Here is a 115343-nt window from a genome sequence, read left to right on the forward strand (position 1 = left end):
GCGAAACAAAGTCGAAGCCGCGTGCCAGTCCCGCGTACGCCACCGGGTGACCGGTGATCAATGCCCCGTTATTCTGGGCATCGGCGAGTTGGGCAAGCGGCGCGATGTTGGGCCATTCCGCAAAGCGGCTATCGACGATCTCGATGGCCGGCAGCACCTCGCCGACCAGCGCGAGCACCTCGTCGCGTGCGTAGGCACGGCCGCGGGGCTCGATCGCCTCGGTGAAGCGGAACGCGATTTCGAGTTCCAGCAGCACGCGAAAGAAGCCCCCGTGCGCAACGCGCGCTGGCGAAGGCAGCACGAGCGAAGCGGGGATCGGCGCGCCAGAGGCGGCTCCGCCGGGCGCCTTCGCGCCGATCTTCCACGCACCGGTGGAGTCGCCGAGACCCGCGATGACCGCCTGCTGGATCGCGTAAGCGGTGGCGGCGTCCGGCGGCATCTGTTCGGGCGCGAGCCCGTTGATCGGGCGATGCTGCCGGCGTGCTTCGACGAGGCGGTGCGCGAGGTCGTGTGGCGTCATGTCGGTCCTTTGTGGCTGGCGCATTTAACGGCTACTGCAGCGCGGTGGTTAGCGGTGGTCAAGGGTGGTAAAACGGCGGCGAGGCGCGCTGGGCGACGCGAAGCCGCGCGGCGGTTTGCGCAGCAGCGCTCTTCGCCGGCTAGCCGCAGGCGTCGCCGACAGCCGACAGCCGCGATCCGGTCACGAATTACCGTAGCCGCGCCCGTCAATGTACCGGATCGTGAGGCCCGCCAGGGCGTCGGCCGCTCGACAAACGCGACTTAATGCACACGCCATAAAAAAACCGCGCTTGCGTACGCAAGCGCGGTCTTCCGCGGTCTTCATGTGCGAGGCGGCTCAGCCGCCACGGCTTTGATTCTGCAGCCGGAGCGCCTGGAACGATCGTTGCAAAGAGCTTTCGCCGCTCGCGCCGCACAGGCGACAATTACCGTAGATGTCCGGTCAGAACGTTTCCCAGTCCTGATCGCCGCCGGCACTGGCAACAGCCGCAGCCTTGGCGGGCGCACGCGGCGCCGGAGCCGCTTTCGGTGCGGCGGGCTTCGGCGCCGGCACGGCAGCAGCCGCAGCCGCCGGGGCGGCGCTTACATGCTGAGCCGGGACCGGGGCACTCGCGCGCGGAGCTGCACGAGAATCGGCACGAGACGCCGACCGCGCCGCGGCCGGGGCAATTCGCGCAGGCGTCGGCAGATGTTTGGGCAACGCGCCGCCCGACGTCCTCACGCCACCGTCTTCCAGTTGAAACACGGCAACCGCGCCACGCAGCTTGTCAGCCTGGTCTTCCAGAGAAGACGCCGCCGCGGCCGCTTCCTCGACGAGAGCGGCATTTTGCTGCGTCACTTCGTCCATCTGGGTGACGGCGCGCGCCACCTGGTCGATACCGCTGCTCTGCTCTTCAGAGGCCGCGGCGATTTCGCCCATGATGTCGGTCACGCGCTGCACCGCGCTGATGATCTCGCTCATCGTGCGGCCCGCTTCGTCGACGAGCGCCGAGCCCGACTGCACGCGGTCCACCGACGTGTCGATCAGCTCCTTGATTTCCTTGGCCGCCGCCGACGAGCGTTGCGCGAGGCTGCGCACTTCGCCCGCAACGACCGCGAAACCGCGCCCCTCTTCGCCGGCACGCGCGGCTTCCACGGCCGCATTCAGCGCGAGGATGTTGGTCTGAAACGCGATTCCTTCGATGATCGAAATGATGTCGGCGATCTTTGCAGAACTCTGGTTGATCTCGCCCATTGTGCCGACCACTTGGCCCACCACCGCGCTGCCCTTGTTGGCGATTTCCGATGCATTGGCCGCGAGCGCGCTCGCCTGACGGGCGTTGTCGGCGTTCTGTTTCACGGTGCCGGTCAATTCTTCCATGCTCGACGCCGTTTCTTGCAACGCGGACGCCTGCTCTTCCGTGCGCGACGACAGATCAATATTGCCGGCCGCGATTTCGCGCGTCGCGGTAGCAATCGACTCGCTTCCGCCGCGCACCGCGCGCACCGTTTCGGTGAGACTGCGCTGCATCTTCCCGATACCTTCGAGCACCTGCCCCATTTCGTCACGCGACGTGATGACGACCTGACGGCGCAGATCGCCTGCGGCGATCGCGTCGAAATGGCCTAGCGCCTCGGCGAGCGGCCGGGCGATTGCCCGGCTGAGCGCCACATACGACAGCACCGCCGCGACGACACCGGCGAACAGCGCGCCGAGACTGACCATGCGGAACATCTGGAAGCTCGACTGAGCGGATTCGAAACCATCCCGGGCCTGATCGAACTGATATTTACTTAGCGCCTCGTCGGAGGTGGCAAGTTCGTTGTAAGCGATCTGCAGGCGTTTGGCGCCGTCGATCAACTTGCTTTGGTCGCCAGCAACAACGATTGCTGAAAACGCGTCGGCTTGTTGATGCAGTGCGTCGCGCTTGCCGACCACTACCTGCGTGAGGCGTTCTTCTTCAGGCTCACGCGGCAGGTCCATGTACTTCTTCCACCACATGTCGGACGTGGCGCGCATGCCGCGCGCGCGTTCCAGCGTCGGCGCGGCTTCCGGCGTACCTATCATGAACGCTGCGCGGTCGAGCGCAAGACGCTCCCGCGCCGCGAACAACTCGGCGTTGCCGATGTTGACCGCGCTCGGCATCGAATTGGTGAACGTATCCTTGTACGCGTCGTTAGAACGGCCCATACCGAATAGACCGAACGCGCCGATGCCGACGAGCAGCGCCGCGAGAAAAGCCATCGTAAGGCCGATCCGCGCCTTGATCGAAATCCCTTTGTTCAACATGCTTGTTCCTGTAGTAGACGGACAAGAGCGCGCGTTAGGAGCGTTGCTCTACTAGCCTCGTTTACGGCAAGCAGGCGCGATACTTGAAGTGCTTATCGTATGAAGAAAGATGATTGGCGGAAGTTAGCAAGAAATGCGAGGAAGATCGGGCGGAGGGTCGCGGTGTGGCATTTGATGCGTTGTGCACGCAGTTCGATGGAGGCGGGGTTTGGGGGTTTTGGGGACCAGCGAACTGGGGATTGGTGAATTGGCTAACTGGCGGACTGGCGAGTTGGCCAATGCGGGTTGGCTGACCGGCTGACTGGCTTGGCTTGGCTTGGCTTGGCTTGGCTTGGCTGGCTGATCCGCTGATCGGCGCGCGCAAGAAACAGGGTGGCGTAAAGCGCGGCAAGCGGCAGGCGCGGGGGTGCACGGGATATCCGATAAGCACGGCACGCGCCGCAAGCATCGCAACACAGCATGCAAGCATCGACGCCAACCGCCCGACACCGCCACGTGCCGCCTCCGCCCAAAAACTCAGCCTTCCACTTCAGCCCGCGTGGGAATCGAAGGCTGCGCGCCCGCGCGCGTGACCGACAGCGCCGCCGCATGCTGCGCGAAGCGGATCGCCGCATCGACGCTCGCACCCTGCGCGAGTTGCGCGGCAAAACCGCCGATGAAGGTGTCGCCGGCCGCCGTCGTATCGACGGCTTTGACCTTCGGCGCGTCGTACAAGGCCGGCGCCGCGCCTTCGAGCGCCGCCTGCACACCGCGCGGGCCGAGCGTCACGAGCACGTTGCGCGCCCCGGCCGCGCGCAGCACGGCAGCGGCGGTGGCCGCTTCCTCGGGCGAGCCGACCGGCAAGCCGGTCAACGTCGCCGCTTCCAGCTCATTCGGTATCAGATAGTCGATGAGAGGCAGCCACTCGGCGGGAAGCGGACCCGTGGCCGGCGCCGGATTCAGAATGACCGTCTTGCCTAAGCGCCGGGCCGTGGCCAGCGCCGCTTGCACCGTGTCCGGCGGTGTTTCGAGCTGGCAGATCACCACGTCGGCGGCAGCGAGAACCGCTTCATGACGCGCAATAGTTTCCGGCGTCACTTCGCCATTGCTGCCCGCGACGATCACAATCGCGTTCTGACTCGCATCGTCGACGATGATCAGCGCGACGCCCGTCGCCTCACGGCCGGTCTCGACCGCCGCGCAGTCGATGCCTTCCGCTTCGAGCCCCGCGCGCAGCTGGGCGCCGTTCGCGTCCGCGCCGACACAGCCGAGCATCGACACCTGCGCGCCGAGTCTGGCCGCGGCCACCGCCTGGTTGCCGCCCTTGCCGCCCGCGACCTGCGCGAACGTGCGGCCGGCCAGCGTTTCGCCGGGATGCGGCAAACGCGGCGCGCGCGCGACCAGATCCATGTTCAGACTGCCGACCACTGCCACGCGTGCGCGCGTTTCGTTACTTGACACCTGTTTCTCCCGAAATCCAGCTTTCTAAACCTGCCGATGTGCGTTGCAGTACAACACACGTCCAGGCCGGCAACCCGCGCTCAAGCCGCGAGATCGCGTTTTCCCGCGCCGGCCCAGGCCGACGTCGATTCGCGCACGATCAACCGCGGCGTCACCACACGTCGGCGGCCGGCCGGCCGCGCATTTGCCGACGACTTGCCCGCGATGCGTTCGATCAGCGTCTGCGCAGCCATGTCGCCGAGCGCGCGCACCGATTGCCCGACTGTCGACAACGCCGGATAGGTGAAGCGTCCGAGTTCGATATCGTCGAAACCGATGATCGAACAGTCGCGCGGCACGCTGATATTGCGCTCCGCCGCAGCGCGCAACGCGCCGATGCCCATCATGTCGTTGCACGCAAAAATCGCCGACGGCTTGACCGTGTCGAACAGTTGAGCGGCCGCGCGATGCCCGCCCGTTCCCGAAAAATCGCTTTCGACGATCGCATTGGGCGGAATCTCGATGCCGCGCTCGGTCATGGCGCGGATAAAGCCGTGCACCCGCATGGCGCTCACCGCCGTCTCGACGGGCCCGCTGATACAGCCGATCTGCACATGTCCGAGTTCGAGCAGATGACGGGTAGCCAGATACGCGCCCTTTTCATGATCGATCTGCACGAGATCCGCGTTCACGCCTTCAATGTTGCGGTCGACGATCACGAGCGGCTCGCGCGCGTCGGCGAGAGTCTGCGCCAGCACCGCGTCGTCGCCGGCAGACGCGACGATCAGTCCGTCGATCCGTTTTTCCTGCAGCACCCGTAGATAGTTGCGCTGCTTCGCTGGGTCGTCGTCGGAATTGCAGAAGAACACGCAGTAGCCGTTGCGGGCGCAACCGTCCTCGATGCCGCGCGCGAGCTCCGCAAAATACGGGTTCGTGCTGTTCGGCACCACGAGTCCGATGGTCGCGGTGGCGCGCGCCTTCAGCGAACGGGCCACCGCCGAGGGCACGTAGTGAAGCTGGCGAATGGCGTGCTCGACCTTCGCGCGCACGTCTGCCGACACGGGACGCGAGTTGTTCACCACGTGGGAAACCGTGGTGAAGGACACGCCCGCCACGGCCGCTACATCCTTGATCGTCGCCATAACCTGTTGCTCTCCCGCCTGTTTTTCCCGCCGGTCATGCTCACTGCCGACCTGCGGGACATCCTCATCGAAGGCACTTCACGCTCGTCAATTCTTACGCTTTACCGCAAACCACCCTGCAACCGCCCGACACGCGCTAATCTTCCGCTGTCAGGCACGCTTGCGGCGGCTGCGGTACGTATCCAGTACCACGGCCACCACGATCACCGCGCCGGTAATCATGCGTTTGGTCGGCTCGTTCGCGCCGATCTGCGCGAGCCCGGCCGCCAGCACCGAAATGATCAACACGCCAAAAAATGTACTGATAACCGAACCGCGCCCGCCCATCAGACTCGTGCCGCCAATCACCACCGCCGCGATCACCTGCAGTTCCAGGCCGACGCCCGCGTTCGGATCGGCCGCCTCCAGACGCGAAATCTGGAAGAGCGACGCGAGGCCCGCGAGCGCGCCCATCAGTGCGAACACGATCACCTTGTACGGCCGCGGATTGACGCCCGCGAGCCGCACGGCCTCTTCGTTGGTGCCGATGCCGACCAGATAGCGGCCGAACACCGTGCGCGTCAGCACGAGTTGCGCGATCACCATCACCGCCACCGCGATCAGGAATGCCGGCGAGATGCCGACTGCGATCGGGTTCGACAGGAAATCGAACGCGTCGCCGATGTAGGCGGTGCGCGAATTCGTCATCTGATAGGCGAGGCCGCGCGCTGCTTCCAGCACGCCGAGCGACACGATGAACGACGGAATCCGCCAGCCGACCGTGACCGCGCCGGTAATCGTGCCGGTCAGGGCCGCGGCGGCGACGCCGAGCAGCGCCGACGGCAACGGGCCCCAGCCCCACTTCAGCGCCGCCACGCTCACCACCGAGGCGCCGAGCGCGAGCACCGAACCGACCGACAGATCGATGCCGGCAATGATCAGCACGAAGGTCATGCCGACCGACATCACGACCAGATCCGGAATCTGGTTGGCGATCGTGCTGAATGTGTCGTACGTCAGAAAGTGCGAACTCAGCAGCGAGAACAGCACGATCATGCCGAGCAGCGCGCCGGCGAGGCCCAGGTAGTTCGAAAACCCGAGCCGCGTCCCGGCCGGCTTGCCGCTCGCGAGCGGCGCGGATGGATCGGCCGGCGCCGCGTTCGTATTTGCGTTTGCGTTCGTGTTGCCGTTTGCTGCCGCTCCGCCCTGCTTTGCGCCCGACGTGTCGCGCAACGATTGATCGGTCATGACAAACTCCCTGCTTCGTTGGTATCGAGGGTGTGCAACAGCGCTTCACGGCTGCGGTAGCCGGCGAAAGCGGCGGCCAGCAACGCGTCCTGCGACCATGTGTTGCGTTCGAACACACCCGTCAGGCTTCCCGCGGACATCACGCCGATCCGGTCGCAGATCAGCATCAGTTCACGCAGGTCGCTCGACACCACGACGAGCGCGCGCCCTTCACGAGCCAGCGCGCCCATCAAGCCATAAATATCGAACTTCGCGCCGACGTCGATGCCGCGCGTGGGTTCGTCGAATAACAGCACGCGGCAATCGCGCGCGAGCCAGCGGCCGATCACGACCTTCTGCTGGTTGCCGCCCGACAGCTCGCCGACAATCTGCCCCGGTCCGGAGCTGCGAATCCGCATTGCGTCGATCTGCTTTTTCGCCAGCGCGTTTTCGCGCTTCGCATCGACGATGCCATGCCGCGCCACGCTGCCGATATTGCCGAGCGACACGTTGGCCGCAATCGGCTGCGGCAGCAGCAAGCCCTCGCCCTTGCGGTCCTCGGTGATGAGCGCGATGCCCGCGCGTACCCCGTCCGACGGCGAATCGATCCGCACCGGCGTGGGCGGCGCGCCCGGCGTGGCGGCCAGCGCCACGGTGCCGCCGTCTTTCGGATCGGCGCCGTAAATCAGCCGCATCAACTCCGTGCGGCCCGCGCCGATCAGACCGCTGACGCCGAAAATCTCGCCCGCGCGTACTTCGAACGACACGTCGCGCACAACCTTGCCGCGCGTGAGCCGGTCCACTTTCAGCAACGGCGCGCCGATATTGCGCACGCCGAGATCGATCTGCTCGCCCAGTTCGCGGCCGACCATCCACGTGACGATTTCGTCGCTCGTCAGATTGGCCATCGCGTCGACGTGCACGAGGCGCCCGTCGCGCAGCACCGCGATCTGCTCGGCCACTCGCGCCAGCTCCTCGAGCCGGTGCGAGATATAGACCAGCGCGACGCCGCGTGTCTTGAGCCTGTCGATCTGCTCGAACAGCAGATCGACTTCGCGGGCGGTCAGCATCGCCGTTGGTTCGTCGAGGATCAGCACACGGCAATCGTCGATCAGATTGCGGGCGATCTCCACCATCTGCTGATGGCCGATGCCGAGCTCGCCGACGAGCGTATCCGGATGGATCGCGTCGAGCCCGACCTGCGCCATCGCGTGACGCGCGTCCTCGCGCAGCTTGCGCCGGTCGATCCAGCCGAAGCTGAACGCACCCGCGCGCGGCAAGCGGTTCAAAAACAGGTTTTCCGCCACCGACAACGTGGGCAGCAGGTTCAACTCCTGCATCACCATGCGCACGCCGAGCGCTTCCGCTTCGGTACGGCTAGCCGGCGCGTAAGGCTGGCCGGCGAGCCGCATCGTGCCGGCGGTCGGCTCGACGAGGCCGCCGATAATCTTGGACAGCGTGCTCTTGCCGGCGCCGTTCTCGCCGGTGAGCGCCAATACCTCGCCGGCGCGCAACGACAATGACACGTCGGCGAGCACGGGTTCGGCGTAAGTCTTGCCAATGCCGCTAACGGACAGAATGGCAGGCAAGGCGTCGTGGTCGGTTGAATCCATCGCGATCCTGTTTCACCGCGTCGGGTGCGCCTCGTACGATTGGCTCGACGAGGCCGCATCCGGCGCCGTGCGGTCAATGCCGGCCCATGCGCGGAATGCGCTGGTGCTAAGGCCGCGCTCCGTCCCGCCGCGCAGCCGCCGTCATGACGCTTACCTCTGAATTAACGGCGGCCTGGCAGGTTTCTTGAGCGGCTATTGAGCGTTCATTGAAAAGTAAGCGCGGAGTCACGGTTTTTGGGCGGCGCTTGTGGCTCGGTTGTGGCTTTGTGGTGGCGCGGCTGCGGGCCTTGGCTTTGATCTTGGCTTTGATCTGGCTTTGATCTTGGCTTTGATCTTGGCTTTGATCTTGGCCTTGATCTTGGCCTTGATCTTGGCTTTGATCTTGGCTTTGGCTTTGGCTTTGGCTTCGGCCTTGGCCTTGCTTCGGCTTCGGCTTCAGCCTTGCTTCGGCTTCGGCTTCGCTTCCGCCTCAGCTTCGACCGGAGATCCGGCCACGCCTGCCGCCCCGTTGACTGTCGTCACTCAGAGCCACCATTTACAGCTACCACCAAGCCCCATTCACGGCGAAATTCCAGCCGCGTTTGCGCCGCCTCGTCGGCGCGACTCCGCGCGCCCTGCTAGTCGGTCGGTGCCGGCGACGCTTACTTCGTCACCAGGTCGCACGGCGTTTCCACCACGCCCGACAACTGCGACTGCTTCTTGTGCTCGCTCAGGGCTTTCAGCGCGGTATCGATGCCGAACACAGCCTGCTTCGCGGCATACTGGTCGGCAGTGGCGAGCACGCGGCCGTCCTTCAACATCGGCTTGATGGCGTTGATGTTGTCGTAACCGACCACCATCACCTTGCCTTGCTTACCCGCAGCGCGCACCGCGGAAACCGCGCCGATCGCCATGTTGTCGTTGCCCGCGAGCAACGCCTTCAGGTTCGGGTACTCGTTGAGCATGGCCGACGCAACGGCATTGCCCTTGTCGATTTCCCATTCGCCCGACTGCACCGATACCACCTTCGCGCCGACGGTCTGCATCGCGTCCTTAAAGCCCGCGGTGCGCTGCTGCGCATTGGTCGTGGTCGAAACGCCCTCGATGATGCCGACCTCGTCGCCCGCCTTCAGCTTCTTCGCGAGGTAGTCGCCGACCTTTTGCGCGCCCTTGCGATTATCAGGTCCGACGAACGGCACGTTCAGGTCCTTCGACTTCAGCACGTCGGGGTCCAGACGGTTGTCGATATTCACGACGATGATGCCCGCGTCGACAGCCTTCTTGACGACCGGCACGAGTGCCTTCGAATCGGCCGGAGCCAGCACGATCGCGTCCACCTTCGAGACGATCATCTGTTCGACGATGCGAATCTGGTTCGCCGTATCGGTCTCGTCCTTGATGCCGTTCGTGATCAGATCGAATTGCGACGGGTTGTGCTTCTGGTAGTCCTTCGCGCCGGTTTCCATCGTCAGAAAGAACTCGTTGGCGAGTGACTTCATCACCAACGCGACTTTCGGCTTATGCGCGGGTGCGTTCTGGGCGTAGGCGGCGGAAAACGGCAAGGCGGTGGTAGCGGTGGCGAGGATTGCGGCCGCCACGATGCGGCGGCGAATGCGGTTGCTCATGCATATCTCCTGGGTTTGTCGGCTCAATGTCGAACCGTATTTTTAGTTACGCGCAAACGTTTGCGGGACTCATTCTCAGCGCACCGCGACCGCATTGTCAACGATTCGTGGTGTTGCAGTGCACCGGCGCGCACAAACTGCAGTGTGCGGCCCGGCTGGCGCAGACGGTTGAGCGCCTCGCGCCGAAGCGCGAGGCGTGAGCCTCGGCTGATGGTGTGTAGCAATGGGTCCTCGCTCGGTCCGCTCGTGACGGTTTTACCGCCGGCTGCAATCTCAGCGGCCGGCGGGCCGCCTATGCTGGACTTTTATTGCGCCGCATGCAAGCGGGCCCACGCGTTGGTGTGCGCCAGATCAGAGCCAACCGGCTTTACGAAACCGCAGATAAAGGATGATGTCGACGGTCAGCATGATCGCAAGGCACAGCGGATAGCCGTAGCGGAAATGCAGTTCGGGAATGTTCTGGAAGTTCATGCCGTAGATTCCGGCGATCATGGTCGGCACGGCAAACAGCGCGGCGAACGAACCGAGCCGTTTGGTCACTTCGTTCTCCGCCAGCGAGATCATGCCGAGGTTCACCTGCACCGCGGTCACCACCAGTTCACGCCGTCCGTCGATGATGCGCACGATCCGCTCGAGGTGATCGTAAACATCGCGAAAGTAAGCTTGCATGCCTTCGCAAACGCTCGGAATGCGACCGCCCGTGAGCTTGCTGATCGCCTCCTGCAACGGCGCGATGTGATGCTGAAGAATCACGAGGCGCCGTTTCAACGAATAAAGATCCTGGATGATCGCGCGCGAGGCCGCCGAGTCGTTACGCTCGAAAATGCGGTCTTCGATTGTCTCGATTTCCGTGTTCATCGCCTCGACGATCGGAAAATAGCGGTCGACAATGTCGTCGGCGAGCGCATACAGCACGAACGCCGAGCCCGCCTTGAGCAACTGCGGCTCGCGCTCGCAGCGCGCCCGCACATTCTGAAAGCCCGCGCGCGTGCCGCGCCGCACCGACAGCACGTAATTCGCTCCGACGAATACGTCTACTTCACCGATCAGCAGTTCGCAATCCTCGTCCATCTCTACCGTATGCATTACCGCGAACAGCGACTCGCCGTACTCCTCGATTTTCGGACGCTGATGACCGTTCTGCGCGTCTTCGATCGCAAGGTCGTGCAGGCCGAATTCGTGCTTCATCACCGCGAGTTCGCCGGGGCCCGGGTCTTTTAGCGCAACCCAGACGAAGCACTCGGGTCGCGCCACATAGTCGCTGATGCTATCGATATCGATATCTGCCAGCTTCCGGCCGTCCTGATAGGCGGCACAATTGATCAGCATGTTGATTACCCTGAAAGCGAACAGAACGGCCTTGCAACGCCTTGCGAATGCGCAGCCCGTTCTGCATGAATGGAGTGCGATAGCCACCATGTTAAGGGCTGTCCGCGCCTCCCATGTATCGAATTGTTAAGCGACGCGAATACCGGGCATGGCGCTCGCAACCGGACCTTGCGCGTCGCCACGTTCTTCCTCATGATCGTTGCAGACGGGGAAACCAAGGAGACCGCAATGTGCTATTTCACCTCGATTGCCAGCATGGGTGCGGCGTTGAGCTTTGGCATCGTCGATGTGATCGGGCTGCAAGCTAACCGCAAGTTTGCGCGTGAACCGCAACGCGCGGCAATCCAGGCGCAAGGCGAATCTTCGTGAGCCGCCTGGTTTTTATTTGCGGTCACGCGGGCACGGGCAAGACAACGCTCGCGAGGAAACTGATCGGCCCCCTGATGAAAGCAACGGGCTCGCCGTTCTGTCTGCTGGACAAGGACACGCTGTACGGCGGCTATAGCGCGGCTGCCATGCAAATGCTGACTGGCGACGCGAACGATCGGGACAGCCCGCTTTTCCTCGAGCATCTGCGCGAGCCGGAGTATCGGGGTCTCGTCGATACCGCGCGCGACAATCTGGAACTCGGCGTGAGCGCGCTGGTAGTCGCGCCGCTCTCGCGTGAAGTCCGCGAGCGGCGGCTTTTCGATCGCGCCTGGCTCGGTATCGGCGACGACGTCAGCGTGCGAGTCGTATGGGTGCAGGTGTCGGAAGAGACCGCGCATCAGCGGATCATGGCACGCGCCAATCCGAACGACGCCTATAAGCTCGCGCATTGGGACGAGTACCGACAGCGGCGCTTCGTGCCGTCCGGCGACATGTGCAACGATCTGCTGATGTTCGACAACACCTCGCCGAGCGCTGCGGATCATGACGCGCTGCTCGCGCGCATTCTCGGCGAACCGCAAGTGACGTCCGCAACGGTGCCTCCGCTGCCTGTCTAGTGAGCGCGCCGCGGCGCAACGTCAAGCAAACGCAGCGTGACGAGGCAAATGAAAAAACGCCCCGCATGCGGGGCGTTTGTCTCCGGCTACACCGCTTGTCAAACGGTCGCCGCGCTTTGCAGCGACTCCAGCGCCTGTCCTTCGTACAACTGGCCGAAGCGGTTACCAAGGAAGTCGCGCAGAGAGACCTGCTCCTGACGCACGAAACCTCGTTGCGGCAGCTTCTTTTCGCGGAACAGATCCAGCACTGCGCACATCGCGCCCGCCGTGGTGATCTGGATCGCGCTCATCGGCACGCCGCAAACCGTCTTCGCGAAGATCTTGCGCGTGAACACTTCCTGCACGAGTTGACCGTCGCGCATGCCGCTCACGGTGATGAAAACGAGTACCACGTCCTGTGCGGTTGACGGCACCGAACGGCGCATGATCGTTTTCAGCGTGTCGCGGTCGCTCGAAAGACGCAGGTCCTCAAGCAGAAATTGCATCAGATTGCGGTGGCCCGGATAGCGTACCGACTTGTAATCGAGCGACTCGACGCGGCCCGACAGCGTTTCGCACAGCGTGCCCAGACCGCCCGACGTGTTGAACGCTTCGTACTCGGTGCCGTCGAGCGAAAAATGTTCGAGACCTTCGAGCGGCTGCACCCACTGCGTGCGGCTGTCGCGGATCGCTTCGCAGGGCTGGCAGTATTCGTTGATGAGGCCGTCCACGCTCCACGTGAGGTTGTACTTCAGCGCATTGGTCGGGAATTGCGGCAGTGCACCGACGCGCATCTTGACGTCGCGGATTTCGGTAAAGCGGTTCGCCAGCTCGTGCGCGGCAATGCCGATGAAACCCGGCGCGAGACCGCACTGCGGCATGAACGCGTGATCGGCGTCGTCGGCGATTGCGCGGATTGCGTGAGTGGCGCGCACGTCTTCGGTCAGGTCGAAGTAATGGACGCCCGCGCCCTTCGCGGCAGCGGCCACGTTCACTGCGAGGTAATACGGCAGCGCGTTGACGAGCGCGTCGAAGCCATGAACCGCGGCACGCAGCGCGGCGGCATCGGCTGAATCCACACGGCGGGTTGAAATTCCCTGCGCTGCAAGTTTATCGAGCGCATGCTGATCGCGGTCGAACGCGACCACGTCATAGTCGCCGGTTTCGCGCAGCATATGGGCGATGGTGTGACCAATCAAACCCGCACCAACGATGGCTACTTTCATGTTCTTCTCCTTTGTCGACCGGAGTTAGTGCTTCAGCACTTACTCCGGTCCCATGCACAGCTGTCGACCGGAGTTGGTGCTTCAGCACTTACTCTGGTCCCATGCACAGCAGTCGACCAGAGTTGGCGCTTTAGCCGTTTATCCGAGCTAATGCTTCAGCGCCCTGTCCGGCCTTTTCTGTGCGCTGTCTCCAGCTTGAGAATGCACCGCCCATGAAGGCGCGGCGCGCGGCGGGCTGAACCCTTGAGCGACAGTGTAGGGAGAAGCAAAAACAGTTCATACGAGCAAAATGCTGCGTAATGACTATCAACTTCGACGTTTCGACGAGCCCCACCGACAAAACGTCGAGAACGCATCAAAACAGCGTAAAAACACGCAGCGCTTCAGACCATCCCGCGGTCGATCTTGCGCGCGAGAATGATCGAGGTAGTGGTCCGCTCCACGCCTTCCATTCCGCCGATCTGATCGAGCAGATCGTTCAGACGATCCGGCGAATCCGCGCGCAGCCAGGCCACGTAATCGAACTCGCCGCTCACCGCGCATAACAGTTGCACCTCGGGCATCTTGCCGAGGCGCTTCTGCACGGCCGGCCCATGCTTCGGCGCAATGATGATGCCCACGTACGCATAGATGCTCGAATCGAGCACGTCCTGGCCGAGCCGCACGCTGTAGCCCGCAATCACGTTGCTGCGTTCGAGCCGCGCAATTCTCGCGATTACAGTGGTGCGCGCCACGTCGAGTTGGCGCGCGAGATTGGCGACGCTCTCGCGGGCGTTCGCCTGAAGCAGCGCTACGAGGTTGCGGTCGAGATCGTCGAGTTGGTCGAGGCGCGGAGGTCTCATCGAGAGAGAAGAAAGTGGTCGCAGTGGTGCGGATTATCGCGCGTCTTCAGTGTCAGGCGGCAAGCATCACGCGCCGAAACGCTCTATCACGAAGTCGATGAAACTGGTGAGCTTGGGCGTGGCCCGCCGGTCGCGCGGATAGACGAGATGCACGGGCGCGCCTTCAGGCAGATGCTCTTCCAGCACCGACACCAGTTCTCCACTCGCAATCTCGCGTGCGAGCAGCGCCTCCGGTTGCAACACGAGGCCAAAGCCGCGCAACGCGGCCACCTTCAGCGCCTGACCGTTGTTCGCGCGAAAGCGCCCCGCTCGCAACGAGTATTCAGCGGCGCTTTCGCCGCCAAGGCGCCACGCGCCCTCACGGCCCCAATGCAGAAAACCGAGACATTCGTGATGCGCGAGATCGGCGGGTGTACGTGGAACGCCCGCTCGCGCGAGATACGCCGGCGACGCACAAGCGCGCATGCGATAGGGCTTCAACGGCCGCGCAACGAAGCTCGAATCTTGCAGATGGCCGATGCGCACCGCAGCGTCGAAGCCCTCTTCCACCAGGTCGGTCATGCGGTTCGACAGGTCGAGTTCGAGCGTGACCTCGGGCCACTCGCTCAGATAGTCGGTCATCGCCGGTGAAAAAATCTCGACGCCATAGGTGAGCGGCACTGTCACCTTGAGCACGCCGCGCGGCGCAGCGGCCATGGACTCCGCGAGCGACTCGGCGTCCTTCACGTCGGCGAGAATGCGCCTGCACTGCTCGTAATATTGCCGGCCGATCTCTGTGAGGCTTTGACGGCGCGTCGTGCGCGTAAGCAGGCGCGTGCCGAGCCGGGCTTCGAGCGAACGGATGTGTTTGCCGACCATCGCCGACGAAATCTCGAAGCGCTCTGCCGCCGCAGTCAGGCTGCCCGCCTCCACCACGGCCACGAAAATCTCCATGCTGACGAATTTATCCACCCGCTATTTCCTGTTCGTTTCGGTTGTAAGCGTTTGTCGCATAAGAGCCGCATTGTAGGGATATCGTGATACTAATAGCGCCCACGGCCATATTGAGCGGTCCGCGCGTGGTGCTATAGCGCGCAATGTGGCGCATTGCAGGGACCGCTCGCCGCACGCCTTGTCCCACCTCAAATTCGAACAGACATCAGGAGTTTCGATGAAAAAAGCACTGGTCATACTGGCCTCCACAGTCGCGATGAGCGGCGCATTTGCACAAGCTTCCGCACCGGTTGCGGCGTCTTCCGGCACGGCGGCTTCCGCAGCCGTCGCGAAAGGCGGTCACGAGCGCAATGTCGAAGACCGCATCGCCTATCTGCATTCGCAACTGAAGATCACGCCGGAGCAGGAAACGCAGTGGAAGGCGTTCGCCGACGTCATGCGCGGCAACGGCGAGACGATGGGCGAGCTGTTCAAGCAGCGCCGCGCCGCCACGACCGTGTCCGCGCTCGACGACATGAAGCAGTACGCCACCATCGCACAGGCGCACGCAGACGGCATGAAGAAGCTGGTGGACGCATTCGATCCGCTTTACAACAGCTTCTCGCCCGAACAGAAGAAGCTCGCCGATGTAACGTTCCGTCAACACGGCGGCGCGGATGGCCGCTCGCGTCATCATGGCAAGGGTAAGAGCGACAAGTCGGCGCCGGCCGCGGCGAGCGACGCCACGGTCAAGCCGTAACCGGCCGGCCGCGCGACTCATATGGCACCGCGGGCACCGCGCCTGGCACCACGCCTGGCGAAACACCCGGCACAAGGGCGCGTTGCGGTTCCTGCCGCACCGTGCCCGATGTGGCAAAAAAGGCGCGCAGTCAGATACGTCTGGCATGATGCAGGTCCGCGATCGTAGACGCGAAGTCGCGAACTCACCGTCAACAACCCTCTGCCTGCTTCATGAACGATCTGAAAAACCTTGACCTGCATGACGACGCCGCCGCCCGGCGTGTCGTCAAAGACGAAACGGTCAACGTCGAATTCGCCGCCACGCAAGGCGAACTGATGAGCCTGGAAGGCCCCAACCGCTATCTGCCTGGCGACGCCTTGATCACCGGATCGACCGGTGATCGCTGGGTCGTTTCGCGCGAACGCTTCGACGCCAAATACGTTCCCGCCGACGCAGCCCATACGCATGGCGAGGCCGGCGCGTATCGCAATCGCCCCGCAGTCGTGCTCGCGAAACAGATGAATGAAGCGTTCTCGCTAGCCCGTTCGGCGAGCGGCGGCGACGTACTGCGTGGCGCGGCCGGCGACTGGATCATGCAGTACGCGCCGGGCGATTACGGCGTCGTGCAGGCCGCGCGCTTCGCGAAGGTTTACCGTCTCGCAGACTGAAGCGCCGTCACGCGAACTCGTCGCCGAGATCCACCGTGACTTCGCGCGGCACCGCTTCGCCGTTCGCATACTGTTCTTCGAGCGAGCCGATGCTCGCCTCCACATACGCGCGCAACACCGCGAAGCTGCGGCCCCGCAGCCTCGCGGGCAACGCGCGATAACGCGCGAGCGCCGCGGGCGCGATTTCCACCGTCATCACGATGCGCCGTGCGGCCGCGCCGAAGCGCATTGCCACCCAGTGAATCGCCAGCGTCGGCGTGCCGTTTTCGGCCGCGCGCTGGACGAACTGCGTCTGCTCGGGAAAGAGATCGCTGATAACGCGCGCCAGTTCCTCGAACTCGGGATTCGCGCAGTCGTATTGGTAAGCTTCCATGGATGTGCCGAAAGAGAGTGATCAGCTGTAGCAGGCGGCCGATTGTAAAACAGCGACCGCGAGTGCCACTGCGAAGTGCGGCTGCAAAGCGCGGCTGCGAAGCGCGACTGCAAAGCGCGGCTGCGCTAGCGAGGCAGTTCTGTCATGCGCTCGGCGCCGGGCCGTTTGAACGCCCTGAACAGCAGCCCTGCTACGACGAGCGCGCCCAATGCATAGACGGCATCGACTGCGGCGAGCGGCACGAGTTGCGCCTGGAACAGTGCGGCGGGCACATCCACGAGCGCATGCAATACGATCGCGAGCGGCAGAATCGCGCGCCATCCGGCCCGCAGGCCGCGCCACATCAACACCGACAAGCCGATCTGGAAAATCAGCGCGGCCACGCGTTCGAGCGCGAAAATACCGGCTGTCTGCGGCGTCAGGCTGGCGAGAATCAGATGGATGCGCATCAACGAATCGGTCGGCAGGTTACTCAGATAACCGTCGAGCTCGCCGCGATTTTCCAGCACCGCAAACAGAATCCATTGAATCTGCACCAGCACGCCGACGAGCCATGCTTCCGCGCCGCCATGACCGAGGCCGTAGGTGAGCGCGGTGCCGTCATCGGTGCGCGTAGCCTGCGGCGTTGAAGCCACCGTCGTCGCGCTAGCCGTAGCACTCGCCGCCGCACTTGCCGCCGCACTAGCCGTCGCACTAGCCGCCGCACGTTTCATCAACAGACGCATGCCGATGAAGCGCCCCACTTCCTCGCAAATGCCCGCCGCGAGCGCGCCGTACACGACGAACGCGAGCGGATTCGACAGGAACGTGGCCGTCGCCTCGTTACGATGCAGCATGTAGTCGTTCAACGCACGCTCGATCACCATTGCGAACAACGCGAACACGGCGATGCCCGCGATCGCGTCGCGCGGCTTCAGCGCGAGCGGCCGACGCAGGCGGCGGTAAATGACAAAGGGCAAAGCAGCGACCAGCAGCGTCGCGAGGACGAGGCTCGACAGGGTAAGCGGTGCAACAACCATGAGTTTCCTTGCGATGACAGGCGCGCAACCGCTGCGCGCCGCAGCCCGAATCATCGCAGATCGGCGGCAAGTCAGCCTGGAAGCTCGCGGGGATGTCGGCTTGGGCGTTGGCCTTCACGTCAGCGCGACGACCCGCCCGAACCTCAGCCCGACGTGGACGCGCGGACGATCAGTTCGCCCGGCAACAGGCAGTCGCGCGCGCCGGTCTGCGCGCCTTCGATGCGCTCATGGAGGAACTCGACCGCCCGGTAGCCGATGTCGTAGGTCGGCTGGCGGATCGTCGTGACGCCCGTCAATTCCGCCCAGTCGGGGTCGTCGATGGACAGCAGCGCAACGCGTGCCTGCCAGCCGGCGCCGTAACGCGCCTTCAGATGCAACGCAAGCCGCAACGCGACAGGCGCATTCGCCGCGAACACCGCGACGCGTGCGGCGTTGCCGACGGTGCCTGCGCGCTCGCTCGACGCGTCGATCGCGCGGTCCAGTGCCGCGAGGCTTTGATCGATCTGCTGTGCGTCCGCGAGATCGAGCACGAGCGTATGGCCGTGCGCAGCGTGCGCGCCGGTTGCTTCGTGAGCCGTCATGGCTTCACGGAACGCCGCCTCGCGCAGCCGCCGCGAGCTGACCTGCTCGAACGGCTGCACGACGAACCAGATGTCGCGAAACCCGCCATCGAGCAGATGACGTGTGCCGAGTTCCGCAGCCGCCCGATTGTCGAGCCCGACGATATCGGCGACGAGACCTTCGACGGAGCGGTCGACCAGCACCGCCGGAATTCCCCCGCCGCCCACCGGTCGCAACGTTTCCTCGCGCACGCCGAGCGCGTTCACGATCACGCCTTCCACGCGGTAGGTGGTGAGCAATTGCAGATAGCGCCGCTCCATTTCCACTTCGTTCGCCGCGTGGCAGATGAGCGGCATCAGGCCGAGCGCGTGGCACGCGGCTTCGACGCCTTGCAGCACCTCGACGGTATAGGGATTGGTGAGGTCGGCGAGCAGCATGCCGATCAGCCGGTTGCGGCCACGCTTCAGCCCGCGCGCCATCTGGTTGGGCTGATAGTCGAGCCGTTCGATAGCGGCTTCGATGCGCGCGCGCAGTTCCGGCGACAACACGCTCATCTCGCCGTTCAGATAACGCGAGATGCTGGTCTTGCCGGTGCCGGCTTCGCGCGCGACGTCGGTGATCGTCGCGCGGCGCGGCGCGGCCTGGCGGGTCGGCGTAGTGCTCATCGGGACCCCGCAATCCAGAGCGTGACACATGCGCCGAAAGGCCAACGCTTGTTCACGGCGCTCGTCACCGCTGCAGCACTTCGCGATTGACGATGTTGGTCGTGAGCGTGCCGTTCAGCGCGGCGACCAGATTTTCCGCTGCGTTGCGCGCCATTGCATGCCGCGTCTCGTGCGTCGCCGAACCAATATGCGGCAGCGCCACCACGTTCGCCAGCCTGAGGAGCGGCGAATCGGCCGGCAGCGGCTCGGTCTCGAACACGTCCAGACCCGCGCCGTGGATCGCGCCGTTTTGCAGCGCCTCGATCAGCGCGGGTTCGTCGACGATCGCACCGCGCGACGCGTTAATAAGAATCGCGCTTTTCTTCATCGACCTGAGTTCCTTCGCGCCGATCATGTGCCGCGTTTCCGACGTGAGCGGCACTTGCAGACAGACGAAGTCGGCGTTGGCGAGCAGTTCCGGCAACTCGACGCGCCGCGCGCCGTAAGCCTCTTCCGCCTCACGGTTCGCGCTGCGGTTCGTGTAGAGCACCTTCATGTTGAAGCCGAGCGCCGCGCGCCGCGCGACCGCGCCGCCAATGCGTCCGAGCCCGACGATGCCGAGCGTCTTGCCCTGCACGTCCACGCCGAATTGCGCGGGCCCGATGCTGTGCTGCCACTGCCCCGCCTTGACCCATGCGGCAAGTTCGACCACGCGGCGCGCTGACGCGAGGATCAGCGAAAACACCGTGTCGGCGGTCGATTCCGTCAGCACGTCAGGCGTATGCGCAAGCACGATGCCGCGCTGCGTGAGATCGGCGACGTCGAACTGATCGAAGCCGACGGAGATCGTCGACAGCGCCTTCAACCGCGTCGCGCCTTCCAGCATCGCCGGCGTGATCTTCACGCTCGCGCCGATGCCGCCGTCCGCGTCGCGCAAAGCGGCGACGAACGCGTCATGCCGGGTGGGATCCACCTGCACGACTTCCACGTGCTGCTGCAGATACGCCAGCACATCTTCAGGCAGCGACTTCCAGGCGACGATCTTCTTCATCGGCTTATTTTCCTTGCAACGGTGTAGCGAGCTTGTGCGGCGTCTCTACCGCCTGCTGTTGCGGCTTGACGATCAGTGTGAGGATGACCGCGGCGAGCAGCGCCACGCTCATGAACGCATACGATGCCGCGGGCGTCCCTGTCGCGCCGTTCAGATAGCCGACCACGTACGAGCCGACGAACGAACCGAGCGCGCCCATGCTGTTGATCAACGCCATCGCGCCGCCTGCGACGTTCTTCGGCAGCAGCTCCGGCACGATCGCGAAGAACGGGCCGTACGGCGCGTACATCGCGGCGCCCGCAATCACGAGCGACGCATACGAAAGCCAGAAATGCGTGGAGCCGAGTGCATACGACGCCGCGAACGCAATCGCGCCGATCAGCAGGAAAGGCCACACGAACACTTTACGGCGGTTGAGTTTATCCGATGCCCACGACGCCGCAAGCATCGCAATGGTCGCGGCGAGATACGGCAGCGCCGACAGCCAGCCGGTTTCGACCATGCCGAGCGTCGAGCCGTTCTTCAGGATCGACGGCAGCCACAGCACGAATCCATAGACGCCGATGCTCCAGCAGAAGTACTGCGCGCACAGCTTGATCACAGCCGACGAGCGGAACGCCTCGCTGTAATTGCGCACCGGCTTGATCGCGGCCTGTTCGGCGCGCAGCGTTTGCGCAAGGTCGTCCTTCTGCTGCTGCGTGAGCCAGGACACCTGCTGCGGCTTGTCCTGCACGATGAACCACCAGCACACCGCCCACAGGATCGCGGGAATGCCTTCGGCGATAAACATATTGCGCCAGCCGAACGAATGCACGAGATAGCCGGATACCACCGACATCCAAAGCACCGTCACCGGATTGCCAAGAATCAGAAACGTGTTGGCGCGCGAGCGCTCGCTCTTCGTGAACCAGTTGCTGATGAAGATCAGCATGGCCGGCATCACCGCGGCTTCGACCACGCCGAGCACGAAGCGGATCACCATCAGCGACGGAATATTGCTGACCATGCCGGTCAGCGCCGCGCAACCGCCCCACAGCACGAGGCTCCAGAACACGAGCTTCTTGACGCTGCGGCGTTCGGCGTAGATCGCGCCCGGAATCTGAAAGAAAAAATAGCCGAGGAAGAACAGCGCCCCGATCAGCGACGACAGTCCCTTGCTGATGCCAAGGTCCTGGTTGATGCCGGCCGCCGCCGCGAAACCGTAGTTTGCGCGATCGAGATAAGCGAGGCTGTAGGTGATGAATACGATCGGCATGATCGTCCACCAGCGGCGAATGGCGAGAGATGAAGTCATGGGTGTCTCCTTTACGGCTACCCGAAACAATGATGAACTGAGCTTGTGGGGCGCTTGCCAAGCGCTCTTGCTGTTATCGATGCAGCCCGGCTTGCGGCTCCGTTCAGAACCGCGATGCTGCCGGGCCACGTAATGCTGTTTGCTGCGGGGCTTGCCGATATCTTCGAGCGCCCGCCAATGCACGTGCCTCAGGCCGCGTGCCTTAAGCTGCGTGGAGGCTCGGGTTCGGCAGATCGGCGCGTTCGAGCGCATCGAGATCGGCGCGAGCCGGCAGTCCTTCGGAATCGCCGATCACCTGAATCGCCAGCGCGCCGATGCGGTTGCCGCGCGCAACTGCCTGCGGCAGCGTCTTGCCTTCGAGCAGCGCGCTGATCACGCCGACCGCAAAGCCATCGCCCGCGCCGACCGTATCGACGACCTTCGCGACCGGCTGGCCGGCAATCACGCCGGCATCCTGGCCGGTGCGGAAGTACGCGCCCTCGGCGCCGAGCTTGACGACCACGCCGCGCGCGCCCCGCTCCAGATAAAACTTCGCGATGTCGTCGGGCTTCGTATAGCCGGTCAGAATCTCGCCCTCGCCGATGCCGGGCAGCACCCAGTCGGCGAGCGCGGCGAGCGCGTTCAGACCTTCCACCATCGCGGCGCGCGACGGCCACAGCGTCGGGCGCAGGTTCGGATCGAACGAGATGGTTTTTCCGGCTGCGCGCATCTCACGTGCCAGGTGGAACGCGAGTTCACGCGAGCTCGCCGAGATCGCGGGCGCGACTCCCGTCAGATGAAGATGACGCGCCGGCAATACATAGTCGGCCACGTAATCGGCAACCGACAGGTGGCTCGCCGCCGAACCTCGGCGAAAGTATTCGACGGCTGGGTCGCTGCCGTCGTCGTTCTTCGACTTCAACTGGAAACCGGTCGGGTAGCGCTCGTCGGTGCTCACGCAGCGCTGGTCGATGCCTTCTTTCGTCAGCGTGTCGCGCACATACTGGCCGAATGAATCGTTGCCCACGCGGCTCATCCAGCCGACCTTGAAGCCAAGCCGTGCGAGACCGATGGCGACGTTCAGGTCAGCGCCCGCAATGCGCTTCGTGAAATGGCCGACGCTCGCGAGCGGGCCGGTTTCGGTCGCCACGAACATGGCCATTGCTTCGCCATAGGTGATGATGTCCAGTGCTGCGCTTGTGTTGCTCATGCTTTGCTCCTGCGTGTACGTCGGGCTTGTCGCTGCTGGCGGTTTCTTTCCGCGCTTGTTGCTGCTTCTCTCAGGTTCCGCCCGCCGCTCACGCGGCGGCCAGCCACGCGACCCGGCGCGCCGCGTCTTCGTCGATACAGGCGGCGTCGAATGGAAACTCGATGCCGCGCGGCACGTGCCGCGGCAGTCGGCGCAGCACGTCGGCAAAGCGCGCGTCGTCGACGGTGGGCGCCGCCGCAAACCGCCGTGCGCCCTCGCCAACCGCGACCTTGCAATGCACGTACTCGACGTAAGGCGCCAGCGTCGCGGCTGCGTCCAACGCCGAGACGCCGCACCATGCCCAGTTGCCGACGTCGAAAGTCATGCCGAGGACATCTGCGTGGCCTTCACGCTTCAATGCGTCGAAGAGGCCGACGAATTGCGACAGCGAGCCGCCCTGCGCCAGTTGCCCGTTTTCGACGACGAGCCGCACATTCACGCCCCGCAACTGCGCGGCGATGTCATCGCAGTGCGCGTCGCTAGTAAAAGCGCCGAGTTGCAGTTTCACGAGGCGCGCGCCGAGCGCCACCGCTTCGTCAAGCGCGAGGCGCAACGCGGCGGCGTCGAGCCGGCCGCCTTCCATGTAGAGCGACGCCGGCGTCGAATACACGGACCACAAGCCCAGCTCCGCAATCTGCTTACCCAATTCCCGAAGGCGCGAAGGCGCGGCGTCGGCTTCGTAACCGAACAACTCGCGGCGCACTTCGAAACCGGCCGCTCCGGCGCGCCGGCTCGCTTCCGCCCACTTGCGGTGGCCCGCTGTGCGCACCGAGTCGGCGCCAAAGGCGCTCGCGACAATCGCTATTTCTGCTGCATCTGTCATTTCTAGCTACCGTTTCTTCAGCATCCGCGTCTTGGAACCGGTTCCAAAAGCAGCTTTCAAAAAAGCGCCGAAGCGCTTGCGATGCCCGAATATTGCGCCGACGCTCGCGCCGCGCACCATAGTGGAAATCCCCAGGCGGCGGCGTCACACCGATGCAGCCACCGTCGCTTCGAGCCTGCGCTCCGGTACAAGGACCAAGCGGACTCAAGCGAACTCAAGCGCCATCCGCGAGACAAAGCGCAAGGAACTGCTGAACCACGCGCGACGGCGCGCTCGCGTGCGGCACGACGATAGAGAGCCGCCGCGTCAGCGGCTCGGGACTGAGCGAAAACACGCGCAACGCGCCGTCTTCGTGCCGCATCGACATTGCCGAGACGAAACCGATGCCCATACCGGCCCGGACTGCTTCCTTCACACCTTCTACACCGGCTATTTCCAGCGCCACGCGCATCGGCACGCCTGCACGTGCGAACGCGCGCTCGACGATCTGACGCACGCCCGACCCCGCCTCGCGCACAATCAGCGGCTCGGCACCGAGTGCCGCGAGAGCCACGCTGGCCCCTCGCGCCGAACCTGCCAGCGGATGCGCGCGCGGCATGATCGCGACGATCTCGTCCTCGCGCCAGGCGTGGACTGCGGTGTCCGGCGGCAGATCCGCGCCGACAGGACCTTCGATCAACGCAATATCGACCGACCCGAGCGCGCCGACGATGTCGGTCGTATTGCCGTCGGCGGTATGCAGCGCCACCTCCGGATATCTCCGGTGGAAGTCAGCGATCAGATACGGCAGCAGGTAGCTCGCAGGCGTGGTGGTCGCGCCGATCCGCAGCGTGCCCTGCTCGAGGCCGCGCAACGCGTCTCTGTATGCATGGGCCTGCCGCCACGTGTCACGTAACCGCGCGGCGTAGCTCGCTAGCTGCTCGCCGGCCGGAGTCAGGCGCACGCCGCGCCCCTCGCGCTGATAGAGCGGCTCGCCGAACTCGTCCTGGAGTTGACGCAACTGCCCAGACACCGCGGGCTGCGACAGATGCAAGGCCACTGCCGCACGGCTGATGTTCAAATGCTCGGCGACTGCGGCAAACGTTATAAGCTGGTCGGGGGTCATGGAACACAAATATTGGCTGAGCTGATACTTGTCATTCTAAATGACGATTTTTCATATCCATATATCTAATTTAGGATTAGACCCATCGAATCCAGTCAGTCCCAGAGGCTGCAATCATGACCACCGCTCGACTTACCGCCGCTACCCCAGAACAGTCGTCAGCCCGCGGGCAACTCAACGGCATCCTGTTCGTCGCGCTGTTCGCCGCTGCCGTCACGCGCATCGCCGAAATCCCGGCCATTGCGGGGCTGGGTCTCAGCCCGCTGATCGTCGGCATCGTCGCGGGAGCACTCTACGGCAACGCGTTGCGCGACGGCATGCCCGCAAGCTGGGCCGCCGGCGTCAATTTCTCGGCGCGCAAGCTGCTCCGGATCGCGGTCGCGTTTTTCGGGCTGCGAGTGAGTCTTCAGGAGATCGCGCAAGTCGGCTTGCCCGGTCTTGCGGAATCGGTACTGATCGTCGTCAGCACGCTGCTGATCGGCACCTGGGCCGGCATGAAAATCATGAAACTCGACCGCGACACGGCGCTCCTCACGGCTGCCGGCAGCGCGATTTGCGGCGCGGCGGCCGTGCTCGCCTTCGAGTCCACGCTGCAATCGAAGCCGCACAAAAGCGCGATGGCCGTAGGCAGCGTGGTGCTGTTCGGAACGCTTTCCATGTTCCTTTATCCGGTTCTGTTCAAGGCAGGCTGGCTGCACCTCGACACGGTCGGCGCGGGCCTCTTCTTCGGCGGCACGATTCACGAAGTCGCGCAGGTGGTCGGCGCGGCGAGCAACGTGAGCCCGGAAGCCACGCATATCGCCACCATCGTCAAGATGACTCGCGTGATGCTGCTCGTGCCGGTGTTGCTCGTGGTGGGCCTGTGGGTGAACCGCGCGGCGCGCCGTGACGTGTCAGCCGCGGGGACGCAGCAAGGCGCTTCCGTTCATCAGGGCAAGCTCGCGATTCCCTGGTTCGCACTCGGCTTCCTTGCCTTCGTCGTGATCAACTCGCTGCATGTGCTGCCGCAAGCCGCCACCACGACGCTGAATACGCTCGATACCTTCGCGCTGACAATGGCCATGACCGCGCTCGGCATCGAAACGCGCATCTCGCAGATTCGTCAAGCGGGCCCTCGTGCGCTGACCACCGGCTTCATCCTTTATGTATGGCTGATTGCGGGCGGACTCGGCATCACATGGACTGTCCAGCATTTCCTCGGCTAAGCCCCTCGCCTCACAAGCCAACCCCGCCGCGCGCGGGGTTTTGCGCGTTATGCGCGAGCGTCCGGCGCGCTTGCGCGGCATACTGGCTGCCCGAGCGGCGCATCAGCCCTGCGCGCCGCGTTGAACGAGCGTTCATGCAACCGGAATGAGGACCAATCGATGAGCCTGGAACTTTACTACTGGGATGGCCTGCAAGGCCGAGGCGAATTTGTGCGGCTGGCGCTGGAAGAAGCCGGCGCCGACTATGTAGAAGTGGCGCGCGGCGATGCCTCTGAGGGTCTCGGCACCGGCGCGATGATGTCGGTGATGAAGAGCAAGGACGAACCGTACCCGCCGTTTGCGCCGCCGTTCCTGAAAGATGGCGATCTGGTGATCTCGCAGACCGCGAACATCCTGTTCTATCTCGGCCCGCGCCTGAACCTGGCGCCCTCCGTGGAGAGCCTGCGCTACGTGGCAAACGGCTTGCAATTGACCATCGCCGACGTGGTCACCGAGGCGCACGACACGCATCATCCGCTCGCAAGCAACCTCTATTACGAAGATCAGAAAGACGCCGCGAAGGTGCGTGCACACGACTTCATCGACAACCGCATTCCGAAGTTCATGAAGTATTTCGAGCGCGTGCTGAAGCAGAATCCCGCTGGCGACACATTCATGGTGGGCGACTCGCTGACCTACGTCGACCTGTCCATGTTCCAGCTGATCGACGGACTGCTGTATGCGTTCCCCCGTGCGCTGAAGCGCTTCGGCGAGCACTACCCGCGGCTCGCCGCATTGCACGCGGCTGTGAAGGAGCGGCCGAACATCGCCGCCTATCTGCAATCGGAGCGCCGCCTCGCGCACAACGAGGCGTGCATCTTCAGGCACTATCCCGAACTCGACAAGGCGGCGGCTTGACCCGCGCCGCGATTCCCCGTTCATGCCCGGCAGCGCGCCCGCTTCTTCCAGCGGGCGCGCTGCTGTTGTCGTGTGCGCTTTTCTAACTTTTCCTCACGCCCCGTACCGCCGACGTGCTCTCATTCCTGCTGAAGCTGCGCACCCGCGCCCATGACCTTTTCCGTCTCTCGGACGCCCATACGATGCTGGTCTGGTCCGTGGTCGTAGGCGTCGCGGGCGCCTTTGCGACGATCGCGTTTCGCCAGGGCATCGAGTTGCTGCAACTGTTGGTGGCCGGCAAGTCCGGCAGCTTCGTGGAAATGGCGCGCAGCCTGCCGTGGACGGTGCGGATCTGGCTGCCGGCGGCGGGCGGGCTCGTAGCCGGTTTCCTGCTGCTGATCGCCCAGCGTCACGCCGACAAATGCAATCACGTGGACTACATGGAGGCGGTGGCGATCGGCGACGGCGTCGTGCCCGTGAAGCTGAGCCTGTGGCGCAGCCTCTCGTCGCTGTTCACGATCTCGAGCGGCGGTTCGATTGGCCGTGAAGGTCCGATGGTGCAGCTTGCCGCGCTCGCCGCCTCGCTGATCGGACGCTGGGTCCACTTCGATCCGCCGAGGCTGCGCCTGCTGGTCGCGTGCGGCGCGGCGGCGGGCATTACATCGGCGTATAACGCGCCGATCGCAGGCGCATTCTTCGTCACCGAAATCGTGCTCGGCTCCATCGCGATGGAGAGCTTCGGGCCGGTGGTGGTCGCGGCCGTCGTCGCCAATATCACCATGCGCGAATTCGCTGGTTACAAGCCGCCGTACGAAATGCCGGTGTTTCCGCCGGTGGCGGGCATCGAAGTGCTACTGTTCGTCGCGCTCGGTCTGCTGTGCGGCGCGGCGGCGCCGCAGTTTTTGCGGCTGCTCGACGGCTCGAAGGCATTGTTTCGCAAGCTGCCGTTGCCGCTGCCCGCCCGGCTCGCGCTTGGCGGACTCGTCGTCGGCATTCTGTCGGTCTGGACACCGGAGGTGTGGGGCAATGGCTACAGCGTCGTCAACTCCGTGCTGCACTCGCCGTGGACGTGGACCGCGCTCGTCGTCGTGCTGGTGTTCAAGCTGGTGGCAACGGCGGCCACCGCGGGCTCCGGCGCCGTAGGCGGGGTGTTCACGCCGACGCTTTTCGTCGGCGCGGTGGTCGGCTCGCTATTCGGCCAGGGCATGCACGCGCTGTGGCCGCACGGCACCTCGGCGCCGTTCGCCTATGCGATGGTCGGCATGGGCGCATTCCTCGCCGGCGCCACGCAGGCGCCGCTGATGGCGATCCTGATGATCTTCGAGATGACGCTCAGCTACCAGGTCGTGCTGCCGCTGATGCTGTCGTGCGTCGTTGCGTATTTCGTGTCGCGCGCGATCGGCAAGACGTCGATGTATGAAATCACGCTGCGCCGCAATCAGGAAGAACTGGAACGCACCCGCCTGCGCGCCACGCAGATGCGCGAGCTGATCCGTCCCGCGCAAACCGTCGTGCCGCCGAATGCGACCGTGCACGACATGACGCGCGTGTTCCTCGAATATCCGGTGAAGTATCTGTATGTGGCCAACGAATCCGGTGCGTTTCTCGGCGTGGTCGCATTGAAGGACATCACCTCCGATCTGCTCGACAAGCGCGATACCTCGACACGAACGGCCGCTGACTATCTTCAGCCGCATTTCGACGTGCTCACGCCGGACATGCCGCTCGGCGTCGCGCTGCAGCACTTCATGGCTTTCCAGGGCGAGCGGCTGCCGGTCGTCGAAAGCGCCGCGCATCCTCGCCTCGCGGGCGTGGTCTATAAAACGTCGCTGCTCGACGCGTATTTCCGAATGAATCCGACGCACTGAAGCCGGTCGGCCCGGGCACGGCGCGCGTGTCGCGCCATGCAAAGCACGGCAGATTCTCTACAATGGGAAGACGCTGCGGCCACGCGCAGCAGTGCGGGTTACGCGAGGACGGGCGCGCCGGGACGCCCGCCATCCGATCGGAGCGAAGATGAGCGAACCGTCCCTCGATGCCGTACGTCGCGACCAGGCGGGCTGGATTTTCCTGCATATCGAAGGCGAGCCGTACGATCGCGGCGAACAGCACGGCCAGTTGCTGGCCGCGGAAATTCGCAACGCGATCCGAACCGCCCGCTACCTCGCGAAGTGGGACACCGGAGAAGATTTCGACACCTTCGTCGAAGCCGCCGTCTCCCAGTTCGCCAACAAGCTCGACACCGAATTCGCCGACGAAATCCAGGGCATCGCCGACGGCGCACAGTTGCCGTTCGCCGAAGTGCTGGCGTGGAACGGCTACATGGATCTGCTCCAAAGCTGGTGGCCCGCGCACGCGGCCGAGCAGAAACCGAGCCTCGGCCTCAAACCGTGGCGCGGCCGGCGCGGACATCATTGCAGCGCGTTTATCGCAACGGGCAATGCGACGCGCGACGGCCGCATCGTGATGGCGCACAACTCATGGGACCGGTATGCCGCCGGCGACGCGTTCAACGTCGTGTTCGACATCGTGCCGGATCAGGGCAACCGGATTCTCATGCAGGGCGTGCCGGGCTGCATTTCGAGCCTCACCGACTTCTGGGTGACGGCTGCCGGATTAATGGTGACCGAAACCACCATCTCGAACTTCGTCGGCTACAACGCGGCGGGCGCGCCCGAGTTCTACCGCTCGCGGCGGGCGTCGCAGTACGCGAACAGCATCGGCGAGTGGTGCGAGATGTTTTCGATTGCTAACAACGGCGGCTACGCGAACAGCTGGCTGCTGGGCGACACGAAGACCGGCGAGATCGCTCGCTACGAACTGGGGCTGCACTATTCCGGCTTCGAAAGCACAAGGAACGGTTTCTACAGCGGCTACAACACGGCGACCGATCTGAAGATCCGCAATCAGGAATGCATCGGCGAAGGCGAGGACTATACGGACGTGCGCAAGAATGGCGCGCGGCGCCTGCGCTTTATGCAGCTGGAGGAAATGCACCGCGGCAAAATCGACGTGGAACTCGCCAGGACGATGATCGCGGATCATCACGACGTCTATCTGGATCGCAGCGACAACCCCTGTTCGCGCACGATCTGCGGTCATCTCGAACTGGACGACGCGCGCTTTGGCGGCTCGGATCACGGGCCTTTCAACCCGTGGGGCGCGAACGACGGCAAAGTGGTCGACAGCGAGATGGCGCGGGAAATGGCGTTCGCCGCGCGCTGGGGTCATCCGTGCGGGCGGCCGTTCGACGCCCAGGCGTTCATGAAACGGCATCCGCAGTGGAACTGGCTGAATGGCTATATGCGGGACCGGCCGTCATGGCCGTGGACGCGCTTCGAGGTGTTGCGCTAGCTGGGGCGCGGGTTGGGAGCCTTGGGCCGAATCCGCAATCGGGCTGCCATTCCCGCGCCATCATCGGCGATCTACAATGAGTGGTCACGAAGCGCGCGTTGCAGGATTTGCGCGTCGTGCATGACGAAAGCGCGCGGTCGGCAAGCCCGGCCCATGCGCGGCTTGCGCCTTCCTTTCGACGCGTGGTCGGCACAGCAATTGCTCAACCGTTAGCGCCGCATGAGCTTAGGAGGTCGGGCATGAAAACCTCGACACTGTTGACCATGGTGACGCTGTCCGCTTCGTGCTTTGCCGCGCCGGTTCATACGGCGCAGGACGGCACGACCGCGAACGCCCTTGCCGAAAGCGCCAACGCCGCGCCAGTCGCCCCCCCGGCGCCGGAGGTGGCGGTCACGGACCAGAATCGTCCACAGGAATGGCAGCATATCGTCTTGCCGAAGTCGCGACATCCCGAACGGGGCTTCGCGGCGCACAGCGAGCGGCTGCAGACCTGACAGCGGCGCTTGTTGTGTGGCGGTTTCCGGTTGATCGTGAGGAACCGCGAAGAACCGTGACCAAGTGCGACCAGGCGGGACCCGGCGCGACTAAGCTCGACTAGCGGCACTTGCCGGTCCTGCGCGACGGGCTCTGACAGCCTTCGAGCGCCTCGACGAGCGGCAACGAAGTCGGGACGAGGCGACGATTCCGGGTTTTGAAACAGCAACCAGCGGCAAGCAGCGGCAGTTACGCGCATTAGGCGCCAATGGGCGCCAATGGGCGCCGATCGAACGCCAATCAAGCGGCAACCGAGCGCCAACCAAACGGCCGCCAAACGACAACCAAGCGGCACCGATCCATCCCAACCGCACCAACAGGAGCTTGCATGACGACATCGTCTATCCCCGGGGAATCCATCGACTTGCAGATCTCCGACGTGCTCAGCGACGTCCACTTCCCCGCCAACAAGGACGCTCTCGTCGACGCCGCGCGCGAAGCCGGCGCGAGCAACGAGGTCCTGTCAATGCTCGACGGCCTGCCCGAGCAGGATTACGCGGACGTCGCGTCGGTCACGCAACTGATCGGCGGCAATTACGGGCCGGGTCTGAGCGCGTGAGCGAACATGCGGAGGCGCCCCGGCGCTTGCTCGCACCGCTGGAACAGCGTGGCGCGGACTGGATCTATCGCTCGCCGCAATCCAGCGGCACGGGCGGCACGGCCGGCACGGGCGGCACCACGGGCCGCGGCGACATACACGGCGCAGGCGGCGTCGAGCGGATAGAAGCGTTTTTTCACGGCGCCGGTTACGCGATGCACCGCCACGACACCTATGCGATCGGCCGCACGCTGGCCGGCGTGCAAAGCTTCCGCTATCGCGGCAGCCTGCGCCACAGTTTGCCCGGCGGCACGATGGTGCTGCATCCGGACGAACCGCACGACGGCCAGGCCGGCACCGGCGAGGGTTTTCGCTACCGCATGGTTTATGTCGACCCGGCTCTCTTCCAGCAGGCGCTCGGCGGCAAGCCCCTGCCCTTCGTGCACGGCGGCTTGTCGAACGACCCGCGTCTTTTCGCGGCCACGGAAAACCTGCTGCGCAGCATGGATCGCGCGATGGACCCCCTCGAACAGGACGACGGGCTCTACGAACTGGCCACTGCGCTCGGCGCGGCAGCGGGCGCGCGGCCCGCGCGCCGCCCGGTGGATTACGCCGCTGCCCGCCGGGCGCGCGAGTATCTGCTGGCCTCGCTGGAACATACGGTGACGCTCGACGAACTCGCGGCGGCCGCGGGACGCGACCGCTGGAGCCTGTCGCATGATTTCCGCGCGCTGTTCGGCACCAGCCCGCACCGTTACCTGACGATGCGGCGTCTCGATCTGGTGCGCCAACTCGCGCTGGCCGGCATGCCGCTCGCCGACGCCTCCGCCGCGAGCGGCTTCTCCGATCAGAGTCATATGACGCGGCACTTCAAGCGCGCATGGGGCGTGGCGCCCGCACAGTGGCTCAAGATGCTCGGGACTACATCGCCAGCCACACGCTAGGCGCGAAAGCGCCGCGTTTCGCGCGCGGCGCCCGCCCACAAACGTTCAAGACCACCGGCATCTCGCGCAGTACGCTCTTTCCAGAGACGTCAATCATCTTGGAGAAGGAGTACAGCATGTCGGATATTCAGGCCCCACAGCAAACCTACCGCTCGATCAATTTCGCTGAAAAGCTCGCGTTGTTCAGCGATCAGTGGCAAGCGCGGGTCGTCGCGGAGATGAACGACTACCAGTTCAAGGTCGTGCGCATCGAGGGTGATTTCATGTGGCACCAGCACGCGGACACGGACGAAACCTTCATCGTGCTCGACGGCCAGTTGCGCATCGACATGCGCGATGGCTTCGTGATGCTGTCGGCGGGCGAAATGTTCGTCGTGCCGAAAGGCACCGAGCACAAGCCGTTCGCCGAACGCGAGGTCAAGCTGCTGCTGATCGAGCCTCGCGGCGTCAAAAATACCGGCGACGAAACCAACGAACGCACGGCCGCCAACGACCTGTGGATTTAACGGCGAGCCGCCGCTATGCAGGCAATGGCGCAGACAGCGGCGCCTTCGCGGCCGGGCGCGGCCACGGCTGACAGACCGCCGAACCGGCAATCGGGCGCGCGGGCTTCGCGCGTCGCGAATCGCGCGCGGGCGCCGTCGCATCCGACTGGAAATGCTCGACGAGGTGATCGACGAAAGTGCGCACCTTAGCGGGCAAGTGCAGGCGGCTTGGATAAGCGATCGTGATTTCGATCTCCGGCAGACGGTAGTCGCCGAGCAGTTCGACGAGCCGTCCGAACGCGAGGTCGCGCCCGATCAGATAGCTCGGCAAAATCGCGACGCCCATGCCGAGCAGCGCGAACTGCCGCAGCATTTCGCTATTGTTCGCGGCAATCGCGTTCGCGGGCCTCACGCGGACGAGCCCTTCCGGCCCGCTGAACACACGCTCCTCGCCGCCCTGCTCGGGCGGCCGGCTCAGGCAAGGATGACCCAGCAGATCTTCCGGCCGCGTCGGCGTGCCGTGCTGGGCGAGGTACGCAGGCGTCGCGCAGACCGTCAGCTGACAGGTGGTCAGCCGCCGCGTGACGATGCTCGCGCTGCGCACCGGGCGCCCGGCCAGAATGCCGACATCGAAGCCTTCTTCGACCAGATCGGCGTGACGGTCGGCGAGCGTCACGTCGGGCACCACCTCGGGATAGCGCGCGGCGTACGACTGGACCGCCGGCGCGAGGCTCTGCAGACCGAAGACTACCGGCGCGACGATGCGCAGCGTGCCGACCGGTTCGTGATGACGCGCCACCACCATCTGCTCGACGCCGTCGAGGTCATCGAGAATGTGGCGCACGCGCTCCAGATAAGTCGTGCCCGATTCGGTCAGCGAAAGACGACGAGTGGTGCGATTCAGCAGGCGGGTGCCAAGGCGCGCCTCCAGATCCGCCACATGGCGGGTGACGACAGCGGTGGAAACATCCAACGCGCCCGCCGCGCGAACGAAACTGCCGAGGTCCGCCACCTTGACGAACACGCGCATCGACTGCAATTGATTCATGGGACGACTCCTGCCTCGAGATGCCGGGCCGGCGCAGCGTTGCCGCCTGTATCACCCCGCGCGGCAAGGCTCGCGCGGATTTGCCCAACGAATCGATTGTATCGACCCGACCTGTCCCAACCCTGACCTGCACATGACAATCGCGTCAGCTTTACCGATGCGCGCGCACCACTGTTTCACGCATTATTGCGGGTTTTGGCTAGGTAGAAACCCTTAGTCACTGGTAAGATGGCGACCGGAAGAAATTCATCGCTATACCGCTAGCCAACTGCCATGCCACATCGTTTCCAACTTTTCGAAAAAATTGCGTTTTCTTTGGTCTGCTGGTCCGCCGCGGCCTGCTCGGCTTTCATCGCTTATGAGCGCTGTCCGGATATACAGGTCGTCCTGCATGCGGGCGAGGAAGTTTTGCGCTACAGCGGCGAGTATTCGTTCGTGTGCGCGAGCCCGGTCGCCGATAGCTGCACGCAACTCGCGACGAACTGATTCAGGCATCGTTGCCTTGGCGCGAGGGGTGGCCGGACCGGTCGCCCGTCGTCGTCACGCGCTGCGTCCGAACACTACGCGCGAAAAGAATCCTGCCAGCACCGCTTCTGCCATTTCACTCGGCACATTCTGCGGATCGACGGTATAGAAGAACTGCACACCGTCGCACAAACCCATCAGGCCCATGGCCAGCATCTCGGGCGGCAATAGCATCGGCGTGCCGACCCGCGCCGAAAATTCGCGGACATAGGCGGCCAGTTGTTCAAGCTTCTCGTGCAGGAATGCGTTGAAACGCAGCCTGAAGCGGCCGTCGCGCGCCGCAAGAAGCTTGGCCTCCACCCACAGCAAAAAGCATTTGTTCTCACGATGCAGGTTGCTGTAGTAGCGCATCACGCGCTCTTCCATCTCTTCCCGCGTGGCCGCGTTTTCGAAAATGGCCCGCAATCCCGCCTGCATGGTTTCGTGGTCGCGCCGCAGTAGCTCGAGAAACAGCTCGTTCTTGCTGCGGAAATTCGAATAAAACGCGCCACGCGTATAGCCTGCCGCCCCGGCAATGTCTTCGACACTCGCCGCGACAAAGCCCTTCTTCATAAAAATTGCTTGCGCAGCGTCGAGCAGACGCTGACGTGTCTGGTCTTTGCTTTGCTCGCGTGTCAATCGTTGCCGTTTCATGGGCGAGAGTCTAGCACCTAAAAGAATTCCAATTCATCTCCACATTCAGATACAGGTGTGTATTAGAATTCGCTTCATCATTGGAAGTCAGATTCGTATGCCATTTGCATGAACCGGCATGCGCTCTTCGCTGGCGAGCCGCTGCGGCTTGCCGTGTTCGTTCGCTGTCTCCTGTTGGGGTAATTGTGAAGCGTCCCGGTTTTCCCGCATCGTCGGCGATGCGCGAGCAGTCCCATCGTCTCGCGCGGCCATGGCATTTACGCCGCGCCGCGCTCGCGCTTGCTTTCGCAGGCGTCGTCGCGTTGAACGCATGTTCGAAGAAGGAGCCGCGCGCGCCCGAGGCGCGTCCGGTCGTAGCCGTTGTGGTTCATGCGGACGGCAATACGGCGCCCGTGACGTCGCTGCCCGGCGAAGTGCAGGCGCGCTATTCGACGCCGCTGTCGTTTCGCGTCGGCGGCAAGATCGTCGAGCGGCGCGTGCGTCTTGGCGACGTGGTCAGGAACGGCCAGATCGTTGCGCGGCTCGACCCAGCGGATGCGCAGAAGAACGCAGCCAGCGCGCAGGCTCAACTGGCCGCCGCCGAGCACAGCTATAAGTACGCGAAACAGCAGCTCGACCGCGATCAGGCGCAGGCAAAAGAAAATCTGATCGCACCGGCACAGCTCGAGCAGACCACGAATGCGTACGCATCGGCTGCCGCGCAGCGCGATCAGGCGGCGCAGCAGGCGGCTTTATCGAAAGACCAGTTGCAATACACCACCCTCGTGGCCGATCACGCGGGCGTAATCACCGCGGAGCAGGCCGACACGGGCCAGAATGTGTCGGCAGGCCAGGCGGTCTACAACCTCGCATGGAGCGGCGAAGTGGACGTGGTCTGCGACGTGCCGGAAAGCGCGCTCGCCGGGCTTGCGGTTGGGCAGACGGCAAACGTCACGCTCGGCGCGCTGCCGGGGCGCAAGTTCACGGCGCGTGTGCGCGAGCTCTCGCCCGCCGCCGATCCTCAAAGCCGCACCTATCGCGCGAAACTCACGCTCGACAACCCCGGCCCCGACGTGCGCCTCGGCATGACCGCGGACATCGCACTGTCCGCGCCTGCGCCGTCGTCGGCGAGCGGCGCGCAAGGCGAGCACGGCTTTATCGTGTTGCCGGCCACAGCGCTCTTCCACGACGGCACGCAGCCGGCCGTGTGGGTCGTGCGCGCCGCGGACAGCATGCTCGAACTGCGCCGCGTCACAGTCGCGCGTTATAACGAACGCACAATCGTCATTAGCCAGGGCCTCAAAGATGGCGAGCATGTCGTGCTGCAAGGCGTGCACACCGTGAGCGCCGGCGAAAAAGTCCGCGCGATCGCACCGCTGCATCCCGAGGACTTCGCTTCATGAGCACCACGCATGATGAAGAAGGACGCTTCAACCTGTCCGCGTGGGCGTTGCGCCATCAGGCGCTGGTCGTCTTCCTGATCGCGCTGTCCACCGCATTCGGCGTCCTCGCCTACACTCGCCTCGCGCAATCCGAAGACCCGCCCTTCACGTTCCGCGTCATGGTGATCCGCACCTTCTGGCCCGGCGCGACCGCGCGACAGGTGCAGGAACAGGTCACGGACAGCATCGGCCGCAAATTGCAGGAAACGCCCGCGATAGACTTCGTGCGCAGTTACTCGCGCCCCGGCGAGTCGCTGATGTTCTTCACGATGAAAGACTCGGCGCCGGTGAAGGACGTGCCCGAAACCTGGTATCAGGTGCGCAAGAAAGTCGGCGATATCGCGGCGACCTTGCCGCAAGGCATCCAGGGGCCGTTTTTCAACGACGAGTTCGGCGACGTCTACACCAACATCTACACGCTCGAAGGCGACGGCTTTTCGCCCGCGCAACTGCACGACTACGCGGATCAGTTGCGCACCGTTCTGCTGCGCGTGCCCGGCGTCGCCAAGGTGGATTATTTCGGCGATCCCGATCAGCACATCTACATCGAAATAACGAATACGCAGTTGACGCGTCTCGGCATTTCGCCCCAGCAGCTCGGCCAGGCGATCAACTCGCAGAACGCCGTGTCGCAAGCCGGTACGCTGACCACTACGGACGACCGCGTGTTCGTGCGCCCAACCGGCCAGTTCAAGGACGTCGCCGCGCTCGCCGACACGCTGATTCGCATCAACGGCCGTTCGTTCCGCCTCGGCGATATCGCGACGATCAAGCGCGGCTACGACGATCCGGTCGTCACGCAAATGCGCGCGGGCGGCAAGGCGGTGCTCGGCATCGGCGTGACGATGCAGCCGGGCGGCGACGTGATTCGTCTCGGCAAGGCGCTCGACGCGGAAATGCTCCGCCTGCGCAAGGCCCTGCCCGTCGGCTTGCAACTGACCGAAGTGTCGAGCATGCCGCACGCGGTCGCGCATTCCGTCGACGACTTTCTGGAAGCCGTGGCCGAAGCCGTCGCAATCGTGCTCGTGGTGAGTCTCGTGTCGCTCGGCGTGCGCACCGGCATGGTGGTGGTGATCTCGATTCCGGTCGTGCTCGCGGTCACCGCGCTGTGCATGTACCTGTTCGACATCGGACTGCACAAGGTGTCGCTCGGCACGCTCGTGCTCGCGCTCGGCTTGCTGGTCGACGACGCGATCATCGCTGTCGAAATGATGGCGGTGAAACTGGAACAAGGCTGGAGCCGCACGCGTGCCGCGGCGTTTGCGTACACCAGTACCGCGTTTCCGATGCTGACCGGCACGCTCGTCACCGTCTCCGGCTTCCTGCCGATTGCATTGGCCAAGTCGAGCACGGGCGAGTACACGCGCTCGATCTTCGAAGTCTCCGCCATCGCGTTGATTGCGTCGTGGCTCGCGGCCGTCGTGCTGATTCCGCTGCTCGGTTATCACCTGCTGCCCGAGCGCAAGCGCGCGGCGCACGAAGCCGACGACCACGAGCACGACATTTACGACACGCGCTTCTACTCGCGTCTGCGTGGCTGGATCGGCTGGTGTATCGAGCGGCGTTTTGTCGTGCTCGCTATCACCGTCGTGCTGTTCGTGCTCGCGATGGCGGGTTTCACGCTCGTGCCGCAACAGTTCTTCCCGAGTTCCGACCGGCCTGAATTGCTGGTCGACGTGCGGCTGCCCGAGGGCGCCTCGTTCAACGCCACGTTGCGCGAGGCGCAGCGGCTCGAGAAAGCGCTGGTGGGCCGCCCTGAAATCGATCATACGGTGGATTTCGTCGGCACCGGTGCGCCGCGTTTTTACCTGCCGCTCGACCAGCAATTGACCCAGCCGAATTTCGCGCAGTTCGTGATTACCGCGAAGTCCGTGAAGGACCGCGAGATACTCGCGCAATGGCTCGAACCCGAATTGCGCAATAACTTCCCTGCCATCCGCACGCGCCTGTCGCGCCTCGAAAACGGGCCGCCGGTCGGTTATCCGGTGCAGTTTCGCGTGAGCGGCGACGACATTGCGACCGTGCGCTCGATCGCGGAACGCGTCGCCGCAACGCTGCGCGCCGACCGCGGCACGCGCAATGTGCAGTTCGACTGGGACGAGCCGGCCGAGCGCTCCGTGCGCTTCGAAGTCGACCAGAAGAAAGCGCGCGAACTCGGCGTGAGCTCCGACGACATTTCGAGCTTCCTCGCGATGACACTATCGGGCTATACCGTCACCCAATATCGCGAGCGCGACAAGCTGATCAGCGTCGATTTGCGCGCGCCGAAAGCGGAGCGTGTGGATCCGGCGAAGCTCGTCACGCTGGCCATGCCGACGCCGAACGGCGCCGTGCCGCTCGGCACGCTCGGGCATTTGCGCAACGATCTCGAATACGGCGTGATCTGGGAGCGCGACCGGCAGCCGACCATTACCGTGCAGTCAGATGTGGCGCCGGGCGCGCAAGGCATCGACGTCACGCATGCTGTCGACAAGGCGCTCGGTCCGATCCGGGCGAGCTTGCCCGTCGGTTACCGCATCGAGATAGGCGGCTCTGTCGAAGAAAGCGGCAAGGGCCAGACGTCGATCAATGCGCAGATGCCGATCATGATCATCGCCGTGCTGACGCTGCTGATGGTTCAGTTGCAGAGCTTCGCACGCGTTCTGATGGTGGTGCTCACCGCGCCACTCGGCCTGATCGGCGTCGTCTTCACTCTGCTGCTGTTCGGCCAGCCGTTCGGGTTCGTCGCCATGCTCGGCGTGATCGCGATGTTCGGCATCATCATGCGTAACTCGGTCATTCTGGTCGACCAGATCGAGCAGGACATTGCTTCCGGGCATAAGCGTTTCGATGCGATCGTCGGCGCAACGGTGCGGCGTTTCCGTCCGATCACGCTGACCGCCGCAGCCGCCGTCCTCGCGCTGATTCCGCTTCTGCGCTCCAACTTCTTTGGTCCGATGGCGACCGCGCTGATGGGCGGCATCACGAGCGCGACCGTCCTTACCTTGTTCTATCTGCCGGCTCTTTACGCCATGTCGTTCAGAGTACGCAACGACGAGCGCGAGCCGCAAACGCCGTCCGCGTCCGGCGCGGCGCATACGGGGAATTGAGCATGATCCACTTCGCACATTCCTGCGTCGTTCGATGCTTCGGTGTATTGAAGGTGGCGCGCCTGCCGTCGTGCGCTGCGCTCGCGGGCTCCGCTTTTGCGCTTGCGGCCTGTTCGTTCGGGCCTAACGGCGAGCCGCCGGCGATGCCACAGCCGGTCCACTACGGCAGCGAGGCGCAACCGGCGCAGACGGTCCCGGCGCAAGGCGTCGTGCAGCAGTTCGTGGTCGGCGCAAAGCCGGTACCCGAATGGTGGAAGCTGTATCGATCGGACGCGCTGAATGCGCTCGTCGACGAAGGGCTGCGCAATAGCCCGACCCTCGCCGCGACCGAGCAGAGTCTCGCCGCCGCGCGCGAACAGCTGCGCGGGCAAATCGGCAGTTCGATGCTGCCCACTATCGACGCAGGCGGCCAGGCGACGCGCAATCGCGCGCTCGCGATTCCTGAGATTGGCCCTAACACGTTTCTGTACAACATCTTCGTCGGCCAATTGCAGGCGCATTACACGATCGACCTGTTTGGAGCCGCGCGCCTCGCCGACGCCGCGCTGGCCGCGCGCGTGAACGTGCAGGCGTATCAGTTGGACGCTGCCCGGCGCGCGCTCGCCGCGAACATCGTGAGCGCCGCGATCACGAGCGCCGCGTTGCGCGCGCAGATCGACACCACCGAAAGGCTCGTGACGCTTGCCGACGATCAGGCGCGCGACACGCAGCGACGCTATGCGCTGGGCGCCGTGTCGCACGCCGATCAGTTGAGCGCGCAACAAAGTGCGGCGAGTTTGTCCGCGAGCCTGCCGGGGTTGAGGCAGCAGTGGCAAACCACACGTCACGCGTTGGCCGTGCTGCTCGGTCGCACACCGGACGCCGCGCCAGCCGATCTCGAACTCGTGGGCTTACATCTGCCTGAGCAGGTGCCTGTGGTGGTGCCGAGCGAACTGTTGCGTGCACGGCCCGACATTCAGGCTGCCGACGCCGCGCTGAAAGCTGCGGCCGCCGATGTCGGCGTAGCGACCGCGCAGATGTACCCGAGCCTGTCGTTGAGCGCATCGATGGGACAAGGCGGCTTCAGCTGGCCCGTCGCGCTCTCCGGCGCGGGCGCCATCTGGAGCATCGGCGCGTCTTTGTCGCAGCCGTTATTTCACGGCGGCGCGCTGGTGGCACAGCGCCGCGCGGCCATGAACACCTACGAGGCCACGGTGTCGCAATACAAGCAGACGGTGCTTGCCGCCTTCCAGAATGTCGCCGACACGCTGGCCGCGCTCGAACACGACGCGCAGGCGCTGGACGCCGCGAATACCGCGACGCGTTCCGCTCAGGGAATCTTCGATGAAACCTCGGGCCGCTATCGGCTTGGCGCCGTACCGGTATCGTCGACGCGCACGAGCGAGCAGCAGTTCCGCAACGCGCAGCTCGACGATATTCGCTACACGAGCGCGCGCCTGACGGACACGGCGGCGCTGTTTCAGGCGATGGGGAACCCGCCCGTCGAGGCGGCGGATTCGCAGGGGAGTTCAGGGGTAACTGCGCAGACAGCATCAAAGGCAACTGCGCATGGGTCCGAGGCCGAACCTGGTAATCCGAATTGACGGTCCGAACTTATCCCCAGTTGATGTTGAATAGGCTGTTGAAAACTTTCTGACAAGCAGGCTAACTCGTTGAGCCGGCTAGTGTTATGGGCGGCGGTGTGGAATGAAGCATACGTGGTAGCGACTGGTGTTTTTGGTCGATAGGATGAGAAGCGCTCCTGCAGGCTATTCATTCGCCACCTTTCCTCGTTTCCGGCTCAACCGCCTTGCGCATCAGCTGGTCCATATACTGCTCGGGTACGAAGCGCATGCCGATGACCGGCTCGCTTGTGGGCGACTCGCCGAGCCAGCCCGACCAGCCAAGCTGAGAGAAATCGCCCAGCATGGCAGGCGGCGCGCATTGCGGCTTGATCTGCAACTCCAGGTCCCACTCATATTCCCGGCCGATGTACGCCCGCACCCACTGGATGAGCCGCAGCAGGTCAGCGCCCCGGGGCGTGAAGCGGTGGTATGTCCCGATGTTCAGCGGGCCGATCACGATGCAGAACCGGTATCGCCGGTCGGGCACCTGTTCACCCAGCAACGCTCCGCCGCCAAGGCAGGCCGACATGCGCTGTCCGCCAGCCTTGCAGTGCAGTTCAGGCGGCAGCACGATCCAGTGGTCGGCATATTCGCTAATACACACCGGCACGCCGAAATGATGGGCGACGGAATCACGCAGTCCGTCCGGCGTTCGGCCCTCCCGAACGAGGTGCGGTGCTAACGACAGGCGCGCGTGCGCGGGCAGTGGTCGGGGCCGATCACGCCGCTGCGCATAGCCGGAAAGCGTGGCAACATAAAACGAGAACCGGTCGTGATCTGGCCGGTCCAGACTCGCCACCGACTGTGCGGACGCCCACGCGCGGTAAAGCAGCGTGAGCGAGCGGTGATGGAAGATGTCGAGGAAATTGCTGAGCGTCGGATCCCGGCGCTGTTCTTCGCGCTCGCGTGCAATCTCCGTGACGTGGATCGGCAGCGGACCATTGGGGCCCAGCATGCCGAGGCCAAAGAGCCGGATATGCAGCCTGCCGTTTTCCAGTCTGGCTTCCGCAATCTCACTCGGGGCGAATATCAGGCTCGGTTTCTGGCCAGTGCGAAAGGGCTCAGCCGCTGGCAACAGCGCGCTGCCGACCGGATCAATGGCGGGATCCGCGTTAATGCGGCGCATCAGCGCGAAGAAACCGTAATGCCACGGCGTAGACCGCAAGGTTGCGATCAGTTCTGCCGAGATCGCAACGTTGGGTAATGTCTGGTCCATCAGATCACCTCGTCGTGAGTCATCTGATGGTCGATATCAGGGTGCATCCGCATGTGGTGCGGTGGCCTTGGCGCGCGACTGGAATGCCACAATCCTTGAAGCTTTGGTCTCCCTCAACGATGAAGTTTGGACTGGTATCTGGATGCTGTGGACAGCTCACCTGATCCCCAATGCGAGCGACCGGTGTCCCTCGTAATCTCATCCTGTTCGATGCCGTGACAACTTCACCACCGTGATCTGTGGTATCGCCGAGTCGAATCAAATCAATCACGCTTGCCCCCGGAACCGCTAGTATCAGATTTACTCATCGGCGTTTGATTCGGTGGCGGGTCCACTTCGATTGCGTAAAAATTCTCCCTAACGGATTGCGCGCCTTCTGGCCCGTCTACCTCCTTTCCGTTTTTGTCAAAAAAATGCGTATCTGTATCTACCACGATCTGCACTGGGCAAGGGTCGCTTTGAAGTACCCCGCGGAGCTTTGCGCATACTCGGTACGGACCAATTCTTGTCAGTCCCAATTCTTTGCTTACATTGGACCCAATGGTCACCCCAACTGCATCTTTATCAAACTCAAAGGTTTGGCGAAGAAAATCTGCAAAAAAAGGACGCTGATTGATGATCGGAAGGACTTGCTGTTCAAAATTAACCGAACCATCAGCAAAACAATTCACGGCATACGAAACCGACAACAACAAGATCATCGAAAATTTCTTTAAATTTTTCATGAATTATCATCCAATGTATTTAACGCGACGCTGGGTCCCATTTACGCCGCCGTGCAGCCACGTCTGCACGACACTAGCGCCGGCTCCTAGAAAATTATCGATATGGCGTCCAACTATCGCGCTACCGCGATCATCTGCATATCGATCTCCTACACCATCAATGTTGACATGTGCGCGCGGCGGAATCACATTCCTGTCCACTGCTATTGAATGATTTTCCGTCACCGATCCAAAAGCGCCTTGAACGCTGTCCGTGTATGCAAACGTGACTTGTGCAGGGTCTTGAATATGGTCGCGATGTCCATGGCTGTTTAAATGCCAAGTTGTCGACATGCTCACAAACCGTACATAACGCCCGTTTAACGCTTGTCCCGTCCCTTGCATGATGACACCGGAAGCACCATACAGAAAATTATATCTATGTTGGTCACCCAGTCCGTGAGCATCAGTCATATCGCCGCCAAAGTCCGATTCATTGCAGACGTTGTATCCGGTAATAAGAAACGTACCCTCATACCATGCGTCCTTCAAACGAATGGCAAGTGGCACTGCGGAAATATCGGAATTTTCAACGGAGAGGCGAAGATCACCCGCATTCCTGCTTTTGAGCATGATTAGAATCGTCCCATCAGCGGCACTTGATGAGGAGCTTAAGCTCACAACATCGCCGCTACGGTTACTCCGGATTGACACGGCTTTTCCAATAACCGGATTGCCGCCCGACACTTGCTTGAGCGTTATTTTTATTTTCAGAAGGTATAATATCTTTCCGCCCTGCACACCAGATCCAGACGGAATAATTGGCAAAGAGTCTCCATATACATTGTTTTGGATTTCCCAACTTAGCGCGGTATCGGCAATGGGCACCGTAACGTTTGACGTAGGGTGCGAATTAGAAACAGCCGATCCAACGGCGGTGGAAGAAACCGCGTCCTGGGAGGAAGCAGGTGACAGTGAGCCAGTCGGAGCGGACTGAATGTCAGTCATATCAATTTCATTAGTGGACCAAATGAACGATCAATTGTTCAGCGCCGTTTGTTATAATTCGCGCGGTCTTTCCGGTAAGGTCCGTAACACCTTCAACCACCTCGCCCGAGCCCCTAAAAATCTTGTACTTTACGTTAGACAATGGCTCACCCGTTGCCTTATTCACAAGTGTAAACTGCTCGTCATGCGGTTTGCCTAGCATATTAAGAGGCTTATCTTCCGGGCTGGAAGTGTCGAAATCGGTACAATGAATAAGGCACCGGCCTTTAGTATGTATAAATGCTCCGCTTTCATTGAGAGTTAATTGTGTTCCGCCCGCATTTAGTGTGATCTCATCGGGAGTTTTCAAGTTAATTGAACCCTGCTCACTAATGATCTCGATAACCTTTCGTGCAAGCAGATTGATGCCGTCGGTCTTCGCTTGTACCAATATCTTCCCGGCGGCAGCGATCAACGTAATACCCATATGCTGAACAAAGACGCTGAATCGCTCCCGCACTGAAGCAAGGAGTGACCTGCCTGCCGCAATACCAACGCTCATGCCTGTTGTTAGTGCCAAGTGCTCGTTGCTCGCGATATGTGTGCTCTGCTCTGCTGTCAGGGCTATGCTGGCGGCACTTGCCAGTACGAGTTGCGGTTCCGACAGCTCCGGAAACTGATTGTCGGCTGTCTTCGCGCCGCCACGAATGGAATCGTTTTGAGCCTTTAACGCATCTGCGATCTCAGATTGATCGCTTCCAGACTGCTGTGCCTCGTGAAATTGCGCCTGCTCCAAGAGGCTTCCTTGCAATTCACCGGCTGCTGTAAGCCGTTGCACCGTCTCAGTCATATCTTTCATGGGGGCCGACGCGCCCTCACGGGCCTCCGTTGTGAACAGCATGCCCGGCGCCCGCATCACCGCATGCGCGTCGGTCGCAATCTCGATGCCCTCGCCGCGTGCCTCCTGACGGCCCTTGTCTCCGTTGATGCGCACGTTGTAGCCGGCCACGATGCGCGAGTTCGCATGATCGCTCGCCATCTGGACCTGAAGCTTGCCGGGCGTGTCGTCGGTCACCACCATGTTTGACGCGCGCCACGGCGCAGCGAGTTCCTGGCTTCGCCAGCCCGAGAGCGACTGGTTCGCCACGAGATCCCACGGCAACGGGTTGCTGTCCGTGTTGAAGCTCGACAGCACGAATGGCCGGTCCGGGTCCGAATTGACGTATCCCACGTAGACGTGATCGCGCACACGCGGAATCCACAGCGCCCCATAACGCAGGCCCTGCCACGCCTGCGCCAGCGGCACCCAGCACGTCGCGTCCCCGTTCTTTTCGCCCACCCGGTCCCAGGTGAACCACAGCTTCAGTCGCGCCATCGCATCGGTGAACACCCCGCGCGTCTGGTCATGACCGCACACGATCGCCGTCTCCGCGAAAGCACGCGGCTTCTTCGCCTTCAGTGGCGTGCGGTACACCTCATTGGCCGGCTGCGCGGTGAACTTCGTCTGGCATCTGTACCCGCGCGTCGCCGTACCACCCAGCGTGACCGTATCGTTGTTCACGATCTCGATCTTCGTGCCCGTCACCAGGTATTCGGCGTTCACCGGCTCGAATGGATATCCTTCGAGGAAGAACGTGCGCCCGGTCGTCAACCCCCGCAGGTTGCCTTCGCCCCTGATACGCAGCGACTTGCAGCGGTAGGCATCGACCCGCACGCGCGCGAGGATATCTGCCTCGAATTCGTCGTCGTTATGATCGCCCGCCAGGCCCATTGCTCCCTGAAGCGGCTGCGCGTAATCGGCCCAGATGTATTCCTCGGCGTTGTCGAACGTCGCCTCGCGATGAATAGCGATGTTCCGGTCGAACTTCGTCAGAGCCTGCGTGTAGTCGTAGTCGATCACCGCCACCTTGCCGGTGGTCAGTGCCCGCGACATGGCAAGCCGGTGAATATGCTCCTCGTCGATGCGCTGGCCGTTCCGGTCCAGATAACGGATCGTGCGGTACGCGGGGCCGTGCCTTCTGAAACTCGCGCTGTCGCGCAGCACGAGCGTGATACCGTCAAAGTGGAAGGTGATGCCCCACTCCTGCCACAGCCGGTCCAGATAATCCCAGTCCGATTCCCAGAACTGCCGCTGATAGTCGCGCTTCGGGTACACCTTGCGACCGTAGCCGGGGCCGCCCAATTGCCATTCAACCGGATATGGATACTTCTCCAGCACCGCGCGTGAAATTTCCTCAACGGACATGTCCATGAACGCCCGGTTTTCCCTGTTCAACGTCGCGAGCCACAGCCACGGGCGCAGACGGAAACGGTAGAACACACGCCGGTCATCCGCCCCCATGCACTTCGCCGCAGCGATCACACCGGTGATCTCCCGCACGCCGGCACCGGTGCCCATTGTCCCGGCTTCTCCCGTGGCGCCCGAAGCCCATGTGCCGCTACCTTCAAGCGCGATCTTCACCGTCATCTTCCTGCCGACCAGCCGGTTCACGTCCACCACCTCGTGCATGGTCGACACGTACAGGCCGTTCGCCTCGATGGTCGAGACGTCCACCTCGTAGTCGTAGAGCCGTCCAAGCTTCTCGGTGCCGCGCAGGCGCGCAGCCACAAAGACCGGCTGCCCGTAGTGTTGCGGCAGCGCGTCGCCCGTCACGTCCAGCGCGCGGCTCTGCGTGTTCCAAACCATCGGTGAACCTCCATCAGAAAATGCCACGCGTGCCATCCCGTGTGGGAAAAGTGAAAACAGCGCCGCGCTGCTTCGTGCACAGCACAGTCTGCGTAAAGGAATGCGTAGACACATGGCGCGTCACATAGCGTTCGAGCGCGAGCGCGAATGTGAACGGCGACATGCCGTCAAGGCCACTCTCGTCAAAGGTCAGCGTGATCTTCATGCCGCGGGCAAGCTGCAGTTCGCCCGCCTGGCGGTGCATGCCATACACCGGCTCCGCCGTGGCGCCGATGAGGCTGTCGAGCTGGCGCGCGAGCGCCGTGTCACCCGCGCCGAGGTATGGCTGCAGCATCATGCGCAGCCCTTCGCCAGGACGCCTTTCATCGAAGTTGCTGTCAAAGACCTCCAACTCCAGATGCAACTGACGCACCAGTTCCCACGCAGTGTCGCCCTGCGCGAGCGGGGGCCTGGGAGGCGTGGGGGCACGCACGAATCCGGCACTGGTCACGCCTTTCGCGCCCCTCACCACCAGATCATTGACGCCGTTGCACGGCGCGAGACAAGGCAGGTCCGCGTTGGTGAGCCACGCATCGAGCGTCAAATAGCGGATGCCGGTCTGATCCGGCCGGTGGTCGTGGTCCAGCAACGACAGCCACACGTGGGTGCGGATAAAGCGCTGGCGGGTGCCGTAACGACGCGCACGGCCGGCTGGTTCATCCAGTTCGCGGCGCAGCGTGAAGTAACGCTCATCGCCTTGCTCATCGTCGGGGATCGCCACGTCGAGCGGCTGGAAAGCGATCTCCTCCGACTCTTCGTCCACCTGTCCCTTCGCAAGCTCCAGCGAATGAACCTCATGGTCGTCGGGCGCCGTCACATAGGGCACGAGCCGGTGCTCGCGCGCGTCAGCGTCGAGGTGGAGCCTTCCGGTCCTGACCGGATACAGGTTAGCGATCGGCGTACAGAAAAGTGCCATGTGCGATGCATCGACCTGCTGGTCGAGCGCGGCAACCTCGCGCGTGAGCAGCAGCACGATCTCGACCTCGGGACCGGAGATTGTCTGAAGACCCGCCGCCAGCCCCGTCAGGGCGAAAAACCAGAACCGTTGTGGCTGCGCGAAGTATTCGTGCACGAGCGTGTGCCCATGCAGCGCCCGGGACGCCGGTCGCAACAGGCTCTGTTCCGGCTCAAGCCCCTCGTAGTCCACGCCCATCGGCAGCCTGCCGGCGAGCTTCATGCCGTGCAGTTTTTCTTTTGTATCGAACCCGCCAGGCACACCCATCACCATTCCCACGACGCAGGTGTGAATCAGTTCGAACAGGTGCGAGGCCATGCGTGGCTCACCGCACAGGTAGATCGGCAAGCGGTCCAGCCCCTGCAGACTCCCGATGCTCGCGCCGTTAATCGTGTGAAGCCGCAGGCGCAGTGCGCCACGGACCTGCCGCGGATCGTCCACGTAGCGGTGCAGCGAGAACAGGTCAGGAGGAATGCCCGTCCAGCGTGCGTGGGTGAGCGCAAGCGGCCAGATCGTGACAGGCTGGCTGGAGCGGAACTCGCACACGGTGCGACCTTCGACGGCCTTTCGGGACATGATCCGCGTGCCGCGCGGCAATGTCTGACCGTACGGGTTGTGGGTGGCCTCAGGGTCGGGAAAGAATCGCGCAACCGCCAACGAAGGTAACAGCGTCACGTAGTTGGGATTCACGCATTCGAGCAGGCGCCGCGTGAACGCCTCGGTCATGCGGTCGATGCGCATCTGCGAACGCCCGGCCGTCAGGGCGAACGCCTCGATCAGCCGCTCGACATACACGTCCCCGATCTCGCCGGCCTGCATGCCGAGGCGGCGCGCGATCTTTGGATGTGCCTGTGCGAATTCGGCGGCAAGTTCGCGCATGTAGAACAGTTCGCGCTGGTAGTACTCGACCAGTTCCGGGTCCATGCCGTGCCTTAAGCGGACGAGCTTGACGGTGCGCGGAGATGTGCGGCCATGAAGCCGATTTGCCTCGCCCGCGCTGTCGGGTCCCTGCGGTACGCGTCGTTCATCGCCATAACCGTCCGTTGCCTGATTCGTGTCTCCTGATTGTGAGGAGGCCGGCGTGATCCGGGTATCAGACCAACCCGTCATTCCTGCAGGAATGACGCGAACAAGCATGCGGAAAATTCAGATTGACATGTGGCACTGCGCGCGTCGCGCCAGAAGGATTGACCTCGCGGGAAGGGGTGGTTCAACGGTGCAAAGAAAAGCCCGCGCGAGGCGGGCCGAATTGCCATGCACGTGCGATCTCGTTCCCAAGTTTCGCGCAGCGCCGCCGCTTGACACATGCGACGTCATCACTTGCATATGCCGCTGCGGCTTATCCACAGAAACTGTTCACAGCCTTGTTGATAACCCGAGGACACAACAGACAAGTGCTTGAACGCGCAAGTGTTTCCCCTTGAGACGCGTTTGCCGCCACTGCCCGTGCAACGAAAGCGAATAAGCACGCGCGTTGCGTCAATAAACTCCCGCCTCCCCTTCCGGCCGGTTCTTGAAGCGCTTATGCACCCAATAATATTGATCAGGAATCCGTCGCACCTGCGTCTCGAGAAACTCGGTGATCCGTCGTGCATCCACCGTTACGTCGTTCGACGGAAAGTCGGCTAGCGGCTCGAAAATACTCAGCTTGTAGCCGCGATAGCCCGGCAGCACCTCCGTCACGAACGGCACGACCCGGGCGTTCGCCGCGCGCGCCATCCGCGAGACCGAGGTGAGCGTGCAGGCCGGTACGCCAAAAAACGGCACGAACACCGAATCGCGCAAACCGAAGTCCATGTCCGCCGCGAGCATCACCGGCGTGCCGTCGCGCAAGGCGCGCAACGCGCGCCGCACACTGTCGCTACGCGGAATCATCTCGGTGCCGAAGCGCCCGCGCTGGCGCCTCGCCATCGCGTCGAGCAACAGGTTGGACATCGGCGTATAAAGCGACGCCACCGGATGCCGCGTCGAATACATCATGCAGCCGGCCTCGATGCCGACGAAGTGGAAGCCGACGAAGATCGTCGGTTGAGCCCGAACATCGGCGAGATCAATTGCGCTCTCTACCTCGACGAGACGTGCCAGCGCTTGCGCATTGCCGAACCATTGCGGCCCACGCTCGACATAACTGCGGATCACATGGCAGAAATGCGCGCGCGCAAGACGTTCGCGCGCCACGTCGCTCATGTCAGGGAAACACAATTTGAGGTTGGTGTGGACCACCCGCCGGCGCGTGCTCGGAATCCGGTACAGCAGAGCGCCAATGCCGTTGCCGAACCGCGCGACGAGCCCATATGGCAATAAAGCGAAGGCGCGCAGCAGCCCCGTCATCAGACAGATGAGAATTCGACTTTTCAATGCGGGAACCCGGTGGATGCTGGAAAGCAAACACGTCGGCTGCTGCGGCTTTTGCGCCGCTAGCGCTCAACGTGGCATGTGCGCGGATCCGGCCGGTCCGGGCGCGCTTGTGGGATGGTGAGGGCTTGCTCGCCGCAAGACGCAGCAATGCTCGAGATGGAAACAGCTAACGAAACCAACCTGCTAATGGACCCCGATCGAGCATTGCAGGCGTGATTAAAACACAGCGTGTATCCCGCAAACAAAATCGCGCAGGATGACCACCAGCGGAGCGCAGCCAGAAAGCGTTAAGCCCGCACTTTGTCACCGCTGCCAGCACCCGCTTTCGTGCGCACTTCGGCGTTTGACAGTGCGCTTACACCAGTGCGCCTCGCGCCCGCATCGGCACGAGATCGCAGCGCCGCTCTTGCGCTAACCCCGGCCCCGCGTCTTCCGCCCTTCGGTCATGTTGCGCGCGCGGCCGATCGACCCGCACGCGCTATCCCGATCAAGGCTTGTTCGATTCGAACAGATCCATGATCTGCTTCTTCTCATTGGACGACACGCTCGGCGGCGGCACCGCCGGCGGCGTCATGCCCGCGGGCCCGACTCCACCGATCGCATCGTTCACACCCGCCGTCGGATTCGCCGAATCGAGACCGATGCTGGCGACAAAACCGTTGCCCGGCGTCATGTCCGAATAGAACAATTCGCCGTCGACGGAAGTCACGCCTTCCGGCTGCGCCGGCTCGCTCTGCGGCACACCGCGCAACGCGCGCTGCATGTACTCGACCCAGATCGGCAGCGCGAGTTGCGCGCCGAATTCGCGGCTGCCGAGCGTCTTCGGCTGGTCGTAACCCATCCACGCGACCGCGACGAGCGATTGTTGATAGCCGGCGAACCAGCCGTCTTTCGCGTCGTTGGTCGTTCCGGTCTTGCCCTGCAGGTCCGACCGATGCAGCGCGTTGGTGCCCGCGCCAGTGCCCGCCGTAGCGACCGAATGCAGCAGGCTGTTCATGATGTACGCGTTACGCGGCTCGAGCGTGCGCGGGGCGTCGCGACCTGCGGTCAGCGGCTGCGCTTTCGACAGCGGCTCGCCGCGCGCGTCCGTCACTTCGTTGATCAGATACGGGTTGATGCGGTAGCCGCCGTTCGCGAACACCGAATACGCACCCGCCGACTGCAACGGCGTGACGAGCCCCGCGCCGAGCGCCATCGGCAGGTACGGCGGAGTCTTGTCGGCGTCGAAACCGAAGCGCTGCGTAACGAAGTCTTGCGCGTACTTCGTGCCGATATACGACAGAATCCGGATCGACACCAGGTTCTTCGACTTCTGCAACGCGAGGCGCAACGGCATCGGCCCGTCGGGCTGGTCGTCGTCCTTCGGCTCCCATGCGTCGCCGCCAGGCGTGCTCGACGGGAAGTACAGCGGCGCGTCGTTGATGATCGTGGCCGGTCCGAGCCCCTTGTCGAGCGCCGCCGAATAAATGAAGGGCTTGAAGCTCGAACCCGGCTGACGCCAGGCTTGCGTGATGTGATTGAACTTGTTCTTGTTGAAGTCGAAGCCGCCGACGAGCGCGCGGATCGCCCCGTCCTGCGGCGTGAGCGATACGAGCGCGCCTTCCACTTGCGGAAGCTGCGTGATCTGCCAGTTGCCTTTGTCGTCGCTCATCACGCGCACGATCGAGCCCGGCTTGATCTTCGTCGCCGCCGCGCCGCGTGCGCTCAACGCACTGGCGGCAAAACGCAAGCCTTCACCGCCGATGGTCACCTGCGTGCCGTCGACCAGCTGCGCCTTCACCTGCTTCGGACTCGCGTCCGTGACGACCGCGGCGATGATCTCGCCGTTATCGGGATGATCGGTGAGCGCGTCGTCGATAGTCTGATCGCGGTCGTCGCCAGGCGCGGGCAGTTGCACGAAACCTTCCGGCCCGCGATAACCGTGACGCCGCTCGTAGTCCATCACGCCCTTGCGCACCGCGCGATACGCGGCGTCCTGGTCCGCGGAATCGATGGTGGTCGTGACATTCAGGCCGCGCGTGTAGGTTTCGTCCTTGTACTGCGCATACATCATCTGGCGAACCATTTCGGCAATGTACTCGGCGTGCACGCTGTATTCGTTGCCGGGATTACGTGTGTGGATCTCTTCCTTCACCGCCTGGGCGTACTGCTCCTGGCTGATGTAGCGCAACTCCAGCATTCGCCTGAGAATGTATTCCTGACGAATTTTTGCGCGCTTCGGATTCACTACCGGGTTATACGCCGACGGCGCTTTCGGCAAACCCGCGAGCATCGCGGCCTGCGCGAGCGTGATGTCTTTCAGATCCTTGCCGAAGTACACGCGCGCTGCCGCGGCAAAGCCGTAAGCGCGCTCGCCCAGATAGATCTGGTTCATGTACAGCTCGAGAATCTGGTCCTTCGTCAACGCGCGCTCGATCTTGTACGCGAGCAGCATTTCGTAGATCTTGCGCGTATAGGTTTTCTCGCTCGACAGAAAGAAGTTGCGTGCGACCTGCATCGTAATCGTGCTCGCGCCCTGCGACGCGCCGCCGTGCGCGAGGTCGGCAAAGCCGGCGCGCAGAATGCCGAGGAAGTCGACGCCGCCGTGCTCGTAGAAGCGATAGTCTTCGATCGCGAGCACCGCTTTCTTCATCTGGTCGGGAATGTCCTGGAAGCGCACGAGACTGCGCCGCTCCTCGCCGAATTCGCCGATCAGCACATGGTCGGCCGTATAGACACGCAGCGGCACTTTCGGACGATAGTCGGTCAGCGCGTCGAGCGAAGGCAGTTGCGGCCCCATCACGACAAGTGCATAGCCGACAATCAGCGCGCCCACCACGGCGACGATCGCGGCGAAGCTTGCGAACCAGATCGCGATCGTCGCGCCGATCGAGCGGCCGCCCTCGCCGGCGTCGCGCGAAGCGGTGTTGCGTCCCTGCGTGCGGTGGTAGGAGTCCCGGTCTTGACCGGCCGGAGATTGCGAGGAATGCGGTCGTTTGATGATTGGCATGACTGGAATAGTGGGCGCGTAACTCAACGCCTTGTTCTCGCGCGTTAGGCGCGCATGAATCGTGAGCGGCGTAGTCTGGGCGCAGACCGCCGTGCGACTCTGTGCCCCGGCGAGTCGCCACGGCGCACCCGGGACAGTGTCCGGCGCAACGTAACAGCGCATTTTAAAGAAATCAAGCCGCGCTCAACGGAGTTTTTTTGTAAGAATTCCCTTCGAATCGAGGCTCGGCGGCAGACCACGGGTAGATTCGGCAGGCTTACGGGGCGCTTGCGCACGTTGCGCGAAGTTATCCCCAGTTTTTGTTGAAAGGCCTGTGGACAAGACCCCAAAAAGCGCGACAACTCGTTGATGTCACGGCATTTTCACGACGCGCCCGTTTGCGATCGGCGCAACTCGTCATATGATGGACTCCGCGCATGCCGATGCGCGCCGATGCGCGCCGCCAGGCGCCATGCCAACAAGTATGCGAGCCGATCATGACAAAGCCCAGCGAACGCATCGTCGTATTCGTCACGCCCGCGCAGAAACGCGCGATCGCTGCTACTGCGGACGAGCTTCGCATCAGCGTCAGCGAACTCATGCGGCGCGCGGTGCTGAGTTTCAGCGCGACCAGCGAGCAGGTGAAAGCGGCGAGTATCGTCGATCGGCTCAATGTGCCACGCGCGCCTGACGCACTCGACGCGGCGCTGCAGCGCGTTGCGCACGACGCGGCACTTGCGCGCGCGGCGCTGCCGCCCGCCTTGCAAACGCGCGTGGGCATTCGGGCCGGTTCAGATGCGACTGGGGCGGGTATTGCCGGCGGCAGGTTGACCGCGTCGGCCGCTACGACTCCTGTTGAAAGTGTGCCGCCCGCGTCTGAACCTGTCCCGCTGCTGCCTGCCGATGTGCTGGCGGCGCTTACCACCGAAGTCGACGAAGACGCCGTGGCAACCGCCCAGGCTGTCGCGAGAATGGCGGCGGCCCGCGCTGCCGCGAGTGAGAATCTGCTGCCCGCCGCCGTGACGGTGCAGACTCACGTGAAGAGCGTGTTGAAGCGCCCTCGTCTCGACCCTGTGCACGATGAAGACGATCCGCAAAGCGATCTCGGCCCCGAAGGCAGCCGTTTCGCGTAACCAAACCGATAGCGCGCAGCAATGAAACGTGCGACGCCGATGTAACCAGTTTGCAAGCGGTCGCCTGCGCATTCTGACTCGCTTTCCCCCATAAGCGACACGTGCGCCCTTCACGTTGGCGACACTCAGCGCATGCAAACTGAGCCGCTCGCTCATCGCGCCCTTTAAGCCCATTTTAAGAGAGCCCGTGGTGTAATATCCGCGGGCTGCTGAGGGACCGATGCGCGCGCTCTTCGCCGAAAGGCGTTCGCTTCATCACGCGATACATGTGCAGGTGAAACGGACAATTTGCTCTTGCGCTATTGCAATCGGCGAGCAAGCCCCGACCTCCGGTCCGAACGCTGCGCAGCTTCTCGCGCGGCGGCGTAAAGTAGCAGTGACAAGCAGTTGAGTGCGCAGGAATATTCAGCGCCGACACCATTCTTCGGAGGTTTTCATGTCGCTTTTTGACAGCATTTCGCGCACGCTAAAAGGTCTCCTGAACGACGCGGCGGACTCTGTGCAAGACCCGTCACGCGACTCGCGCCAGATCGTGCGCGAACTCGACGAGAGCATCGGCCGCGCCGAGAATTCGCTGATCGAGATCCAGGCGCAAGTGGCCACACAGCAAAGCAAGCGCGATGTTGCCGCCGACAAGGCGAAGAAGTACGAAGACGGCGCGAAGCGCGCGCTGCAATCCGGCGACGAAGCGCTGGCTCGCGAAGCGCTCGGCGCGCAAGCCACCGCCGAGGCCGAACGCGATGCGCTGACCAAGGAACTCTCTACGCTGGAGCCGTCGGTCGCTCAACTGAAGAGCCAGATCGAGGACATGCGCAGCCGCCGCAACGATCTGAACGCGCGCTCGAACATCCTGCAAGCCAAGCAACAGATTGCCGAAGCGAAAGACGTCGCTGCAACGGCGTTGGGCGGCATCGGCGGAAAAAACCTGTCCGAGGATTTTCAGAAGCTCGAAGACAAGGTCGCGCTGTCGAATGCCCGTTCGGACGCACGTCTGAATTCCGCCGATGTCAAAAGCGGCAAGGCGCTCGACGACAAGCTGGCAGACCTGAACCGCGGCCCGTCGGTGGAAGACCGTCTGGAAGCGCTGAAAAAGCAGATCAACTCGCCGGCTCAGTAATTGCGTAGAAGTGCGTGGTAGTGGCCGGCTGTTTGCAAGTTTCGGAGCATTCCGCAGTTAGGGTCGCTGGACAGCCGGTCGCCGGTTAGCCGGCCCCCGCAATCGACTGAAGGAGACGGGCGCGTGGCGCCCGGTCTGCAAATGAATAAAGTTATCGCAAGCGCGTTCGTTTCGCTGATGCTCGTATCTACGGCAGCGTTTGCCGTGCCCACGGTTCAGCAAATCGAATCGGCAATGTCGCAAGGCAACTGGCAGCAGGCCGATGCCGGCCTGTCCGAAGTGCTGAAGGCGCATCCGAATAACGCACATGCGCATTACCTCTACAGCCAGGTGCTCGACCGCGAAGGCCGTTACGGCGACGCGCTCGCGCAAGTCCAGCAGGCCAAGACGCTCGATCCGCAGATCCGTTTCACCGACCCGACGCGCTTCGCGCAAGTCGAGGCACGCATTCGCCACGACGCCGAACGCACCGCCAACACGAGCGGCAACGGCGGTGGAACCGGCATCGGCACCTTGACGAACCGCACGACCAATCCGTTCGGCCAGCAGAACGCGCCAGCCGTGCAGCAAGCGCCTGAGCGCCACGGTCCGGGCATCGGCATGTGGGTCGGCATCCTGATCCTCGTCGGCGTGATTGCGCTGGTGCTGCGTTGGACCTTGCGCCGTGCGCGCACCCAAGACGATACGCGCACGGACGACGACCGTCGCGTGCAACTCAAGCGCGCGACCGAGCTGCTTAACTCGGTCCGCTCGCTCAAGCTCGACGTGAAGCTTTCCACCGCGCCGGGGCACGAAGCATTGGAGAAAGAAGTCGAAGCAACGGAGGACCAGTTGCGAACGCTCGTTGAAGCTCTATCCAACAGCAAGAACCCCGTGCCGCCGTATCAGCTCGACGAACTGGAGCAGCGCATCGGCAGCTTGCGCGCGCGAGCCGATGGCCGTCCCGATCCGAATGCGGCCGCCGCGGCTGGCAGCGGGCAGTCGCCGTACGCACGCGAAGCCGAGCGTTTTGGCAATCCGCAGCAAGGGCCGTATCCGTCGCAGCCGCCCTATCAACAGCAAGGTCCCTATCAGCAGCAGCAACCGCCCGTTATCGTGCAGCAAGGCGGCGGTTTCGGCGGCGGCATGGGTGGGTTGCTCACTGGCGTTCTGCTTGGAGAAGCGCTGAACTCCGGACGTGAACGCGTGGTAGAGCGTGATGTGATCGTCGACGATGAAACGCGCCGGCGCGGCAACGACGGCAGCAACGGCGACAATGGCGGCGGCCTCGACTTCGGCCAGGGCTCGAACGACTGGAACGATAACAGCGGCGGCGGCATTGACATGGGCAGCAGCGACGATTCCGGCGGCTGGAGCGACAACACCTAACCCTCGCCCGCCGCTCTGCTCGGACCGCGGCCCACCTATCCATACGATGCAAAACAGGCTCCTTTCATGGAGCCTGTTTTTTATCTGCACACTCGAACAATCACGCACGCCTCGATACGGCCGCCCGCTCTTCCACATGCTGCGCAAGCAGCACCGAGCCGGCAAATAGCCGCACGACAAAGCGCTCCGCATAACTCACGAGCGCATCGCGGCGGGCGGCGTTGGCATCGGCGTCGGCGTCCGCATCTGCGCCGATAAACTCCGCTGACAGATGAAACAGTTGCAGCACGATCTGCGTGCACACTTCGTCGACGACATCGCGCGGGAGTGCCGGCATCAGTTGCAATTGCACGACGTCGTCCGCCATTTCCGCCGACACCGAGTGAAGCGTCGCGCGCACGGCTTCACGCAGCGCAGGCGTCGTGCCGTGATACTCGGCTAAAGCGCTGAGAAACGCCTCGCGGTTCTCCAACGCGAAGGTGAAGAACGCGACGCACGCGCGCCGTGGCACGCTGTGCGGTTCGTCGTGCGCGGCAAGCCAGCGCTCGCGGCGCAGCATCGGCCGCAAACGGCGGCTTATCGATTCGACGGCTTCGCGCGCGAGATCGTCGAGCGTGTCGAAATGACGATAGAACGTGTTCGGGTTCAGCCCCGCCTCTCGCGCGAGTTCGCGCAAACCGAGGCTCGCGAAGCCGCGCCCGCCCGCGGTCAACCGCAACGCGGCTTCGATCAGCTTGCGCTTGCCCGCAGGCAATTCCTGAGTGGCCGTGGTGTCGCGCTCGGCATCCAGCGCCGCTTCGAATACGGATTTCATGGCCTTTGTGATGGGCTTTGACGATGGGCTTTGAATCACCGCGCAGGACGCGCGTTTAATAGACATACTCTAAACGATCTTGACGCGAGGTGTACAGTTGTCTACCCTGCGCGTTACGTTCGAGTGGCCGCCCGTTCGCGGCCACGCCGCGTTTCGTGAACGCCCACACGGCCCGAACTTCCCTGCCGGAGACTGCTGTGACGCCCGCTTCACCCGCCCAATCCACACACGCTGCCACGCCGCGCATTGCAATCGTGGGGAGCGGCTTCGCCGGCATCGGCATGGCCGTGCGCCTGCAAAAAATGGGCATCACGTCGTTCACTCTCTACGAGGCCGCCGCCGACATGGGCGGCACCTGGCGCGACAACACCTATCCAGGCGCTGGGTGCGACGTGCCTTCGCACCTGTATTCGTTTTCTTTCGAACCGAACCCGGCGTGGTCGCGCGCTTTCAGCGGCCAGGCGGAAATTCTCGCCTACCTCAAGCACTGCGCGCGCAAGTACGGCGTAGACCGTTACGTGCGTTGCAATACACGCGTAGTGGCCGCGCGTTTCGATGAAGCGCGTCACGTGTGGCACATCGAACTCGATGCCGACGGCATGCGCGAGAACATCGAGGCGGATGTGCTGATCGGAGCGAGCGGTGGACTATCGCGCCCTTCCATGCCGCGAATCCCGGGGCTCGACAGTTTCAAAGGCAAGCTGTTTCATTCCGCACGCTGGGACCACGCGTATCCGCTCGAAGGAAAACGCGTCGCGGTGATCGGCACCGGCGCGAGCGCGATCCAGTTCGTGCCGGAAATCCAGCCGCGCGTCGCGCAACTCGATTTGTTCCAGCGCACCGCGCCATGGATCATGCCGAAGCCCGATAAGCGCATTAGCGAACGCGCGCGCTGGCTCTTCGAGCATGTGCCGTTCACGCAGCGAGTTGTGCGCAGCGCGATCTACTGGAAGCTCGAATCGCAGGCCATCGCTTTCGTGAGGCATCCTCAACTGATGAAGCGCCCGATGAAGCTGTGCCTCAGCTACCTCGAACGGCGCGTGAATGACCCGGAACTGCGCGCGAAACTCACGCCGAACTACCGCCTGGGCTGCAAGCGAGTGCTGCTGTCGAGCAACTACTATCGCGCGCTGGTCAAACCCAACGTGAACGTGCTTACAACGGGCATCCGCGAAGTCGTCGCGGACGGCATCGTGACGCAAGACGGCGTACATCACCCTGTGGATGCGATCATTTGCGGCACCGGCTTTCAGTTCAACGGTTTCGGCGCGCCGTTCGAGGTGACCGGCATCGGCGGTGCGGATCTCCGTGCGCTGTGGCTGCGCGACGGTCCTGAAGCGTATCTCGGCACGAGCATCGCAGACTTTCCCAACTTCTTCATGATCGCCGGTCCGAACACCTTTCTCGGCCACAACTCGATGATCTACATGATCGAGTCGCAAGTGCAGTACATCGGCGATTGCCTGCGCGTGCTACGCGAGCGCAACGTACGCGCGATGGATCTGCGCCCCGACGTGCAACGCGACTACAACGCGCGCCTGCAGAAGAATATGCGGCGCTGCGTGTGGTCGAGCGGCTGCCATAGCTGGTATCAGACGCAAAGCGGCAAGGTGACCGCGCTGTGGCCGGGTTTCACGTTCAGCTTTCGCAAACGGACGCGGCGCGTGCGGCCGCGGGACTATCGCTTCTTGCCTTGATGCAGTGGCGGCTGGGGTCGGCTTTATGTCCGCTTGCAGTTCCGATTCAAACAAAAAAGGGAGACGCAAAACATGGCAGGCATCGAACCTCAGTCGTCGGGCTCGTCGGCACCTGGCGCGGCATCTGGCTCGGCATCTACCATGGCATTGAACGCCACCGAGCTGCCGCCGCGCTCGCTCGCCGCTCGTCTCGGCCTCACGAGTGTGCCGCGCGACGAATTGCGGCGGCGCTACACGCAAAGCAGCTCGAACTTCGTCCGGATCATGGGCGCGGACGTCCATTACGTCGACGAAGGCAGCGGCGACATAATCGTGATGGTTCATGGTTTCGCGTCTTCGCTGCACACCTGGAACCGTATCGCCGATGAACTCAAGCACGCCTACCGCGTGATTCGTCTCGACCTGCCGCCGTTTGGCGTGACAGGACCGCTGCGCTCCAGCACAGGCGCCATCGAAACGATGAATCTGCCGACCTACCGGCGTTTCATCGACACTTTCCTGCAGGCGCTCGGCGTCTCACGCGCGATATTTATCGGCAATTCGCTCGGCGGGCTCATTTCGTGGGACTACGCCGTGCGGCATCGCGAGGCGGTCGAGCGGCTGGTGCTGATCGACTCGGCAGGCTTCCCGATGAAGCTACCCATCTACATCGGTCTTTTCAATAGCGCGCTGGTGCGCGCGAGTTCGCCGCGATGGCTGCCGGAGATAATTATCAGAAGCGCGGTGCGCAACGTGTATGGCGATCCGCGCAAGATCGACGCCGTCACGCTGCGGCGCTACGTCGAATTTTTTCACGGTGAAGGCACGCGCGCCGCGATCGGCAAGATGGTGCCGACGCTCGATTTCGCGAAACTCGATACGAATGTGCTGACTACGCTCACGGTTCCTACGCTCGTATTGTGGGGCGCGAAGGACCGCTGGATTCCCACTGCGCACGCCGCCGAATTCGCCCGGCGCATTCCGGGCGCGAAGTCGGTCATGTATCCGGGTCTTGGACACATTCCAATGGAAGAAGCGCCTGAGCGGGTGTTGCCTGACCTGCGTGCTTTTCTCGGCAGCAATGTGAGCAACAGCGCGAGCAGCAGCGCGGCGAAGCCGCTCCCGGAAAAAGGCTCCCGCCGCGCGTCGGCGTAAAACCCAGCGGAACGGCGCATGCCTAGCCGCCTCCGCCGAGAAAACGCAACAAGCCCCAAAGAAATTTGCAGAGCATGACGATCAGCTCCCACAGATGATAGAGCTGTTGCCAGCCCGAAACGCGCGCAAAGGAGTCGAACATCGTTACCGTTGGAAAGGAATGGCCGCGGCCGCACGGCTGAATACGGCTGCCGCGACGCCAAACCGCACATGATAGCGACTGCGGGATACTCCGTATCAAGTCCACCGAAAGCCAGCCGTAAACGCATCGAGAAGACGCTGTGTTTGCGCTCGACCAGTGCGCCAACCGCCAGCGCCGCTCGCGTCATCAAGGAGACGTCTATGTCGCGTTTCAGCTTTCGCCGGCCGGCCCGCTCTCAGGCGGTGGTCGGCGATATTGCCTCGCAGGCGGGCAAACTGGGTATCGAAATCTGCGATGTGTCGGGCCACGTCGATGAAGTCGCCGCGCGCGTGCAGCATCAGGCGCAAGTGTGCCAGGCGTTGCGCGAGTCCGCCGCGCAGACGCTCGCGGGCAATCATCGGATTGCGACTGCTGCGCGAGGCATGCGCGAAGTGTCGGCGCATGCGGCAACCGGCGTGCAGGAATCGCAGGAAACGCTGGAGGCATCGCTCGCCGACATCCACGGTCTGGTGGAAGGCGTCACGGTGATCGAGAGCCAGATCGGCGCGCTGCGCAGCGCGCTTGCACACGTGAGCCGCGTGTCGGAGGAAATCTCGCTGATCGCGCGGCAAACGCATCTGCTCGCGCTGAACGCCGCGATCGAAGCAGCGCGCGCCGGCGAGTCCGGCCGGAGTTTCGCGGTCGTGGCGGCCGAGGTGAAGAATCTGTCGGCAAAGACCGCGCAGGCGACCGGTCAGATCGAGACGACGCTCGCGCAACTCACGCAGCAGACCGAGCAGCTGATCAACGAAGGCTCTGTGAACACGAAGCGAGCGCATCGGGTGCGTGAAGGCACGCGCAAGATCGGCGACGTCGTGCATGCGACGGGCGACGCAATCGCGCATCTGAACAACGAGGCGGAGCAGATCGCGGCATTGACCGGCGAAATCGAAACGCAGTGCGACGGACTCGAGGCGCAAGTGCTCGAAATGGCAAGCGGTGTCGAGGATTCGAGCGAGAACTTCGTGCAGGCGAAGAATCGTCTCGGCAACTTGCTGGGCGTGTCGGAGACCTTGATCGAGTTGACCGCGGCGGCGGGCGTCGAAACCGCTGACACGCGCTTTATCGAAGCCGTGCAGGAGGCTGCGGCCTCGGTAAGCAAGGTATTCGAGGCGGCTGTCGCGCGCGGTGAGATTTCTCTCGACGATCTTTTCGATCAACACTATGTGCCGGTGCCGGGCAGTAATCCGCAACAGTTCATGACGCGTTTCACTGCGTTCACCGACCGCGTTTTGCCGGCGATTCAGGAGCCGTTACTGGATCTCGATCCGCGCGTGGCGTTCTCTGCCGCAATCGACGTCCGAGGCTATCTGCCGACACACAATCTGAAGTTTTCTTTGCCGCAACGCGACGATGTGGTGTGGAACATGGCCAATTGCCGCAACCGGCGCATTTTCAATGACCGGACGGGACTTGCTGCTGGATCGCATACGAAGAAGTTTCTGCTTCAGACTTATCGGCGCGATATGGGCGGTGGAGAGTTCGTTTTGATGAAGGATGCGTCGGCGCCGGTTTTTGTTCGTGGGCGCCATTGGGGTGGAGTTAGGATCGGGTATAGGGTTTAGGCTCTTTCGCTTTTGTGCTTACTGTTGTTGCTGGCCTTTCCTTCTCTTCGAGGAAAGGCCAAAAACCGGACACGTACAAACCTACACCGCTACCTGCACCCTCCTCCTCTCCGCCCGCTGCATAAAATAATTAACCGCCACGACCCCGACGGACACCACCGCAATAAACAGTGTCGCCAACGCATTCATCTCCGGATTCAAGCCCAGCCTCACCCGCGAGAAAACCACCAGCGGCAACGTCGTCGATCCAGGCCCCGACAGAAACGCGGACAAAACCAGATCGTCGATGGACAAGGTAAAAGACAACAGCCACCCCGACACCAGCGCCTGCGAAATCAGCGGCAATGTGATCGAGAAAAACACCCGCAGCGGCGTCGCCCCAAGATCGAGCGCCGCTTCCTCCAGCGAAGGATGCAACTCCTTCACGCGCGACTGCACAATAATCGCCACGTACGAAATGCACAGCATCACGTGCCCGATCCAGATCGTGAATATGCCGCGCCCGGCCGGCCATCCGAGCCACTTCGCCATTTCGATAAACAGCAACAGCAGCGAAATGCCCTGAATCACCTCGGGAATCACCAGCGGCGCGTTGATCATGCCGGTATAAAGCGTGAAGCCGCGAAAACGCCCCATGCGCGCGAGCACAAAGCCGGCCCATGTGCCGATAATCACCGACGCAAACGCCGTCAGCACCGCCACCCTCAACGACAGCCACGCTGCAGCGATCAGTTCGTCGTCATGCAGTAACGCTGCGTACCAGCGCGTCGAAAAACGCGTCCATACGGTGACCAGTTGCGATTCGTTGAACGAATAGACGATCAGACTCACAATGGGCACATACAGGAACAGAAAGCCCAACGCCAACGCAGTGAACTGCAAGATCCGGTTCGGCTTCATTAGCGTCTTTCCTCCATCGCCTTTGCCTGCGCATACTGAAAGAACGCCATCGGCACCAACAGCAGCAGCACCATCGCACAGGTCACAGCCGAAGCCATCGGCCAGTCCGCATTGTCGAAGAACTCATTCCACATCACGCGGCCGATCATCAGCGTATTCGCGCCGCCCAGCAATTCCGGAATCACGTACTCGCCCACCGCCGGAATAAAGACGAGAAGGCAACCGGCGATAATGCCGTTCTTCGAGAGCGGCAACGTAATCTGCCAGAACGCTTTCCACGGCTTTGCACCAAGGTCGTATGCGGCCTCCAGCAAAGTCATGTCCATCTTCACCAGGTGCGCATACAAGGGCATCACGAGAAACGGCAGATACGAATACACCATGCCGATATAGACGGCGGTATTCGTGTGATACAGCTCGATCGGCGAATGAATGAGACCGATCGACATCAGAAAATTATTCAGCAAGCCGTTGTTCTTCAGAATGCCGATCCACGCATAAACGCGAATCAGGAACGATGTCCAGAACGGCAGCATCACGGCCATCATCAGCAGATTGCGGCGCGCCGGATCCGATCGCGCGATGTAATACGCCATCGGATAGCCAATCAGCAGACACAGCAGCGTCGAGATAGCGGCAACCACGACCGAATTGACGTACGTCGCAAAGTAAAGGCTGTCCGTGACGAGAAACGCGTAATGCGACAGGTCGAGCTTGAGGTGGATCGCGCCGTCCACAAAACTCGTCAGCTCCGTGTACGGCGGAATGCCGAGCTGCAGATCGGCAAAGCTGATCTTGACGACCAGCAGGAACGGCACGAGAAAAAACAGCAGCAGCCAGACGAACGGACCGGCCACGACCGCGGTGCGGCCAGTCAGGTTGAAGCGCCGCACCGGCCAGTTGACGAACGAATTGAACCGGCGCTTCATGACGTGAGCACCACACCGGCCGACGCGCTCCAGCGCACATACACCTCGTCGCCCCAGGTCGGCGGATCGATCTCCGTGAGCGCGAGACTCGTCACATTCGCGATCACCGTTTTGCCGCTGTCGAGCTTCACGTGGTACAGCGAATAGCCGCCCATGTAAGCGATATTCGTGACGACGCCCTTGCCCCAGTTGTATGCGCCCTCGGGCGGCTTACGCGTAAGCGCGATTCGCTCGGGCCGCACGGAAATCGTCACCGGCATGCCGAGCGGACCGGTAATGCCGTGGCTTACATACAGGTGGCAGGTGAGAACGGGCGTTTCGATAAAGACGTGATCGGGCTCGTCTTCGACCGTATGTCCTTCGAACAGATTCGTCGAGCCGATGAACTCGGCCGAAAAGCGGCTATTCGGATACTCGTAGACCTCGTGCGGCGTGCCTAACTGCACGATCTCGCCTTCGCTCATCACGGCGAGGCGGCCCGCCATCGTCATGGCTTCTTCCTGATCGTGCGTAACCATGATGCAGGTCACGCCGACCGTGTCGAGAATGTTGACGAGCTCGATCTGCGTGCGTTGACGGATCTGCTTGTCGAGCGCGGACATCGGCTCGTCGAGCAGCAACAGCTTGGGCCGCTTCACGAGAGAGCGCGCCAGCGCGACACGTTGCTGCTGTCCGCCCGAAAGCTGATGCGGCTTCCGGCTCGCGAAGCGGCCCATCTGCACGAGTTCGAGCGCGGTCTGCACGCGGTCCTTCAATTCCGCCTTGGGCACGCCTTCCTGCTTCAGACCGAACGCGACGTTCGACTCGACCGTCATGTGCGGAAAAAGCGCATACGACTGAAACATCATGTTGACCGGCCGGCGATACGGCGGCAGTTGCGCGAGGTCCTCGCCGTCGATCAGGATCTTGCCCGAGGTCACGGTCTCGAGCCCGGCCAGCATGCGCAGCAACGTCGACTTGCCGCATCCGGAACTACCGAGCAGCGCGAACAGCTCGCCCTTTTTCACCGAAAGATTGACCTGCTTGACCGCCACGGTCTCGCCGAATTTTTTTACGACGTCGACGATCTGCACGAAGTTCTCGGCTGCGTCGTTCATCGCGGCGTTGCCGCCAGCGGACGGCGCGGCCACCCGGTCCAGCGCGCCCGACTGCTCACTACTCATCACAATGCTTTACTCCGGCGTTTGACGAACAAAGCCCCCGGTGGACACCGAGGGCTTCTTGATGATGCTTACCCATTCACTCTGGCCGGGTTAGCGGCCGGACTTGAACTCAGTCCAGAGCCGCGTCTGCAGCCGCTGGATTTCAGGCGGCAGCGGCTTCAGCAGGAACAATGTCTTGATGACGTCGGGCGGCGGATACACAGCAGGATCGTTCGCGACGTCCTTGTCCACGTACTTGCGCGCTTCGAGATTCGCGCTCGGATAGTAGACGGCGTTGGTGATCGCGGCGTGGACTTGCGGCGTTTCGATGTAGTTGATCCATTCGAGCGCGGCTTCCTTGTTCTTCGCGTCTTTCGGAATCGCCATTACGTCGAACCACACGGGCGCGCCGCCCTTCGGGATGTAGTACTCGATCTTGTACGCCTTCTTCGCCTCGATCGCGCGATGCTTGGCGATCACGACGTCGCCCGACCAGCCATATGCGAAGCAGACGTCGCCGCCGACCAGGTCGTTGATATAGCCCGACGAGTTGAACTGCGTGATATACGGACGGATCTTCTTGAGCATGGCGAGCGCGGCGCGATAGTCGGCCGGGTTCGTGCTCATCGGATCCTTGCCGATGTAGTGCAGCGCGGCGGCGAACATCTGATCCGGCGCGTCGAGCACGGACACGCCGCAGGCCTTCAGCTTCGAAATGTTTTCCGGCTTGAACAGGATGTCCCAGTTATCGAGCGGAACGTTCTTGCCGAGGATCTGCTGTGCCTTTGTGACGTTATAGCCGAGTCCGGTCGTGCCGTATGCCCAGGGCACCGTGAACTTGTTGTCCGGATCGGCGCCTGCGACGAGCGACATCAGCGAAGGGTCGAGGTACTTCAGGTTCGGCAGTTTCGATTTATCGAGCGGCGAGAAGATGCCCGCTGCGATCTGTTTGCCGGCGTAATTGCTGGTCGGCACGACGATGTCGTAACCGGAATTGCCGGTCAGAAGCTTGGCTTGCAGCGTGTCGTCGCTGTCGTAGTTGTCGTATTTGACCTGGACGCCGGTCTGCTTGGTGAAGTTCGGAATGGTGTCCTTGGCGATGTAATCGGACCAGTTATACACGTTGAGCTGCGTATCCTTCGCTGCCGCCGTCAGCCACGGCGCCGCGCACAAGACCAGCGCAGCTACTTGCCCCACTACCCGTCTTTTCATCCCGTTCTCCGATCCTGACCGGTCCGAACCGGCCGTCCTCACGCATGCCGCGACGCGGTGTCAATGCAGCGTCACGGCTCCCCTGAAAAACCCGAAAACTACCACCAATTATTGCGCGGTCCAAAAAAAACGCCGCATTGTCGCGCAAACGGTACAGCGTAAGCCGCACCGCCGGAAAATGGGCGCAATTTTAGCGGGTTATGGGCGCGTGTCTACCCGAAAAAAACCCCGGCTCGCGGCACGCTGCGAAGTTGCCGGCGGGCTAAGGCTGCGGGACAGCCAGCGCGGGCGCTTCGCCCGGCTGTCCGCACACCGCAATGCAGGCGGCTTTGCGCCGACATCGCCCAACAACGCAATGCCGCGACGGAGCACAATGGCTGACAGGCGCAGGTCGCGACGGCCTCGGGCCTCGGTATTGTGCGTATGGCCGCCTGCGGGACCCGGCAGCGCGCGGCACGGCTTGGTCCGCGCGGCTCGCCGCGCCGCATGGCGGGGCCCGCATCAGCCCCGCGGGCACGGCCCTTGCGGAACTTGGTAGTCTTTGACCTCAGGCATCCATGAACACCAATCCGTTCGCGCTGCGCCCTAACCGCCGTCGACGTCTGCCCGAAAAAGGACCCGCGCACTGGTTCTCGTTCGTCGGCGCCGGCGCGCTGATCGCGGTCGGCTATATCGATCCCGGCAATTGGGCCACGGCCCTCGGCGCGGGCGCCGGCTATGGTTATCAGTTGCTGGGCATGGTCGTGCTCGCGAGCCTGATGGCCATGCTGCTGCAATGGCTGTCGTCGCGGCTCGGCGTCGTCACCGGGCGCGACCTCGCGCAGGTTTGCCGCGAACATTCGGGGCGGCGCCGCACTATCTTTCTGTGGCTGACGAGCGAGGTCGCGATCATCGCCTGCGACGTCGCCGAGGTGGTTGGCAGCGCCGTCGCGTTGCAATTGCTACTGGGCGTGTCGCTGACTGTCGGCGTGCTGATGTCGGCTGTCTGTACCTTCGCGCTGCTCGCGCTCCAGCAGAAAGGCGGCCGCAAGCTGGAAGCGGTGATTGCGTTGCTGATCGGTTTCGTCGGCTTGTGCTTCGTGATCGAACTGGCGCTTGCGCGGCCCGACTGGCATGCGGCGCTGGCGGGCACGGTGCCCAGCGTCCAGCTATTGCGCAACGCGGGGATGGTGTGGCTCGCGGCGGGCATCGTCGGCGCCACCGTGATGCCGCACAACCTCTATCTGCATTCGTCGCTCGTCAAGCACCACGCGCCCGACTGCAGCGACGCGCAGATCAAGGCGGCATTGCATGTCGTCAATATCGACACCATCGGCTCGCTCCTCTTCGCCTTTGTGATCAATGCGGCGCTGCTGATCGTCGCGGCGGCCGTGTTTCATACGAGCGGCCATCGGGACGTCACCGATCTCGCGGACGCTCACCGCCTGATTGCGCCGCTGCTGGGCACCCACTGGGCCGGCATTCTGTTCGCGGCGGCGCTGCTGGCGTGCGGCCTGAGCGCGACCGTTACCGGCACGCTAGCGGGCCAGGCGGTCATGGAGGGCTTCCTGCAACTGCGTCTGCCGCGCTGGAAACGCGCGCTGCTCACGCGCGCGCTGGCGATCGGCCCCGCGCTGGTGGCCGTGACCATGTACGGCCAGGAAGGCTCCAATCAGTTGCTGGTGGCGAGCCAGGTCGTGCTGAGCCTGCAATTGCCGCTCGCGGTCGTACCGTTGATCCGTTACGCATCCGATGCACGGCTGATGCGCGGCTGGCGAGTGCACGGCGTGCCGCTGGTGCTGGCGTGGCTGTCGGCCACCTTCATCATCATGCTCAACGGAGCGCTGCTCTGGCAGGTCGCGTTCGGCAATTGAGGGCGCCTCGGCTTCCGGCCCCGCGCCCGATGCGAATCCGCTTACGGTTGCAGTCAACTTGTAAATAATCTTTTAGTATTTCAACCTGTACGGCACCGCCGATCGCCATGGCGCCGCGCCGTGCTGCTGTGAATTCCGGTGGCTGCCTGCGATCTTGTCCTAGCCATCCGGCAGCCATTCTTTTGCCACCTCCAAGCCTCTCGCATCGACGCGGCGGCGAAAAACAGGCGCCGCGCATGACTTCATTCGAGACGCGCCGCGCCGTTTCGCTTGCAGCCTCGCTCCTGGACGACAGCCCATGCACCTTGTTGCTTCATTCGACCGCTTTGCTCGCCGCATCTTCATGACGATTCGCCGCGCTCATGGCTCTCCACGCCGCAACAGACTCACATTGGCTTTCGCCGTCTTCGCATTGTCGAGCGCGTTGCCGGGCGAGGCGGCCGCCACGGTGGCGATGCTGCAGCCCGCGCGCATCGCGGCGGCCCATGAGCCGTTGCAGATCACGCTGCTTTATTCCGCCGACGACACCCGCCCGCTGAGCGTCACCGTGCCGCAAACGTTGCGCGTCACCCTGACCGGCGGCGAACAGTCGCCGCAGCCGCTCGAACTCGCGCGGGAAGCGGGCGTGCCCGACACGCTGCGTCTGCGGCCGGGCCAGTTTCGCAAAGTGCGCTTTTCGGCGCCGTGGCCGGAATCGGCGCGCGGCGAGATGCGTATCGATCCAGTCGGGTTCGATGCATCGCCGGCGCTCGTCGTGATCAATCGCACACCGCAGCAGGATGCGATCGTGCAGGCCGAGCGCAGCGAGAGCCAGGCCAGCACGCCCGCACAGGCCGCGGCGACGGCGGCGGCGCTCGACGGCCCCACGGGCGACGCCATCTCGCCGCCCGGGGACTCGCTATCGACCACTGGACGCGGCGTGTTCGCGCACGTCTCCTACTACGAGCCGATGTACTTCGGCGTCGGCCACAACGGCGACACCAACGCACGGCTGCAACTGAGCTTCAAGTATCGACTGCGCATTCCGGACGACCTGCGCTCAAGGGCGTTCATCGACAACCTGTACTTCGCGTACACGCAGACGTCGATATGGGATCTGTCCGCCGAATCCCGGCCGTTCCACGACACGACCTACTCGCCGCAACTGTTCTACTACGTGCCGGACACGGGCTGGCGCAGCCCGCTCTTTACGCGGATGGGCTTCGCCGCAGGCGTCGCGCACGAATCGAACGGTAAGGGAGGAGCCGATTCACGCAGCATCAATATGCCGTTCATCCGCCCGACGTGGGAATTCGGCGATCTGACGGCCAACCATCTGACGGTGTCGCCGAAAATCTATTACTACTTCGGCAAGGAGAGTAACCCTGACATTGCGGACTATCGCGGCTATGTCGATCTGCTTGTCAAATACGGCAGCCCCGACGGCTGGCAGCTTGCGACCACGCTGCGCAAAGGCACCAAGCACTGGTACGGCAGCGTGGATACGCAATTCACCTATCCGCTCGCGAAGCTGCTGGGCAGCGCATGGGGCGGCTACTTGTGGATCGGATACTTCAACGGCTACGGGGAGGATCTGCTCGACTACAACAACCGTCAGCATTGGATGGCGCGAATCGGCTACAGCATTGCGCGATGACACTGCGGGCCAGGCAGCGGCATGCGTGGGCCGCTGCGCTCGTCGATGCGCTGTTCGACGGGCTGTTCGACGTGCAATCGGCTGCACTATTCGATGCGCTGCTCGGCTCGGCGGGCCTCGCGCCTCGTATCGGTTAACATAGCGGAACTCCGCTTCCCTGCCGCAAGGTTTCCGATGGCTTCAAATCTCCACGCTCTTCCCGACAGCCCTTGTATTGGCGTGTGTTCCACGCTGTTCGACGACATCTGCAAGGGTTGCGGCCGCACCGCCGTCGAAGTGTCCAACTGGGTTTTTTTCAGCGACGAAGAAAAGCGGGCCGTGTGGGTACGCATCGAGCAGGAAGGCACGGCCATGCGCTTTCAGAACGACAAGCTTTGAGACGTTCGCCGGAACAGTCACGCAAAATGTCCCGGCGCAGCCGCCCGTGCTTCGATGAGGACACACCGTTAGTGCCTCGCTCGAAGCCCGAGCCATGCGCCTAGAAGCGCATACCTATACCTAGCCCCACCACCACCGGATCGATGCTCACGCGGCCAAGCGGCTGACCGTTGAGCGACGCGTCCGTGTGCATCCAGATTTTCTTGATGTCCGCGTTGACGAACAGCGACTTCGTCACCTGCACGTCGACGCCTGCCTGCAACGCCGGACCGAAGCTGTGATTGGTGGTCGACACCGGCTGAGTGCCGACATGCAGACCATTGTTGTAGAACAGCGTGTAGTTCAGACCCGCGCCGACGTATGGCCGCACGCGCCCCGCGTGATTGAAGTGATATTGCAGCAGCAGCGTCGGCGGCAATACGTTCACGCCACCCAGACCGCCGATGCTCGACATGAGTTGATGGCGCGACGTGCCCAGAATCAGTTCGACGCCGAGATAGTCGCGGATCATGTAGGTCAGATCCAGTTCGGGCACGGTCGCGTTATTCACGCCGACGTTCAGAGCCGACAGCGTGCCGGTCGTGTCCACGTTCGGCACGATGCTGATGGCGCGTAGACGCACGAGCACGTCGCCGGCGTGAATGCCGCTCAGTGTGTCGTCGCCGGCAGCATGTGCCTGCGACGCTACCGCAGCCGCGCATAGCACGCTCGATGCAATGGCGGCGGTCCTGATCTTGTTGAGCGAGAGTTTCCTGAGCGAGAGTTTCATCTACTTCCCCGATTGTTGGTAATGTGCGGGGATTGTCGAAGCTCTAGCCGCGCGACAAGTTGACACCCATCAACCGAGAGAGAAAGCCCAGCGCCCTGCGACAGCCGGTCGCGTCGCACCGGTCAGCAGCAGTTCGAGCAGATCGTGCACGCTACGAATCGCCGAGCCGAACGGCAGTGCTTCCTTGCCCCGAAAAAAGAGGCCGTTTGCCACGTCGCCGCGCAACGCCGCTGCGAGCCGCGTGTCGATGCAGAAATGGCCGAACTTCTCGACGCCGTCGCGCCAGCCGCACACGCTCAGACACTCCAGCGCGGTCGGGCAAGCGTGTTTGAGCGCGCCGACCTTGTCGCGAATCCTGCTTTCATGCCGCAGATAGCGCGTGAGCCATGGCGTTTTCACCGCGCGCGCGGGCAAGCCCGTCACGCTGACAAATTCGACGATGTCTTCCGGCGCCGCCTCGGCGAGCACGCGCTTGAAGTTCGGATGCGCGTCGCCTTCCTCGGTCACGGCGAACGGCGTGCCGAGCTGCACACCGTCAGCGCCCGCGTTGAGCAGCGTGCGCACGGCCTCATGACTATTGATGCCGCCCGCGAGAATCAACGGCACCTGCTTGCGATCGAGCCCGAGCGAGACGAATACGGCGTCGAGTTCTTGCAGAATCCGCATGAAGTCAAAGCGCTGATCGTTCATATCGGCGATGTTCGTGACGCCCAGATGGCCGCCCGCGTGCGCCGGATGCTCTATCACGACAGCGTCGGGCAAGCGGCCTTTTTTCATCCACTTCTTCAGCACCAGCGCAACGCCGCGGCTGTCCGAGAGGATCGGAATCAGCGCGATGTCGTGACCTTGGGTCATTTCCGGTAAGTCGAGCGGCAGACCCGCGCCCATTACGATTGCGTCGGCGCCGCTTTCGCAAGCCACGCGGACGTAATCGGCCTGCGCGCTGACCGCCTTCATCACGTTGACGGCGATCATGCCGCGGCCTTCGCTGAGCGCCTTCGCCGCACGGATTTCGCGTGCGAGCGCCGTAAGATTGGCCTGTTCCAGCGTGGCGTGGTCGGGCGACTGGCTGCAGCGCTCGACGAGGTCTGGATGGTGATGGCGCAGGTCGATGCTGGCAATCGTGCCGAGCGCGCCCTCGCGTGCGACGCTGCCTGCGAGCCGGTGCGCGGAGATACCGACGCCCATGCCGCCTTGCACGATCGGTAGTAGCGAGCGGCCGCGGATAACTAGCGGTGAAAAGGAGTGAGAGTGGAGCATGACTGATCCGACGGACGATTATCGAATCGCCGATCATCGTCGGTCGGGCGCAGCCGGGGTTGCGTCAGGTCAAGCAGCGCGCGAATGACGTTGCCGCGCGTGCCGTTTGCTTGACGCCGGTCATCCGGATCAAACTTTGAATTGCATCGACTTGAGTTCGAGATATTCCTCGAGTCCGTAGACTCCGTTTTCGCGTCCAAAGCCCGATTGCTTGAAGCCGCCGAACGGCGCGGCCATATTCCATGCACCGCCGTTGATGTCGATCTGGCCCGTGCGGATGCGGCGCGCAACGCGTTGCGCGCGTTCGTCGCTGCCGGCCCAGACCGCGCCGGCCAGCCCATAAGGCGAATCGTTGGCAATCCGAATCGCTTCTTCTTCGTCCTTGTAGGTCAGAATGGACAGGACCGGGCCGAAGATTTCCTCTTGCGCGACCGTCGCTTTCGGATGCACCCGGCCGAACACAGTCGGCTTGACGAAGAAGCCCTTCGACACGCCGTCGGGCAGCCCCGCGCCGCCGGTCACGAGCTCGGCGCCCTCCTCGATTCCCCTGGCGATGTACTGCTGCACGCGCGCCTGCTGCGCCGCCGATGCCAATGGCCCGAGGCGCGTTTTCTCGTCACGCGGATCGCCGGCTGCATATGTCTCGGCCACCTGTTTCGCGAGCGCTCGTGCTTCGTCGTAGCGTGCTTCGGGGACCAGCATGCGCGTGTGCGCAGAGCACGTTTGCCCCGAGTTCAGGAAGCACGCGCTGACGGTGCCTTTCACCGCGGCGGCGAAATCGGCGTCGTCGAGAATCACCGAGGCCGACTTTCCGCCGAGTTCGAGTGCGATGCGCTTGATCGTCGCCGACGCCAGTTCGGACACGCGCTTGCCCGCGCGCGTGGAACCGGTGAACGACACCATATCGACCGATGGATGGCTCGCGAGAATCTCGCCGACGACCGGCCCGTAACCGCTGACGAGATTGAACACGCCGGCGGGCAGCCCGGCTTCGTGAATCGCCTCGGCCAGCACGAAGGCATTCAACGGCGCGATTTCCGAAGGCTTGAGCACGACCGTGCAACCGGCGGCGAGCGCCGCCGCCACCTTCAGCGTGATCTGATTGAGCGGATAGTTCCATGGCGTGATGGCGGCAACCACGCCGACCGGTTCGCGCACGACGAGCGAATTGCCGACGCGCGTCTCGAATTCGAAGTCGCTGGCGAGCTTCGCATACGCGTTCCAGTTGTACACGGGACTGCCAACCTGAATGGCGCGCGAGAGCTTCAGCGGCATGCCTACTTCGCCCGCGATCAGCGCAGCCAGTTCATCGGTGCGCGCTTTCAGGTTGGCCGCAATGCGCTGCAGATACTCGCCGCGCTGCGCGGCGGGCGTCGCGGCCCAGCCGTCGAAGGCCACGCGCGCGGCGGCAATCGCGCTTTCGGCATCGGCTTCGACGCCTTCGGGGATGCGCCCCATGACTTCCTCGGTGCCCGAATCGATCACGTCGATCGTACCGGTGCCGCAGGGCGCAATCCATTTTCCGTCGATATAGAGTTTGTCGTAGGTCTTCATGATGGTCGGCCTCTGTCTCCGGATATTGATGGTTCTATTTTAAACAGCGTCGGAGGAAGGGGCGGTGTGGGAGGTGGGCGGCGAACAGAGCAGAAGCCCGCTAGCCAATAGCGCCGCGCTCGCTTACTATCCGACTTCATAAAAAAGCGCCCGTCCCGCGGCGCATATGCATCGAGACCAACCATGATCCCCATACGACACCTAAAACTTCCGCTGATCGCGGCGCTGATTGCAATCGCCGTGACAGCAGGCACCGCGCGCGCGGCGGAATCCGCGCCGGACGCTGCATCTGAAGCCGAATTGGACCTGACGAAAGAGGCCGCGCATCCAGTGGCCGATCTTCCCGGCGGCCTTGGCAACTTCTGCTTCTTTGCACGGCTGCCGCCTGCCAGTCAGAAGTACAAGGTCATCAAGAATGTGAAGATCGGCAAAGGCACCTACGGCGGCGTCGCGGACATCCTTCCGAAAATGGCCGAGTACGCGCAACTGCGTGGAGCCGATGCGATTATCGAGTACAGCGGTTCGCAGCGCTTCGGCTTCTGGCCGTGGCGGATGGTCAGACCCGTAGTGCGCGGCGTCGCCGTGCAATGGACTGAACCGAAGCCAGCGGATTGCGAATCGATCGGCGGCACGACGCTGAGCACGATTCTGTCATCGGGTCAGGCGCCGGCGAAATGAAAACGGCGGTCCGACATGCGTAGAGCATGCCGGACCGCCGTTCTCGGGAGCCATGTGTTCGACGGGACAAGCCCGACGATCAATGGCTTCGCAAATGTGCTTCTCAGAGGCTTTACTGCACGCCCTGGCTCAACAGGAAGTCTTCGTAGTTCCCACCGAAGTCGTTCAGCGTACCGTTCGTCTTGACTTCGATGATCCGGTTCGCAAGCCCGCTAACAAACTCGCGGTCGTGCGACACGAAAATCAGCGTGCCTTCAAACTTGTCGAGCGCGATTTGCAGCGACTCGATCGATTCCATGTCCATGTGGTTGGTCGGCTCGTCCATCAGCAGCACGTTATGGCGGCCCAGCATCAGCTTGCCCCAGATCATGCGGCCCTTCTCGCCACCCGACAGCACCTTGACCGACTTGCGGATGTCGTCCGCATTGAACAGAAGACGGCCGAGCGTGCCGCGCACCATCTGCTCGTCGTCGCCTTCCTTGCGATAGGCGTCGATCCAGTCCATCAGCGTGACGTCGTTCGGAAACTCCTCGTACGTGTCCTGCGGCATATAACCGACGTTCGCGTTTTCCGCCCACTTCACCGTGCCGTGGTCGAGTTCGAGCTTGCCGAGCAGCGAGCGCAACAGCGTAGTCTTGCCCGCGCCGTTCTCGCCGATGATTGCGATCCGCTCACCGGGCTGCACGCTGATGCTGAAATCGTTGAAGATCGTGCGCTCGTACTTCTTCGAGATGCTGTCCGCAACTACCGCGATGTTGTGCAGCTTCTTCTCGAACTCGAAGCGAATAAACGGATTCTGCCGCGACGACGGCTTGAATTCCTCGATCTTGATCTTGTCGATCATCTTCAGACGGCTGGTTGCCTGACGCGCCTTCGACTTGTTCGCCGAGAAGCGGCGCACGAAGTCCTGCAGGTCGGCGACACGCTCCTTCGCCTTCGCATTCGCGTTCTGCTGACGCTCGCGCGCCTGCGTGCTGGCCAGCATGTAGTCGTCGTAATTGCCCGGATAGACCTTCAGCGTGCCGAAGTCCATGTCGGCCATGTGCGTGCAGACCTGGTTCAGGAAGTGGCGGTCATGCGAGATGATGATCATCGTCGAGTTGTACTGGTTGAGCACGTCTTCCAGCCAACGGATCGAGTTGATGTCCAGGTTGTTGGTCGGCTCGTCGAGCAGCAGCACGTCCGGCTTCGAGAACAGCGCCTGCGCGAGCAGCACGCGCAGCTTCCAGCCGGGCGCGACGTTGCTCATGGGGCCGTTGTGATCTTCAATGGCGATGCCGATGCCGAGCAGCAGTTCGCCCGCGCGCGCCTCGGCGGTGTAGCCGTCGTACTCGGCGAACTTCGCTTCGAGTTCGGCCGCGTGCATGTAGTCGTCGTCGGTCGCGTCGGGGTTTGCGTAGATCGCGTCGCGCTCGGTCATGGCGGCCCACATTTCGGCATGGCCCATCATCACGACGTCGAGCACGCGCACGTCTTCATACGCGAACTGGTCCTGGCGCAATTTACCGAGGCGCACGTTCGGCTCGAGCATCACGTTGCCCGAGCTCGGCTCCAGGTCGCCACCCAGGATTTTCATGAAGGTGGACTTGCCGCAGCCGTTTGCACCGATCAGGCCATAGCGGTTCCCTCCCCCGAATTTGACCGAGATGTTCTCGAACAGGGGCTTTGGCCCGAATTGCATGGTGATGTTGGCAGTAGACAGCACGGCGCGTCCCTTTGAATGTGATATCGGCGAAAAACCGACTATTTTAGCAGGTTATCGCGAATCCATCCCACGTGCGACGCGTCAGCGGCCGGCAACGGCGCGCAGCGTCTGCGGAATGTCTGTGAACGCCGGGAAACCGGCCTCGCCCCGGCTTTGCCGGCTTGCGGTTCGAGATGTGTAGCGACGGCCGAGCGCGGCAGCAGATGGCGGATCACCGGCGCCCTCCGGGTCCGTTTATCGGGCACGCGACGTGCAACATCACATCTTCACGCGACTGACGTTTTACCCGTGCGCGTTACCTATACTTTCTGAACGTCAACGAAGATCAAAGGAGAGACTTCATGTCAGACCACGTCTACAAGCAGATCGAACTGACCGGCTCATCGCCGAAATCGATCGACGACGCCATCAGCACCGCCATTGCGAAGGCATCGAAAACGCTGCGTAATCTGCACTGGTTCGAAGTGACGGAAACCCGGGGCCAGATCGAGAATGACAAAGTCGCCTTCTGGCAGGTGACGATCAAGGTGGGCTTGCGGATAGACGATTGATGCGGCAAACGCCAGCGACGCCACAGCCGCCGCACAGCGCCCGCCTAAAAGCGGAAGAGCCGCGTCCGTAGTGGACGCGGCTCCTGCAGTCTTTTCATGCAGCGGCGGCGTGCCCCATCGGCCGCCCGCCGCAACGCAACGGCCTTACTTCGGCAACGAACCGTCCACGCCTTCCACATACCAGTTCAAACGCTGCAACTCCGGATCGGTCAGCGTCTTGCCGGCCGGCACCTTCACCGTGCCGGACTGGTCCTTGATCGGACCGGCGAACACATCCCACTTGCCGCCCGCCAGTTCGTCGCGCTTCGCGGCGACTTTCTTCTGCGCGTCAGCCGGAATTGCCGCCGTGTTCAGATCTTCCAGATCGACGGCCTTCTGCGGAATGCCCCACCACACCGGGTCGTTCTTCCATTTGCCGTCCAGCACCTGCTGGATCGCCGCGTTGTAGTACACGCCCCAGTGCGCGACCACCGAGCCCAGATGCGCGCTCGGGCCGAACTTCTTCATGTCCGAATCCCAGCCGAACGCGTGCACATGCTTCTCCGATGCAGTCGCGAGCGTCGCGCTCGAATCGGTGTTCTGCAACAGCACGTCGGCACCCTGGCCGATCAGCGTTTCGGCGGCCTGCTTCTCCTTGCCCGGATCGAACCAGCTATTGATCCAGATGACCTTCGTATGCACTTTCGGATTCACCGAGCGCGCGCCGAGCGTGTACGCATTGATGTTGCGAACCACTTCCGGAATCGGCACCGAAGCGACGAAGCCGAGCGTATTCGTCTTCGTCACGTAACCGGCGGCCACGCCGGCGAGGTATGCGCCCTGATACATGCGCACGTCGTAAGTGCCGAAATTCGGCGCCTTCTTGTAGCCGGTTGCGTGCAGGAAAACGGTGTCCGGAAAGTCCTTCGCAACTTTGAGTTCGAAGTCCTGATAGCCGAAGCTCGAACCGATGATGATCTTGTTGCCCTTGTTCGCCAGATCGCGGAATACGCGCTCCGAGTCGGCCGATTCGGGCACGTTCTCGATGCGCGTGATCTTGATCTTGCTGCCGAACTTCGCCTCGGCTTCCTTCGAGCCCTGGTCGTGCGCGAAGGTCCAGCCGGCATCGCCCGGATTGCCCAGATAGACAAACGCCACGCCCGGCGCGTCCGCTGCTTGCGCGGCCTGCGGCAGCGACGCAGTCAGCGCGAGCGACGCCGCGCCCCACGCAAAAGCGGTCAGCAGATTTCTTCTCTTCATGTTTTCTCCTGTCGTGTTTATCGAATGATTTGAGAGTTGCGAAGCACGTTCCGGCGGTCCTCAGCCTGCCGAGAAAAACGGCTTGCCAAGCGATGCGGGCGCGTTCAGGCGGATCGTGTTCGGGTTGCGCGAGATCAGCACCAGCACGACGACCGTCGCGACATACGGCAGCATGGCGAGGAATTGCGTCGGCACCGGCACGCCGATCGCCTGCGCATAGAACTGCAGGCCGGTGACGGCACCGAACAGCAGCGCGCCGATCAGGAGGCGCCCGGGGCGCCACGTCGCGAATACGACGAGCGCGAGCGCAATCCAGCCTCGGCCCGACGTGAGTTGTTCCTGCCAGAGGTGCAGATTGACGATCGAATAGTAGCCGCCAGCCAGTCCCGCCATGCCGCCGCCGAATGCGACCGCACCATAGCGCACACCCACCACCGGGAAGCCGACCGAATGCGCGACCTGCGGCGACTCGCCGACCGAGCGCAGCACGAGCCCCGCGCGTGTGCGATACAGAAACCAGCCGATTACCGCGAACATCACAAACGCGAGGTAATCGAGCGGCGTGAGACTGAAGAGCGCAGGACCGAGCACCGGAATCTTCGAGAGACCCGGAATGGTCCACGTGTCGATGGTCGCGCGTACGGCCGCCGACGTGTACGGCTTGCCGACATACGCGGACAGGCCGATGCCGAAGATGGTCAGTGACAGACCCGTGGCGACCTGGTTGGCGAGCATGGTCAGCGTGAGAAACGCGAACAGCAGCGACATCGCGAGGCCCGCGCCGATCGCGGCGAGCACACCGAGCCACGGACTGCCGGTGATCGCGGTGACTGCGTAGCCGGTCACGGCGCCCATCAGCATCATGCCTTCCACGCCGAGATTGAGAACGCCCGACTTTTCGGTGACGAGTTCGCCCGCGCCCGCGAACATCAGCGGAATCGCGGCAGTGACGGCGCTCGACGTGAGCGCGCTGGCTTGTTGAATATCCATGGATTGCGGCAACGAAGCGATAGACGGGTCAGTGGGCTTGCGCGGCAACGGAGCGCCGGCGCACACGGTAATTCACGAACAGATCGGCGCCGAGCAGGCAGAACAGCAGCAGTCCCTGGAACACGCCGGAGAGCGCCTGCGGCAACTGCATCGAGGTCTGCACTGCTTCGCCGCCGAGATACAGCAACGCCATCAGCAGACTTGCTAGCACGATGCCCACCGGATGCAGCCGTCCGACGAACACGACGATGATCGCCGTGAAGCCGTAACCCGGCGACCACGTCGCCTGCAACTGGCCGATAGGCCCGGCGATCTCGCCCATGCCTGCGAGGCCCGCGAGTCCGCCGCTGATCAAAAGCGACATCCAGATGGTTTTCTTGTCGGAGAAGCCCGCATAGCGGGCGGCAAGCGGCGCAAGACCGCCGACGTTCATCCGGTAACCGGCAAAGCTTTTGCGCATGAAGAGCCATACGAGCGGAATCGCAATCAGCGTGACGAATACCGAAGCATTCAGACGCGTGCCGCGCAGCCATTTCCAGTGCCAGTCGCCGTAAAACGTCGGATAGAGTGCGTCGCCGCTGAACATTTCGGACAGCGGAAAATTCATGCCCTGCGGATCGCGCCAGGGGCCGCTCACCAGATAGATCAGCAGTTGCGTAGCCACGTACGTGAGCATGAGGCTCACGAGAATCTCGTTGGTGTTGAAGCGGCTTTTCAGCAGCGCGGGAATCGCCGCCCACAGCATGCCGCCGATCACACCGGCGATCATCATCAGCGGCAGAATCCACCAGCCGCTCGCCTGATCGAAATAGATAGCGACGCCGCTCGCGGCAATGCCGCCGAGCAGCATCTGCCCTTCCGCGCCGATGTTCCACACATTCGCGCGATAGCCGATGGCAAGCCCGAGACCGATCAGGCACAACGGTGAAGCCTTGAGCAGAAGCTCCGACCAGCCGTTCACGCTCGACAGCGGTTCGATGAAGAACGCGTGCATGGCTTGCAGCGGATCGCGGCCGACGAGGCCGAAGATCACGAAGCCGATTGCGAGTGTGAGCAATGCCGCGATCAGCGGCACGGCGAGCTGCATGGTGCGCGAGGGCGTCGTGCGCGCTTCGAGTCGATACGGAAGAATCATGGGTAGCGTGTGTTTTTTCGGGTTCTGATAACGGACGCGTAGATAGATACCGCGCGATGCCGCGAGACGCGGCTCAAACATGCGCCGGCTGTTCCGCTGAAGGCGCCGTGCCCTCGCGGCCACCGAAGAGGCCCGCCATCCAGCGGCCGATTTCCTCGGCGTTGGTCGCGCCGGTCGCGCGTACCGGTGAAAGCCTGCCGCCCGCGAGCACCGCAATGCGATCGCAGATGTCGAACAGCTCTTCGAGTTCCTCGGAAATCACGAGGATCGCCACGCCGCTTGCCGACAGATCGAGCAACTGCTGGCGGATGAAAGCCGCCGCGCCCACGTCGACGCCCCATGTGGGTTGCGCGACCACCAGCACCTTCGGCGCCTGCAGAATCTCGCGGCCCATGATGTACTTCTGCAGATTGCCACCCGACAAGCTTTGCGCGAGCGCCTCGGAGCCGCCGCAACGCACATCGAAGGCTTCAATGCAGCGCCGGGCAAACGCACGCATCGCGCCTGAGTTGATCCAGCCGGAGCTGACCATCTTCTGACGATGCGCGGTGAGCAGCGCGTTTTCGGACAGCGTCATCGCGGGCACGGCACCCCGGCCCAGGCGCTCTTCCGGCACGAAGCCGAAGCCGAGCGCGCGCCGCCCGCCCGCGCCAAGACGCCCCGCGGGCTTGCCGCAAATCGTGACGGCGTCCGCTCGCAGGCCGCGCTTCTCTCCTGAAAGCGCCGACAGCAGTTCCGCCTGACCGTTGCCCGAGACGCCCGCAATGCCGAAGATCTCGCCCGCGTGCACGGCGAACGACACGTTCTCGAGCGACGTGCCGAACGGGTCGTCGCTCGCCACCGACAACGCCTTCACGTCGAGCAGCACCGCGCCCGGATTATGTTCGCGACGCGTGTAGTCGGGCAGCGAATGGCCGACCATCAACTGCGCGAGCGACGCATGGGTTTCCTGTTTCGGCGTCACGTGGCCGGTGACACGGCCGCCGCGCATCACGGTCGCTGTGTCGCACAGTTCCTGGATTTCATCGAGCTTGTGGCTGATGTAGAGAATGCTGCAGCCTTCGGCGGCGAGCCGGCGCAGCGTCGCGAAGAGTTTGCGCACCGCTTGCGGCGTGAGCACGGACGTGGGTTCGTCCATGATCAGCAAACGCGGGTTCTGCAGCAGGCAGCGCACGATTTCGACGCGCTGCCGCTCGCCCACCGTCAGGCTATGCACGTGACGCTGCGGGTCGATGTCGAGGCCGTAGTCGGCGGAGACTTCGCGGATGCGTTTGGAAAGCGCCTTGAGGTCGAAGGGTTCGTCGAGTGCCAGCGCGATGTTTTCGCCGACAGTGAGCGTTTCGAACAGCGAAAAGTGCTGAAACACCATGCCGATGCCCAGCTTGCGCGCCGCCGCGGGACTCGCGATGTCGACTGCCTCGCCTTCCCATTGAATCTCACCGGCGTCGGGCCGCACCGCGCCGTAGATGATCTTCATCAGCGTGCTCTTGCCCGCGCCGTTTTCGCCGAGCACGGCGTGGATCTCGCCCGGCGCGACGATCAGCGTGACGTCGTCGTTGGCCCGCACGGCGGGATATTGTTTGGTGATGCCTTTGAGCATCAACCGGGGCGCCGTCTGTTCCGGCCTCGTTGCCGGCTGCGCGGCGGCGCCGTCGCTATAAGAAGAGTCGCTCATGTGATTCCGTAGTGCGTCAGTGACTGCGGTTGCTGCGCGGCCGTCCACCTTGCCGGCGGGCGATCCGTCACCACAACCGGATGACAATACCTAATTCGACCCGCTCAGTCGAGCCGCCAAAATTCGCGCAAACCCGCGCCACAGCAAGCTCTGCGGGTATGTCTCTCTTGACGCCGTTTTTCGTTCATATTAAAACGCATATGCCCACGCACCCACTCGATCAGCCAGAACATATATTTCGGAGAAGTCATGAGTCAGCAACGCGAGGCGATCGATACCTACCTTCTACGCGTCTTGCACACCTTGTTGATGGAACGCAGCGTCACGCGCGCGGCCGTCAAACTGAACCAGTCGCAACCTGCGATCAGCGCCGCGCTGCGCCGGTTGCGCGACATCACCGGCGACCCGCTGCTGGTGCGCGGAAAATCCGGCATGGTGCCCACCGAATACGGCCTGCGCCTCCTCGAGCCGGTGCAGAACGCGCTGCGCGAAATCGAACGCATCAAGTTCCAGCAACACAATTTCGACCCGGCCACTTCCATTCGTTGCTACCGCATCGGCTGCCCGGACTACCTGAACGTGCTGTTCGTGCCGACGGTGGTCGAACGCTTTCGCCAGGCCGCGCCGAATGCGACGCTCGAGTTTCATTCGCTCGGCCCCGCGTTCGACTACGAACTGGCGCTCGAAGACGGCAAGCTCGACATCGTCGTGGGCAACTGGCCGGAGCCGCCCGAGCAACTGCATCTGTCGAACCTGTTCGTCGATCAGATCGTCTGCCTGATGAGCAACGCGCATCCGTTCGCCAAACGCGGCGGGCTCACGCTCGACCAATACCTGAACGCCCCGCATCTCGCGCCTACTCCGTACTCGGTGGGACAGCGCGGTGCGATCGACGTGCACCTCGCCCGCGAACGGTTGAAGCGCCACGTGGTCGTCACGCTGCCGTACTTCAATCTCGCGCCGTACGTGCTGATCAAGTCAGACTTGATCTTCACGACGACGCGCCTCTTTGCCGATTACTACGCCAAGTTCCTGCCGCTGACCGTGGTGCCCGCGCCGCTCGACTTTCCGCCTATGCAGTACTACCAGCTATGGCACGAGCGAGTGCATTACTCCGACGAAGTGCGCTGGCTGCGCAGCCTCGTCGCCGAAGCGACCAGGACATTGATCGACAAGCCTTGAGATGTCAGAGGCTTTTTGACTGACAGACGGCGCTTGCGCGTATCGCTGCGCTCCATATCACGCCGCCGCTTCGTAAAGCATCTTTGCCAACCGGTTATGCCGCTCGATCACAGGACCAAGTTCGAGCGTCGCCAACTGTCCGTCCCTCACCACGACCTTGCCTCCGATCACGCTATGGCTTACCTGCGACGGCGCGCAAAACACCAGCGCCGCGACCGGGTCGTGCAACGCGCCGGCAAAGAGCGGCTGACGCAGATCGAACGACACGAAGTCCGCCGCCATGCCTGGCGCAAGCGCGCCGATGTCGTCGCGATTGAGCACCTTCGCGCCGCCGAGCGTGGCGATCTCCAATGCTTCGCGGGCCGTCATCGCGTCCGGACCAAAGCCGACCCGCTGCAATAGCAATGCCTGACGCACTTCGGCGACCATCTGCGCGCCGTCGTTCGACGCCGAGCCGTCCACCCCCAAACCCACCGGCACACCCGCAAGCCGCATCCGCTTGACAGGCGCGATGCCTGATGCGAGCCGCATGTTCGAGCACGGACAATGCGCGACACCCGTGCCGGTACGCGCAAACAGTTCGATGCCCGCGTCGTCGAGTTGCACGCAGTGCGCATGCCACACATCGCGCCCGACCCAGCCGAGGTCTTCCGCATACTGTGCGGGCGTCATGCCGAACTTCTCCCGGCTGTACGCGATGTCGTTCGTGTTTTCGGCAAGGTGCGTATGCAGAGACACGCCGTATTGCCGCGCCATCGCCGCCGACTCGCGCATCAGATCGCGGCTCACTGAAAACGGCGAGCATGGCGCGACGACCACGCGCAGCATCGCGTAACGCCCTTCGTCGTGATAAGTCTCGATGAGGCGTTGCGTGTCCTTCAGAATGTCCGCTTCACGCTCGACCACCGAATCGGGCGGCAAGCCGCCGTCTTTCTGTCCCACGCTCATACTGCCGCGCGCCGCATGAAAACGCATGCCGATGCGGCGCGCCGCGGCGATGCTGTCGTCGAGCCGGCTGCCGTTCGGATAGATATACAGATGGTCGCTCGACGTCGTGCAACCGGACAGCAACAACTCGGCCATTGCCGTCAACGTGGAGACTTCGATCATCTCCGGTGTGAGATTCGCCCACACTTTGTAGAGGCTCGTGAGCCAGCCGAACAACTCGGCGTTCTGCGCCGCCGGGATCGCGCGCGTCAGGCTTTGATACATGTGGTGATGCGTGTTCACGAGTCCCGGAATCACCAGATGCCCGCGCATGTCCAGCACCTCGTCGGCGCTTTGCGGCAACTCCGCTGTCGGCCCTACCGCGACGATGCGGTTGTCCTCGATATAGAGACCGCCGTCGCGCAGTTCGCGCCGGGCGCCGTCCATCGTGACGAGCACGTCTGCGTGCTTGACCAGCATTGTTCTGTTCGGCTTGCTCGTTTGTTGTGCCGCGTGTTCCATCGTCATCCGTTTCTCCGCCTGATTGCTTCCGTGCAAAGTCGTCCGAACGCGATGTGGCGGCGCTTGAGCCGCGTGGCCGCGCCGCCGCGTCCCGTCGAACGCCGTTGGCCCGGTTACCCAGCGTATTGCGCCGTCTTCGGGACGTGTGCCGCGCTGAAAGCCCCTAAGGCTTGCCGTTGCTGCGGCGCACAGGCGTAACCTTCGACGGTCAAAATAACGCTGGCAACTCGCGCCGTTGCGATAACCATCTTCAGGCTGCCGATATAGTGGGTCATTTTTGACGCCGGTACGATCCAACGGAAATGCCATGCGCTGTAACGGCCGCCCCACTTTGTTCTCTGCGCCTTTCAGCAGAGTCCGTCATGCGCCAGCTATTATCTTTCTTATCGCGCCCGCGCTGGACGGAACAACTTTCTACAATGGCTGCAACGGCGCTCGCTTCAATTCGCCGACGGGTATGTAGCCACTGACGTGGAGCCTCGATCCGCCGCAAACGTATCTGGATCGGGCTGCCGCCGAAACCTCGCAAACACACAAGGAAAATTGCGAATGGGAAAGCTCACTACCCATGTGCTCGACACCGCGAACGGCCGCCCCGGCGCGGGCATCAAGGTCGAACTCTTCGCGCTCACGGGCGACACGCGCCGCGCGCTGAAAACCACCATCACCAATGACGACGGCCGCTGCGACGAACCGTTGCTTCAAGGCGACGCGCTCGTTGCAGGTGAATACGAACTGGTGTTCGCCGCGGGCGACTACTTCGCGTCGATCGGTACGAAGGTGCCGGAACCGCGTTTCGTGGATCGCGTCGTGTTGCGCTTCGGCGTCGCCGACGCCGCTGCGCACTATCACGTGCCGTTGCTCGTGTCGCCGTGGTCGTACAGCACGTACCGCGGCAGTTGACAGATTTTCGCCGAACCGCGCTCTCTAAAGACCCTAACGACCCTAACAACAACGACGTCGTGCGAACTGAGCGCACCGCGTCTTTCACCCCGCAGTGCGCGTGGTGACGCTCTGCCCCGCACCGATCCCTTGGTCGGGTGCAAAAGGCGCCGAACGTCGCCGCGTGTACAACGAATCAGAAGTGGAGGAGTTTCATGGAAGGCTTTATCACCGACTGGTTGAATCTTGCGATTCGCTGGTTCCACGTCATCGCCGCGATTGCATGGATCGGCGAGTCGTTCTATTTCGTCGCACTCGACAACAGCCTGAAGCCGCCGCACGACCCGAACCAGCGCAAGCGCGGCGTGTTCGGCGAACTGTGGCACGTACACGGCGGCGGCTTCTACAACATGCAGAAGTACACCGTCGCGCCGCCTGAAATGCCCGACGATCTGCACTGGTCGAAGTGGCCGTCATACACCACGTGGCTCTCGGGCTTCGGTCTCTTCACCGTGCTGTATCTGTTTTCGCCGACCACGTATCTGATCGACAGGAATGTGCTCGATATGGGCCCGGTGGTTGCCGTCGCGTCGGCGCTAGGCTTTCTGGCTGCTGGCTGGATCGTGTACGACTCGTTGTGCCGCATTCTCGGCAACAAGGACAAGGTACTCGGCATCTGCGTCGGCGTGTACGTGCTGATCGCGGCCTGGCTCGCATGCCACATCTTTGCGGGGCGCGCGGCGTATCTGATCATGGGCGCGATGCTGGCGACGATCATGTCGGCCAACGTGTTCTTCGTGATCATCCCCGGCCAGCGCAAGATGGTCGACGCGATGCTCAAGGGCGATACGCCGAACCCGATCTACGGCAAGCGTGGCAAACAGCGCTCGGTGCACAACACTTATTTCACGTTGCCGGTGGTGTTCGCGATGCTGTCGAACCACTACGCGATGACCTACACGCATCCGTACAACTGGGCCGTGCTGGTCGTCATCATGCTGGCCGGCGCGCTGATCCGTCAGTTCTTCGTGATGCGTCATCGCGGCCAGGTGCTGTGGTATCTGCCGCTCGCCGGTATCGCGCTGATGTTCGGCGCCCTCTTCTGGACCATGCCGAAGCCGGTGGTGCCGCAGGCGCAAGCAGCCAATGCGCCCACGGTGAAAGTGGCCGACATCGTGCCGGTGCTGCAACAGCGCTGCGTGGCATGCCACTCCGCGCATCCGACGATGATGGGCAGTGCCCCCGCCGGCGTGCTGCTCGATACGCCGGATGAAATCTCGCAGAACGCACAGCGGATCTATCAGCAAGCAGTGACGCTCAAGGCAATGCCGCTTGGCAACGTGACCCACATGACCGACGACGAGCGGATGAAGATCGCCGCCTGGTTCCAGGGTGGCGCGGCGAAATAATCGACCTCTGGCCTCTGCCGGGCCAGGCGTGGTCGAGCGTCACGAAGCGGGCTTTTCGCGCAAGCGGAAAGCCCGTTTTTTATTCGCTGCTTTCTATCTCTTTGCTGGTTGCCGTTCGCCGGGATTATGTCGGTGTGGGTAACAGCCTTGTCCGCAACGCTGAGTATGCGACGGGCAGTGCGGTAGGAACACGTCGCGAATTGCGGCCTTGCACTCGTCCCGCGCGCAGCATGGACCTACATGTGGGATGCGCTACACCAGGATGAGCAAGCACGCGCGCTCGCTTTGCAAAAGCAAAAAGCCCACGGCATTGCTGCCGTGGGCTTTTAAACATTGACGGGTCGTAACGCTGAAGCACGAACCTTAAACTATCACCGCGCTCAACGCATCTTCCGTCAGCCAAAGCGACTCCGTCAGATCCTGCTCGTTCAGATTAAGGCCCTCCCCGCCGCGATCCACGACAATAAAGTCGCTCACGTCGCCCAACGCAATCAGCGGATGGTGCCACACGCCCTTCGCGTAGTTGACGCCCTGCCAGCCGCTCGTCACGAAGGCGCGGATTTGCGATTCGTCGAGCTCGCCTGCCGGCGCGACCACCACCAGATACGGCTTGTCATTCAGCGGGACGAACGCCTGACTGCCGAGCGGATGGCGTTCGAGCATCTTCACCTCGAATGGCAGCACGCGCGGCTGCCCGCGAAACAGATTCACGAGCGCGCGGCCGTTCTCGTCGGTCACGTCCACTTTTGCCAGATCGTGATAGCGGATCGTCGTGCCGAGGTTGATCGGAATCTGCTTCGCGCCTTCGAGTTCGATCACGTCGCCGAAGGCGGCGAACGCTTCTTTCGTCAGCGGTTCGATTGCAAGCGTCTTCATGATGCGAGCGTGCCCCACAGACGCAAACGCGACACGCCGCCGTCCGGAATAATGTTAAAGCGCACGTGCGTGACCGGCCCGAGCGCGGCGATCTCGCTTTCGAAGTAATGCTGTTTGTCCATTTGCAGCTTCTGCTCGCCGAGCAGCACAGGCCAGAACATCGCTTGCGTGATCAGCGAACTGTCAGTGCCGCCCGTCACATACGCGGCCTGAATCGAGCAGCGGTCCGGATAGTTGCCCTTGAAGTGCGCGGTGTCGACTTCGATCTTCGAAATCACGCCCGGTTGTGCAAGCGCGACGATCGCCCAGTCGTTGCCGGGTTCGCGGCGGCGCCGCGTTTCCCAGCCGTCGCCCATGTTCACGCCACGGCCCGGCATCAGAATGGTCGACGCAGCGCCGAAGTGCTGATTATTCGCCGCGACCAGGTACGCACCGTTTTCCATCGCGGCTAGGTCGAACTGTTCCGTGCGGCTCGCGCCGGCCCAGTCGACTTGCGGCTGACCATACACGCGCAGACGCGCGATGCCGCCGTCCGGGTAGATGTTCACGCGCAAGTGCGTGTACGCGTTTGCGTCGCCAACTTCGAGGTAGTGGTGGCTGTTGCCCTGCAACGTGGTGGACGGAACGATCTCCGTCCACTGCGTCGACTGGTTCGGCACGCCGTCCACCACGCGCGCCGCTTCCACCGACGCCGCCGGCGGAAAGTTACCCGTGAAATGGCTTGTGTCGAGGTCGAGCCCCTTGATTACGCCCGGGCGCGCCAGCTTGACGATGCACCAGTCGTAGCCGCTCACACGTTTGCGGCGCGTTTCCCAGCCGTCCATCCACTTGCCGTGTTCGTCGTACTTGCCCGGAATGAAGACGGCCGGCTCCGGGTTCAGCATGCGCTCCTTCGGGGCGAAGAAGTCGTCGCTGGCCTCGAGCGCCTGCGCGCCCAGGCGCGGGTCCGCCAGGTTCACGTAGCGGCGCGTGAAGTCGGGTGCGTTGGGGTCGAGAATCGGGAGTGCCATCTTTATCTTCCTTGATGTTTGCTAATGCCAGAAATTTTCCGGTGAAGCCGCAGCGTAAAGCCGAAGCTGGAAGCGCGGCGACGATCATCCGTTCATCACGCGCCGATCAGGTCTTCCAGCCGGAAACGTGCGATACGGTAGATCTGATCGAGGCTCGCGCGTAGCTCGTCGGCGCGGCTGTTGTTCACGCGCGCCTCGAAGTTCGCGATGATGCCGTGACGGTCATAGCCGCGCACCGCGAGAATGAACGGAAAGCCGAACTTCTCGCGATACGCCGCATTCAGCGCAAGCAGCTTGTCGAACTCTTCCTGCGTGCACTGCGCGAGACCGGCGCCGCTCTGCTCGCGCGTCGATTCCGCCGTGAGTTCGCCGCGCACCGCTGCCTTGCCGGCCAGCTCCGGGTGCGCATTGATCAACGCAAGCTGCTTGTCTTCGCCCGCCGTCTCGACGATGTTCGACATCTTGCGATGCAACTCGTCAATGCTCGCAAATGGCCGCTCACGCGCCGCGATTTCCGCGACCCAGGGCGAGTGCTCGAAGATGCCCGACAGAGCCGCGACGAACGCGTCGGTCGAAATGGTGTTGAGTTGGTCCAGTGTGTATTGCATCGCCTTCATGCCGCAGCCCCGCGGTTATTTTGCTGGTAGGGATGATGTTCGCGCCAGTGCCGCGCGATATCGACGCGCCGCGTCACCCACACGCGATCGTGCTGTTCGATATGGTCGAGAAAGCGCTGCAGCGCGCGAAAACGCCCGGGGCGTCCTAGCAGCCGGCAGTGCATGCCGATCGACAGCATCTTCGGCGCTTCGTCGCCTTCTTCGTAAAGCACGTCGAATGCGTCGCGCAGATACGTGAAAAAGTGGTCTGCCGTGTTGAAGCCCTGCGGGCTCGCGAAGCGCATGTCGTTCGTGTCGAGCGTGTACGGCACGATCAGTTGCGGCACTGTTGCGCCGCCTGTCACTTGCACATCCATCCAGAACGGCAAGTCATCGCCGTAGTAATCGGAGTCGTACAGAAAGCCGCCATATTCGGCGACCAGCCGATGCGTGTTGGGACTGTCGCGGCCGGTGTACCAGCCAAGCGGCCGCTCGCCCGTGACACGTTCGATGGCTTGCATGCCGAGCCGCATATGCTCGGCTTCCTTTTCCGGCGATACGTCCTGATAGTGAATCCAGCGATAGCCGTGACACGCAATCTCATGACCCAGTTCGACGAACGCGCGCGCGAGTTCGGGATGCCGTTCGATCGCCATGCCGACGCCGAAAACCGTAAGCGGTAGCCCACGCTTTTCGAATTCACGCAGGATGCGCCATACGCCTGCACGCGAGCCATATTCGTAGATCGATTCCATGCTCATGTGACGCGCCGGATACGCCGCTGCGCCGACAATCTCCGACAAGAACTGCTCCGAGCCAGGGTCGCCGTGCAGCACGCAATTCTCACCGCCCTCTTCGTAATTAAGGACGAATTGCACTGCGACGCGCGCTCGCCCTGGCCAGTTCGCCTGCACCGGGTGGCGGCCGTAGCCGATCAGATCGCGTGGATAGTTGGGGTCGAGTGGCATGGTTTGACGAATGCGTGGTGACGATACGTTGTGCTCGCAAGGTGCGTTGCGAAGGCTGCTGAAGGCCGTGCCTCGTGTAACAGCGGCAATAGCCGTGACAGCGTCGAAATGCACGTCGGGCAGCCCGCGCCGAGTTGGACCAGTGTAGCGAAAACGCCCGGGTGCGCCCATACACCCGGGCAGATAGTGCGTGTCAGACTGAATGTATGTGCGGCTCGGATTCGCTGGTGTTTACCCGCAGCGAATCCGCATTGACGACACGCGGCGGCACGGGATTCGGATCCGTCGCGCTGGGACTGAACGATTCGAGCGCGCCGTCATAGCGCTTTGGCAAGGGCCGCGCATAGTCGCCGCGCTTGGCCGTCGAAAGACGCAGGGAGACCAGGGCCTCGGTCCATTTGACGGCTGCCGTCACGCCTTCGATCACCGGCGCGCCGAGCGCGTCCTCGATCTCCGCGCACAGTTCGGCCATGCCTGCGCAACCGAGCACGATCGCGTCGGAGCCGTCCTCGTCAAGCGCGCGCCGGCACTCGTCGAGAATGACGCGGCGCGCCGCCGAGCCGGGCTTGTCGAGATCGAGCACCGCGACGTCGGTCGCCCGCACGTTGCGGCAGAAACGCCGCATGCCGTAGCGCTCGGCGAGATGCCACGCCATCCCGCAGGTGCGGGCGAGCGTCGTGACTACCGAGAAGCCGGGCGCGAGCACGCTCGCCGCGTGCATGGCCGCCTCCGCGATGCCGATCACCGGTCCGCGCGCGAGCTCACGCGCAGCGTACAAGCCCGGGTCGCCGAAACAGGCGATCACATAGCCGTCGCAGTGCTCGCGCTCGCCCGCCATCACTTCGGCGAGCAGACCCGGCGTGGCAAGGGCTTCGTCGTAGTAACCTTCGATGGACGGCGGACCCATAGCCGGACTGACCGCAATCACCTCGGTACCCGGCGCGGCCACTTCGCGCGCGCAGCGGCCCATTGCGTCGGTCATGCGCTGGGTCGTGTTCGGGTTGATCAGTTTGATGCGCATCTCGTCTCCTTTTCGACTGCAATGACGGCGGCGCTGTCACCGTCGGCCACCACCTGTCAATGCTGTCACAGCTGCTGTCACAGCATTACCCGCGCCTCGATGCTCAGCGCGCGAGGACGCGATAGAACAGTGCCCCAAGGCCCGCGCCAATGAACCACGAAAAATTCGCCATACCGTCGAGCGACGGCACCATCACGCACAACACGGCGATGATCGCGGCCGGCAGCAGCGCGGCAACCGCCCGATAGTTGACGCCGTTGCGATACCAGTACGATCCCGTCGGCGCAACGGTGTACAGATCGTCGAGCACGATTTTCTGACGCTTCACGAGGTAGTAATCGACGATCAGGATTCCGTACAAAGGTCCGATGAAGCTGCCGAGCACGTCAAGCGTGTAGTGAATCACTGCCGGGTTGTTGAACAGATTCCACGGCGTGATGAAGATAGAAGCGACCGCCGCGAGCATGCCGCCCGCACGCCAGCTGATGAGCCTCGGCGCCACGTTCGAGAAGTCGAAAGCCGGCGACACGAAATTCGCGACGATATTGATGCCGATGGTCGCAATCGTAAAAGTCAGCGCGCCGAGAATCACGGCCGTCGGATAGTCGATGCGGCCCACCGTTTCCACCGGGTCCGTAATCAGTTGGCCGAACACCGGCAGCGTCGCGGCGGTCGTGATCACCGTCACGAGCGAAAACGCCAGGAAGTTGACCGGCAGTCCCCAGAAGTTGCCGCGCTGCACGCTGCGAAAGCTCTTTCCGTAGCGCGAGAAATCGCCGAAGTTGAGCATCGGCCCCGAGAAGTACGACACCACCAGCGAGGTTGCCGTGATCATCACCGGCAATACCTGCATGCCGTGATATTTGACGCCGCCCAGGTTGATGCCGATGTTGCGCCAGCCGGCCCGATACACCATGTAGCCCGCGAGAATGAACATCACCACATAAACCGCCGGGCCCGCGAAGTCGATGAACTTCTTGATCGTCTCCATGCCATGCCAGAAGACCAGAGCCTGCAACACCCACAGCAACATGAAGCCGGACCAGCCGAGCGTCGACAGGCCCATGAAGCCATGGCGATGCACGTCCGCATACGGCAGCAACTGCGGGACAAACTTGAGCACGACGATCACCAGCGCGCTGGAGGCCAGGTACGTTTGAATGCCATACCACGCGACCGCGATCAAACCGCGAATCACCGCGGGAACATTTGCACCGAGCACGCCGAAGGTCGCACGGCACGCAACCGGATACGGCACGCCGTTGGCCTGGCTCGGCTTCGCAATCATGTTGCACAGCACGTTGACGATTCCGATGCCCACCAGCAGCGCAATCAGCACTTGCCAGCTGGTCAACCCGAGCGCGAAGAGACTGCCGGCGAACACATAGCCGCCGACGCTGTGCACGTCCGACATCCAGAACGCGAAGATGTTGTAGGCGCCCCAGGTCTGGTGACGCAACGGCGCAAGGTCCTTGTTGTATAAGCGCTCGCTGTAACCGGCCGGCATGGATACATCGCCGGATGCGTCACCGTCTGCATAAGGGGGGATTGCGGAACTGCCGGGCGCTGCGCTGAACTGAGCCATGATTCCTCCTTGTGATGGGGACCGTCGATTGCGAATCGAAGGGCATTGCATTGGCCATGCCAGTTGCGGCTCTGGCGCCTTGCTCGCGCTTCGCGTCGTTCGGGACGAACGAGGCTCGAGCCGCCGCCATGGCCACGCCGCGGTTGTCTCCGTACTGAAGTACTTGTGGTTATCGCATTGCCGGCTTTCCGCGGATGTCCGGCAATGCGTTACTGCATTCGAGGCCCGTCGCCCAGGCGACGAACGTGCGCGCGCAAGCCGGCAGCGCCCGCGCAGGGCCGCCTTGCAACGCTCGATCAATCCGGTTCAGTTCAGTGCGGCGCGCACCAGCAACGGGCGCACGCCGGCCGCTTGCCTCAGCTTGGCGCGGACTTGGCTTTGGGTGATTCTTTGGGTGTCGCCTTGCCGGCGCTGTTAAGCGCGCCGAATACCTCTTGCAGATCGGCTGCGCCACGCGCGGGCCGTTCCAGCATTTTCAACTCGACGCTTTGCAAATGGCGCGACATGAGCGCCGCCGCCTCTTTTGCATCGCCGGCGTCGAGCGCGGCGAGGATCGCTTCGTGATCTTCGAACGAACACGGGCTTCGCCCCAGTGACTCGTACAACGCTGAAATCAGCGTGGAGCGCGCCACGAGTCCGTTCAGGCAATCGCACAGCACCGTGTTGCCCGTTAGCTGAGCCAGTTCAGTGTGAAACTCGCCGGACAGACGAATCCACGACGAAAAGTCGCGTGTCTCGAACGCCTTGCGTTCGCGGCCGATCATGCTGCCGATGCTTTTCAACCGCCGCATGCCATGCCCGCCGCAGATCTTTTCGACGACGGCCAACTCGATGATGCGGCGCATCTCGAACACCTCATGCACCTCCTGAAGCGACGGGCTGGCGACAAACGCGCCGCGGTTCGGCTCGAGATCCACCAGATGATCGGTCGCCAGTTGCGCCAGCGCTTGCCGGATCGGACCACGTTTCACGCCGAACACTTCGCACAACTGCGCTTCGGTCAGCTTCGCGCCCGGCGCCAGCCGATGCTCGAGAATCGCGGCGCGAATGCGCTCGGCAATTGCTTCGGGTCTCGAACTATTTGCGTTGGCTGATTCGGTGTCGGACATGATATGTGTCTCGGTATGCAGGTCATAATAGGATGGACATAAAGATTGTCAACAATTTTTGTTTGGATAATCGACAATCTTTGCGATGCGGCGTGCGTGACGACGGGCTGCCTGGCTGAAAGCCCCGCCGGTGCTGATAAAAACTGGATTCGATATGATGATTGGCGTCGCCGGCGCGGCGCATTTTGTCGACAAAATAGTCGAGCGCGGTGGCTTTGCGCTCCACTGAAAAGCCGCACTTGCCGGCCGTGAGTTGCGCAAAGGACCGGCGAAAAGGCGGTTTGACCCGCGCCGCTTTATTAGCGGCCGTTCAGCGCAGGCAGGGATAATTCGACAAGGTCAGCCTGAAGCCGTTCGCATCTGCAATGAGGTGCGCGTCGGCGCCCACAGGCAGCGTCAGCATGTCCGGCACGTGGCCGAACTGCAAGCCGGTGACGATCGGAATGCCGATCACCGACCGCATCTGGTCGATCATTGCTTCCAGGTCATAGCCGTTGTCGTAGTCGTACGGCTTGCCGCCCGAAAAATCGCCGAGCACGAGCGCCTGCTGCTCGCCGAGAATGCCGGACAGGTGCAGTTGATAAAGCATCCGCTCGATGCGAAACGGTTGCTCGTTGACGTCCTCGACAAACAGCACCCCGCCTTGCACCGACGGCATATAAGGCGTGCCGACGAGCGACGTGAGCACCGCCAGATTGCCGCCCCAGAAGGTGCCCGAGACATCCACCGCGTGCGCTTGCGGCATGTTCCTCGTGATGGTCAGCGTCGGCTTCGTCAGCGCGGACCAGAAGTGCTGCATGGTGAAGTCGCTGACATGTTCCGCGCCGAAATCACTTATCAACATCGGGCCGCCGAACGTTTTCAAGTTGGCGCGCGCGAGCAGCGCAAGCTGAATTGCCGTGAAGTCGCTGTGGCCCACTAGCGCGACCGGTTCGCCGGTGAGACGACGTTGCAACCCATCGTAATCGAGGCCGTGCAGTATGCGCGCTGCGCCGTACCCGCCGCGCACGGCCAGGACGATGTCCGGCAACGCACGGGAAGCATCGGCGAGCCGATTCAAATCCGCCGCGCGCTCGCCGTCTGTCCCGCCGAAGCGCTGATAACGGCGCCGCGTCGCGTCCACTCCTTCCACGCGATGCCCTTGTGCGCGCAGGCGCTGTAACGCGCGATTGAGCACGTCAGCGTCATGCGGATAGCCGGAAGGGGCAATCAGGTTGAAGGTACGGTGGACGCTCATCGACAGGACCTGGTCATAGTGTTCGGCGCGGTTTGGGGAGCGTTGCGGTTCAGGGCGTGTCGGACGGGTCTTTTTCCGCGCCGATGGCCGCATGCGCCGCACGTGCCGCCGCGCGCGCTTCGCGGCTCGCGCGCCGCCGCTCGGCAAAGAACGACTTCAACGCAGCGCCGCATTCGCTTTCGAGCACGCCGCCGGTAACTGCGGTGTGATGATTCAACTGCGGGTTTGCAAATGCATCGACGACGCTGCCGCACGCGCCCGTTTTCGGATCGCGAGCGCCGAACACCACACGGGCAATCCGGGCGTGCATGATGGCGCCCGCGCACATCAGGCAAGGCTCGAGCGTCACATAGAGTTCGCAGCCCGGCAAGCGATAGTTCTGCGCGATCTGTGCCGCGGCACGCAACGCGACCATTTCCGCGTGCGCCGAGGGGTCATGCGCGCCGATCGGATGGTTGAAACCTTTCGCGATCACTTCGTCGCCACGCACGAGCACTGCACCGACGGGCACTTCACCAGCCGCGCGGGCTTCTTCGGCGGCAGCTTGCGCGAGGGCCATGAACCGGCGGTCGCGGTCGGAGACGGTGGCGTTCGCGGTGGTTGGGAGCGGCGTGGTTGAGTTCGACGTGACTGAGTTCGGCGTGGTCTCGGCAGCGACACCCGGCTCGCTGACTGCGAAGTCACCGACGATGGTGCCAACACCACCGACAGTAACAGGCGGCATATCCGGCTCCTTATCTGCCTCGATCCAGTCCAGGCTCGAGCCCAACACGTCGCGACCAACGACGGGCTCGCTCACTGCTGCCCCGCGCCGACGACATTCGCGGCGGACGTCGCCGCGACGGAGCCTTCCAACCCGGACATATCGTTGTTGGAAGCTCGCTCGGACAATCGCTCTGCAATCCGACGGCAATATTCACGCGGCAGCACCAGCGGGCCTCCGCGCAACGATTCGAGCGCCATGTGGAGCGCCAGCATGCGAGCCTGAAGGCGGCACCGCGCAGCCTGATCGCTCACGGCATTCAGCTCGGCCTGTAAGTCACGCAACGCACGCAACTGTTCCATTGCGGGGGGCACGAAGCCCGCATTTTTCAGGATCCGGTTGGCGACGCGCACTTCTTCCGGGACCAGAGCATCATCGTCCAGGCTGAGCGGCGCGCCTGCGCCCGGCAAATCGTCGAATTCGCCACGTGCGGCGGCGGCGGCAATACGCTGTTCGACTAACGCATCAAGCAATCTCATCTGCAATCCACTACGTTGCGGCCCAAGCATTCTATCAGGGAGCGCACACGGGTTCCTTCCGCCCGATTCACCCGCCCCGCCGGCTTTTCGGATTTTGCGTATTGGGGCTCGCACGAATGCAAGCTAGGCTTCAACACTTTTTGCGCGGCACGCTCGCGGCGTGCTTCGCCTGCCTGCTTTGCGGCATGCTTCGCTCGCCTACGTGGCTCTCCTACTTCGCTTCCCTGTTTCCTGCTTTTTTGCCACCGATCATGCAATTGCAAATGACGCACTCACGCCTTAACGACGTTGCGAGAAACACTGCCACAAACACTGCGCCGCAGCCCGCAGCCCTTGTCCCCGAGCGACGCGCCCGGCTTGACAGGCGCTCACTCACTACCGCCTTGCGCGCCGCATGCGTAGCCGCAGCGATATCCGCCCTGCTTTCCGGCTGCGCGGTTTTCTGCGGCGGAGTCGGCGGAAGCGGTGGTGGCTTCGCCAGCGTTTGCGCTACCGGTATGCGATTCTAGGCGCACGCCGAACCAGCCCCCGAATCACAACCTCCAAATTACAACTCGTTTCACGCCCTCCTTCACGTCCCTCTTCACGCCCATCGAATCGTCGCGCCGTTGCCACTAGGGCGCGGCACCTTCGAGCGGCCAGCGCGCGAGCACAATATGCCGGGTACGCCCCAACAAACTGTGTATCAACGCGAAACCGCGCACATTCCAGCAGACCGGCTCCACCGGACGCGCGGCGGCCCAGGGCAACCCGTAAGCCAACGTGACATGCGGCGTATAAGCCACTGCCGCGGAACCCGCGCGGCTTTCGATGCCACTGTTGTGCAGCGCGTCTGCCAATGCATCATGAAGCCGATGCAGACCCAGCACGCCCTCACTCCCTGTCAACACTAACGGGCCCGGCCGCGGTTTCGAAGCGAAGCTCTCCGCCGTATCGAATTGGACGCTAAAGGGCGCCATGCGAACCGCGGCAGCCGCTTGCATTGCCGCCTCCACGTGCGCCTGCGGCAGCCCCCCCGCGAAAATGCCGAGATGACGCAGCGTGACGTGCAAACGCCCGACGGCGAGCGGCTTACTGCGGACGCGCGCCTCCCCGCAAAGCTGTTGCGCGAGCTTTGAAATGCTGGCCGCCGTATTCGCGTCCGGGAAGACAGCGAAAAACAGGCCGTCTGTTGGCGTGGGCGGCGCCTCGAGCCCGGGCAACCACAGTTGTTCAGGCATCTTGCTCCTGCGTGCTGAAATCCGGCATCTACACGAATCCCCCCTCACATCGACCAAGCTAGCGAAAGCCAGCGGAAATCCAGCAACGAACAAGCAACCGACAGCGCGCCAGCAAGCGCCTAAACCGCACCGCCGACCCTGCTAAAAAACGCTTGCGCTTCCCTATCGCCTACGTACAATACTGTACATCCATACAGTATCGGCGGCAACGTGGAACTGCAGAAAAAGCTCGAAGTACTGGCTGATGCGGCCAAATACGACGCATCGTGCGCCAGTAGCGGCGCACCTAAGCGCGCCTCGCGCGGCACGGAAGGTTTGGGCGCCAGCACCGGCGCGGGTATCTGCCATAGCTTCACGCCAGACGGGCGCTGCGTGTCGCTGCTGAAAATCCTGCTCACCAATTTCTGTTTGTACGACTGTCAGTACTGCGTCAACCGGCGCTCGAGCAATGTGCCACGGGCGCGCTTCACGCCTGAAGAGGTCGTGGACCTCACGCTGGACTTTTATCGGCGTAACTATATTGACGGGCTGTTTCTGAGTTCAGGCATCATCCGGTCGTCGAATTACACCATGGAGCAACTGGTGCGCGTGGCGCAGTCGTTGCGCGAAGATCACCAGTTCCGCGGCTACCTTCATCTGAAAACTATCCCCGACGCCGACCCCGAACTGATCGCCAAAGCCGGCCGTTACGCCGACCGTCTGAGTGTGAACATCGAACTGCCGACCGAAGGCAGTCTCGCGCGCCTTGCACCGGAGAAGGACGTGCGCACCATCAAGCTCGCCATGGGGTCGATCCGGCTTGCGCAGGAGGAGGCGCTTGGCGACGCAAAAGCGCCCCGGTTCACGCCTGCCGGCCAAAGCACGCAAATGATCGTCGGCGCGGATCAGACGAACGACAGCACCATCCTGCAGACAGCGGAAACGCTGTACGGGTCGTACAAGCTGAAACGCGTGTATTACTCGGCATTCAGCCCGATCCCTGACAGTCCTTCGGCCGTACCGGGCGAGGCGCCGCCGTTGCTGCGCGAACACCGGCTGTACCAGGCGGATTTTCTGTTGCGCGGCTATGGTTTCAACGTCGCAGAACTGTTCGAACAGCCGGGCAATCTGTCGCTCGACATGGACCCGAAACTCGCATGGGCGCTCGCGCATCGCGAACAGTTTCCGGTCGACCTGAACCGTGCGCCGCTTCGCATGATCGCGCGGGTGCCGGGCATCGGCATGCACAATGCAAAGCGGCTGGTCGAATTGCGGCGCTCGCGGCGGGTGCGCTATGAAGACCTGGTGCGCCTGCGGTGTCCGCTGGAAAAGATCAAGCCGTTCGTCGTTACCCAGGACTATCGCGCCGCCAAGCACGACGCGTCGTCGGCTCATCTGCAGCGAATCCTGACGCCGCCGCCAATGCAAACGCAAATGCAAATGCAGTTGTGGTGACGTGTCGTGCTTCGTTGCATCGAGATCGAAAACCATTTTGCCGCGTGGCGTGCAGCAGCTCTCTTTGCGCTGGCTCAAGGCCTCGCGCCCGAGTCAATCGAGTGGCGCATTAAAGAAGGCGCCGATCATGGTTCGCAGTCCGGACAAACGGCACTCGATTACGGTGAGACGTCCGGCAACGCGGCGCTTGGGTCGGACGCCCCGACAGTCCACGTCTCGAAAGAACTGTCGGCGCTGCTGCATGATGCGGCGCTCTATCGGGAGCCGGACCGGTGGGCATTCCTGTACAAAGTGCTGTGGCGCTGGCAGTGCGGCGATCGCTCGGCGGCGTCGCCAGCCGACGTCGACGGCGCACGGCTCTATCGGATGGCTAAAGCCGTGCGGCGTGCGAAGCACGACATGATTGCGTACGTGCGCTTTCGTAAGCAGAAGCCGGACGCTCAAACGCCCGAGTACATAGCGTGGTACGAACCCGAACACGATGTTCTCGCGTGGGCCGCGGAACATTTCGCGCAACGCATGGGGCGCTCGTCGTGGATGATCGCGACGCCTCACGGCGCCGCATTCTGGAACGGCGAGCAATTGCATATTGAAGCGCGCCGTGCTCTGCGCCACGAACATCGCTGCGACACTGAAGACGAAGCCGAGGCGCTGTGGCTCGCGTACTACCGCAGCACATTCAATCCTGCGCGTCTGAACGAAGCTGCGCTCGAACAGCACATGCCGGTGCGGTTCTGGAAAGGGCTGCCGGAAGGCCATCTGATTCCCGCCATGATCAGCGAAGCAAAGAGCGGCGCGCGGCGCGTCGCGCAGGCGAGCGGAGTCGCGGCGCTCGGCGGCAAGTCCATTGCTGTTGAAGCCGAGTTCGCGCAGCCCGCCCGCGATCAGCCATCGTCGCTGGACGCCTGCCGGCGCTGCGACCTGTGGCGCAATGCGACGCAAGCCGTCGGCAGTTCGGGACCTCGCGACGCGCGCATCATGCTTATCGGTGAGCAGCCCGGCGATCAGGAGGATCTGAGCGGCGAACCTTTCATTGGGCCGGCGGGACAGTTGCTGGACCTCGCGATCGCCCGAGCCGGCCTATCGCGCGAGCAGCTTTATTTGACGAACGCGGTAAAGCATTTCAAGTGGGAACCTCGCGGTAAGCGCAGGCTGCACAAAACCGCCGCGCAGCGCGAAGTGGAAGCATGTTCGTATTGGCTCGAGCAGGAGTTGCAAACGGTTCGGCCGTCGGTCGTCGTCGCGCTGGGCGCAACGGCGCTCAATGCGTTGCTGCGTGAAAAGGCAAGCTTGCGCGACTATATCGGTAAGCCGTTCGAACTCGAAGGCGGTTGGGGGATAGCAACGTATCACCCTTCGTTCGCCTTGCGTCAGCAGGACGACGTTGCGCGCGACAAAGTGCTGAGCGCCATCAGCGAAGCACTCGCCGAAGCGCGGAAACTGGTGGCATCGGGGCAAGGCGAACCGCGCGGAGTACCTTAACTGCTAGACTGCATCGCACGTTGCGTCATGCGGTTAAGGGGGCTTCAATGACCGCGAAGCTACAAGTCAGCAACTCGGGTCCCAAGCGGCGAATCATCACTGCTCGAGGGCCTTGAGAACGTAAAGGGCCTTGGGAACATCGGAACCCTCGCTAACCCCAAAAAGCCTTGCAGTCCTCGAAGCCCGCGCCCCAGCACCAGGCCAAAACGAACAGGACCATTCCATGAAAGACGACGTCGCCCGGGTCTCGCTCTCCACTGCGTTCTGGTACTGGCTGCGGCTCGGCTTCATGAGCTTCGGCGGTCCGGCCGGGCAGATTGCGCTGATGCACCAGGAACTCGTCGAGAGAAAGCGCTGGATCTCGGAAAAGCGCTTTCTGCATGCGTTGAACTACTGCATGGTGCTTCCCGGGCCCGAGGCGCAGCAACTGGCTACCTACATCGGCTGGCTCATGCATCGCACGTGGGGCGGCGTGATCGCGGGCGGGCTTTTCGTGCTGCCGTCGCTCTTTATTCTGATGGGCCTTTCGTGGGTCTATCTGACGTTCGGTAGCGTCCCTGCTGTAGCGGGCGTGCTGTATGGAATCAAGCCGGCCGTGACTGCGATCGTCGTGTTTGCGGCGTATCGCATCGGCTCGCGCGCGCTTAAAAACGCGTGGCTGTGGTCGATCGCCGCCGCGGCGTTTATTGCGATCTTCGCCGTCAAGGTGCCGTTCCCGTTAATCGTTCTCGTGGCAGGAGTCATCGGTTACGTCGGCGGAAAATATGCGCCGGGCACTTTCGTGATTGGCAGCAAGCACGGCGCCGCCGCCCAGCTTCACGGCCCGGCGCTGATCGACGACGACACGCCGACGCCTCGTCACGCGCTCTTTACCTGGAAGCGCTTTTTTATCGTGCTGGCAAGCTTCGTCGTCATATGGCTGGTGGCGATCGCTACGCTGGCCGCGCTTTTCGGATGGAACGGCGCGCTTACGCAAATGGCCTGGTTTTTCACGAAGGCGGCGCTGCTCACGTTCGGCGGCGCGTACGCGGTTTTGCCTTACGTCTACCAGGGCGCGGTCGAGCATCAGCATTGGCTGACAGGGCTTCAGATGATCGACGGTCTTGCGCTTGGCGAGACGACGCCTGGCCCGCTCATCATGGTGGTCGCTTTCGTCGGCTTTGTCGGTGGGTGGACCCGCGCGATCTTCGGTCCGGACGCGCTGCTGCTGTCCGCGGTCGTCGCGTCGACGGTCGTGACGTTCTTCACTTTTCTGCCTTCGTTCATGTTCATCCTGCTGGGCGGGCCGTTCATCGAGACCACGCACGGCAATTTGAAATTCACCGCGCCGCTGACTGCGATCACCGCCGCGGTGGTCGGCGTGATCGTGAATCTTGCCGTCTTCTTTGCGCTGCACGTTCTATGGCCGCAGGGCCTGCATGGAAGCTTCGACTGGCCGTCGCTCGTCATCGGGCTGGCGGCTGCAATTGCGCTCTTTCGCTTCAAAGCCGGCGTGATACCCGTGGTGCTGGTGTGCGGCGCGGCGGGGCTCGCGATCCGGCTGCTTGTATGACGCGCAAGTCGTCCGACTCTATCGCGGCGCCTGCGAGGAAACGCGCTCAGGTACTCGCTACCAGCAACTCCTCGGCATTGTTCGGCGGACGCAAGCCATCGCTTCTGTTGGCGAAGTAGCGTTGCGTGAGGTCGGTCGCAGAGACGTGCCGCGCCTGCGCGAAGCCGGCCTCGTGCGCAAGCGCCAGCATCTCTGCCGGCGTGAAGAAACTGAGAAAAGGCGTGCCGCTTTCGCGCGCGCCCTTCTCCGCCATTTTCAGTCCGGGGCGCACTTCGGGGTCCGCCATGTCCAGCGGCAGCAGGAACGTCATGGCGAGCGTCGATCCCCGGGCGAAAGCCGCGACCTGGCGCAGCGTGGCCGCGTTTGCCTCACGCGTGAGATACATGCTCACGCCCGTCGAGACCACGATTGCCGGCTTGCTGTCGTCGAAGCCCTGCGCCATGAGCCGGTCCTGCCATGCTTCGCCAGCCTCGAAGTCGACCGGCACAAAGCGCAGCCACGACGGCATGCCGAACCCGAGCTCACCCAGCCGCTGACGCTTCCACTTCTGCGGCCCCGGCTGATCGACCTCGAATACCGTAAGGCGCGAAGCAATCTCCGGCCTGCGCTGCGCGAAACTGTCGAGCCCCGCGCCAAGAATCACATACTGGCCGATCCCGAGCGCCGCCTGTTCGACCACCAGATCTTCGATGAAACGTGCGCGCGCCACGATCGACGCGCGAAACGGCCGCGTGAACTCCGGGTCCATGTCGCCGCGCTGGCGCCAGTCGTCGCCGGGAGACAGCAGTTCGAGGCCGACCGGGTCATCGAAAACATGCGGCGCGGCGTCGGCTTCCCTGTGCAGCGCCCGCCAGAGTGCGACTCGGGCCGCGGTGCTGTCGGGTGCTAGATCTCGCTGATCGTTCATGAGCGCCGGTCCTCCATGTTCGTGTTGTCTTCACATGATGCGGGAAAGCGCCCTGCCGTCGCTGCTTTCGCAAGCACGGAGCAAACACGGAGCAAACACGGAGCCAACCCGGATCAGGTAACGAAAAGAATATCACCGTGCAAACAGGCGGCGTCGGCGGCATGCGCGCGGAACACAACGGAATCAGCCCGAGCCCGGCTACGTCTCGTATGCGATCATCGTTTGAACCAGACCAACAACGGAGATCGCAATGAACAGCAAATGGTTTTCGAACTTTGCCAGCTATCTGTCGACAATGACCGGCCGGCCCGGCACTTTCGTCGTGGCTGTGTCGCTCGTTATCGTATGGGCAATCACGGGCCCGTTCTTCCACTACAGCGACACATGGCAGCTCGTGATCAACACGTCGACCACGATCGTCACGTTCCTGATGGTTTTCCTGATACAGAACACACAGAACCGCGACACGGCCGCCATGCAGATCAAGCTCGACGAACTGATCCGCGCAATCGAAGGCGCTCATAACGCGCTGCTCGATCTCGAAGAACTGGAGGAGAAAGACCTGACGCGCTTTCGCAAGCAGTATGAAAACCTCGCCAAGGAAGCGCGAACCGCACTGCGCGAAGGCGGCAGCGATACCGATTCGCCGTTCGTCGACAACCGCGAAGCCGGCGACGAACGGCGTGATGCAGACAACGGCGGTGGCGCCGGCGACAAACCGACAAAACGTGAGCGGAAAGACTAGCTCAAGACGGTTATCGTTTTACAGATATTGCAAGGATTGAGCCTCAAGCCGGCCGGCAATCGAAGGTGCCGTGCCACGTTGCCGGCCGCCTGGGCAAGTCCGCCAATTCCCTTTAAGATGGAACAGGACGGAACGCTCGACGCACTGCCGCGCATCAGCAAGATCCCCGAACCTTGAACCGATTCCTCAACCTCATACGGCCCGCGCAAGACGCGGTCATAACGGGAACACCATGACCATCGATCAAGCCGTTGTCTCGTCGTTCACGCCCGCCGGCAAAGTGCGGGCATCGATCAATCTGGGCAACCCCATTCTCGCTAACAAAGACCCGCATACCGGCGAACCGTTCGGCGTATCGGTCGACCTGGCGCGGGCGTTTGCACAGAGGCTCGGCGTCGAACTGGAACTGGTGGTGTTCGACGCAGCGGGCAAATCGGTGCAGGCCGTGAGCGAGGAGCGTGCCGATTTCGGCTTCTTTGCCGTCGATCCGCTGCGTGGCGAGACGATTGCATTTACCGCGCCGTACGTGCTGATCGAAGGCTTCTATCTGGTGCGCGACGACTCGCCTGTCCGAACGAATGAGGACGTCGATCAGCCGGAGAACCGCGTCGCGGTCGGCAAAGGCAGCGCCTATGACCTCTTCCTCACGCGCGAACTGAAGGCCGCGCAGATCGTTCGTGCGCCTACTTCGCCGACGGTCGTGCAGACGTTCCTCGAACAGGGTCTCGAAGTCGCGGCCGGCGTGAAGCAGCAACTCGAAGCCGACGCGCGCAGCACATCCGGACTGCGGCTTCTCGATGAGCGCTTCATGGTCATTCAACAGGCAATGGGCACGCCGAAAAGCCGCGGTGAAGCGGCGGCCTCCGCGTTACGCAGCTTCGTCGAGGAAATGAAGGCGTCGGGGTTCGTGGCGGAATCGCTCGCGCGCCATCGGATTGCGGGCGCATCGGTCGCGCCCGCAGCCTGATCGCGCATGCTCGGCTATACGGGCGGTCTCGTCCTCTTTGCGGCGTTGCTTCATGCAAGCTGGAACGCGCTGCTGCACGGCAATCGCGACCGCTTCCTTTCCATGACGTGGATGAGCATCGCCATCGCGGCGGTCGCCACGCTCATCATTCCATTCACGCCGTTGCCGGCGGCCGCGGCATGGCCGTATATCGTCGCATCGGGCCTCGTGCATATCGGCTATAACGCGAGCCTCGTGCGCGCCTACCGCCGCGGCGATCTGGCGCAAGCGTATCCGATCGCGCGCGGCTCGTCGCCGCTTCTGGTCACGCTCGGCGCGGCGCTGTTCGCGCATGAGGCGATCGGCCCGTTGCGCGCTGCCGGGATCGTGATGATATCCGGCGGCATCATTGCAATCGCACTCGAAGCGGGCCGCGTGTCGCGCACCGGCGTGCTGGCCGCGCTCACCACCGGCGCGACGATCGCGCTTTACACCGTGATCGACGGCATCGGCGTGCGCCTGTCGGGCGGCGAAGCGCTTGCCTACACGGCATCGATGTTCCTGTTCTACTGGCTGATGCCGGTGCTGTTCGTCGCGATGCGCGGCGTGCCCGCCCTGTGGACCCCGATACGCTCGGCGCCAATGGCGGTCGGCTCCTCGCTGCTGGGCGGCGTTGTATCGGTCGCGGCATATGGCATCGTAATCTGGGCGATGCAGTCGGGCGCGATGGGCACGGTGTCGGCATTGCGCGAGACCAGCGTGGTGTTCGCGGTGCTGATCGGGCGGGTGTTTCTCGGCGAAGCGGTGAGCGGCAAGCGCTGGCTCGCCTGCGTGGTCGTGGCGGCCGGCGCGGTTTACCTCGGACTTTGAGCCCGTACTCGCCGACCCGCCGATCCGGCGCGTGGCGTTGCGCTTGCCTGGGTGATTCGTCGGGTACTTTCCCGGACGCTACCTGTGCCGCTTGCTGGAAGGCCGGACCCGTCGGTCAGACACCCGATACGGTCGGCCCTCGGTGCATCAATGCGCGTTACATCGGCGGCGCAACGCCATCCTTTTCGACAACCACGCGTTGAGCGACATACGTTCCCTGTGACGCCGCCGTTGCCACGATGAACACCTTCTTGCCCGGCGTCAGGTCGGTGCGCGCGGCCGTCGTAAAGGTCACGATAGGTACATTCGGCGGCACCGTCACCTCGTTATTGCCGCCCTTGTACGACAGCTTCAGGTTTCGGCCGCTCGTGCCCTGAACGACTGTGTCGACGTTCGCATTGGTCATCGTGCTGTTCGGGCCGAGGTCCCAGTCATAGTGACCTTCGCCCGTGCCGCGCGCGGCTTCCGGGAATACCACCACCTCGGTTGCCGTCAGCTTGCCGTCGGTGCCGGTCGTGGCGGCAGTGCCGACGAACGAGCCCGGCTTGATGTCGGAAAGCTGCATCGACTTGACTGCCGACACGGTAACGGCGGGCTTCAGTTCGATCGACACCGTGTCGCCGCTACGGCGGTGCACCTTCAGGACGTCGCCATCCAGCGCGACGATATCGCCACGAATGCGCGACGGTTTGGCGGCGGGCGTCTGCGCAAGCGCGGCACCGGCAAAAGACAGCGCCGCAAGCGTGACGCCGAGTTTCAGGCGAATAGACATGAATGCTCCATGAGAAACGGTTGAGAGAACTGCAAAGCCCTGAACGGGCCAATGAACATCAGGAACCGCCAAACCAGTTGTAGCCCTGGTTCTCCCAGTAACCACCGGGATAGTCGTTCGTCACGCTGATTGCGACGATATGCTTTGGATTTTTGTAGCCCAGCTTGGTCGGCATGCGCAGCTTCATGGGGAAGCCGTATTTCGGCGGCAGCGGCCCGCCGTCGTAGCCAAGCGTGAGCTGCGTTTGCGGATGGAGCGCCGTCGGCATGTCGATGCTCGTCCAGTAGTTGTCCGCGCAATGCAGCGACACATACTTTGCCGTGATGTCGGCGCCCGCGCGCTTCAGGAACCCGGCAAAGCGCACGCCGTCCCAACGGCCGATCGCGCTCCACCCTTCGATGCAGATATGGCGCGTAATCTGGCTTTCCTGCGGCAACGCGCGCAACTCGTCGAGCGTCCACACGCGCTTGCCGTTCGCGAGGCCGCTCACTTCCAGCCGGTAGCTCGCGGCATCGACCTCGGGGACGTCGTCGATATCGTAGAACGCGTTGAACGGAAACGGCCGGGTGATCATCGATTCGGGATACGTCGGCGCGAGCGTGTTCGGACTGAAGAGCAATGCCTGCACGTCGTCGTTGAAGGACGACATCTTGCGCAGCATCGTATTCACGGACTTGTCGTTGGACAGATCGCAGCCCGACAGCAGCGCGATCCCGCCAAGCGTGAGAATGCGCTGGCCCAGCAGACGGCGCGCCGGATTCTTGAGTTCGCTGCGCGCATCCTTGATGATCGTCTCTGCATGAGACTGCGCAAACGCAGTGAGTTTTCCGGACTTGTTGCGAAGGGTCATGGTTAGCGTCCCCGAATCATCATGAGCAGCGAGCGCGGCACGAGCGCGACCATCGCAATGTGCACGACGAAGAATGCGACCAGCACGCTCATCGCGACGAAATGCACGACTCGTGCGTTGTCATATCCGCCCATTAACGTGCGCAGCAGCGGAAACTGCACGGACTTCCAGATCGCGAGCCCCGACAGAATGACGAGCGCGATATCGACGATCACCACGAGGTAGGCGAACTTCTGCACTGCGTTGTAGCGCGATAGGTCTTCATGCTCCAGCTTGCCGCGCAGGGCCGCCGTGAGATCTCTTGCAATCGACCTGATGCTCACCGGCAGCAGTTTGCGGCGCAGGCGCCCCGAAACGATGTTGAGCCCGACGTAGACGAGAAAATTGACGACCAGCACCCACATGACCGCGAAGTGCCATTGCAAGGCTCCGCCGAGCCAGCCGCCCAAGGTGATCGTGGAAGGAAACTGCAAGCCCGCAAAGATGGGCGATGCGTCGTAGATCTGCCAGCCGCTCATCACCATCAGCACGACGGCTAACGCGTTGACCCAGTGTGCGATGCGGACCCAGGCGGGTTGAATCGTGGTGTAACTCAAAGCGGCCTCGTGGTTGGTAGCTGCGAAGAAACGAGCGGGGTTACCGACGTAAACATCGCCGGCGGGCAGCTATTCCATTGCATGAGAAATTTATTTTTGCCGCGAAAGGTGAATCGGGTGATTGGTCATGGTCAGGTTTTTTTCACCTGCACCTCGGCCAGTGTCAATTGCACGGACGTCCCGCTTTGCCACGCATTCGCGCCATTCATCACCGGCCGCTCTGCAATGTCCGCGCGCTTGCGCCGCTGCCCGGCAGTCGATACATGAAACCGCTTGTCGCGGTCCTCGGCCACGGCCCGCGCCGCACTATCCCCCTCCCGGCCGACGATGCGCACGAACACACGGACAAAAACTATTGGTTTTCTCTAGAGTTGATGGATCGTCGGCCAATGCCGGCTGACGAAGCCGCGCTGACTCGCAGCGCGGGTCAACCAAAAGGAAAAAACAAATGGGAACGTCTCTTCACAACGAAATATCGACCATCGACGACCGGCGCAGCACCACCAGCCTGCCCTCGTCCGGTGCGCCGTTGACACTCAAACACACGATCCACCCGGAGCAGATTCGCGATAATCTGCCCACGGGCCAGGGCGGTGTCGGGTTTCTCTTTCACGCTACAGACTGGGATACACTTTCTTTTTCCTTTCACAACGTAAAAACAAGAAACGAGTCGTTCGAAGAAGAGCTTTGGCGCACCAAGCCGTTCATTGCATCGCCAATCTATTCGGGCTCGCAGATGATCGGCGCGAACATCGCGTGTCCGGTGCCGCTCGAGCTCTGGCTCGGCAGTCCGCGCGGCATCAAGCGGTTTCGCGAGACCCAGTTCTTCCCTGCGCTCGAACTGGCGCGCCAGGCCGGTTTGAACATGGTCGCGATGGGCGCCTCCACGCCTTACGCGTGCAACTATGGCGCGCTGCCAAGGCAAACCAAGCCGCCGCATATCACGACCGGTCACGCGGCCACCGCGGCAATGCTCAAAGATTGGGCAATCCACTGCTGCAACGAGCTCGATCTCGAATTCGGCAAGACGAAGCTCGCGCTCTTCGGCGCGGCCGGACGGCTCGGCACGACGGTCGCCAAGTATCTGCTCTACAAAGAAGCGCCGAAGGAACTCGTGCTGATCGACTTGCCGGACAAGGTCAACCTGCTCGCGGACCAGGCAAGGGAGCTAATGGCGGCGGACCTGCTTGGACGCACCAAGGTGTCGGTCCACACCTTCAGCCCCGACACCGCATTACCGCAGTTCGACGGCGCCATCCTCGCGAGCAGCACCAGCGTGCCCTATCTCACCGCATCGGACCTCAAGCGGGCCCGCTTCTGGATCGACGACTCGCACCCTCGCGCGGCGAGCGTGGAAGCGGAACTCGCGTCTCGCGGACATACGCTATATATTGAATGTTTCGCCCGCGGCCCGGCAGGCCTCGATTCGAGATTCCCGTTCAGGCTGCCGAGCACGCGCGACTGCTATACCTGTTTCGCCGAGGGCTATGCCGCCTGGCAGGAAGGCATCGCTTCCGACTTCATTATCGGCAGCCCGCCCGTGTGGTCGGTCTCCTACACGCACGGCCTGCTGAAAAAGTACGGATTTACGGTCGGACCTTTTCACGGAAAGGACGGCTCGGCGATCAACCTCGATCTCGGCGTGACGGCAACTATGAATTGACGGGCTCGTAAATGTCACTGGAGGCCAGATGCTAATACCGCGCGAAAGCATGCAGGACGTGCTGGAACGAAGCCGGTTTGCAATTCGATGGGGAGGCGTACTCGGCCTCGTATGCCACCCCGTCTATTACCTGGTCTGGACTTACATCCTGCCGCAGCCGTACGATAATCTGCCGCTGCGTCTGAGCGCGGCGCTCATCTGCGTGCCATTGATCTTTCAGGCGCACTGGCCGAAGCGGTTCAATCAGTACCTGCTGATCTACTGGCACGTTTGCCTGATCTACGTGCTGCCGTTCGTCTGCACGTTCCTCGCGATCAGGAATTCATTCTCCACCATGTGGATGATGACCGAGGTCATGATGATCTTCATCATGGCGCTCTGCATCGACAATCCATTTCTGCTCATGGGCTGTATCGGCATCGGCATGCTGTCCGGCGGCCTGGCTGCGGTAGCCAGTTCGCCGGCTCCAATCGTGCTGAGCACGGCGAATCAGTCGGACCTCGCGGTGCTGCCGGTTGTCGTCCTGTGCAGCATGGCCTTCAGTCATGCGATCAGCAAAGGGCGCATCTTCGTCGAGAAGAACCGCGCACTGCAGGCGCTCGCCGGGTCCATTGCGCATGAAATGCGCAACCCGCTCAGCCAGTTGAAACACGTTCTGGATCGCGTGGAAGAGACGCTGCCCGCCGTTACCGAACATGGCCGCGCGCCTGTGCTTCCGGGTGCGGGCGCGGCACTGCTGTACCGGCATCTCGCGCATGGGCAGTTGTCGATCGAGCGCGGCCTGCGCGTGATCGCAATGACGCTCGACGAAGTCAGTGCCAAACAGATCCGCTCGGACTCCCTCACTTACCTGAGCGCGGCCGCGACCACACGCAAGGCGCTCGACGAATACGGTTTTGCCGACAGGAAAGAGCGCGGCAAGGTCCGCCTCGCGGTGCTCGAAGATTTCACCTTCAAGGTCGACGAAACCGTCTATCTGTTCACCCTTTTCAATCTGATCAAGAACGCGCTGCATCACATTGCACCGCTTCCTTCTGCCACGCTTACGCTGACCGTCGACCGGCACTGCGTCAGCGTTCGCGATACCGGCAGCGGCATCGCCCCGGAGATCCTGCCACATCTGTTCGAGCCGTTTCGCACCGCCGGCAACTCGGCGGGTACGGGCCTCGGACTTGCCTATTGTCAACGCGCCATGCGCGCGTTCGGCGGCAGCATCGCCTGCAAGTCGGAGCTCGGCAAGTTCACGCAATTCACGCTGCAATTTCCGCCCGTCACCGAGAGCGAGGTGGCGGCGCACGAGCGCGCAATCGTCGAGCGCGCCACTGCCGTGCTCAACGGCAAACGCATTCTTCTCGCCGACGACGACGCCGCTCAGCGCGCCCGCACACGTCGCACGCTGGCGAAGGTCGGCGCCGAGGTGAGCGAAGCCGAAAACGGCGCGGCCGCATTGGCGATGCTGCGCGAAGCGTCGGCATACGACCTCGTGCTGATGGACGTCAACATGCCGGTGCTCGATGGCTACTCGGCCACCGAACAGTTGCGCGCCGGCCGCGATCATCCGAACTGGAACGTGCTCGTCGCCGCCTACACGTCCGAGCCTGGCAACATCGCGCGCGTGCTGGCGCGCCGCGCAGGCATGGACGACATGATCAGCAAGTCCTGCAGTGTCATGGACCTGTTCACGTCGCTGCAAGCGCTTTTCGAGAACGGCAACAGGCGCCATCTGAACCAGCGGTTCGACGACTTTTCGGGCAAGTCGATTCTGGTTGCCGACGACGACAACTACAGCCGGCTCGTCGCCAAGGCCTATCTGGAACGCTTCGGCGCGAGCGTCGTGGAGGCCGAACATGGGCAGGCGGTGCTGGACCGGCTTGACGAAGAGGCTGTCATCGACGCAATCGTGGTGGACATGAACATGCCGGGAATGGGCGGCCTCGAAACGGCAGCGGCGATTCGAGCGCGCACCGACGGCTACGCGAGCGTGCCGATCATCGCGTTGACGAGCCAGTCGGATATCGCCTCGGTGCAGGCGTGCATCAGCGCGGGCATGAACGAAGTCATGATCAAGCCCGTGCAGGTCGGCGCGCTCTATGCATGCCTGACAAGACAGTTCGCGCAGCAGCGCAGCGGCAGCAGCGACAGTGCGTCGGTCGAGGCGCAGCGCTCGCCGGTGTCGGCTCAGATGCCGCCGTCGTCAGGCTCGACAAGCTCGTCAGGCCCGGCGGGGTTGCCGGCGCAAGCCGCGTCGGCAGGCTCTGGCGGCGGTCTCGCCGTGGTGCGCGAAAACGATCTGCTCGACGCCGCTCATCTTGGAGAACTGGCGGCACTCGACCTGATTGACGAATCGTTCGCGAACGGCATCGAGCAGATCCGCGCGCTGACTTCGCAGCTTCGCGCGAACGCCGCCGACCGCGACCTCGACGCCGCGCATGGCGCGTTGCACGTGCTGCTTGGCGCGAGCGGCAACGTCGGAGCGAAGGCGTTGCACCAGTTCACGCGGCACATCTATCCACGCACGCTGGAAGGCGAATGGCCCGCGGAGCCGGACTGGCTCGAGCGGATCGACGCGTTGAGCGAGCGTTCAGCCGACGCGCTGTATCGCTATCAGGCGTCTGCAAACGCCGCGAGAGGCCAGCCTGAAGCGCCGGCCGACGCGACGGCACGCACGAGCACGAGCACCAGCACCAGCACCAGCACGGCCGCGAGCGCCACCACGTCCACGAACACGAGCGGTCTCGCGGTTCGCGAGAACTAGCGCTTCCTGCTCAAGCGGCGTGACTGTCCGACGCCGATTCGCTCACACCGTCATGCACCCGGCCTCTGATGCCGGGAAAACGCATTGTCACGGTGGTGCCCTCACCGACCGTGGATTCGATCCGCAGCCCGCCGCCGAACGACTGCATGATGCGGTTGCAAAAGATCATGCCCATACCGTGGCCCCCACGACCCGCGTGCGTCGTGACCGGATCGAGCAGCAAGCGCGCCTTGACCTCCGGTGCAATGCCCGGACCGTTGTCGTGCAGACCGATTTCCGGCTCGGGCCCGTTCGTCACTTCTATGCGCAGCGAGGGCGCCGGACAACCGTCGAGCGCACGCAACGCATTCGACAACAGCGAAGAGAGCACGAGCGCCACGCAATTCGGCATAGCATGCACGACGAAATCGCCCCGCATGTCGACGCCTATCCATTCGCGCTGCGAGCCGGCGAACGGATAGGAGTCGAGTAGCGTGGCGACGAGGCGTGTCGCCCTGACCTCGCGCGCGGCGCTGCCGGTCGCCGACTGCGGCCCGCCGCTTTTGTGCACCGTCGCCCAGAACGACGAGATCAGCGTCAGGCAATACTGCGCGTTGTTCAGCATCGAGGTGGCCGCGGTGCCAATTTCCTGTTGACGCTGCGGGTCGTATTCCTGCGCGACATCGTTTTCGACCGAGCGCGCAAAAAGCGATATCGCGGCAAGCGGCGTGTTCAGTTCGTGAGCGAGGAACGCAAGCGTCTCGTCCATTGCAAGCAGCCTTTGCTGACGCGTCTCGCGCTCGACGTAGCGCGCCACCGCCTGCTTCAGAACCTCGCGCACCGACTCCATGCGAAGCGGCTTTTCGATGATGCGGAACAGGTCGCCGGTATTGAACGTTTGCAGCAGCATGTCCTTGTCGGCGTAGGCGGTGACGAGGATGCGCACGATCTGCGGATACGCCTGCGCAACCTCACGCAGCAGATGGCCACCATCGCGTCCCGGCATGCGAAAGTCGGTGACCAGCACGGCGATTTCAGGACCGAGTTCTTGCAGCAGCGCCATGGCTTCGTCGGCGCCGTGGGCCAGATGCACGCGGTAGTCGTCGCGCACGGCGCGCGCAAAGTGGTTGCGCGACATCTCGTCGTCGTCGACGAACAGGATGGAAAACGGCGCTTGTATCGTGTCACTCATCGTGTTTCCGGCGGTTCCATTGGCGGACGTCGACAGTCGGGGTTCGCTCGCATTCTACCGTCGCGGCAGGCCGGATCGGAAACGAAGGCCATTGGGCCGGCGTAAAACGACTAAGTCAATTCGACCGGATTAAAGGCGTTCGGCAATAAATCCCATTACAACATACCGACGCTCCCGCAGACATTCGCAATACAATAATTACACTAAACCGACAATTACCTTCGACCCGGCATTCAGCACGATAATTGCTCCCAGGATTAACACCGACAAAGCTGCGCTCTTTCCTGCAGCCGCTTAACGGTCGGCGTACACTCGCGCTCGAAGCCCATGCCATAGGGCGCACCGGGCACCTCTACATCGAAGCGGGTTATTGGAGACCAGGAGAACATCAATGAACTGGACACGGGAACAGAGAAACGTCACGATTGCCGCCTATCTCGGCTGGACACTCGACGCATTCGATTTCTTTCTAATGGTGTTCGTATTGAAAGATATCGCGGCGGAATTCAATACGAAAATCCCCGAAGTCGCATTCGGCATAATGCTGACGCTAATGATGCGCCCGGTCGGCGCGCTGATTTTCGGCTGGCTCGCGGACCGCTATGGTCGCCGGCCCACGTTGATGGTCAACATCGCGTGCTTCTCTCTGCTCGAACTGCTGTCCGGCTTTTCGCCAAACCTTGCCACGCTGCTCGTGTTGCGCGCGCTGTTCGGCATCGCGATGGGCGGCGAATGGGGCGTGGGCGGCGCATTGACCATGGAAACCGTGCCGCCGAAATCGCGCGGCATCGTCTCCGGCCTGCTGCAAGCAGGCTATCCGAGCGGCTATCTGCTCGCCTCGGTCGTGTTCGGCGTGTTCTATCAGTACATCGGCTGGCGCGGCATGTTCTTTGTCGGCGTGCTGCCCGCGCTGCTCGTGCTGTACATTCGGGCGCACGTGCCGGAGTCGCCTGCCTTCAAGACGCTCGAGAAGCAGGCGCGTCCTGGCCTTGTCGCAACGCTGAAGCAGAACGTGAAGCTGTCGCTCTACACGATCGTCCTGATGACCGCGTTCAACTTCTTCTCGCACGGATCGCAGGACCTGTACCCAACATTCCTGCGCGTCCAGCATCAGTTCGACGCGCATACGGTGTCGTTGATCACGATCACGTTGAACATCGGCGCGATCTGCGGCGGGCTCTTTTTCGGCATGTTGTCGGAGAGGATCGGGCGCAAGCGCGCGATCTTCATCGCCGCGCTGATCGCATTCCCGGTGCTGCCGCTGTGGGCTTTTTCGAGCACGCCGGTGTTGCTCGCCCTCGGCGCGTTCCTGATGCAAATCTCCGTGCAAGGCGCATGGGGCATCATTCCGGTTCATCTGAACGAGATCTCGCCCGATGAAATCCGCGCGACCTTCCCCGGTCTCGTGTATCAGTTGGGCAATCTGATCGCTTCGGTCAACGGTCCGCTGCAGGCGAGCGCCGCTGAAGCGCACGGCAACAACTATGCGCTCGTAATGGCGGTCGTGATCGGCATTGTCGCCGCCGTGATCTGCGCGCTGATTCCGTTTAGCCGCGAGCGCCGCGGCATTGACATGACGCAGTCGGCCAGACATGTCGGCGCCCATCCGCAAGGAAGTACAGTTGAAGGACAGGTTTAAGCATTCGACCAGACAACAGGCACTGATTCACGCGAAGCCGTTCCGATTCTTCGGAACGGCTTTTTTATTGCCGGATGCAAACGTGAAGCGAACACCCACGACGGGCACGAGGCGCGAGGTCTTCTAGAGGAGTTAATCGACATCCGACCCTTGCCCAGATCGACCATCCTTCTTATCCTGAAAAAAACGGCTGTTTCAAATACCTATTTGAATCGCGTGTTCGCAGAGCGGGCGCCCGAGAACTGGGAGACGCAATATGGCAGGTCGCACAACAGGCCGGCACGCCGGCGATACGAAGTCACGCATCCTGGATGCGGCTGAGGCGCTCTTCATCGATTGCGGATACGAGGCCATGTCGCTGCGCCAGATCACTTCGCGCGCCGAGGTCAATCTTGCGGCGGTCAACTATCACTTCGGCAGCAAGGAGTCGCTGATTCACGCGATGCTGTCGCGCCGGCTCGACCGGCTCAACCAGGAGCGGGTGAAGCTGCTCGAGCGTTTCGACCGGATGCTCGGCGAGCGTCTGACCTGCGAGCACGTACTCGGCGCAATGTTCATCCCGGCGCTGCGGCTCTCGCGCGATCCGCGCGTCGGCGGCAAAGCGTTTTTGCGCTTGCTGGGCCGCGCTTATACGGACCCGTCCGCGTTCATTCGCGACTTTCTGAGCGCCCACTATGCGTCGGTGGCCGTGCGTTTCTTCGATGCGTTCCAGCGCGCGCTGCCGCATCTGCCGCGCGAGGAATTGGGCTGGCGGCTGCACTTCGCAATCGGCGCGCTGTCGGGCGTGCTCGCGGGCACCGATACGGACAGCCTGATCGCCGAGTTCTCGCAAGGCAA

General features: G+C 62.9%; 103 protein-coding genes (2 of these 103 only partly in view). 41 read left to right on the forward strand and 62 right to left on the reverse strand.

Annotated elements, in window-relative coordinates; translation table 11 throughout:
- The 8 genes from JMY24_RS07685 to corA form a co-directional block, all read right to left on the reverse strand.
- Positions 1-520: the 5' portion of a 2-keto-4-pentenoate hydratase gene (locus JMY24_RS07685; protein ID WP_201701731.1), read on the reverse strand. Its footprint begins 242 nt before the window's first position; only the first 520 of its 762 coding nucleotides appear in the window; the start codon lies at positions 518-520; the stop codon falls past the left edge of the window.
- Positions 521-961: 441 nt separating this feature from the next.
- The gene (locus tag JMY24_RS07690; protein ID WP_201701733.1) at positions 962-2788 is read right to left on the reverse strand and encodes a methyl-accepting chemotaxis protein; all 1827 of its coding nucleotides are present in this window, start codon (positions 2786-2788) and stop codon (positions 962-964) included.
- Positions 2789-3304: 516 nt separating this feature from the next.
- Positions 3305-4228, reverse strand: coding sequence for a ribokinase (gene rbsK, locus JMY24_RS07695; RefSeq protein WP_201701735.1), 924 nt, complete (start codon positions 4226-4228; stop codon positions 3305-3307).
- Between the two features lie 80 nt (positions 4229-4308).
- Complete coding sequence (locus JMY24_RS07700; RefSeq protein WP_128592296.1) at positions 4309-5349, reverse strand: LacI family DNA-binding transcriptional regulator; 1041 nt, start codon at positions 5347-5349, stop codon at positions 4309-4311.
- Positions 5350-5499: 150 nt separating this feature from the next.
- A complete protein-coding gene (locus JMY24_RS07705; protein WP_128592297.1) occupies positions 5500-6576 on the reverse strand; it encodes an ABC transporter permease in 1077 nt (358 codons plus the stop codon).
- On the reverse strand, positions 6573-8168 hold the full coding sequence (locus JMY24_RS07710; protein ID WP_201701737.1) for a sugar ABC transporter ATP-binding protein: 1596 nt from the start codon (positions 8166-8168) through the stop codon (positions 6573-6575). Before JMY24_RS07710 ends, JMY24_RS07705 begins: the two co-directional genes overlap by 4 nt.
- Before the next feature lie 641 nt (positions 8169-8809).
- Positions 8810-9772: a sugar ABC transporter substrate-binding protein gene (locus tag JMY24_RS07715; protein ID WP_128588886.1), complete on the reverse strand. Its 963-nt coding sequence runs from the start codon at positions 9770-9772 to the stop codon at positions 8810-8812.
- 351 nt (positions 9773-10123) lie between these two features.
- Entirely contained in the window at positions 10124-11101 is a 978-nt protein-coding gene (corA, locus tag JMY24_RS07720) for a magnesium/cobalt transporter CorA (RefSeq protein WP_128595209.1), read from the reverse strand.
- A 228-nt stretch (positions 11102-11329) separates the two neighbouring features.
- Between corA and JMY24_RS07725 the strand changes: the two genes are divergently transcribed.
- Together JMY24_RS07725 and JMY24_RS07730 are read left to right on the forward strand one after the other, a co-directional pair.
- Positions 11330-11470, forward strand: coding sequence for a cytochrome bd-I oxidase subunit CydX (locus tag JMY24_RS07725; RefSeq protein ID WP_128595210.1), 141 nt, complete (start codon positions 11330-11332; stop codon positions 11468-11470).
- Positions 11467-12087: a P-loop nucleotide/nucleoside kinase family protein gene (locus tag JMY24_RS07730; RefSeq protein WP_128595211.1), complete on the forward strand. Its 621-nt coding sequence runs from the start codon at positions 11467-11469 to the stop codon at positions 12085-12087. Before JMY24_RS07725 ends, JMY24_RS07730 begins: the two co-directional genes overlap by 4 nt.
- Before the next feature lie 98 nt (positions 12088-12185).
- Here the strand turns inward: JMY24_RS07730 and JMY24_RS07735 are convergent, their stop codons facing one another.
- From JMY24_RS07735 to JMY24_RS07745, 3 genes are all read right to left on the reverse strand, one after another.
- Positions 12186-13292, reverse strand: coding sequence for a saccharopine dehydrogenase family protein (locus JMY24_RS07735; protein ID WP_128595212.1), 1107 nt, complete (start codon positions 13290-13292; stop codon positions 12186-12188).
- Positions 13293-13675: 383 nt separating this feature from the next.
- Positions 13676-14134, reverse strand: coding sequence for an Lrp/AsnC family transcriptional regulator (locus JMY24_RS07740; RefSeq protein ID WP_013588181.1), 459 nt, complete (start codon positions 14132-14134; stop codon positions 13676-13678).
- Between the two features lie 66 nt (positions 14135-14200).
- Entirely contained in the window at positions 14201-15085 is an 885-nt protein-coding gene (locus JMY24_RS07745; RefSeq protein WP_128588895.1) for a LysR family transcriptional regulator, read from the reverse strand.
- Positions 15086-15284: 199 nt separating this feature from the next.
- Between JMY24_RS07745 and JMY24_RS07750 the strand changes: the two genes are divergently transcribed.
- Together JMY24_RS07750 and JMY24_RS07755 are read left to right on the forward strand one after the other, a co-directional pair.
- Positions 15285-15806 (forward strand): Spy/CpxP family protein refolding chaperone, encoded by a 522-nt coding sequence (locus JMY24_RS07750; RefSeq protein WP_201701738.1) that lies wholly within the window; start codon positions 15285-15287, stop codon positions 15804-15806.
- Between the two features lie 212 nt (positions 15807-16018).
- Positions 16019-16456 (forward strand): PGDYG domain-containing protein, encoded by a 438-nt coding sequence (locus JMY24_RS07755; RefSeq protein ID WP_128595214.1) that lies wholly within the window; start codon positions 16019-16021, stop codon positions 16454-16456.
- 7 nt (positions 16457-16463) lie between these two features.
- Here the strand turns inward: JMY24_RS07755 and JMY24_RS07760 are convergent, their stop codons facing one another.
- The 8 genes from JMY24_RS07760 to JMY24_RS07795 all read right to left on the reverse strand — a co-directional run bounded on the left by JMY24_RS07760 (position 16464) and on the right by JMY24_RS07795 (position 24554).
- Complete coding sequence (locus tag JMY24_RS07760; RefSeq protein WP_128595215.1) at positions 16464-16829, reverse strand: DUF3022 domain-containing protein; 366 nt, start codon at positions 16827-16829, stop codon at positions 16464-16466.
- A 125-nt stretch (positions 16830-16954) separates the two neighbouring features.
- On the reverse strand, positions 16955-17848 hold the full coding sequence (locus JMY24_RS07765; protein WP_128595216.1) for a YhfC family intramembrane metalloprotease: 894 nt from the start codon (positions 17846-17848) through the stop codon (positions 16955-16957).
- 143 nt (positions 17849-17991) lie between these two features.
- Positions 17992-19074: a LacI family DNA-binding transcriptional regulator gene (locus JMY24_RS07770; RefSeq protein WP_128591383.1), complete on the reverse strand. Its 1083-nt coding sequence runs from the start codon at positions 19072-19074 to the stop codon at positions 17992-17994.
- Positions 19075-19138: 64 nt separating this feature from the next.
- Positions 19139-20104 (reverse strand): 2-hydroxyacid dehydrogenase, encoded by a 966-nt coding sequence (locus tag JMY24_RS07775; protein ID WP_128595217.1) that lies wholly within the window; start codon positions 20102-20104, stop codon positions 19139-19141.
- A 4-nt stretch (positions 20105-20108) separates the two neighbouring features.
- Positions 20109-21398 carry an MFS transporter gene (locus JMY24_RS07780; RefSeq protein WP_128595218.1) on the reverse strand — a complete coding sequence of 430 codons (1290 nt, stop codon included), beginning with the start codon at positions 21396-21398 and terminating at the stop codon, positions 20109-20111.
- A 202-nt stretch (positions 21399-21600) separates the two neighbouring features.
- Positions 21601-22587: a sugar kinase gene (locus JMY24_RS07785; RefSeq protein WP_201701741.1), complete on the reverse strand. Its 987-nt coding sequence runs from the start codon at positions 22585-22587 to the stop codon at positions 21601-21603.
- 88 nt (positions 22588-22675) lie between these two features.
- Positions 22676-23449, reverse strand: coding sequence for a sugar phosphate isomerase/epimerase family protein (locus tag JMY24_RS07790; RefSeq protein ID WP_201701743.1), 774 nt, complete (start codon positions 23447-23449; stop codon positions 22676-22678).
- A 214-nt stretch (positions 23450-23663) separates the two neighbouring features.
- On the reverse strand, positions 23664-24554 hold the full coding sequence (locus JMY24_RS07795; protein ID WP_128595219.1) for a LysR family transcriptional regulator: 891 nt from the start codon (positions 24552-24554) through the stop codon (positions 23664-23666).
- Between the two features lie 116 nt (positions 24555-24670).
- Here JMY24_RS07795 and JMY24_RS07800 point away from each other — a divergent pair, with 116 nt between their 5' ends.
- The 8 genes from JMY24_RS07800 to JMY24_RS07835 all read left to right on the forward strand — a co-directional run bounded on the left by JMY24_RS07800 (position 24671) and on the right by JMY24_RS07835 (position 32511).
- A complete protein-coding gene (locus JMY24_RS07800) occupies positions 24671-25759 on the forward strand; it encodes a YeiH family protein (protein WP_128595220.1) in 1089 nt (362 codons plus the stop codon).
- Between the two features lie 159 nt (positions 25760-25918).
- Positions 25919-26656 carry a glutathione S-transferase gene (locus JMY24_RS07805; protein WP_128595221.1) on the forward strand — a complete coding sequence of 246 codons (738 nt, stop codon included), beginning with the start codon at positions 25919-25921 and terminating at the stop codon, positions 26654-26656.
- Between the two features lie 113 nt (positions 26657-26769).
- Positions 26770-28503, forward strand: coding sequence for a ClcB-like voltage-gated chloride channel protein (locus JMY24_RS07810; protein ID WP_128589140.1), 1734 nt, complete (start codon positions 26770-26772; stop codon positions 28501-28503).
- A gap of 148 nt (positions 28504-28651) precedes the next feature.
- Positions 28652-29989: a C45 family autoproteolytic acyltransferase/hydolase gene (locus JMY24_RS07815; protein ID WP_128589138.1), complete on the forward strand. Its 1338-nt coding sequence runs from the start codon at positions 28652-28654 to the stop codon at positions 29987-29989.
- Positions 29990-30228: 239 nt separating this feature from the next.
- The gene (locus JMY24_RS07820) at positions 30229-30483 is read left to right on the forward strand and encodes a hypothetical protein (RefSeq protein WP_128595222.1); all 255 of its coding nucleotides are present in this window, start codon (positions 30229-30231) and stop codon (positions 30481-30483) included.
- Positions 30484-30851: 368 nt separating this feature from the next.
- A complete protein-coding gene (locus JMY24_RS07825) occupies positions 30852-31082 on the forward strand; it encodes a DUF2795 domain-containing protein (RefSeq protein ID WP_128589134.1) in 231 nt (76 codons plus the stop codon).
- A complete protein-coding gene (locus JMY24_RS07830; protein ID WP_201701745.1) occupies positions 31079-32005 on the forward strand; it encodes an AraC family transcriptional regulator in 927 nt (308 codons plus the stop codon). Before JMY24_RS07825 ends, JMY24_RS07830 begins: the two co-directional genes overlap by 4 nt.
- A 116-nt stretch (positions 32006-32121) precedes the next feature.
- Positions 32122-32511 carry a cupin domain-containing protein gene (locus tag JMY24_RS07835; RefSeq protein WP_128595223.1) on the forward strand — a complete coding sequence of 130 codons (390 nt, stop codon included), beginning with the start codon at positions 32122-32124 and terminating at the stop codon, positions 32509-32511.
- A gap of 13 nt (positions 32512-32524) precedes the next feature.
- Here the strand turns inward: JMY24_RS07835 and JMY24_RS07840 are convergent, their stop codons facing one another.
- Positions 32525-33538: a LysR family transcriptional regulator gene (locus tag JMY24_RS07840; RefSeq protein ID WP_128595224.1), complete on the reverse strand. Its 1014-nt coding sequence runs from the start codon at positions 33536-33538 to the stop codon at positions 32525-32527.
- Positions 33539-33811: 273 nt separating this feature from the next.
- On the opposite strand from JMY24_RS07840, the gene JMY24_RS38295 reads away from it, so the two are divergent.
- Positions 33812-34024 carry a hypothetical protein gene (locus JMY24_RS38295; RefSeq protein WP_128595225.1) on the forward strand — a complete coding sequence of 71 codons (213 nt, stop codon included), beginning with the start codon at positions 33812-33814 and terminating at the stop codon, positions 34022-34024.
- 54 nt (positions 34025-34078) lie between these two features.
- Here the strand turns inward: JMY24_RS38295 and JMY24_RS07845 are convergent, their stop codons facing one another.
- Complete coding sequence (locus JMY24_RS07845) at positions 34079-34696, reverse strand: TetR/AcrR family transcriptional regulator (RefSeq protein ID WP_128595226.1); 618 nt, start codon at positions 34694-34696, stop codon at positions 34079-34081.
- Between the two features lie 218 nt (positions 34697-34914).
- Here JMY24_RS07845 and JMY24_RS07850 point away from each other — a divergent pair, with 218 nt between their 5' ends.
- The 3 genes from JMY24_RS07850 to JMY24_RS07860 are packed head-to-tail and all read left to right on the forward strand — an operon-like array spanning position 34915 to position 40789.
- Positions 34915-36078, forward strand: coding sequence for an efflux RND transporter periplasmic adaptor subunit (locus JMY24_RS07850; RefSeq protein ID WP_201701940.1), 1164 nt, complete (start codon positions 34915-34917; stop codon positions 36076-36078).
- Positions 36075-39206: an efflux RND transporter permease subunit gene (locus JMY24_RS07855; protein ID WP_128595228.1), complete on the forward strand. Its 3132-nt coding sequence runs from the start codon at positions 36075-36077 to the stop codon at positions 39204-39206. The genes JMY24_RS07850 and JMY24_RS07855 overlap by 4 nt, the downstream gene beginning before the upstream one ends.
- 2 nt (positions 39207-39208) lie before the next feature.
- Positions 39209-40789, forward strand: a complete 1581-nt coding sequence (locus tag JMY24_RS07860; RefSeq protein ID WP_236597347.1) for an efflux transporter outer membrane subunit — start codon at positions 39209-39211, stop codon at positions 40787-40789.
- A gap of 169 nt (positions 40790-40958) precedes the next feature.
- On the opposite strand, the gene tssG is transcribed toward JMY24_RS07860, so the two are convergent.
- The 8 genes from tssG to JMY24_RS07900 all read right to left on the reverse strand — a co-directional run bounded on the left by tssG (position 40959) and on the right by JMY24_RS07900 (position 52744).
- The gene (gene tssG / locus JMY24_RS07865) at positions 40959-42026 is read right to left on the reverse strand and encodes a type VI secretion system baseplate subunit TssG (protein WP_128595229.1); all 1068 of its coding nucleotides are present in this window, start codon (positions 42024-42026) and stop codon (positions 40959-40961) included.
- Positions 42027-42045: 19 nt separating this feature from the next.
- Positions 42046-42297: a PAAR domain-containing protein gene (locus JMY24_RS07870; RefSeq protein ID WP_128595230.1), complete on the reverse strand. Its 252-nt coding sequence runs from the start codon at positions 42295-42297 to the stop codon at positions 42046-42048.
- A complete protein-coding gene (locus JMY24_RS07875) occupies positions 42290-42751 on the reverse strand; it encodes a hypothetical protein (protein WP_201701747.1) in 462 nt (153 codons plus the stop codon). The genes JMY24_RS07870 and JMY24_RS07875 overlap by 8 nt, the downstream gene beginning before the upstream one ends.
- A 6-nt stretch (positions 42752-42757) precedes the next feature.
- Positions 42758-43738 carry a 3D domain-containing protein gene (locus JMY24_RS07880; RefSeq protein WP_128595232.1) on the reverse strand — a complete coding sequence of 327 codons (981 nt, stop codon included), beginning with the start codon at positions 43736-43738 and terminating at the stop codon, positions 42758-42760.
- A 10-nt stretch (positions 43739-43748) separates the two neighbouring features.
- The gene (locus JMY24_RS07885) at positions 43749-46403 is read right to left on the reverse strand and encodes a type VI secretion system Vgr family protein (RefSeq protein WP_201701757.1); all 2655 of its coding nucleotides are present in this window, start codon (positions 46401-46403) and stop codon (positions 43749-43751) included.
- A 13-nt stretch (positions 46404-46416) separates the two neighbouring features.
- Positions 46417-48321, reverse strand: a complete 1905-nt coding sequence (tssF, locus tag JMY24_RS07890) for a type VI secretion system baseplate subunit TssF (RefSeq protein ID WP_128595233.1) — start codon at positions 48319-48321, stop codon at positions 46417-46419.
- Positions 48322-48876: 555 nt separating this feature from the next.
- Positions 48877-49755 (reverse strand): lipid A biosynthesis lauroyl acyltransferase, encoded by an 879-nt coding sequence (locus tag JMY24_RS07895; protein ID WP_128595234.1) that lies wholly within the window; start codon positions 49753-49755, stop codon positions 48877-48879.
- 487 nt (positions 49756-50242) lie between these two features.
- A complete protein-coding gene (locus tag JMY24_RS07900; protein ID WP_128587590.1) occupies positions 50243-52744 on the reverse strand; it encodes a penicillin-binding protein 1A in 2502 nt (833 codons plus the stop codon).
- Positions 52745-53220: 476 nt separating this feature from the next.
- On the opposite strand from JMY24_RS07900, the gene JMY24_RS07905 reads away from it, so the two are divergent.
- The 3 genes from JMY24_RS07905 (at position 53221) to JMY24_RS07915 (ending at position 56341) form a co-directional block, all read left to right on the forward strand.
- Positions 53221-53856: a hypothetical protein gene (locus tag JMY24_RS07905; RefSeq protein WP_201701759.1), complete on the forward strand. Its 636-nt coding sequence runs from the start codon at positions 53221-53223 to the stop codon at positions 53854-53856.
- 436 nt (positions 53857-54292) lie between these two features.
- Positions 54293-54973, forward strand: a complete 681-nt coding sequence (locus tag JMY24_RS07910; protein ID WP_020070205.1) for a PspA/IM30 family protein — start codon at positions 54293-54295, stop codon at positions 54971-54973.
- Positions 54974-55114: 141 nt separating this feature from the next.
- Positions 55115-56341, forward strand: a complete 1227-nt coding sequence (locus JMY24_RS07915) for a tetratricopeptide repeat protein (RefSeq protein WP_128595235.1) — start codon at positions 55115-55117, stop codon at positions 56339-56341.
- A 100-nt stretch (positions 56342-56441) separates the two neighbouring features.
- Here JMY24_RS07915 and JMY24_RS07920 read toward each other — a convergent pair whose 3' ends face one another.
- Positions 56442-57155, reverse strand: a complete 714-nt coding sequence (locus tag JMY24_RS07920) for a TetR family transcriptional regulator (protein ID WP_201701760.1) — start codon at positions 57153-57155, stop codon at positions 56442-56444.
- A 197-nt stretch (positions 57156-57352) separates the two neighbouring features.
- Here JMY24_RS07920 and JMY24_RS07925 point away from each other — a divergent pair, with 197 nt between their 5' ends.
- The 3 genes from JMY24_RS07925 to JMY24_RS07935 all read left to right on the forward strand — a co-directional run bounded on the left by JMY24_RS07925 (position 57353) and on the right by JMY24_RS07935 (position 61732).
- Positions 57353-58852: a flavin-containing monooxygenase gene (locus JMY24_RS07925; protein ID WP_128595236.1), complete on the forward strand. Its 1500-nt coding sequence runs from the start codon at positions 57353-57355 to the stop codon at positions 58850-58852.
- A gap of 72 nt (positions 58853-58924) precedes the next feature.
- The gene (locus JMY24_RS07930) at positions 58925-59986 is read left to right on the forward strand and encodes an alpha/beta fold hydrolase (protein WP_201701762.1); all 1062 of its coding nucleotides are present in this window, start codon (positions 58925-58927) and stop codon (positions 59984-59986) included.
- 342 nt (positions 59987-60328) lie between these two features.
- Positions 60329-61732: a methyl-accepting chemotaxis protein gene (locus JMY24_RS07935; RefSeq protein WP_128595238.1), complete on the forward strand. Its 1404-nt coding sequence runs from the start codon at positions 60329-60331 to the stop codon at positions 61730-61732.
- A gap of 81 nt (positions 61733-61813) precedes the next feature.
- On the opposite strand, the gene JMY24_RS07940 is transcribed toward JMY24_RS07935, so the two are convergent.
- The 4 genes from JMY24_RS07940 to JMY24_RS07955 form a co-directional block, all read right to left on the reverse strand.
- Positions 61814-62632: an ABC transporter permease subunit gene (locus tag JMY24_RS07940; protein ID WP_128595239.1), complete on the reverse strand. Its 819-nt coding sequence runs from the start codon at positions 62630-62632 to the stop codon at positions 61814-61816.
- The gene (locus JMY24_RS07945) at positions 62632-63561 is read right to left on the reverse strand and encodes an ABC transporter permease subunit (RefSeq protein WP_128586959.1); all 930 of its coding nucleotides are present in this window, start codon (positions 63559-63561) and stop codon (positions 62632-62634) included. Before JMY24_RS07945 ends, JMY24_RS07940 begins: the two co-directional genes overlap by 1 nt.
- Positions 63558-64724, reverse strand: coding sequence for an ABC transporter ATP-binding protein (locus tag JMY24_RS07950; RefSeq protein WP_201701764.1), 1167 nt, complete (start codon positions 64722-64724; stop codon positions 63558-63560). The genes JMY24_RS07945 and JMY24_RS07950 overlap by 4 nt, the downstream gene beginning before the upstream one ends.
- Positions 64725-64814: 90 nt before the next feature.
- On the reverse strand, positions 64815-65915 hold the full coding sequence (locus tag JMY24_RS07955) for a polyamine ABC transporter substrate-binding protein (protein ID WP_128586963.1): 1101 nt from the start codon (positions 65913-65915) through the stop codon (positions 64815-64817).
- A 557-nt stretch (positions 65916-66472) separates the two neighbouring features.
- Between JMY24_RS07955 and JMY24_RS07960 the strand changes: the two genes are divergently transcribed.
- The 4 genes from JMY24_RS07960 to JMY24_RS07975 all read left to right on the forward strand — a co-directional run bounded on the left by JMY24_RS07960 (position 66473) and on the right by JMY24_RS07975 (position 69782).
- The gene (locus JMY24_RS07960; protein ID WP_128592463.1) at positions 66473-67768 is read left to right on the forward strand and encodes an Nramp family divalent metal transporter; all 1296 of its coding nucleotides are present in this window, start codon (positions 66473-66475) and stop codon (positions 67766-67768) included.
- A gap of 298 nt (positions 67769-68066) precedes the next feature.
- Complete coding sequence (locus JMY24_RS07965) at positions 68067-69404, forward strand: phospholipase A (protein ID WP_201701766.1); 1338 nt, start codon at positions 68067-68069, stop codon at positions 69402-69404.
- Positions 69401-69541, forward strand: a complete 141-nt coding sequence (locus JMY24_RS07970) for a hypothetical protein (protein WP_164853518.1) — start codon at positions 69401-69403, stop codon at positions 69539-69541. The genes JMY24_RS07965 and JMY24_RS07970 overlap by 4 nt, the downstream gene beginning before the upstream one ends.
- A gap of 37 nt (positions 69542-69578) precedes the next feature.
- A complete protein-coding gene (locus JMY24_RS07975; RefSeq protein WP_128595240.1) occupies positions 69579-69782 on the forward strand; it encodes a DUF1289 domain-containing protein in 204 nt (67 codons plus the stop codon).
- Positions 69783-69882: 100 nt separating this feature from the next.
- Here JMY24_RS07975 and JMY24_RS07980 read toward each other — a convergent pair whose 3' ends face one another.
- The 3 genes from JMY24_RS07980 to JMY24_RS07990 form a co-directional block, all read right to left on the reverse strand.
- Positions 69883-70551 (reverse strand): OmpW/AlkL family protein, encoded by a 669-nt coding sequence (locus JMY24_RS07980; protein WP_128595241.1) that lies wholly within the window; start codon positions 70549-70551, stop codon positions 69883-69885.
- 69 nt (positions 70552-70620) lie between these two features.
- On the reverse strand, positions 70621-71811 hold the full coding sequence (locus tag JMY24_RS07985; protein WP_201701768.1) for an NAD(P)H-dependent flavin oxidoreductase: 1191 nt from the start codon (positions 71809-71811) through the stop codon (positions 70621-70623).
- 129 nt (positions 71812-71940) lie between these two features.
- The gene (locus JMY24_RS07990) at positions 71941-73365 is read right to left on the reverse strand and encodes an aldehyde dehydrogenase family protein (protein ID WP_201701770.1); all 1425 of its coding nucleotides are present in this window, start codon (positions 73363-73365) and stop codon (positions 71941-71943) included.
- Positions 73366-73548: 183 nt separating this feature from the next.
- Here JMY24_RS07990 and JMY24_RS07995 point away from each other — a divergent pair, with 183 nt between their 5' ends.
- Complete coding sequence (locus tag JMY24_RS07995; protein WP_128595243.1) at positions 73549-74043, forward strand: hypothetical protein; 495 nt, start codon at positions 73549-73551, stop codon at positions 74041-74043.
- A 112-nt stretch (positions 74044-74155) separates the two neighbouring features.
- Here the strand turns inward: JMY24_RS07995 and JMY24_RS08000 are convergent, their stop codons facing one another.
- Positions 74156-75748, reverse strand: a complete 1593-nt coding sequence (locus tag JMY24_RS08000) for an ABC-F family ATPase (RefSeq protein ID WP_128595244.1) — start codon at positions 75746-75748, stop codon at positions 74156-74158.
- 341 nt (positions 75749-76089) lie between these two features.
- Here JMY24_RS08000 and JMY24_RS08005 point away from each other — a divergent pair, with 341 nt between their 5' ends.
- A complete protein-coding gene (locus JMY24_RS08005; RefSeq protein ID WP_020070181.1) occupies positions 76090-76299 on the forward strand; it encodes a dodecin in 210 nt (69 codons plus the stop codon).
- 144 nt (positions 76300-76443) lie between these two features.
- On the opposite strand, the gene JMY24_RS08010 is transcribed toward JMY24_RS08005, so the two are convergent.
- The 4 genes from JMY24_RS08010 to JMY24_RS08025 form a co-directional block, all read right to left on the reverse strand.
- Positions 76444-77538, reverse strand: coding sequence for a BMP family ABC transporter substrate-binding protein (locus tag JMY24_RS08010; RefSeq protein WP_128590484.1), 1095 nt, complete (start codon positions 77536-77538; stop codon positions 76444-76446).
- 60 nt (positions 77539-77598) lie between these two features.
- Positions 77599-78528 (reverse strand): ABC transporter permease, encoded by a 930-nt coding sequence (locus JMY24_RS08015; RefSeq protein WP_027777219.1) that lies wholly within the window; start codon positions 78526-78528, stop codon positions 77599-77601.
- A gap of 28 nt (positions 78529-78556) precedes the next feature.
- Complete coding sequence (locus tag JMY24_RS08020; RefSeq protein WP_128595246.1) at positions 78557-79663, reverse strand: ABC transporter permease; 1107 nt, start codon at positions 79661-79663, stop codon at positions 78557-78559.
- Between the two features lie 73 nt (positions 79664-79736).
- Positions 79737-81338, reverse strand: coding sequence for an ABC transporter ATP-binding protein (locus JMY24_RS08025; RefSeq protein ID WP_201701772.1), 1602 nt, complete (start codon positions 81336-81338; stop codon positions 79737-79739).
- A 249-nt stretch (positions 81339-81587) separates the two neighbouring features.
- Between JMY24_RS08025 and JMY24_RS08030 the strand changes: the two genes are divergently transcribed.
- Positions 81588-82520, forward strand: a complete 933-nt coding sequence (locus JMY24_RS08030) for a LysR substrate-binding domain-containing protein (protein ID WP_007181594.1) — start codon at positions 81588-81590, stop codon at positions 82518-82520.
- Positions 82521-82577: 57 nt separating this feature from the next.
- Here JMY24_RS08030 and JMY24_RS08035 read toward each other — a convergent pair whose 3' ends face one another.
- Together JMY24_RS08035 and JMY24_RS08040 are read right to left on the reverse strand one after the other, a co-directional pair.
- Entirely contained in the window at positions 82578-83975 is a 1398-nt protein-coding gene (locus tag JMY24_RS08035; protein WP_201701774.1) for an 8-oxoguanine deaminase, read from the reverse strand.
- Positions 83976-84082: 107 nt separating this feature from the next.
- Complete coding sequence (locus tag JMY24_RS08040; RefSeq protein WP_164853520.1) at positions 84083-84244, reverse strand: hypothetical protein; 162 nt, start codon at positions 84242-84244, stop codon at positions 84083-84085.
- Between the two features lie 274 nt (positions 84245-84518).
- Between JMY24_RS08040 and uraH the strand changes: the two genes are divergently transcribed.
- Entirely contained in the window at positions 84519-84872 is a 354-nt protein-coding gene (gene uraH / locus JMY24_RS08045; RefSeq protein WP_020070174.1) for a hydroxyisourate hydrolase, read from the forward strand.
- Between the two features lie 194 nt (positions 84873-85066).
- Positions 85067-86260, forward strand: a complete 1194-nt coding sequence (locus JMY24_RS08050) for a urate hydroxylase PuuD (RefSeq protein ID WP_128595248.1) — start codon at positions 85067-85069, stop codon at positions 86258-86260.
- Positions 86261-86623: 363 nt separating this feature from the next.
- Here the strand turns inward: JMY24_RS08050 and JMY24_RS08055 are convergent, their stop codons facing one another.
- From JMY24_RS08055 to JMY24_RS08110, 12 genes are all read right to left on the reverse strand, one after another.
- Complete coding sequence (locus tag JMY24_RS08055) at positions 86624-87136, reverse strand: ureidoglycolate lyase (RefSeq protein WP_128595249.1); 513 nt, start codon at positions 87134-87136, stop codon at positions 86624-86626.
- Entirely contained in the window at positions 87133-88146 is a 1014-nt protein-coding gene (gene alc / locus JMY24_RS08060) for an allantoicase (protein ID WP_128595250.1), read from the reverse strand. Before alc ends, JMY24_RS08055 begins: the two co-directional genes overlap by 4 nt.
- Before the next feature lie 95 nt (positions 88147-88241).
- Entirely contained in the window at positions 88242-88763 is a 522-nt protein-coding gene (gene uraD / locus JMY24_RS08065; protein ID WP_128587002.1) for a 2-oxo-4-hydroxy-4-carboxy-5-ureidoimidazoline decarboxylase, read from the reverse strand.
- Complete coding sequence (puuE, locus tag JMY24_RS08070) at positions 88760-89710, reverse strand: allantoinase PuuE (protein ID WP_128595251.1); 951 nt, start codon at positions 89708-89710, stop codon at positions 88760-88762. Before puuE ends, uraD begins: the two co-directional genes overlap by 4 nt.
- 193 nt (positions 89711-89903) lie before the next feature.
- Complete coding sequence (locus JMY24_RS08075) at positions 89904-90731, reverse strand: aspartate/glutamate racemase family protein (RefSeq protein WP_201701776.1); 828 nt, start codon at positions 90729-90731, stop codon at positions 89904-89906.
- 103 nt (positions 90732-90834) lie between these two features.
- Positions 90835-92316, reverse strand: coding sequence for an NCS1 family nucleobase:cation symporter-1 (locus JMY24_RS08080; RefSeq protein WP_201701778.1), 1482 nt, complete (start codon positions 92314-92316; stop codon positions 90835-90837).
- 356 nt (positions 92317-92672) lie between these two features.
- The gene (locus tag JMY24_RS08085; RefSeq protein WP_128595252.1) at positions 92673-93425 is read right to left on the reverse strand and encodes a GntR family transcriptional regulator; all 753 of its coding nucleotides are present in this window, start codon (positions 93423-93425) and stop codon (positions 92673-92675) included.
- A 22-nt stretch (positions 93426-93447) separates the two neighbouring features.
- Positions 93448-93651 (reverse strand): hypothetical protein, encoded by a 204-nt coding sequence (locus tag JMY24_RS08090; RefSeq protein WP_128595253.1) that lies wholly within the window; start codon positions 93649-93651, stop codon positions 93448-93450.
- An 84-nt stretch (positions 93652-93735) separates the two neighbouring features.
- Entirely contained in the window at positions 93736-94662 is a 927-nt protein-coding gene (gene ldcA, locus JMY24_RS08095; RefSeq protein ID WP_128595254.1) for a muramoyltetrapeptide carboxypeptidase, read from the reverse strand.
- A gap of 49 nt (positions 94663-94711) precedes the next feature.
- Complete coding sequence (gene tadA / locus JMY24_RS08100; RefSeq protein ID WP_201701780.1) at positions 94712-95386, reverse strand: tRNA adenosine(34) deaminase TadA; 675 nt, start codon at positions 95384-95386, stop codon at positions 94712-94714.
- Between the two features lie 71 nt (positions 95387-95457).
- A complete protein-coding gene (locus JMY24_RS08105) occupies positions 95458-95904 on the reverse strand; it encodes a DnaJ family domain-containing protein (RefSeq protein WP_201701782.1) in 447 nt (148 codons plus the stop codon).
- Between the two features lie 614 nt (positions 95905-96518).
- Positions 96519-97124 carry a 2'-5' RNA ligase family protein gene (locus JMY24_RS08110; protein ID WP_201701784.1) on the reverse strand — a complete coding sequence of 202 codons (606 nt, stop codon included), beginning with the start codon at positions 97122-97124 and terminating at the stop codon, positions 96519-96521.
- Between the two features lie 210 nt (positions 97125-97334).
- Between JMY24_RS08110 and JMY24_RS08115 the strand changes: the two genes are divergently transcribed.
- The 3 genes from JMY24_RS08115 (at position 97335) to chrA (ending at position 101592) form a co-directional block, all read left to right on the forward strand.
- Entirely contained in the window at positions 97335-98558 is a 1224-nt protein-coding gene (locus JMY24_RS08115; protein WP_128595256.1) for a putative DNA modification/repair radical SAM protein, read from the forward strand.
- Between the two features lie 6 nt (positions 98559-98564).
- A complete protein-coding gene (locus JMY24_RS08120) occupies positions 98565-100040 on the forward strand; it encodes a UdgX family uracil-DNA binding protein (RefSeq protein WP_128595257.1) in 1476 nt (491 codons plus the stop codon).
- Positions 100041-100263: 223 nt separating this feature from the next.
- Entirely contained in the window at positions 100264-101592 is a 1329-nt protein-coding gene (gene chrA, locus JMY24_RS08125) for a chromate efflux transporter (protein ID WP_128595258.1), read from the forward strand.
- 46 nt (positions 101593-101638) lie between these two features.
- Here chrA and JMY24_RS08130 read toward each other — a convergent pair whose 3' ends face one another.
- Positions 101639-102499, reverse strand: coding sequence for a class I SAM-dependent methyltransferase (locus JMY24_RS08130; RefSeq protein ID WP_128595259.1), 861 nt, complete (start codon positions 102497-102499; stop codon positions 101639-101641).
- A gap of 250 nt (positions 102500-102749) precedes the next feature.
- On the opposite strand from JMY24_RS08130, the gene JMY24_RS08135 reads away from it, so the two are divergent.
- From JMY24_RS08135 to JMY24_RS08145, 3 genes are all read left to right on the forward strand, one after another.
- Positions 102750-103244: a low affinity iron permease family protein gene (locus JMY24_RS08135; RefSeq protein ID WP_128595260.1), complete on the forward strand. Its 495-nt coding sequence runs from the start codon at positions 102750-102752 to the stop codon at positions 103242-103244.
- A gap of 232 nt (positions 103245-103476) precedes the next feature.
- On the forward strand, positions 103477-104211 hold the full coding sequence (locus JMY24_RS08140; RefSeq protein ID WP_128595261.1) for an ABC transporter substrate-binding protein: 735 nt from the start codon (positions 103477-103479) through the stop codon (positions 104209-104211).
- Between the two features lie 6 nt (positions 104212-104217).
- Positions 104218-105060: a DMT family transporter gene (locus JMY24_RS08145; protein ID WP_128595262.1), complete on the forward strand. Its 843-nt coding sequence runs from the start codon at positions 104218-104220 to the stop codon at positions 105058-105060.
- A gap of 157 nt (positions 105061-105217) precedes the next feature.
- Here JMY24_RS08145 and JMY24_RS08150 read toward each other — a convergent pair whose 3' ends face one another.
- From JMY24_RS08150 to JMY24_RS08165, 4 genes are all read right to left on the reverse strand, one after another.
- Positions 105218-105832 carry a hypothetical protein gene (locus tag JMY24_RS08150; RefSeq protein WP_128585952.1) on the reverse strand — a complete coding sequence of 205 codons (615 nt, stop codon included), beginning with the start codon at positions 105830-105832 and terminating at the stop codon, positions 105218-105220.
- A 58-nt stretch (positions 105833-105890) separates the two neighbouring features.
- Positions 105891-106682, reverse strand: coding sequence for a molybdopterin-dependent oxidoreductase (locus JMY24_RS08155; RefSeq protein ID WP_128595263.1), 792 nt, complete (start codon positions 106680-106682; stop codon positions 105891-105893).
- Between the two features lie 2 nt (positions 106683-106684).
- Positions 106685-107278 carry a cytochrome b/b6 domain-containing protein gene (locus JMY24_RS08160; protein WP_128595264.1) on the reverse strand — a complete coding sequence of 198 codons (594 nt, stop codon included), beginning with the start codon at positions 107276-107278 and terminating at the stop codon, positions 106685-106687.
- A 131-nt stretch (positions 107279-107409) separates the two neighbouring features.
- Positions 107410-107619, reverse strand: coding sequence for a hypothetical protein (locus JMY24_RS08165; RefSeq protein WP_201701786.1), 210 nt, complete (start codon positions 107617-107619; stop codon positions 107410-107412).
- Positions 107620-107726: 107 nt separating this feature from the next.
- On the opposite strand from JMY24_RS08165, the gene JMY24_RS08170 reads away from it, so the two are divergent.
- Both JMY24_RS08170 and JMY24_RS08175 read left to right on the forward strand, forming a co-directional pair.
- A complete protein-coding gene (locus JMY24_RS08170; RefSeq protein ID WP_128595266.1) occupies positions 107727-108941 on the forward strand; it encodes a hypothetical protein in 1215 nt (404 codons plus the stop codon).
- 28 nt (positions 108942-108969) lie between these two features.
- Complete coding sequence (locus JMY24_RS08175; protein ID WP_201701788.1) at positions 108970-111696, forward strand: ATP-binding response regulator; 2727 nt, start codon at positions 108970-108972, stop codon at positions 111694-111696.
- A 10-nt stretch (positions 111697-111706) separates the two neighbouring features.
- On the opposite strand, the gene JMY24_RS08180 is transcribed toward JMY24_RS08175, so the two are convergent.
- Positions 111707-112867 (reverse strand): hybrid sensor histidine kinase/response regulator, encoded by a 1161-nt coding sequence (locus JMY24_RS08180; RefSeq protein WP_201701790.1) that lies wholly within the window; start codon positions 112865-112867, stop codon positions 111707-111709.
- 391 nt (positions 112868-113258) lie between these two features.
- Here JMY24_RS08180 and JMY24_RS08185 point away from each other — a divergent pair, with 391 nt between their 5' ends.
- Both JMY24_RS08185 and JMY24_RS08190 read left to right on the forward strand, forming a co-directional pair.
- Positions 113259-114506 carry an MFS transporter gene (locus tag JMY24_RS08185; protein WP_128594883.1) on the forward strand — a complete coding sequence of 416 codons (1248 nt, stop codon included), beginning with the start codon at positions 113259-113261 and terminating at the stop codon, positions 114504-114506.
- Between the two features lie 256 nt (positions 114507-114762).
- Positions 114763-115343, forward strand: the 5' portion of a protein-coding gene (locus tag JMY24_RS08190) for a TetR/AcrR family transcriptional regulator (protein WP_128594882.1). It continues 343 nt past the right edge of the window; only the first 581 of its 924 coding nucleotides appear in the window; the start codon lies at positions 114763-114765; its stop codon lies off the right edge, out of view.

This window comes from Paraburkholderia kirstenboschensis (genome assembly GCF_904848585.1).
Lineage (GTDB): Bacteria > Pseudomonadota > Gammaproteobacteria > Burkholderiales > Burkholderiaceae > Paraburkholderia > Paraburkholderia kirstenboschensis.

Bases quoted from the DNA above. Each gene is read 5' to 3' on its own strand.
- JMY24_RS07970 (WP_164853518.1), top strand. From the start codon at position 69,401: ATGACACTGCGGGCCAGGCAGCGGCATGCGTGGGCCGCTGCGCTCGTC.
- JMY24_RS08105 (WP_201701782.1), bottom strand. From the start codon at position 95,904: ATGAGATTGCTTGATGCGTTAGTCGAACAGCGTATTGCCGCCGCCGCC.
- JMY24_RS08080 (WP_201701778.1), bottom strand. From the start codon at position 92,316: ATGGCTCAGTTCAGCGCAGCGCCCGGCAGTTCCGCAATCCCCCCTTAT.
- JMY24_RS08015 (WP_027777219.1), bottom strand. From the start codon at position 78,528: ATGGATATTCAACAAGCCAGCGCGCTCACGTCGAGCGCCGTCACTGCC.
- JMY24_RS08005 (WP_020070181.1), top strand. From the start codon at position 76,090: ATGTCAGACCACGTCTACAAGCAGATCGAACTGACCGGCTCATCGCCG.
- JMY24_RS07905 (WP_201701759.1), top strand. From the start codon at position 53,221: ATGACAAAGCCCAGCGAACGCATCGTCGTATTCGTCACGCCCGCGCAG.
- JMY24_RS07700 (WP_128592296.1), bottom strand. From the start codon at position 5,349: ATGGCGACGATCAAGGATGTAGCGGCCGTGGCGGGCGTGTCCTTCACC.
- JMY24_RS08055 (WP_128595249.1), bottom strand. From the start codon at position 87,136: ATGAAGACGCTTGCAATCGAACCGCTGACGAAAGAAGCGTTCGCCGCC.
- JMY24_RS07930 (WP_201701762.1), top strand. From the start codon at position 58,925: ATGGCAGGCATCGAACCTCAGTCGTCGGGCTCGTCGGCACCTGGCGCG.
- JMY24_RS07825 (WP_128589134.1), top strand. From the start codon at position 30,852: ATGACGACATCGTCTATCCCCGGGGAATCCATCGACTTGCAGATCTCC.
- ldcA (WP_128595254.1), bottom strand. From the start codon at position 94,662: ATGAGCGTCCACCGTACCTTCAACCTGATTGCCCCTTCCGGCTATCCG.
- JMY24_RS07705 (WP_128592297.1), bottom strand. From the start codon at position 6,576: ATGACCGATCAATCGTTGCGCGACACGTCGGGCGCAAAGCAGGGCGGA.
- JMY24_RS07885 (WP_201701757.1), bottom strand. From the start codon at position 46,403: ATGGTTTGGAACACGCAGAGCCGCGCGCTGGACGTGACGGGCGACGCG.
- JMY24_RS08175 (WP_201701788.1), top strand. From the start codon at position 108,970: ATGCTAATACCGCGCGAAAGCATGCAGGACGTGCTGGAACGAAGCCGG.
- JMY24_RS07995 (WP_128595243.1), top strand. From the start codon at position 73,549: ATGATCCCCATACGACACCTAAAACTTCCGCTGATCGCGGCGCTGATT.
- JMY24_RS07785 (WP_201701741.1), bottom strand. From the start codon at position 22,587: ATGAGCAACACAAGCGCAGCACTGGACATCATCACCTATGGCGAAGCA.
- JMY24_RS07835 (WP_128595223.1), top strand. From the start codon at position 32,122: ATGTCGGATATTCAGGCCCCACAGCAAACCTACCGCTCGATCAATTTC.
- JMY24_RS07860 (WP_236597347.1), top strand. From the start codon at position 39,209: ATGATCCACTTCGCACATTCCTGCGTCGTTCGATGCTTCGGTGTATTG.
- JMY24_RS07855 (WP_128595228.1), top strand. From the start codon at position 36,075: ATGAGCACCACGCATGATGAAGAAGGACGCTTCAACCTGTCCGCGTGG.
- JMY24_RS07800 (WP_128595220.1), top strand. From the start codon at position 24,671: ATGACCACCGCTCGACTTACCGCCGCTACCCCAGAACAGTCGTCAGCC.
- JMY24_RS08040 (WP_164853520.1), bottom strand. From the start codon at position 84,244: ATGACCCACTATATCGGCAGCCTGAAGATGGTTATCGCAACGGCGCGA.
- JMY24_RS07875 (WP_201701747.1), bottom strand. From the start codon at position 42,751: ATGAAAAATTTAAAGAAATTTTCGATGATCTTGTTGTTGTCGGTTTCG.
- JMY24_RS07715 (WP_128588886.1), bottom strand. From the start codon at position 9,772: ATGAGCAACCGCATTCGCCGCCGCATCGTGGCGGCCGCAATCCTCGCC.
- JMY24_RS08020 (WP_128595246.1), bottom strand. From the start codon at position 79,663: ATGATTCTTCCGTATCGACTCGAAGCGCGCACGACGCCCTCGCGCACC.
- JMY24_RS07985 (WP_201701768.1), bottom strand. From the start codon at position 71,811: ATGCTCCACTCTCACTCCTTTTCACCGCTAGTTATCCGCGGCCGCTCG.
- JMY24_RS07915 (WP_128595235.1), top strand. From the start codon at position 55,115: ATGAATAAAGTTATCGCAAGCGCGTTCGTTTCGCTGATGCTCGTATCT.
- JMY24_RS07980 (WP_128595241.1), bottom strand. From the start codon at position 70,551: ATGAAACTCTCGCTCAGGAAACTCTCGCTCAACAAGATCAGGACCGCC.
- corA (WP_128595209.1), bottom strand. From the start codon at position 11,101: ATGCTGATCAATTGTGCCGCCTATCAGGACGGCCGGAAGCTGGCAGAT.
- JMY24_RS08130 (WP_128595259.1), bottom strand. From the start codon at position 102,499: ATGAACGATCAGCGAGATCTAGCACCCGACAGCACCGCGGCCCGAGTC.
- JMY24_RS08145 (WP_128595262.1), top strand. From the start codon at position 104,218: ATGCTCGGCTATACGGGCGGTCTCGTCCTCTTTGCGGCGTTGCTTCAT.
- JMY24_RS07815 (WP_128589138.1), top strand. From the start codon at position 28,652: ATGAGCGAACCGTCCCTCGATGCCGTACGTCGCGACCAGGCGGGCTGG.
- JMY24_RS08185 (WP_128594883.1), top strand. From the start codon at position 113,259: ATGAACTGGACACGGGAACAGAGAAACGTCACGATTGCCGCCTATCTC.
- JMY24_RS07840 (WP_128595224.1), bottom strand. From the start codon at position 33,538: ATGAATCAATTGCAGTCGATGCGCGTGTTCGTCAAGGTGGCGGACCTC.
- JMY24_RS07945 (WP_128586959.1), bottom strand. From the start codon at position 63,561: ATGAAGCGCCGGTTCAATTCGTTCGTCAACTGGCCGGTGCGGCGCTTC.
- JMY24_RS07735 (WP_128595212.1), bottom strand. From the start codon at position 13,292: ATGAAAGTAGCCATCGTTGGTGCGGGTTTGATTGGTCACACCATCGCC.
- chrA (WP_128595258.1), top strand. From the start codon at position 100,264: ATGAAAGACGACGTCGCCCGGGTCTCGCTCTCCACTGCGTTCTGGTAC.
- JMY24_RS08140 (WP_128595261.1), top strand. From the start codon at position 103,477: ATGACCATCGATCAAGCCGTTGTCTCGTCGTTCACGCCCGCCGGCAAA.
- JMY24_RS08030 (WP_007181594.1), top strand. From the start codon at position 81,588: ATGAGTCAGCAACGCGAGGCGATCGATACCTACCTTCTACGCGTCTTG.
- JMY24_RS07790 (WP_201701743.1), bottom strand. From the start codon at position 23,449: ATGACAGATGCAGCAGAAATAGCGATTGTCGCGAGCGCCTTTGGCGCC.
- JMY24_RS08170 (WP_128595266.1), top strand. From the start codon at position 107,727: ATGGGAACGTCTCTTCACAACGAAATATCGACCATCGACGACCGGCGC.
- JMY24_RS07710 (WP_201701737.1), bottom strand. From the start codon at position 8,168: ATGGATTCAACCGACCACGACGCCTTGCCTGCCATTCTGTCCGTTAGC.
- JMY24_RS07940 (WP_128595239.1), bottom strand. From the start codon at position 62,632: ATGAAGCCGAACCGGATCTTGCAGTTCACTGCGTTGGCGTTGGGCTTT.
- JMY24_RS07795 (WP_128595219.1), bottom strand. From the start codon at position 24,554: ATGACCCCCGACCAGCTTATAACGTTTGCCGCAGTCGCCGAGCATTTG.
- JMY24_RS07975 (WP_128595240.1), top strand. From the start codon at position 69,579: ATGGCTTCAAATCTCCACGCTCTTCCCGACAGCCCTTGTATTGGCGTG.
- JMY24_RS07775 (WP_128595217.1), bottom strand. From the start codon at position 20,104: ATGAAGAAGATCGTCGCCTGGAAGTCGCTGCCTGAAGATGTGCTGGCG.
- JMY24_RS07750 (WP_201701738.1), top strand. From the start codon at position 15,285: ATGAAAAAAGCACTGGTCATACTGGCCTCCACAGTCGCGATGAGCGGC.
- JMY24_RS08050 (WP_128595248.1), top strand. From the start codon at position 85,067: ATGGAAGGCTTTATCACCGACTGGTTGAATCTTGCGATTCGCTGGTTC.
- JMY24_RS07910 (WP_020070205.1), top strand. From the start codon at position 54,293: ATGTCGCTTTTTGACAGCATTTCGCGCACGCTAAAAGGTCTCCTGAAC.
- JMY24_RS07770 (WP_128591383.1), bottom strand. From the start codon at position 19,074: ATGAGCACTACGCCGACCCGCCAGGCCGCGCCGCGCCGCGCGACGATC.
- JMY24_RS07955 (WP_128586963.1), bottom strand. From the start codon at position 65,915: ATGAAAAGACGGGTAGTGGGGCAAGTAGCTGCGCTGGTCTTGTGCGCG.
- JMY24_RS08075 (WP_201701776.1), bottom strand. From the start codon at position 90,731: ATGCGCATCAAACTGATCAACCCGAACACGACCCAGCGCATGACCGAC.
- JMY24_RS08135 (WP_128595260.1), top strand. From the start codon at position 102,750: ATGAACAGCAAATGGTTTTCGAACTTTGCCAGCTATCTGTCGACAATG.
- JMY24_RS08025 (WP_201701772.1), bottom strand. From the start codon at position 81,338: ATGAGCGACTCTTCTTATAGCGACGGCGCCGCCGCGCAGCCGGCAACG.
- JMY24_RS07755 (WP_128595214.1), top strand. From the start codon at position 16,019: ATGAACGATCTGAAAAACCTTGACCTGCATGACGACGCCGCCGCCCGG.
- tssF (WP_128595233.1), bottom strand. From the start codon at position 48,321: ATGGACCCGGAACTGGTCGAGTACTACCAGCGCGAACTGTTCTACATG.
- JMY24_RS08085 (WP_128595252.1), bottom strand. From the start codon at position 93,425: ATGTCCGACACCGAATCAGCCAACGCAAATAGTTCGAGACCCGAAGCA.
- JMY24_RS38295 (WP_128595225.1), top strand. From the start codon at position 33,812: ATGCCACATCGTTTCCAACTTTTCGAAAAAATTGCGTTTTCTTTGGTC.
- JMY24_RS07780 (WP_128595218.1), bottom strand. From the start codon at position 21,398: ATGACTTCATCTCTCGCCATTCGCCGCTGGTGGACGATCATGCCGATC.
- JMY24_RS07935 (WP_128595238.1), top strand. From the start codon at position 60,329: ATGTCGCGTTTCAGCTTTCGCCGGCCGGCCCGCTCTCAGGCGGTGGTC.
- JMY24_RS07845 (WP_128595226.1), bottom strand. From the start codon at position 34,696: ATGAAACGGCAACGATTGACACGCGAGCAAAGCAAAGACCAGACACGT.
- tssG (WP_128595229.1), bottom strand. From the start codon at position 42,026: ATGGACCAGACATTACCCAACGTTGCGATCTCGGCAGAACTGATCGCA.
- JMY24_RS07900 (WP_128587590.1), bottom strand. From the start codon at position 52,744: ATGCCAATCATCAAACGACCGCATTCCTCGCAATCTCCGGCCGGTCAA.
- puuE (WP_128595251.1), bottom strand. From the start codon at position 89,710: ATGCCACTCGACCCCAACTATCCACGCGATCTGATCGGCTACGGCCGC.
- JMY24_RS07920 (WP_201701760.1), bottom strand. From the start codon at position 57,155: ATGAAATCCGTATTCGAAGCGGCGCTGGATGCCGAGCGCGACACCACG.
- JMY24_RS08155 (WP_128595263.1), bottom strand. From the start codon at position 106,682: ATGACCCTTCGCAACAAGTCCGGAAAACTCACTGCGTTTGCGCAGTCT.
- uraH (WP_020070174.1), top strand. From the start codon at position 84,519: ATGGGAAAGCTCACTACCCATGTGCTCGACACCGCGAACGGCCGCCCC.
- JMY24_RS07725 (WP_128595210.1), top strand. From the start codon at position 11,330: ATGTGCTATTTCACCTCGATTGCCAGCATGGGTGCGGCGTTGAGCTTT.
- JMY24_RS07880 (WP_128595232.1), bottom strand. From the start codon at position 43,738: ATGACTGACATTCAGTCCGCTCCGACTGGCTCACTGTCACCTGCTTCC.
- JMY24_RS07805 (WP_128595221.1), top strand. From the start codon at position 25,919: ATGAGCCTGGAACTTTACTACTGGGATGGCCTGCAAGGCCGAGGCGAA.
- alc (WP_128595250.1), bottom strand. From the start codon at position 88,146: ATGGCACTCCCGATTCTCGACCCCAACGCACCCGACTTCACGCGCCGC.
- uraD (WP_128587002.1), bottom strand. From the start codon at position 88,763: ATGAAGGCGATGCAATACACACTGGACCAACTCAACACCATTTCGACC.
- JMY24_RS07690 (WP_201701733.1), bottom strand. From the start codon at position 2,788: ATGTTGAACAAAGGGATTTCGATCAAGGCGCGGATCGGCCTTACGATG.
- JMY24_RS07740 (WP_013588181.1), bottom strand. From the start codon at position 14,134: ATGAGACCTCCGCGCCTCGACCAACTCGACGATCTCGACCGCAACCTC.
- JMY24_RS08010 (WP_128590484.1), bottom strand. From the start codon at position 77,538: ATGAAGAGAAGAAATCTGCTGACCGCTTTTGCGTGGGGCGCGGCGTCG.
- JMY24_RS07760 (WP_128595215.1), bottom strand. From the start codon at position 16,829: ATGGAAGCTTACCAATACGACTGCGCGAATCCCGAGTTCGAGGAACTG.
- JMY24_RS08180 (WP_201701790.1), bottom strand. From the start codon at position 112,867: ATGAGTGACACGATACAAGCGCCGTTTTCCATCCTGTTCGTCGACGAC.
- JMY24_RS08110 (WP_201701784.1), bottom strand. From the start codon at position 97,124: ATGCCTGAACAACTGTGGTTGCCCGGGCTCGAGGCGCCGCCCACGCCA.
- JMY24_RS07820 (WP_128595222.1), top strand. From the start codon at position 30,229: ATGAAAACCTCGACACTGTTGACCATGGTGACGCTGTCCGCTTCGTGC.
- JMY24_RS08150 (WP_128585952.1), bottom strand. From the start codon at position 105,832: ATGTCTATTCGCCTGAAACTCGGCGTCACGCTTGCGGCGCTGTCTTTT.
- JMY24_RS07990 (WP_201701770.1), bottom strand. From the start codon at position 73,365: ATGAAGACCTACGACAAACTCTATATCGACGGAAAATGGATTGCGCCC.
- JMY24_RS07850 (WP_201701940.1), top strand. From the start codon at position 34,915: ATGCGCGAGCAGTCCCATCGTCTCGCGCGGCCATGGCATTTACGCCGC.
- JMY24_RS08035 (WP_201701774.1), bottom strand. From the start codon at position 83,975: ATGACGATGGAACACGCGGCACAACAAACGAGCAAGCCGAACAGAACA.
- JMY24_RS07765 (WP_128595216.1), bottom strand. From the start codon at position 17,848: ATGGTTGTTGCACCGCTTACCCTGTCGAGCCTCGTCCTCGCGACGCTG.
- tadA (WP_201701780.1), bottom strand. From the start codon at position 95,386: ATGCCGCCTGTTACTGTCGGTGGTGTTGGCACCATCGTCGGTGACTTC.
- JMY24_RS07950 (WP_201701764.1), bottom strand. From the start codon at position 64,724: ATGAGTAGTGAGCAGTCGGGCGCGCTGGACCGGGTGGCCGCGCCGTCC.
- JMY24_RS07960 (WP_128592463.1), top strand. From the start codon at position 66,473: ATGAACACCAATCCGTTCGCGCTGCGCCCTAACCGCCGTCGACGTCTG.
- JMY24_RS07965 (WP_201701766.1), top strand. From the start codon at position 68,067: ATGCACCTTGTTGCTTCATTCGACCGCTTTGCTCGCCGCATCTTCATG.